Origin of the sequence: Buttiauxella gaviniae ATCC 51604 (genome assembly GCF_001654835.1) — a bacterium.
In the GTDB taxonomy this organism is placed as follows: domain Bacteria; phylum Pseudomonadota; class Gammaproteobacteria; order Enterobacterales; family Enterobacteriaceae; genus Buttiauxella; species Buttiauxella gaviniae.
Genome location: NZ_LXEP01000006.1, coordinates 1 through 113,036 on the forward strand (window position 1 = coordinate 1; position 113,036 = coordinate 113,036).

General features: G+C 50.3%; 102 protein-coding genes and 1 riboswitch. Of the genes, 35 read left to right on the forward strand and 67 right to left on the reverse strand.

The annotated features are described in order from the left end of the window. From M977_RS25685 to M977_RS03770, 18 genes are all read right to left on the reverse strand, one after another. Positions 1-1,589: phage tail-collar fiber domain-containing protein (locus M977_RS25685; protein WP_209438597.1), on the reverse strand; the 1,589-nt coding region annotated here is incomplete at its 3' end. A gap of 18 nt (positions 1,590-1,607) precedes the next feature. Further along, positions 1,608-2,141, reverse strand: coding sequence for a phage tail protein (locus tag M977_RS03695; protein ID WP_064512289.1), 534 nt, complete (start codon positions 2,139-2,141; stop codon positions 1,608-1,610). After that, positions 2,134-3,318: a baseplate J/gp47 family protein gene (locus tag M977_RS03700; RefSeq protein ID WP_024194830.1), complete on the reverse strand. Its 1,185-nt coding sequence runs from the start codon at positions 3,316-3,318 to the stop codon at positions 2,134-2,136. The genes M977_RS03695 and M977_RS03700 overlap by 8 nt, the downstream gene beginning before the upstream one ends. Next, the gene (locus tag M977_RS03705) at positions 3,296-3,637 is read right to left on the reverse strand and encodes a DUF2590 family protein (RefSeq protein ID WP_064512291.1); all 342 of its coding nucleotides are present in this window, start codon (positions 3,635-3,637) and stop codon (positions 3,296-3,298) included. The genes M977_RS03700 and M977_RS03705 overlap by 23 nt, the downstream gene beginning before the upstream one ends. Next, positions 3,634-5,877 carry a phage tail tape measure protein gene (locus M977_RS03710; protein ID WP_064512292.1) on the reverse strand — a complete coding sequence of 748 codons (2,244 nt, stop codon included), beginning with the start codon at positions 5,875-5,877 and terminating at the stop codon, positions 3,634-3,636. The genes M977_RS03705 and M977_RS03710 overlap by 4 nt, the downstream gene beginning before the upstream one ends. After that, complete coding sequence (locus M977_RS26005) at positions 5,874-6,047, reverse strand: DUF6890 family protein (RefSeq protein WP_425339036.1); 174 nt, start codon at positions 6,045-6,047, stop codon at positions 5,874-5,876. Before M977_RS26005 ends, M977_RS03710 begins: the two co-directional genes overlap by 4 nt. A gap of 17 nt (positions 6,048-6,064) precedes the next feature. After that, on the reverse strand, positions 6,065-6,331 hold the full coding sequence (locus tag M977_RS03715) for a putative phage tail assembly chaperone (RefSeq protein ID WP_064512294.1): 267 nt from the start codon (positions 6,329-6,331) through the stop codon (positions 6,065-6,067). 101 nt (positions 6,332-6,432) lie between these two features. Further along, positions 6,433-6,813, reverse strand: a complete 381-nt coding sequence (locus tag M977_RS03720) for a hypothetical protein (RefSeq protein ID WP_064512298.1) — start codon at positions 6,811-6,813, stop codon at positions 6,433-6,435. Continuing rightward, the gene (locus tag M977_RS03725) at positions 6,813-7,202 is read right to left on the reverse strand and encodes a M15 family metallopeptidase (RefSeq protein WP_064512301.1); all 390 of its coding nucleotides are present in this window, start codon (positions 7,200-7,202) and stop codon (positions 6,813-6,815) included. The genes M977_RS03720 and M977_RS03725 overlap by 1 nt, the downstream gene beginning before the upstream one ends. Continuing rightward, positions 7,199-7,474 carry a phage holin family protein gene (locus M977_RS03730; protein ID WP_064512303.1) on the reverse strand — a complete coding sequence of 92 codons (276 nt, stop codon included), beginning with the start codon at positions 7,472-7,474 and terminating at the stop codon, positions 7,199-7,201. Before M977_RS03730 ends, M977_RS03725 begins: the two co-directional genes overlap by 4 nt. Positions 7,475-7,477: 3 nt before the next feature. Beyond that, positions 7,478-7,936: a phage protein gene (locus M977_RS03735; protein WP_064512304.1), complete on the reverse strand. Its 459-nt coding sequence runs from the start codon at positions 7,934-7,936 to the stop codon at positions 7,478-7,480. Then, on the reverse strand, positions 7,936-9,459 hold the full coding sequence (locus M977_RS03740; RefSeq protein WP_064512307.1) for a DUF2586 family protein: 1,524 nt from the start codon (positions 9,457-9,459) through the stop codon (positions 7,936-7,938). The genes M977_RS03735 and M977_RS03740 overlap by 1 nt, the downstream gene beginning before the upstream one ends. Before the next feature lie 9 nt (positions 9,460-9,468). Continuing rightward, complete coding sequence (locus M977_RS03745) at positions 9,469-10,170, reverse strand: phage virion morphogenesis family protein (protein WP_064512309.1); 702 nt, start codon at positions 10,168-10,170, stop codon at positions 9,469-9,471. Further along, the gene (locus M977_RS03750) at positions 10,143-10,649 is read right to left on the reverse strand and encodes a phage tail protein (protein ID WP_064512310.1); all 507 of its coding nucleotides are present in this window, start codon (positions 10,647-10,649) and stop codon (positions 10,143-10,145) included. The genes M977_RS03745 and M977_RS03750 overlap by 28 nt, the downstream gene beginning before the upstream one ends. Then, the gene (locus M977_RS03755; protein WP_064512311.1) at positions 10,646-11,098 is read right to left on the reverse strand and encodes a head completion/stabilization protein; all 453 of its coding nucleotides are present in this window, start codon (positions 11,096-11,098) and stop codon (positions 10,646-10,648) included. Before M977_RS03755 ends, M977_RS03750 begins: the two co-directional genes overlap by 4 nt. 96 nt (positions 11,099-11,194) lie before the next feature. After that, positions 11,195-11,905: a phage terminase small subunit gene (gene gpM, locus M977_RS03760; protein ID WP_083962900.1), complete on the reverse strand. Its 711-nt coding sequence runs from the start codon at positions 11,903-11,905 to the stop codon at positions 11,195-11,197. A 9-nt stretch (positions 11,906-11,914) separates the two neighbouring features. Further along, positions 11,915-12,961, reverse strand: a complete 1,047-nt coding sequence (locus M977_RS03765; protein WP_064512315.1) for a phage major capsid protein, P2 family — start codon at positions 12,959-12,961, stop codon at positions 11,915-11,917. Between the two features lie 9 nt (positions 12,962-12,970). Continuing rightward, entirely contained in the window at positions 12,971-13,831 is an 861-nt protein-coding gene (locus tag M977_RS03770) for a GPO family capsid scaffolding protein (RefSeq protein ID WP_064512317.1), read from the reverse strand. 182 nt (positions 13,832-14,013) lie between these two features. On the opposite strand from M977_RS03770, the gene M977_RS03775 reads away from it, so the two are divergent. From M977_RS03775 to M977_RS03785, 3 genes are read left to right on the forward strand one after another with little or no spacing between them, the layout of a single operon-like run. Then, positions 14,014-15,777: a terminase large subunit domain-containing protein gene (locus M977_RS03775; protein WP_064512469.1), complete on the forward strand. Its 1,764-nt coding sequence runs from the start codon at positions 14,014-14,016 to the stop codon at positions 15,775-15,777. Next, positions 15,777-16,823, forward strand: coding sequence for a phage portal protein (locus M977_RS03780; protein WP_064512319.1), 1,047 nt, complete (start codon positions 15,777-15,779; stop codon positions 16,821-16,823). The genes M977_RS03775 and M977_RS03780 overlap by 1 nt, the downstream gene beginning before the upstream one ends. After that, the gene (locus M977_RS03785) at positions 16,820-17,140 is read left to right on the forward strand and encodes an Ogr/Delta-like zinc finger protein (protein WP_064512322.1); all 321 of its coding nucleotides are present in this window, start codon (positions 16,820-16,822) and stop codon (positions 17,138-17,140) included. The genes M977_RS03780 and M977_RS03785 overlap by 4 nt, the downstream gene beginning before the upstream one ends. Before the next feature lie 36 nt (positions 17,141-17,176). Here the strand turns inward: M977_RS03785 and M977_RS03790 are convergent, their stop codons facing one another. The 6 genes from M977_RS03790 to M977_RS03815 form a co-directional block, all read right to left on the reverse strand. After that, the gene (locus M977_RS03790) at positions 17,177-19,783 is read right to left on the reverse strand and encodes a replication endonuclease (RefSeq protein WP_064512324.1); all 2,607 of its coding nucleotides are present in this window, start codon (positions 19,781-19,783) and stop codon (positions 17,177-17,179) included. After that, positions 19,776-20,036 (reverse strand): hypothetical protein, encoded by a 261-nt coding sequence (locus M977_RS03795; protein ID WP_064512326.1) that lies wholly within the window; start codon positions 20,034-20,036, stop codon positions 19,776-19,778. Before M977_RS03795 ends, M977_RS03790 begins: the two co-directional genes overlap by 8 nt. Beyond that, complete coding sequence (locus M977_RS03800) at positions 20,036-21,019, reverse strand: DNA adenine methylase (RefSeq protein WP_064512328.1); 984 nt, start codon at positions 21,017-21,019, stop codon at positions 20,036-20,038. The genes M977_RS03795 and M977_RS03800 overlap by 1 nt, the downstream gene beginning before the upstream one ends. A gap of 70 nt (positions 21,020-21,089) precedes the next feature. After that, complete coding sequence (locus M977_RS03805) at positions 21,090-21,482, reverse strand: hypothetical protein (protein ID WP_245163482.1); 393 nt, start codon at positions 21,480-21,482, stop codon at positions 21,090-21,092. Between the two features lie 11 nt (positions 21,483-21,493). After that, a complete protein-coding gene (locus M977_RS03810) occupies positions 21,494-21,715 on the reverse strand; it encodes a phage filamentation protein Fil family protein (RefSeq protein ID WP_064512330.1) in 222 nt (73 codons plus the stop codon). Positions 21,716-21,732: 17 nt separating this feature from the next. Beyond that, on the reverse strand, positions 21,733-22,008 hold the full coding sequence (locus M977_RS03815; RefSeq protein WP_064512331.1) for a regulatory phage cox family protein: 276 nt from the start codon (positions 22,006-22,008) through the stop codon (positions 21,733-21,735). Positions 22,009-22,129: 121 nt separating this feature from the next. On the opposite strand from M977_RS03815, the gene M977_RS03820 reads away from it, so the two are divergent. Both M977_RS03820 and M977_RS03825 read left to right on the forward strand, forming a co-directional pair. Then, positions 22,130-22,429 carry a helix-turn-helix domain-containing protein gene (locus M977_RS03820; RefSeq protein WP_064512333.1) on the forward strand — a complete coding sequence of 100 codons (300 nt, stop codon included), beginning with the start codon at positions 22,130-22,132 and terminating at the stop codon, positions 22,427-22,429. A 115-nt stretch (positions 22,430-22,544) separates the two neighbouring features. Continuing rightward, on the forward strand, positions 22,545-23,558 hold the full coding sequence (locus M977_RS03825) for a phage integrase (RefSeq protein WP_064512335.1): 1,014 nt from the start codon (positions 22,545-22,547) through the stop codon (positions 23,556-23,558). A gap of 162 nt (positions 23,559-23,720) precedes the next feature. On the opposite strand, the gene M977_RS03830 is transcribed toward M977_RS03825, so the two are convergent. Next, positions 23,721-24,827, reverse strand: a complete 1,107-nt coding sequence (locus M977_RS03830; protein WP_064512338.1) for a threonine aldolase family protein — start codon at positions 24,825-24,827, stop codon at positions 23,721-23,723. Positions 24,828-25,060: 233 nt separating this feature from the next. Between M977_RS03830 and yegS the strand changes: the two genes are divergently transcribed. Continuing rightward, the gene (gene yegS / locus M977_RS03835; RefSeq protein WP_064512341.1) at positions 25,061-25,960 is read left to right on the forward strand and encodes a lipid kinase YegS; all 900 of its coding nucleotides are present in this window, start codon (positions 25,061-25,063) and stop codon (positions 25,958-25,960) included. Positions 25,961-25,996: 36 nt separating this feature from the next. Here yegS and M977_RS03840 read toward each other — a convergent pair whose 3' ends face one another. From M977_RS03840 to thiM, 9 genes are all read right to left on the reverse strand, one after another. After that, the gene (locus M977_RS03840) at positions 25,997-26,770 is read right to left on the reverse strand and encodes an ABC transporter ATP-binding protein (protein ID WP_064512474.1); all 774 of its coding nucleotides are present in this window, start codon (positions 26,768-26,770) and stop codon (positions 25,997-25,999) included. A gap of 19 nt (positions 26,771-26,789) precedes the next feature. Further along, positions 26,790-27,656: an ABC transporter ATP-binding protein gene (locus M977_RS03845; RefSeq protein ID WP_064512476.1), complete on the reverse strand. Its 867-nt coding sequence runs from the start codon at positions 27,654-27,656 to the stop codon at positions 26,790-26,792. Further along, positions 27,628-28,533, reverse strand: coding sequence for an ABC transporter permease (locus M977_RS03850; protein ID WP_064512343.1), 906 nt, complete (start codon positions 28,531-28,533; stop codon positions 27,628-27,630). Before M977_RS03850 ends, M977_RS03845 begins: the two co-directional genes overlap by 29 nt. Beyond that, a complete protein-coding gene (locus tag M977_RS03855) occupies positions 28,530-29,567 on the reverse strand; it encodes an ABC transporter permease (protein ID WP_064512345.1) in 1,038 nt (345 codons plus the stop codon). Before M977_RS03855 ends, M977_RS03850 begins: the two co-directional genes overlap by 4 nt. Then, the gene (locus M977_RS03860; protein WP_064512347.1) at positions 29,564-31,198 is read right to left on the reverse strand and encodes an ABC transporter substrate-binding protein; all 1,635 of its coding nucleotides are present in this window, start codon (positions 31,196-31,198) and stop codon (positions 29,564-29,566) included. The genes M977_RS03855 and M977_RS03860 overlap by 4 nt, the downstream gene beginning before the upstream one ends. Before the next feature lie 70 nt (positions 31,199-31,268). Continuing rightward, complete coding sequence (locus M977_RS03865; protein WP_064512349.1) at positions 31,269-32,423, reverse strand: mandelate racemase family protein; 1,155 nt, start codon at positions 32,421-32,423, stop codon at positions 31,269-31,271. Positions 32,424-32,659: 236 nt separating this feature from the next. Continuing rightward, positions 32,660-33,712: a class I fructose-bisphosphate aldolase gene (fbaB, locus tag M977_RS03870; RefSeq protein ID WP_064512351.1), complete on the reverse strand. Its 1,053-nt coding sequence runs from the start codon at positions 33,710-33,712 to the stop codon at positions 32,660-32,662. Between the two features lie 178 nt (positions 33,713-33,890). Further along, a complete protein-coding gene (thiD, locus tag M977_RS03875) occupies positions 33,891-34,700 on the reverse strand; it encodes a bifunctional hydroxymethylpyrimidine kinase/phosphomethylpyrimidine kinase (protein ID WP_064512353.1) in 810 nt (269 codons plus the stop codon). Next, positions 34,697-35,485, reverse strand: a complete 789-nt coding sequence (thiM, locus tag M977_RS03880; protein ID WP_064512355.1) for a hydroxyethylthiazole kinase — start codon at positions 35,483-35,485, stop codon at positions 34,697-34,699. The genes thiD and thiM overlap by 4 nt, the downstream gene beginning before the upstream one ends. 36 nt (positions 35,486-35,521) lie before the next feature. Beyond that, a riboswitch (TPP riboswitch) is annotated at positions 35,522-35,618 on the reverse strand. Between the two features lie 470 nt (positions 35,619-36,088). Between thiM and M977_RS03885 the strand changes: the two genes are divergently transcribed. The 5 genes from M977_RS03885 (at position 36,089) to fimZ (ending at position 43,523) form a co-directional block, all read left to right on the forward strand. Beyond that, positions 36,089-37,039, forward strand: coding sequence for a transporter substrate-binding domain-containing protein (locus M977_RS03885; RefSeq protein WP_064512357.1), 951 nt, complete (start codon positions 36,089-36,091; stop codon positions 37,037-37,039). Between the two features lie 421 nt (positions 37,040-37,460). Continuing rightward, positions 37,461-39,722, forward strand: a complete 2,262-nt coding sequence (locus tag M977_RS03890; RefSeq protein ID WP_167351085.1) for a bifunctional diguanylate cyclase/phosphodiesterase — start codon at positions 37,461-37,463, stop codon at positions 39,720-39,722. A 66-nt stretch (positions 39,723-39,788) separates the two neighbouring features. Beyond that, positions 39,789-41,228 (forward strand): GGDEF domain-containing protein, encoded by a 1,440-nt coding sequence (locus M977_RS03895; RefSeq protein ID WP_083962902.1) that lies wholly within the window; start codon positions 39,789-39,791, stop codon positions 41,226-41,228. A gap of 322 nt (positions 41,229-41,550) precedes the next feature. Then, a complete protein-coding gene (locus tag M977_RS03900; RefSeq protein WP_167351086.1) occupies positions 41,551-42,297 on the forward strand; it encodes a helix-turn-helix transcriptional regulator in 747 nt (248 codons plus the stop codon). A 593-nt stretch (positions 42,298-42,890) separates the two neighbouring features. Beyond that, positions 42,891-43,523 (forward strand): fimbria biosynthesis transcriptional regulator FimZ, encoded by a 633-nt coding sequence (fimZ, locus tag M977_RS03905; RefSeq protein WP_064512480.1) that lies wholly within the window; start codon positions 42,891-42,893, stop codon positions 43,521-43,523. A gap of 83 nt (positions 43,524-43,606) precedes the next feature. On the opposite strand, the gene sfmF is transcribed toward fimZ, so the two are convergent. The 5 genes from sfmF to fimA all read right to left on the reverse strand — a co-directional run bounded on the left by sfmF (position 43,607) and on the right by fimA (position 49,106). Continuing rightward, complete coding sequence (gene sfmF / locus M977_RS03910; RefSeq protein ID WP_064512363.1) at positions 43,607-44,125, reverse strand: fimbria assembly protein; 519 nt, start codon at positions 44,123-44,125, stop codon at positions 43,607-43,609. Next, positions 44,118-45,122 (reverse strand): type 1 fimbria D-mannose specific adhesin FimH, encoded by a 1,005-nt coding sequence (gene fimH, locus M977_RS03915; protein ID WP_064512365.1) that lies wholly within the window; start codon positions 45,120-45,122, stop codon positions 44,118-44,120. The genes sfmF and fimH overlap by 8 nt, the downstream gene beginning before the upstream one ends. Positions 45,123-45,139: 17 nt before the next feature. After that, on the reverse strand, positions 45,140-47,707 hold the full coding sequence (locus M977_RS03920) for a fimbrial biogenesis usher protein (protein ID WP_064512367.1): 2,568 nt from the start codon (positions 47,705-47,707) through the stop codon (positions 45,140-45,142). Positions 47,708-47,741: 34 nt separating this feature from the next. Continuing rightward, positions 47,742-48,437, reverse strand: a complete 696-nt coding sequence (fimC, locus tag M977_RS03925) for a type 1 fimbria chaperone FimC (protein ID WP_064512369.1) — start codon at positions 48,435-48,437, stop codon at positions 47,742-47,744. Positions 48,438-48,554: 117 nt separating this feature from the next. Beyond that, positions 48,555-49,106, reverse strand: a complete 552-nt coding sequence (gene fimA / locus M977_RS03930; RefSeq protein ID WP_064512371.1) for a type 1 fimbrial major subunit FimA — start codon at positions 49,104-49,106, stop codon at positions 48,555-48,557. A gap of 438 nt (positions 49,107-49,544) precedes the next feature. Here fimA and M977_RS03935 point away from each other — a divergent pair, with 438 nt between their 5' ends. Then, entirely contained in the window at positions 49,545-51,956 is a 2,412-nt protein-coding gene (locus M977_RS03935; protein ID WP_425339035.1) for a DUF3772 domain-containing protein, read from the forward strand. 236 nt (positions 51,957-52,192) lie between these two features. Then, entirely contained in the window at positions 52,193-52,684 is a 492-nt protein-coding gene (locus M977_RS03940) for a hypothetical protein (RefSeq protein ID WP_157092033.1), read from the forward strand. Positions 52,685-52,726: 42 nt separating this feature from the next. Here the strand turns inward: M977_RS03940 and M977_RS03945 are convergent, their stop codons facing one another. The 4 genes from M977_RS03945 to M977_RS03960 form a co-directional block, all read right to left on the reverse strand. After that, the gene (locus M977_RS03945; RefSeq protein ID WP_064512374.1) at positions 52,727-54,526 is read right to left on the reverse strand and encodes a carbon starvation CstA family protein; all 1,800 of its coding nucleotides are present in this window, start codon (positions 54,524-54,526) and stop codon (positions 52,727-52,729) included. Between the two features lie 399 nt (positions 54,527-54,925). Then, a complete protein-coding gene (locus M977_RS03950) occupies positions 54,926-56,167 on the reverse strand; it encodes a cytochrome c (protein ID WP_064512377.1) in 1,242 nt (413 codons plus the stop codon). After that, positions 56,164-56,718 carry a (2Fe-2S)-binding protein gene (locus M977_RS03955; RefSeq protein WP_064512379.1) on the reverse strand — a complete coding sequence of 185 codons (555 nt, stop codon included), beginning with the start codon at positions 56,716-56,718 and terminating at the stop codon, positions 56,164-56,166. The genes M977_RS03950 and M977_RS03955 overlap by 4 nt, the downstream gene beginning before the upstream one ends. Continuing rightward, on the reverse strand, positions 56,715-59,504 hold the full coding sequence (locus M977_RS03960) for a xanthine dehydrogenase family protein molybdopterin-binding subunit (protein WP_064512381.1): 2,790 nt from the start codon (positions 59,502-59,504) through the stop codon (positions 56,715-56,717). Before M977_RS03960 ends, M977_RS03955 begins: the two co-directional genes overlap by 4 nt. 203 nt (positions 59,505-59,707) lie before the next feature. Here M977_RS03960 and M977_RS03965 point away from each other — a divergent pair, with 203 nt between their 5' ends. After that, a complete protein-coding gene (locus tag M977_RS03965) occupies positions 59,708-60,280 on the forward strand; it encodes a nucleotidyltransferase family protein (protein WP_064512383.1) in 573 nt (190 codons plus the stop codon). Between the two features lie 2 nt (positions 60,281-60,282). Then, positions 60,283-61,251 (forward strand): XdhC family protein, encoded by a 969-nt coding sequence (locus M977_RS03970; protein ID WP_064512385.1) that lies wholly within the window; start codon positions 60,283-60,285, stop codon positions 61,249-61,251. Positions 61,252-61,295: 44 nt separating this feature from the next. Here the strand turns inward: M977_RS03970 and M977_RS03975 are convergent, their stop codons facing one another. The 4 genes from M977_RS03975 to apbC form a co-directional block, all read right to left on the reverse strand. Then, positions 61,296-61,766, reverse strand: coding sequence for a YehS family protein (locus M977_RS03975; protein WP_064512387.1), 471 nt, complete (start codon positions 61,764-61,766; stop codon positions 61,296-61,298). Between the two features lie 89 nt (positions 61,767-61,855). Then, positions 61,856-62,584 (reverse strand): two-component system response regulator BtsR, encoded by a 729-nt coding sequence (gene btsR / locus M977_RS03980; protein ID WP_064512389.1) that lies wholly within the window; start codon positions 62,582-62,584, stop codon positions 61,856-61,858. Continuing rightward, complete coding sequence (locus M977_RS03985) at positions 62,578-64,266, reverse strand: sensor histidine kinase (protein WP_064512390.1); 1,689 nt, start codon at positions 64,264-64,266, stop codon at positions 62,578-62,580. Before M977_RS03985 ends, btsR begins: the two co-directional genes overlap by 7 nt. A gap of 569 nt (positions 64,267-64,835) precedes the next feature. Next, positions 64,836-65,948, reverse strand: coding sequence for an iron-sulfur cluster carrier protein ApbC (gene apbC, locus M977_RS03990; protein ID WP_064512392.1), 1,113 nt, complete (start codon positions 65,946-65,948; stop codon positions 64,836-64,838). A gap of 155 nt (positions 65,949-66,103) precedes the next feature. On the opposite strand from apbC, the gene metG reads away from it, so the two are divergent. The 6 genes from metG to M977_RS04020 all read left to right on the forward strand — a co-directional run bounded on the left by metG (position 66,104) and on the right by M977_RS04020 (position 73,443). Then, a complete protein-coding gene (gene metG / locus M977_RS03995) occupies positions 66,104-68,146 on the forward strand; it encodes a methionine--tRNA ligase (protein WP_074391980.1) in 2,043 nt (680 codons plus the stop codon). 191 nt (positions 68,147-68,337) lie between these two features. After that, positions 68,338-69,273, forward strand: coding sequence for a TauD/TfdA dioxygenase family protein (locus M977_RS04000; protein WP_064512397.1), 936 nt, complete (start codon positions 68,338-68,340; stop codon positions 69,271-69,273). Between the two features lie 23 nt (positions 69,274-69,296). Further along, entirely contained in the window at positions 69,297-70,628 is a 1,332-nt protein-coding gene (locus M977_RS04005) for an ABC transporter substrate-binding protein (RefSeq protein ID WP_064512399.1), read from the forward strand. A 9-nt stretch (positions 70,629-70,637) separates the two neighbouring features. Then, positions 70,638-71,543 carry a carbohydrate ABC transporter permease gene (locus M977_RS04010; RefSeq protein WP_064512401.1) on the forward strand — a complete coding sequence of 302 codons (906 nt, stop codon included), beginning with the start codon at positions 70,638-70,640 and terminating at the stop codon, positions 71,541-71,543. Then, positions 71,521-72,381, forward strand: coding sequence for a carbohydrate ABC transporter permease (locus M977_RS04015; RefSeq protein WP_064512403.1), 861 nt, complete (start codon positions 71,521-71,523; stop codon positions 72,379-72,381). The genes M977_RS04010 and M977_RS04015 overlap by 23 nt, the downstream gene beginning before the upstream one ends. A 3-nt stretch (positions 72,382-72,384) precedes the next feature. Beyond that, a complete protein-coding gene (locus M977_RS04020) occupies positions 72,385-73,443 on the forward strand; it encodes an ABC transporter ATP-binding protein (protein WP_064512404.1) in 1,059 nt (352 codons plus the stop codon). Between the two features lie 83 nt (positions 73,444-73,526). Here the strand turns inward: M977_RS04020 and M977_RS04025 are convergent, their stop codons facing one another. After that, positions 73,527-74,747: an MFS transporter gene (locus tag M977_RS04025; RefSeq protein WP_064512406.1), complete on the reverse strand. Its 1,221-nt coding sequence runs from the start codon at positions 74,745-74,747 to the stop codon at positions 73,527-73,529. 199 nt (positions 74,748-74,946) lie between these two features. Between M977_RS04025 and ybjG the strand changes: the two genes are divergently transcribed. Together ybjG and deoR are read left to right on the forward strand one after the other, a co-directional pair. Beyond that, the gene (ybjG, locus tag M977_RS04030; protein ID WP_064512408.1) at positions 74,947-75,555 is read left to right on the forward strand and encodes an undecaprenyl-diphosphate phosphatase; all 609 of its coding nucleotides are present in this window, start codon (positions 74,947-74,949) and stop codon (positions 75,553-75,555) included. A gap of 71 nt (positions 75,556-75,626) precedes the next feature. After that, entirely contained in the window at positions 75,627-76,391 is a 765-nt protein-coding gene (gene deoR / locus M977_RS04035; RefSeq protein ID WP_064512410.1) for a DNA-binding transcriptional repressor DeoR, read from the forward strand. A 135-nt stretch (positions 76,392-76,526) separates the two neighbouring features. Here deoR and dacC read toward each other — a convergent pair whose 3' ends face one another. Next, positions 76,527-77,732, reverse strand: a complete 1,206-nt coding sequence (dacC, locus tag M977_RS04040) for a serine-type D-Ala-D-Ala carboxypeptidase (RefSeq protein WP_064512412.1) — start codon at positions 77,730-77,732, stop codon at positions 76,527-76,529. A gap of 249 nt (positions 77,733-77,981) precedes the next feature. On the opposite strand from dacC, the gene M977_RS04045 reads away from it, so the two are divergent. Next, positions 77,982-78,608 carry a glutathione S-transferase family protein gene (locus M977_RS04045; RefSeq protein WP_064512414.1) on the forward strand — a complete coding sequence of 209 codons (627 nt, stop codon included), beginning with the start codon at positions 77,982-77,984 and terminating at the stop codon, positions 78,606-78,608. Positions 78,609-78,612: 4 nt separating this feature from the next. Here the strand turns inward: M977_RS04045 and M977_RS04050 are convergent, their stop codons facing one another. From M977_RS04050 to M977_RS04065, 4 genes are all read right to left on the reverse strand, one after another. Next, the gene (locus M977_RS04050; protein WP_064512416.1) at positions 78,613-79,731 is read right to left on the reverse strand and encodes a PQQ-dependent sugar dehydrogenase; all 1,119 of its coding nucleotides are present in this window, start codon (positions 79,729-79,731) and stop codon (positions 78,613-78,615) included. Positions 79,732-79,833: 102 nt separating this feature from the next. Next, a complete protein-coding gene (locus M977_RS04055; protein ID WP_064512418.1) occupies positions 79,834-80,217 on the reverse strand; it encodes a biofilm formation regulator BssR in 384 nt (127 codons plus the stop codon). A 142-nt stretch (positions 80,218-80,359) separates the two neighbouring features. Next, on the reverse strand, positions 80,360-81,568 hold the full coding sequence (locus tag M977_RS04060; RefSeq protein ID WP_064512420.1) for a serine hydrolase domain-containing protein: 1,209 nt from the start codon (positions 81,566-81,568) through the stop codon (positions 80,360-80,362). Between the two features lie 3 nt (positions 81,569-81,571). Next, entirely contained in the window at positions 81,572-81,877 is a 306-nt protein-coding gene (locus M977_RS04065) for a hypothetical protein (RefSeq protein WP_064512422.1), read from the reverse strand. A 209-nt stretch (positions 81,878-82,086) separates the two neighbouring features. On the opposite strand from M977_RS04065, the gene rimO reads away from it, so the two are divergent. Further along, positions 82,087-83,400: a 30S ribosomal protein S12 methylthiotransferase RimO gene (rimO, locus tag M977_RS04070; RefSeq protein ID WP_064512424.1), complete on the forward strand. Its 1,314-nt coding sequence runs from the start codon at positions 82,087-82,089 to the stop codon at positions 83,398-83,400. Between the two features lie 96 nt (positions 83,401-83,496). Here rimO and gsiD read toward each other — a convergent pair whose 3' ends face one another. From gsiD to M977_RS04095, 5 genes are all read right to left on the reverse strand, one after another. Then, complete coding sequence (gene gsiD / locus M977_RS04075; protein ID WP_064512427.1) at positions 83,497-84,408, reverse strand: glutathione ABC transporter permease GsiD; 912 nt, start codon at positions 84,406-84,408, stop codon at positions 83,497-83,499. A gap of 2 nt (positions 84,409-84,410) precedes the next feature. Continuing rightward, complete coding sequence (gsiC, locus tag M977_RS04080) at positions 84,411-85,331, reverse strand: glutathione ABC transporter permease GsiC (protein WP_064512430.1); 921 nt, start codon at positions 85,329-85,331, stop codon at positions 84,411-84,413. Between the two features lie 74 nt (positions 85,332-85,405). Beyond that, the gene (gene gsiB / locus M977_RS04085) at positions 85,406-86,944 is read right to left on the reverse strand and encodes a glutathione ABC transporter substrate-binding protein GsiB (protein ID WP_064512432.1); all 1,539 of its coding nucleotides are present in this window, start codon (positions 86,942-86,944) and stop codon (positions 85,406-85,408) included. 37 nt (positions 86,945-86,981) lie between these two features. After that, complete coding sequence (gene gsiA, locus M977_RS04090) at positions 86,982-88,832, reverse strand: glutathione ABC transporter ATP-binding protein GsiA (RefSeq protein ID WP_064512434.1); 1,851 nt, start codon at positions 88,830-88,832, stop codon at positions 86,982-86,984. Next, a complete protein-coding gene (locus M977_RS04095; protein ID WP_064512435.1) occupies positions 88,832-89,785 on the reverse strand; it encodes an isoaspartyl peptidase/L-asparaginase in 954 nt (317 codons plus the stop codon). The genes gsiA and M977_RS04095 overlap by 1 nt, the downstream gene beginning before the upstream one ends. Before the next feature lie 265 nt (positions 89,786-90,050). Here M977_RS04095 and moeA point away from each other — a divergent pair, with 265 nt between their 5' ends. Beyond that, positions 90,051-91,283 (forward strand): molybdopterin molybdotransferase MoeA, encoded by a 1,233-nt coding sequence (moeA, locus tag M977_RS04100; RefSeq protein WP_064512437.1) that lies wholly within the window; start codon positions 90,051-90,053, stop codon positions 91,281-91,283. 2 nt (positions 91,284-91,285) lie between these two features. Continuing rightward, positions 91,286-92,047: a molybdopterin-synthase adenylyltransferase MoeB gene (moeB, locus tag M977_RS04105; protein WP_064512439.1), complete on the forward strand. Its 762-nt coding sequence runs from the start codon at positions 91,286-91,288 to the stop codon at positions 92,045-92,047. On the opposite strand, the gene M977_RS04110 is transcribed toward moeB, so the two are convergent. After that, positions 92,035-93,108 (reverse strand): LacI family DNA-binding transcriptional regulator, encoded by a 1,074-nt coding sequence (locus M977_RS04110; protein ID WP_064512486.1) that lies wholly within the window; start codon positions 93,106-93,108, stop codon positions 92,035-92,037. The two genes, moeB and M977_RS04110, sit on opposite strands and share 13 nt — an antisense overlap. Positions 93,109-93,403: 295 nt before the next feature. On the opposite strand from M977_RS04110, the gene M977_RS04115 reads away from it, so the two are divergent. Together M977_RS04115 and M977_RS04120 are read left to right on the forward strand one after the other, a co-directional pair. Further along, a complete protein-coding gene (locus M977_RS04115) occupies positions 93,404-94,705 on the forward strand; it encodes an MFS transporter (RefSeq protein ID WP_064512442.1) in 1,302 nt (433 codons plus the stop codon). A 15-nt stretch (positions 94,706-94,720) separates the two neighbouring features. Further along, the gene (locus M977_RS04120; RefSeq protein ID WP_064512443.1) at positions 94,721-97,084 is read left to right on the forward strand and encodes a glycoside hydrolase family 31 protein; all 2,364 of its coding nucleotides are present in this window, start codon (positions 94,721-94,723) and stop codon (positions 97,082-97,084) included. A 49-nt stretch (positions 97,085-97,133) separates the two neighbouring features. Here M977_RS04120 and M977_RS04125 read toward each other — a convergent pair whose 3' ends face one another. Further along, positions 97,134-98,729, reverse strand: a complete 1,596-nt coding sequence (locus tag M977_RS04125; protein ID WP_064512445.1) for an ABC-F family ATPase — start codon at positions 98,727-98,729, stop codon at positions 97,134-97,136. Positions 98,730-98,963: 234 nt separating this feature from the next. On the opposite strand from M977_RS04125, the gene ldtB reads away from it, so the two are divergent. From ldtB to sanA, 5 genes are all read left to right on the forward strand, one after another. Beyond that, the gene (gene ldtB / locus M977_RS04130; RefSeq protein WP_064512447.1) at positions 98,964-99,884 is read left to right on the forward strand and encodes a L,D-transpeptidase; all 921 of its coding nucleotides are present in this window, start codon (positions 98,964-98,966) and stop codon (positions 99,882-99,884) included. Between the two features lie 195 nt (positions 99,885-100,079). After that, positions 100,080-100,481 (forward strand): CidA/LrgA family protein, encoded by a 402-nt coding sequence (locus M977_RS04135; RefSeq protein WP_064512448.1) that lies wholly within the window; start codon positions 100,080-100,082, stop codon positions 100,479-100,481. Beyond that, positions 100,478-101,173: a CidB/LrgB family autolysis modulator gene (locus tag M977_RS04140; protein ID WP_064512453.1), complete on the forward strand. Its 696-nt coding sequence runs from the start codon at positions 100,478-100,480 to the stop codon at positions 101,171-101,173. The genes M977_RS04135 and M977_RS04140 overlap by 4 nt, the downstream gene beginning before the upstream one ends. Before the next feature lie 130 nt (positions 101,174-101,303). Next, positions 101,304-102,188 (forward strand): cytidine deaminase, encoded by an 885-nt coding sequence (gene cdd / locus M977_RS04145; RefSeq protein WP_034458639.1) that lies wholly within the window; start codon positions 101,304-101,306, stop codon positions 102,186-102,188. 131 nt (positions 102,189-102,319) lie between these two features. After that, the gene (gene sanA, locus M977_RS04150) at positions 102,320-103,039 is read left to right on the forward strand and encodes an outer membrane permeability protein SanA (protein WP_064512454.1); all 720 of its coding nucleotides are present in this window, start codon (positions 102,320-102,322) and stop codon (positions 103,037-103,039) included. A gap of 68 nt (positions 103,040-103,107) precedes the next feature. Here sanA and mglC read toward each other — a convergent pair whose 3' ends face one another. The 7 genes from mglC to M977_RS04185 all read right to left on the reverse strand — a co-directional run bounded on the left by mglC (position 103,108) and on the right by M977_RS04185 (position 111,429). Continuing rightward, the gene (mglC, locus tag M977_RS04155) at positions 103,108-104,118 is read right to left on the reverse strand and encodes a galactose/methyl galactoside ABC transporter permease MglC (RefSeq protein ID WP_064512455.1); all 1,011 of its coding nucleotides are present in this window, start codon (positions 104,116-104,118) and stop codon (positions 103,108-103,110) included. Between the two features lie 20 nt (positions 104,119-104,138). After that, positions 104,139-105,659 (reverse strand): galactose/methyl galactoside ABC transporter ATP-binding protein MglA, encoded by a 1,521-nt coding sequence (gene mglA / locus M977_RS04160; RefSeq protein ID WP_064512457.1) that lies wholly within the window; start codon positions 105,657-105,659, stop codon positions 104,139-104,141. Between the two features lie 208 nt (positions 105,660-105,867). Next, positions 105,868-106,866, reverse strand: coding sequence for a galactose/glucose ABC transporter substrate-binding protein MglB (gene mglB, locus M977_RS04165; RefSeq protein ID WP_064512459.1), 999 nt, complete (start codon positions 106,864-106,866; stop codon positions 105,868-105,870). Positions 106,867-107,158: 292 nt separating this feature from the next. Next, complete coding sequence (galS, locus tag M977_RS04170) at positions 107,159-108,181, reverse strand: HTH-type transcriptional regulator GalS (RefSeq protein ID WP_064512461.1); 1,023 nt, start codon at positions 108,179-108,181, stop codon at positions 107,159-107,161. Between the two features lie 155 nt (positions 108,182-108,336). Then, positions 108,337-109,494, reverse strand: a complete 1,158-nt coding sequence (yeiB, locus tag M977_RS04175) for a DUF418 domain-containing protein YeiB (RefSeq protein WP_064512463.1) — start codon at positions 109,492-109,494, stop codon at positions 108,337-108,339. A gap of 19 nt (positions 109,495-109,513) precedes the next feature. Beyond that, positions 109,514-110,179, reverse strand: a complete 666-nt coding sequence (gene folE / locus M977_RS04180) for a GTP cyclohydrolase I FolE (protein ID WP_064512467.1) — start codon at positions 110,177-110,179, stop codon at positions 109,514-109,516. Positions 110,180-110,304: 125 nt separating this feature from the next. After that, a complete protein-coding gene (locus M977_RS04185; protein ID WP_064512488.1) occupies positions 110,305-111,429 on the reverse strand; it encodes a YbfB/YjiJ family MFS transporter in 1,125 nt (374 codons plus the stop codon). Between the two features lie 231 nt (positions 111,430-111,660). Between M977_RS04185 and fghA the strand changes: the two genes are divergently transcribed. Beyond that, positions 111,661-112,491 carry an S-formylglutathione hydrolase gene (gene fghA / locus M977_RS04190; RefSeq protein WP_064512468.1) on the forward strand — a complete coding sequence of 277 codons (831 nt, stop codon included), beginning with the start codon at positions 111,661-111,663 and terminating at the stop codon, positions 112,489-112,491. Positions 112,492-113,036 lie beyond the last annotated feature (545 nt).

Consider the following 113,036-nt stretch of genomic DNA (forward strand, 5'->3'; position numbering starts at 1 on the left):
CGCAGGTCAATTTCGTCCTGATTTGCATTAGGTACTGCAGGGGTTCCTGTAAATGATGGACTGTCTAGTGACGCCTTTGCTGCCAGTGCCGTAGTAATAGTGGTGGAAAAGTTAGCATCATTTCCCAGCGCATCAGCCAGTTCTTTTAGCGTGTCCAGAGCTGCTGGTGAAGAGTTGACAAGCGCCGCCACTGCAGCGTGAACAAATTCGGTTGTCGCCAGTTGTTGCGTGTTAGTCCCGGCCAAAGGAGTGGGTGCCATCGGCGCTCCGGAAAATGTCGGGCTTGCCAGTGATGCCTTAAATGAAAGCGCATCTGCCAGTTTCTTCAGAGTATTTAAGGTGGAAGGTGCTCCACCGTTTAATTCCGCGATTGCTTGCGCAACAAAAGATGTATTGGCAATTCGCAGGTCAATTTCGTCCTGATTTGCATTAGGTACTGTAGGTGTACCCGACAGTGATGGGCTATCCAGTGGAGCTTTGCCAGCAAGCATCGCCATCACAGTGACGGCAAAATTAGCATCGTTTCCCAGCGCGGCGGCCAGTTCGTTTAATGTGTCCAGTTTCTCTGGGGAGGAAGCGACTAAAGCCGAAATAGCCGCGTTAACAAATGCTGTCGTAGCTATTTGGGTATCATTCGTTGTGGCAGAGGCAGTCGGGGCTTCTGGCTTACCTGTTAATTGTGGTGAGTCCTTAAAAGCATACTGCGGATGTGCATTACGTTCAGCAATATGTTTCGCCAGTAAATCATCGGTATTACTGCCAATCTTTCTTAAGTCAATCACAGAACCGTCAGCGTTAATCTGAGCAACCGCAAACACATAATGATTTACATCATTTTTCACGTAATCAGCCAGCGTATCAGCCAAGGTAACCACTGTACTCACCTGCCAGACACTGGTCAGCGTTCCGGTAAAACTGGTATCAACCCAGACTTTTACTGGCTTAGTGGTCACTGTCAGCGCCTCGTCTGCCGTCAGTTCCGCACGCACCCCCCCGACATACCCTGCACCGGCAGTGACGCTGTAATTGTTCCCGGAACGCTTAACCAGAAAACCCTCCCCGATAAAGGCACCAGAGCCATAAACATCGATATTTTCAACCCGGTGACGCTCGTCCATCCCCGCCAGACGCGCAGTAAAATCAATCTGCCAGGTACCTGCAGGCGTGGTGATTTGTGTTTCTTTTTTTGCCCCGCCGTACTCCATCAGAAATGAACGTGTCAGCACGTTACCCTGAGTGCCGGCGTTGTTTTTTACCTTCTGCTGTAATGGGGCATGAATAATCATGGCCAGCGTGTTGCTGGTCTTATCTCTCAGCCCCACCCAGTTAAAATCAAAATCGCCGACATCCGCGCCCAGCGTGATGGAATACACCACGGCGTTAGCATTCACCACACCGGTTTTTCCCACGCCTGCACGATGGACAATCTGCCCTGCAGTTGGCATCGCCTCAGCGGGATCGATAGCGTCTGTGATGTTCAGATTTGGAACATTGGCAAACACAAATTCATCCAGTACAACGGGGATATTGGCTGCAGCCTGTTGCGCTTTTAGCGCCTCAAAAGCTGTAGTGATAACGGTCTGTGACATGTTTTCTTCCCTGAAATCTTATTTTGATGCGGTATAAACCACGTAATCACCTGTGAACCACCCGGCACGAACATCCAGTTCGTTAATGGTGATCACTTCATATTCATAGCGGCGGCAGGTACGTCCATACTGGCGAATAATTTCCCGTAACAGCGCACCATTTGCCGCTATCTGGCCATCACTCACCCGGATGGTGATAACGTCCCAGTCCTTGCCCTGCTGGCGTTCCTGAAGCTCCACATAACCAATGCCCAGCCGGTGAAATATCTCAATGAATCCTTCGACGCTGCCCGCATCACGCGCATTTATCCAGGCATAGGCCACACGCTTTCTGAACAGGTCGAGCGGCTCGCTACTGAACCGGGTAATATCCCGTTCCCACGCCAGCAGATTCAGGATGGCTTCCGGGCACGTCAGGGGATCGAATTGTTTTGATGGCCACAACAACCAGTCATACAGCCACTGCCAGAACTTTTTGCAGCCAGACAACAACTTTGCCAGCTCGCCTTTATCCATCCAGAACGGAAGTTTTAGCTTAGTGAAATCAGGCATTCTTCAGCTCCACAGTGAGCGATGTCAGGCGCGGCACTTCCAACTGACTGGTGATGTCTTTGATGGAAAACTCCACCGAATCGACACCGCTCAGTAATTCGTGCAACTCCCTGCCAAGCTGTGAAAATGAGAAACGCGAATAAGGCCATGTCTTCACCACATCCCAGGCGGTATTTTCACGAAATGCGCAACGGATCAGACTTTCGACATCACTTTTTAGCGCGGCCTGCGCTTCGTCGCTCAGGTTGGAAAGATTGACCACGTACACCGTTGCCGTCAGGTCACGGTGCGTTTCGGGCATGGCCATGCATTGCATATCATCGCCATGGCCGTGATGCCCCTGGGTATTAATAAAATCATTGACCGCATCAATAAACGGCTGCGATGCCTGGCCACTGTCGAGCAGCAGATATGCGTTTGCCGTACCGGGCCCGCGCGGTGCGTCATGCTTAAAGAAGATGCGATCCACTGACAGCGCCACCACTTCCGCAATCATGCTGCGGTAAATCGCGTCGGTGTGGTAATTACCTACCAGGTTGAACTGGTTGCGGCAACGTTCGCGCAGTTCATCATCTGATTCGTCATCGCCACCCGGTTGCGTCAACCAGTCATCCTCTGTCACCGCGCTGGCAATGCCAGGCACGGCCACCGGCAAAATACGGTAATAACCGGGGGCCAGATTCCATGCAGCCCCCGCGCCATTGGCCTGTACTGGCACCAGAGCTGAAGCGACGTTTGCAGGGATGATTGTGTCAGCGGTGACGGCAAGCTGATAAATAACGCCATTAATCCGCTCAGTCTGCACAACCGTACCGGCTGGCACTGTTGCCACCTGGCCGGCGGTAATTTTGGTAAAACGCACTACCCCCTGCGCCGCGCTGGCGGGTTTCGGTGTGACATTCAGCCCCCACGCCAGCAGACGCAAAAGCGAGCCGGTCGCAGTGGCCACAAACATGTTGGCCATCACAATGTTAATCAGTGCGCTGATGATCCACATTACCGGCGTAGTGATTAATGCCGTCACCAGACGCCAGAACGGAGACATGCGGGAGGTATTCGTCACAAACCCCTCGGCTTTCACCAGGCGGTTAAATTCCGCTTTTACGGCTTCTTCAGTGACCGGCATTCCTGCATCCTGCAGGACTTTTTCAAAATCAGCCTTCGGCTTTTCCATAATCCACTCCCTCGGATAGCGGCCCAAAATCATAGGTGTCACCGGTGATAAACAGCCTGGTCAGGCTTTCTTCTTCCACCTCTACCGTTCCCGGAACAATCCGTTCATCATTTTCAACCAGCAGAATTATCTGAGTGAAAATATCGCTGCGCAGTGTCGGGCTGCGCTCTGCAATTAACGCTGTGGCCAGACCGCTTTCCATCACTGCATGCACCAGGTCCTGCCCGATGCTGTAGCGGTTATTGCAGGTCATTGGCTCATTGCCGGCATTCAGCACGATATCGCCGCCGGTAATGAGCAAATCTATAAATAAATCACTCATCCCTGCGTTTCCTGCCATTCACGCAACTGTGTTGGGGTTGGCATCTGCTGCACCTGGATGGTGGTATCACCAAAGGTTTTTCGCTGGTCAATGGTGGTCTGCCCGCTACTCACCGCACCGCCAGCCAGCACACCTTTGCTGCCTACTCCCTGAACCGTTCCACCGGTCAACAAATCCGGTGTGAATGATGCCGGCGCAGCAGCTGCGCCACCGGTTGTCAGCGCGGCGGCTGTTGGCATGGCTGCAGTAGTTGATGTACTGGCAATATTCATGGCTTCAATACTGACACCCGGCAGCATGTTCAGCTTTTCAACAATCCAGTTGTACGTGTCAGAGAAAGACGCCTTAATGACATCCCATAACCCTGCAAAAACATTGCTGATGACTTCGCCCATTTTCTGAAACGACTCAACCGGTGATGCCAGATTGAACACGGCGATCACATCCAGCCAGCCCTGTTTAATAATGCCCATCGCATCAAACAAATGGCCAAACTGCGTGATAACAAGCTGAATCGGTGAAAGGATCAGACCGATGGCCTGCGCAACAAATTGCCCACATGCCTGGCCGGCACTGGTGACATTATTCAGCTCACCGGCTGACATCTGGATTGGCGAAAGCAGACTGGAAAACCAGCCAAACAGTGTTTTGATACCATTCCATACCGGGGAAATAGCCGTTGCAATCACATCAAACATGCCAGCGAACGGCGTTAATGCGCTGAATGCCTCGCTGAACCCACTGATAAAACCACTGACAAACGCCTTGATGGGTTGCCAGAATACATACACAGCAGCAACCAGTGCAGCGATTGCGCCCACAACCAGTGCAACAGGCCATGCCATCATCAGAAACGATGCTGCCCCCATTCTGGCCGCCATGCTCGTGGCAAGAATTGCCCCCCGAACCATTTTTAAACCGGCACTGAAAATGATGGTTGCCTGATTCCCGGCGAGCATCGCCAGGCGGTTTAATCCCAGCAGACGGGCAACCGGCCCCAGTACGCTTTTTAGCCCCAGCATGGCAAAACGGTGTACGCCGATTGCAATATTAGCGACGGAACCAGCTGCGCCCAGACTCAGCATCGCCATCACCATCAGCCCGATCGCTTTGGTGATATGCGGGAAGATGGCCTGCCAGCGCATAAACTGTTTTCCGGTATCAGCCACGCCATTCAGCAGCGGGTAAATAGTTGGTAACAGGGTTGCGCCAATCACTATCCGGATAGCATCCATGTATGCCGTCAGCCGTTCCCACGGATCAACCATGTTTTTGGCCATGTTGACGGCGTAGTCCAGGCCTTTAGTGTTGCCGATGGCGTTGATGTTTCCCTTCAGGGTATCGGTGTTATTGATAAGCAGCTTAATCATGGCCACCGCTTCATCAGAGCCGAATGCCTTTTTGATGAGATCGGAATCCGCCACTTTGCTCAGGTCGCCATATTTCCCCCGGATCAAGTCCAGAATTTGCGGCGTACTTTTCATTTTGCCGCTGGCATCGGTGAACGCCAGTCCCAGCGCTTTTTGCGCACCGCCAACACCGGCGAGGAAAGATTTGTATTTAGTGCCGGCTTCAGAGCCTGACATGGTGGACTGCAGCTGGCCCAGAATGGCGAACTGTTCAGATACACCCGCGCCTGAAGATGTCGCAGAGGCTCCCAGTGCTGTGAATGCGCCGGCCATTTCATTACCGGATGTTTTGAACATTTTCACCGCAATGGCGGTTTTGCCTGCGATATCTTCCACCCATTTGGCATTGCCCATCGCTGCCGCATCTTTGGCAAAGATGCCGTACATGGTGCCCATATAGGAAGTAATGGTGCCTGCATCGGCTTTGGTCGCTTTGGCCAGTACGTTGGATGCGTTAGTGAATGACGCAAGGTCATCACCGGCAAGGCCGGAAATAGCAGACTGAATATCGTAGGAGGATTTCACAAAATCGGTGGCGCTGCCGCCGTAAGCAATCGAAAAATTCATGGCAGCATCGCGCAGGGAATTAAGCGCGTTCTCAGCTGTGCCCAGGCTGCGCACTTCGCCCAGCGCCATATTCATTTCATGCGCCGGCTGTAGCACCGCTTTAATGCCCATGCCGACACCAAACAGACCCGCACCTCCCACGGCAATGTTGCTGAATGCCTGAGTAGATTTACTGGCAAAGCCTTTAACCCCGGCCTCTGCCTGTTTGAGAGGCCGGGTGATTTTATCAATCAGTGCAAGGGTAAAGTCGAGTTGTGCGCTCATTTGTCACCGTTTAATGCCAGCGCAATTCCACCTGCAGTGGCTTTACGCAAATTCTCCCAGTGACGATTATCCAGCCAGATAGCCGCAGCAATGCTGTCCGGATTGTCGCCTTCCTCTGGCAACCAGTGGCGGCGCAGTATCAGATACTGCTCCAGCCCGTTGTGCTCAATAGCGCGAACCCGCGCCGTTAGTTTTTTACTTCGATTTCCAGCTCAGGCACAAACTGGTCATTAACCTTTGCCGCCAGCTGCAGCGCAGCGCCTGGCTTCTCAAGAAGTGCGGTCAGCGCATCTTTTGATTCTTTATCAACGATGCGGCGCAGGTAGTTATGAGCCGGTGCAATCTTGTTGTCTGGCATCATTTCGTTTACGAATTTGTTGTAATCCTGCATGGTCGGTTTAAACGTCAGGTCAGTACCGGAAACACCCAGGACGATAATTTGTTCTTTACTCATTGTTCGCTTTCCTTCGCAAAAAAATCTCATTAATAAGAGTGTTATGCCGAGCAGCACACACCGGGTAAATATCCTGATAAAGCAATAAAGCAGCAGATAAATCAGTGCCTGCTTTCCCATGCAGGCGCGGCAGTTTTTCCGGGCACTTCGTCAGCAGGTTTTCCTGATAAGGCACGTTCTGCCGCACTGGCTGCATCGTTGTACATCCGGACAAAATCATCAGAGACGCAAACGTTAGTGAAAACCGGCTTATAAATTTCGCTACGTATTTCATTTGGCTGTGCATTCTTCAGCCCTTCGATTTTTGTTTCCAGCTGGCGTGCTGAATCCGCTGCAATCACAACCAGTTCATCACGCAACTTCTCACCGGTTTTTTGTGCGGCTGTATTGATGGTCAGCTGCACAGAATCCTGCTCCCAGCCCCGACAAAACCAGCCTGCGGCCAGACCAATGATGAGCGCCCAAAGTGTTGCGCGGCTCATTAGCGCAGCTCGAAATGCGGGCAATCCCAGTTGTCATTGCCCACTTCGTGGCCGTCACCGTTAAAATCACCGCCCCAACGAATGCGAATACCCAGCTCGTCTGCTGCCTGCTGCATGGCGTGGTGCACCGGGATAAATTCAGCCACTTTCCAGGTACCGCCAACCGGGAATAAATCCACAGCAAGCCCGTCCTGATGTTTGCTGTGGGTGACTTTGGTTTTGTGCTCTGCATACAGCTGGCGCTGGCGTTCTGCCGTGCGCAGACCTTCGATAACGGTAAAATCAACCGTCGTCAGCTGCAGGGCACGACGCACCACCATAGCCAGCTTCAGATTGACACCGCGCAGGTTGTCTTCACTGCGCTTGCCAAATACAAATCCATTGCTCATTCGCTATCCTTATTTTTCCGACGTAACCAGATTTCCAGAGCCTGATGCCCACCGATCCCCAGCGCTGCCCCCAAACCGATAATGGTCAGTGGACTGGCACCGGGAACCTGAAGTAGCACCGCACCGGCGGCTGTCGATGTCAGGCTGCCGATAATCACGCGCGAGAAAAAGAGGCGCGGAGTAATCGGATCATTGCCATCGAGCATCTTACCCAGTGCGCCAAGACAACCGATGGCCAACAGGGTATAGAGCGTTTTTTCGTGTTCCTGCATGTCTCACCCAATCAGATTGCGTACATCGTCGGCAGATAACACTGGAACGCCGTTGATTTTCACAAACTCCGGGTTAGTCACGATGAATTTTGCTTTATGTGACATGGTGGAGCCGCCCTTTGGATCGACATCCAGAATGGAAGTGATCAGCAATTTGCAGCCGAACGCCTCCACTTTCAGTTCTTCGTCACCGGCTTTTGCATACCACATCACGTCAAACGTCGGGATGCCACGCCATGAACCTGCACGAGCAGCAATAGGTGTCAGCTGGTCTTTCAGTACGCGAGAAGAAAACTCCACCTCGCCATCTGCGGCCACATCACCCGATACATAGCCATCAGGAACACCGCGCGTCTGCGCAGCGGCTGTGTTATCAGTAATATCGAGCGAAATTTTATCGAAATGGATCAGTTCACCGTCAAAACTGCAGTCAACGGACTGACCAGAAATGCGCTGACTCATCAGGCATTACCTCCCTGTAAACTTAAATCCAGCATGACAGACGCCTTGATTCCTTTCGGGCATTCGTAGGTGCGCACGATGATGTAAATTTCCACCTGCGTTTTGCTGCGCCATAGGATTTGTACATCACCGTCCTGTGGTGGCATAACTTCACCGGGGAATGTGACACCCTGAATGCGCATCGTGCGGGACATTTCACGCATCGGGCCGGCGAAATACTGCTGATGTGATGCCATGCTGGTCGGCGTGGAGTTCAGCGAACGGTCAGCAATTTTTGCGATGGCTAGTAAACGGACACGGCGACACACCTTGTCAACAACACGTTTGTTTTCAATCGCCTGATAATCACCGCCCTCGGCATCCAGTGTGATGCCATCAGACCAGTAATAACCGTCATAATCCGGGTACCACATCGGCACACTGAATCGCGCCTTACTGAGCGCCTGCAGGGTATCCAGCCCCAGCTCGTTACCGTCTTTATCAACGGGTTTATTGCCGGTACTGTTCAGCCCGACAACTGGCCCGGTTTTTACCCGCGCCGGACTGTCTGCGATGGTCACTGCCCGGTTGCACAGACGACCGACATAAACGCCTGGCTCTGCACCAAACAGACGCGGGATAAGCGTAACGCCAGCATCCGCGATACCATCCTGATACGCAGTGACGCGAGCAAGATAATCTGCCCAGGCTTCCGTTTTCTGAACACCCTGCACAGACAGATACACATGGATCCAACGCTGGTATTTAGCCAGCACATCCGCAATCAGCGTTCCCGCCAGTGTAATGTCGTCTTTAGCGGCAATTTCGTCGCAAAGCACCACACCTTCCACCGAGCAAACCGCCTGCGCAGCCTTCACCGCATCAGCAAATGTCCCGGAAGGGCTGGAACCATCCATCACCCAGACATAAGCAAACCAGTTCTGGCCAGCATTACGCATCGCGGCCTGCAGGTCAGTTTTAAGAACGCTATTTCCAGCGCCCAGCAACACATCAAAATCGGTCTGCGTGTTAACCGGCAGCACTTTCCCTGCATTGGGCACAGACGCCCCCGCATGGCCAGGCACCACAACAGCACCTGCAGCTGCGGTCAGTTTCAGTAAAACGCTCAGGTCAGTGCCTGATGAACCTGCCGTGGCTACAGTCAACGTTGCAGCTGCGCCCGTATTCAGCGTAGTCACCACAAATCGACTGTCTGAGTCATTCCATGTCACTGTTGCCAGTGTGCTCAGTTTTGCCGATACCGCCGTGGCCACTTCAGCAAGTGTTGTCACTGCTGACAAATCAAGACCACTGACGTTTTTTAACGTGCCGTTAATGGTCAGTTTGAATGCGCCATCAGTAACAGCAGTGAATTTGGTAATGGTTTTATCGCCGGTTGCCAGCACACCACCACTGAGCACGGCAGCAGTTGCAGTGCCGCCGGTTGCCTTGAGCGAACCGACAAACAACATGACGCGCTCAATTTCGTTCGTTTCGCCCTGCAGCTGATTCAGCTGATTGACGTCTACAGTTGGCCAGGTCATCCCTTCCCCTTACGTATCCTGTGCATTGACGTCCCAGCCAAAGCCTATTGCCTGCAGCTGTCGCGCCAGTGCTTTCATAAAATCATCCTCGCCAATACCCAGAAACTCACGGGCAGGCAGGGTGACAGTCCATGTCTTTTTCGCTGGCGTCCCCTCCAGCTTTCGTATCAGCAACCCCGCCTGAGCGGCGCTGACCTTTTCCTGAATCTCTTTAAATCCTGGTGTTTTCCACCGTTTACCGCTGCGCACCTTAAACCCGGCTTTACGCAGACGCTTTGCCTGCCGCAATGTTGCCGGGCCGGTCTGCCCTGATGAAGATGCAGACTGGCGGGCACTGATGGTGGCGGTCATGCCGTTTTGTTGTGCGTAACCCACCGTGCCGGCTGGCACTTCGCGCTGGCCGTTTCGGTAACTGCCACCGCTCAGATACAGTCTGACTGCATCAATTTCCGGCATTTCGCGCACCCGGATAAGCTTTGGCATATTGCGCAGCATCTTGCCTTTGCGCTTTGTTTTGCGCTTTTGCCACGCTACGCCATCCGGTGTTTGCTGGTTTCGCACATTGCGTTTTGCTGCCGCAACCAGCCCATACTTCGCCAGGCGCCATAAAAGCCGTCGGCGCTTTGCCGGTGTCAGCTCCAGCGATTTCAGCGCATCTTTCAGCACCTTTAGCTGAGAGGGATTTAACTCACCTCTGATTGCACCGGCCATGTACCGTCACCGCTTCCCACAAACATTGTTGCCTGTTCTGCCACCCAGACTGACGATTGAGCCAGACGCCAGCGACAACCATCAAAAGGTATTGGCCCGTCCGGGTCTTCCAGCAAATCCACGGGCTCTGACAATTTGCCTGTGATTAACACAATGGCCGTTTCATCCTCATCCACCTCCACATCAATCTCGGGCAGTTCCCAGTCCATATTGATGCTATCCATAGCCTTTGCACCTTCGGTCATATACCAGACCTGAACCAGTGCCATTGCTATCTGTGGGTCATAGACCCGGAAGGGGAAACGCGCCCATTCCAGCGTAACCGTGTACTGCATAATGGACAGCCGGTACTGGCCCGCCCCGAGGTCACGCGCTGCCGGCTCAAAACGCACCTCATCCATGAGGCTTTCAAACCCTTCCATGGCGCGTTTCGGCATGTTGCTCTTTACAAACTCAGTCAGCGAATCAAGCAGAGTCATATGATGGACACCCCCACACGGGAAAGCCCCTTAAGGCTACGCACTGCAAAATTGGCTTCAGCCAGTAATGCATCCTGCGTTTCAGTACCTGCCGCCTGTGCATCATCTTTCACGCGCACAACGCTTTTCCATTCGCCCATCAGGTCAGCTTTTGCCCTGGCAAATACCGCTTTGCGGTACTGAGCGACAATGTGATTAGTGCCCTGATACGCAGGCCCGATCACATCTGCAGCGCGGTTAAATCCATTGTCGATATAACGCTGGCGCTGGATAACCAGACTGTTATTCACCTGCGCCATGGCACTGACCAGTGCATCAGAAACCGTTGCAGGTGAAATATCTGCCGGGATGCTGCGGCTGTCCTGAAAATCCTTTACGTTCAAATCAGGCCAGAAACCATCGTTTGTGACCGGCACATCCTGATAATCAATCGGGTTACCGCTGAACATAATTCATCCCTGAAATGACGGCTCAGACCAGGCTCCACGACAATTAAGGCTGTTGCCTGTTGCCTCCCCTGCGAGCCGTCGGCGCTTCGGTGCTCGTTACTCCGTTTGCGCCAGCTTGCGTAATCGCTGGGCAATTTTATTGCGGAGTGTTGTAACCTGAATGCGCGGGTTAACTTCCGTCGCCTTACCCAGCAGTGCATCAGCATCTTTCAGTTTTTCAACATCAGAAATTGCGGTGACGGATGGCATACCATCTTCATCACGCAGCAGATGCAGTGCGGCAAAGCGCAGATATTTAGCCCGTACAAATTCGTTAACTTTCCAGTGCTCAAGAACACATTCAGAAACTGCGCTGAAATATGGCTCAACAGAACGACCGTTATCGGCTTCGGTTTCTGCCCACTCCAGCATGTAATCAGCTGCAAAGTGGGCAAAGTCGGTGCGGATGTTCTCCGGCGTTTCCTGGCCCTGCTCAATGGCAATTTCTGCCCATTCCAACGCCTGTTCCAACTCACCTGTATCAAACAGCCAAATCACGCAGTAACTGAATACCGGGTTGTTAAACACTTCACCCGATTCCAGATATTGCTCGGCCCATGGCTTCCACTTTGGCAACAGCTCATCACGCTTCATGGCGATGCGGTCAGCACGTTGTTGCGAATGGCTGCGCAGGCGTTCTACATCGAGACGCAGCGCAGCAATCTGCACATGCAGGCTGTTTGGGGAGGCCACAACGGCCTCCACATTTCCCGCCTTCAGCTCCTGCGCCGCTTCAACACGGCGCTGATGGTCACGAAATAAACTCATATTTATCCCTTATGGATTGGTAGTGGTGCCTTTGTCGCCTTCCAGCACGACGTTACCAGGCTCAAGGCCCACAAACAGGGTCTCGTCTTCCACCACATACGCTTCGTTGCGGTAATAAGAATCAACCAGGCCTTTGTGATCGTCGTCATCTTTAAACGCACGACGCATAGAGCCTTCCTGGGTATAGAGCGAAAGGTTTTCATAAGTCGTGATGACACAACCACGCGCCGGGAAGTTTGGCAGGATGGTTGCAGGCAGACCGCCGAATGACCCCATCAGATCCATTTGCTTCATGGCGGAACGCTCAGTCGGGGTACGACCATGCATTTTGCCGGCGGCATCCGCTTCTTTGGCGATGAGGTCTGCACCGACCATCAACACTAAATCAGTACGCTGGCGGTGAACCGGATCAAGCCCCTGACGCAGGTCATAAGCCAGATGATCGAGACTGGTGTAATCCGCATCTTTATCAGTGCCGATGTGGATTTTGTCGGCAGTTTTGCCACCGGTAAGGATGTTTTTCGGCAGATTGTCACGCATCCACTGCATCCAGCCTTTGTTCACATCTTCCAACAGCTTTTGTGTAGCTGGGTCGGTATCATCAGCAACAGACACACCATTCCAGCCGATCATCAACTGGTCGAGTGCAATTTGCTTCTGAACGTATGCCCCATACAACGCCAAAAACTGACCGCCCATACGAGCCCAGGTATCCGCTGTTTTCCATGGAATAATGACGCCACTGTCTGTATCTACGCAGGTGTACTTGCCACCGCCTGGATTAGCAAGTGCGCGGAAACGGCCCGTTTTTTTACGGCCAGTGATGCTCCGCTGCATTCCGGAAAAGACTTTCTCACCCGCAATGTCGGTCACCATCGGCATGTTAATCAGCTGCAAAAACTCGGTACTCTGCTGCACAGCGCCTAAGAGTTTTTCTTCCTGCGGCCCGGTAATGGCAAATGATTTACCCAGTAAAACCTGCTGTGGGTCAGCCTGGTATTGCTTCGCCAGTACATTACGAATCTGCTGTACTAAAATTTCGGTAGTTGGTTTCATCCCTGTTCCTTACAGCCAGCCGTTAAATTCTTCACCTGGATTTTCACCCGGCTGTTTAGTAGTACTGGTACCAGCCATCGCATCAAACTTCTGGGTAATTGAGTCCAGCTTGCCTTCCAACTGCGTGAACTGCTCAACCGTAATACCCGTTACTACTGGTTTTTCTTCCGGCTTTTCTGGCTCTGTAACTGGCTTGTCACCAGCACTGAACGCTTTCACCTGTTCCTGAATGCCGGCGATAGCCGTATCCTGTTTTTCCATGCGCCCCATCAGCGCATCAAACTGTTCCTTGGTCATTTCGTCTTCTTCCGTGTTATGGGTTTGGGTTTCTTTGTTGCGACTGAAAAGACGCGACAGAAACGATTTATCACGTGTGCTGGTTGGCTCATCCGCTTCTTTCAGCGCTCCGAGTGAGAAGGTTTCAACGCTACCGCGCACCACTGGTGACTCGTGCCCATCAATGCTAAACATCAGGCGCTCAGTCCCGAGACTTGCGGGAATGTCGGTCACAGCCAGTCCCATCAGATAGTACTTACCGCTATTAGCGAAATTGGGTATCAGTTCAACAGATGTGAATAATTTCTGGCCCATTTCATTGGTCGCAATAAGCCAGTCATTCGGCATCAGCTTTGCGTACATCTTTAGTACGCCGTCGACCTTCTCAACTTTTACAGCGTCGATTTCGCCATAGTTATAGCTCCATGAACGTTGCTCCATCGTTTCATCATGGCGCGGCCACATCAGACCGGTGTAAACCTGGCGGTTATAAAACTCGGCCGCTTCCTGCAGCCATTCTTCCTTGATTTCTCGCCCATCAACCGTATTCCCTGATGTGGCGATACAAACCCAGTCTGTGCGTAAACGTGACATAACGTCCCTGTTCCTTTTCTTCCCTGACCAGTAGTTAACCCCGTTTTCTGATGGCTTTCACGCACACAAATTCGGACAAATTCGGTTGGAGCGGTGCAACCGAACCAAACCGAAAAGCAGGCAATGCGGCAGGTATGCCAGATGGTCAGAATGGGGAAAAACGGAAACTGGCCAGAGGGAACATGGCAGAAAAATACTCAGATGAAATCAGGGCCGTTGCCCGCCAGCTGTATCTGAAACGATGGACACCACAGGAAATCAAAGAGGAATTAAAACTCCCTTCAGTGCGCATCGTTTATTACTGGGCTGAAAAATTCAGCTGGCGTGACATGCTCAGTGAAGAAGGTGTGGAAGCAGCTCTGGCGCGGCGCATTCAGTTGCTGACCGACCGGGATAAGAAATCCGATTTAGAACTGCGCGAACTGGATCAACTTGTTGGCCATCACATCAAACTCATGGCGCAACGGGCAAAGCGTGAAGAAAAGCTAACCCAGTATGCTGCGTCTGGCACAACAGCCATTCTCCAGACTGAGGATGGCGAAAAGCCTGCGCGTAAGGCCCGCAAAAAGAAAAATGACATCAGCCATCTGACCGCGGATTCCTTTGCAGAATGGGTGTCTGTGTTATTTGGCTATCAGCTGACGCTACGTGAAAACCTGCATCAGAAAATCCGTAATCTGCTCAAGTCCCGCCAGCTGGGTGCGACATGGTATTTCGCCGGTGAAGCACTGGAAGATGCAATATTAAACGGTAAACCGCAGGTGTTTTTGTCAGCGTCAAAGCGCCAGGCTGAGGTGTTCCGTTCCTACATCGTCCAGATTGCCCAGAAGTTTCTCGGCGTGGAATTGACTGGCAACCCCATCCGACTGAGCAATGGCGCAGAACTGAGTTTTCTCGGCACCAACAGCAACACAGCACAATCCAACAGCGCCAATGTCTACATTGATGAATATTTCTGGATACCCAAATTTCGCAAACTCAATGATGTGGCCAGCGCGATGGCTACACATGATCAGTGGCGCATTACCTATTTTTCCACGCCCAGCTCAAAAGCTCACGAAGCCTACCCATTCTGGACAGGTGATGAATGGCGGCGCGGTCGGGCTGAACGTAAAGATATTGCATTCCCGACTGAAGCAGAGTTGCGTGATGGTGGTCGCCTGTGCCCGGATAAGCACTGGCGCTTTATCGTCACCATTGAGGATGCTGTAAAAGCTGGTTTTAACCTGGCTAACGTGAACGACCTGCGCGACCGCTACAGCGGGCCCGCATTCGACATGCTGTTCATGTGCGTGTTTGTCGATGATAAAGACGCTGTTTTTGCCTTCGACCAGTTGATGAAATGCGGCACTGACCCGGCATTGTGGCAGGACTTCAAATCTGATGAATCCCGTCCGTTTGGTAATCGTGAGGTGTGGGGTGGCTATGACCCCAGCCGCACAACAGACAACGCCACATTTGTGATTATTGCCGTACCGCTTTATGCCGTTGAAAAATTCCGCGTCCTGAAAAAATGGACCTGGACAGGCCTGTCCTTCAAATTCCAGGCCGAACAAATTAAGAAAATCAAAGAGCAGTACAACCTGACTTATATAGGTATTGATGTGACCGGCATTGGCGCGGGGGTATTCGATATTGTCAGCGCCTTTGCGCCCCGTGAAGCCGTTCCCATTCATTACAGCGTCGAAAGCAAAAACCGCCTGGTACTGAAGATGATTGATGCGGTCGGAGGTAACCGCATTGAATGGGATCGGGAAGATAAAGATATTGCCGCCAGTTTTATGGCCATCAAGCGCACCACAACCAGCAGCGGCAATGCCATGACGTTTGTCGCCACACGTTCCGTTGAAACAGGACATGCAGACTCATTCTGGGCTATCGCTCACGCGATGGTGAATGAGCCGCTCAATACCGAACATAAACGCAAATCAAGATGGATTTTGTGATGAGCAGAAAGAATAAAAAACCGATGGTTACGGCAGAAAACACCGCGCCGGCGCAGCAAAAAATGTCGATGATCTCTTTTGGAAACCCTGAACGGGCCATCTTAAACCCACTTGAATATGAGCCGGTGTATTTCGACAGCTCCAACCTGTATTACACGCCTCCAGTCAACCGGCTTGCACTGGCAGAGTTGCCTGATATTAACGGCCAGCATGGTGGTATTTTGCGAGCGCGTACCAACATGATCACCGCTGATTTAATCAGTAATGCCGGTATGCTTCAGAATGATATTCAGGCCACAGTGCTAAACCTGCTCACTTTTGGTGACGTGGCCTTGCTCAAACTACGCAATGCATTTGGCAAAGTCATTGGCCTTGTGCCTCTCCCCTCGCTGTATACCCGCCGGGGTAAAGACGGAAAATTTTATGTACTGCAGAAAGGTGGCCATCTGGAGTACGCGCAAAAGGACATCGTCTTTGTGAAACTGTATGACACGCGCCAGCAGGTCTATGGTAAGCCTGATTATCTCGGTGGTATCAGTTCTGCCATGCTGAACAACGAAGCCACAACCTTCCGTCGCCGCTATTACCGAAACGGCGCACATCTGGGGTACATCCTTTACACCACTGACCCAAACATGACAGATGAAATGGAAGATGAGATGAGAAAGCAGATTGCTGAAGGTAAGGGGGCCGGCAACTTCAAATCCATGCTAATCAACATCCCGAACGGGAAGGAAAAAGGGGTGCAACTTATTCCGGTCAGCGATATGGGCGCAAAGGATGAATTTGTCAGTATTAAAAATATCAGTATGCAAGACATTCTGAACGCTCACCGCTTCCCGCCAGGCCTCGCCGGTATGATGCCGAACAATAACAGCTCATTTCCTGACATCACGAAAACCCGCGACGCTTACCAGCGTGACGAGGTGATCCCGGTGCAAAAGCTTATCAGTGACAGCGTGAATACAGATAATGAAATCCCTGCAAACTTACATATTAATTTCGCACAATCGCTGCAAAGTTCTGTTATTCAGGGTGATAAATGAGCTGGAAAAACGTAAAATATACCCAGTCAAAGAAACACGGAGCTGGAAACATGTCAGGTATCAGGGTCTTTTGTCCGGAGTGTAACGCCCGTGCAATCATCAAAAAGACAAACAGAAAACACCAACAAATATCAGATATTTATTGCGCCTGCTCAGTCGTGGAATGTGGGCACACATTTGTGATGAATATGACGTTTTCGCATACCCTCAGTCCTAGCGGGTTAACGGGTAATAAACTGGTTAAATTTTTAATCGACCGACTCAAGCCAGATGAGCAGCAACTGGCCCGTGACTTGCTTAATGGTCAGTTAGCCTGAAAAAAGCCCCGACTACTTCATAAGTGCCGGGGCTTTTTATATCTTCTCTGCCTGCTTATCCCGTTCTGCAAGTTTTGAATATTCCCCAAACGGATCGAATCGTAGTTTAGAAACATTTACACCATGTGCCGCCTGCAGGTAATTCCAGAGATTATTGATTCTTTGTGCCGTTGATGTTTTCTGGTTGCTGAGTAAATCCCCGCACCTGGTTGCGCGGTATATCCTTTTTCCAATGACCAAACTTCCGCCCTGTAACAGGGAAATTGCCTGTGTCCTGGTTATCGCCAGGCGCTGCAATTCACCTTCAGCTAAAATCCGCTCAATTGCAGGCGCCATTTCTTGCCGCCTGACGTGTTCGGCATTGGCTCTGGCCTGCGTTTTGGCCACAGCTTCACGCCATGCAATATCTAATTCACTACCCGGTTTATAAGGTGATCGGTTTTTTGACCGTTCTGGCGGGGTTTCCCGGAGCCGCCGCAACAACCTGCGCCGCGTTGCATCATCCATTGCCTCAAAATCTGTAATTTCTTCTTCAAATGCTTCTGTCATTACATCTTCTACCGGCTCAAAATCGGTGTTTATTTCGCCGTCCGTAGAGTTATTGACAGAACTCCAAGCGCCGCCCAAGGTCGGCGGGGAAACGTCAACCCCCAAACCAGCGGCACGTTTGGCCACTGCATCACTGTTAGTTTTAGCGCGAATAGTCCACTTAACAAGACGGGTACAAATACGGGATATCTCGCCCAGGCGAGGCGACCAGACACCGAAAACCTTTTCGGGGATTTCACAGTAATCATTCATTTCTTCAGCTGGCTGATATGCCAGGCGCACCACGTATTTATCACGGGGGATCAGCACCCCTCCCTGATAATTGATGTAACTGGCAAAGCAGCCCACATCAGCCGCCGCACAAACCGCATCCATTGCGGGATCAGACAGTAAGGCAGCGCCACGCTTGAACGTACTGGCGATTTTTTGCTGATTAACAAGCTGATTACTGAGTTTGCGCAGCTCCCTGTAAACGGTAACTGGCGGCTGGCCTAATGGCTGGAACTGTCTGATGCGGTGAAGGGATGCCCACGCCATTGCGTATTTGGCCGTTTCGTTTAATGGCCTGCCGCTTTCCGTGTCCAGCTCGCCAGCCAGCGCATGGCCATCAATATTCTTTGAAATATATTTAGCAATGTACGCAGTAGCCGATCCCTTGCTCGGGTCCATTTTTTTTGACTTGAATCTGGCACCGGTATTACGTCCCAGCTCCTCACGGTCTACTGCAATAAAATAGCGGCGTAGAATTTCTACTGTGGCTTTTACCTCGGATTGCGGCATGAATAACAGCGCGTGCCAGTGCGGCGTGCCGTCGTGATGTGGTTCGGCAACCCGGAAGCCGTAGGGCCGCAATTTGTCACGCTTCAACGCAGACGTTGCACGGCTCCACACAGTGCATAAATAGTGCTGGGCTTCTGCAACAGTCGAATGATTCCACTTTGCGTTATGGTGCCCGGACTGGATATTGCTGTGATATTTCGACGGACAGGTGATAGTCAGGAAAACACCAACATCACCGCGCTGCTGTGCGACCATTTCAACACCGGCCATTCTGGCCATCAGCTCATGACGACGTATCGCGGGGTTAGAGGTGGACTTATTAATCATGTCTTCTAACGATGAAACGTTACCGTCTGCATCAACCAGTTCATGACTTTTAAAGAACTCACGGTTTTTACGTCGCTGCTCCTGCCATTCGGACAGACTGGATGCGCTAACATAGGCATGCGCTTTTTTATGTACCGCGCCGGTGGCGCGTAACTGGTTTTCGCGCCAGTCGCAGCGCAGACGCCAGATTTTTCTGCCCCACCAGTCAGGCGAACTCATGCGCAATATGGCGGTAAAAATGCGCTCCCGGTCGAACTCCTTCGACCAGGCAGGAGGTGTGACACGTAGCGCAAGCATTTCACGGCCCAGATGCGCATAAAGCCAGTGCAGCTCTTTATCACTCATGGTGTGAATGTCGAGGTCTAGCGCCGCGCATTCCGTCGCAAACATTTCTTCAAGCCGTCCGGCAATCTCATGCGCCGCACTCAAGGCTTCACGTTTGGTGAACCCAGCCAGATGCGCCCAACGGCCACGCCAGTATGCAGCCAGCTCGCTGGAAGCATCATTTGTTATGCCTTGTTTTGAACGCACAACATCAAGACGCAGTAATGATTTTTTCACGGTGCCCATAAAAAAATCATTAACGTGTCGGCTCTCCCGATTGGCTCGCAACCAGGTTATTTTCTTGCGCCACACTTCACGGATGTAAAACGGCTCATCACTCAGACGATGCTCCACGCCCTCTGGAGTCTCGGCCCATTTTTCAGCAATAGCTCGAGCAGCTGCAGTGTCCTGTTCGACCAGTTCTTTATAAATGGCCAGCGGCAAACCTCGCGGCTCAAGTTTATCCAGGGCATGTATTAAGGCATTACGATCCCGGACTTCTGCCGGCTTATAACCCGCCCGTTCAAACAGACCATCAATGTGTTTTTCGACGGCTGGATGAAACAACTGCGCCCCGGAAGTCGGGGCGATTTGTTTTGGCTCAGGCACATAAGGCAGTATGGCTGCGCGGGGGGCATTCCATGGCCAGGCTAATTCACTCATGCCGGATTTGCCCGAAATTATTAAGCGTCTGTCCGGGCCTTATGTCGTCTGCTTCTGACTTAGTTGTAAACTCCAGTTGCCTGCGAACGTGCAAACCCTCTGCAGCGTCGAAAACTTCAACGTCTACAACGTGGATATAATTGATTTGCTGACGTTCAAAAATGCGCTCAACTACTGCAATAACCGTGAAATCCTCACCGGCTGCTGCAGGGTCATAACCGGCCCATAACTCACCATGCATTGCGCCAAGCATCAGAAAGGCTCCACGCCATAAGCCGCAGCCGTTGCCATCATTTCTCTATAGGTTGCATCGCCACAGCAGGGGCCGCAGTCAGGGCAGCGCCCGCCACCGTGGCGACCACATCCGGCGCAAACCTTCAGGGTGCCGATCACTTCTTTGGCTGCTGCACGTGTAGAGACTTTTGAGCTAACCGAACGGTTAACGCTGATTTCCTGAAAATTGAACGCTTTGTAAATATCGCGGGTTGCAGCTGTGTCACTGTTGGAAAGCACAACCGGAATGCCGTGTTTTATGTTTGCGGCAAGCAGTGCCGCGACTAATTCACGATGCTGTGGCGCTCCGAATGGTGTGCTGTGGTACTGGGTAAAGTTGGCCGTTTCACTTACTGGCAGGTATGGGGGATCACAATAAAGAACCGCATCTTTATTAGCTGTTGCCTGAATCGTCACCTCAAACGGACAGCACATAAAAATAGCTGTTGTGTCCTTTGCTTTCTCAGCAAATAAACGGATCTCCGCTTCAGGCAGATAAGGCGCACTCTTATGGTTACCAAATGGAACGTTATAGCCACCGCTCTGGTTATAACGCACCACCCCGTTGTAACCGTGGCGATTCAAATAAAGAAACTGCGCTGCCCGGGTAATTTTCGCAGACATAGCCAGAAGGCCAGACATGCCAAATGGTGAATGGCAATAAAAGCCCTTGATATTAAAAGCTCTGCGTATTTCTGCGTAACCGTCAGGGCTGTTGAAGTTTTCAAATAAATACCTTGCAGAATGAATTACTAATTCAGGATGGCGGGTTACCTCTCGGTAAAGATTAATTAAATCTGGGTTTATATCGGCCAATACATAACGGCGATAATCCGTATTAAGAAATACAGAAGCGCCGCCTACAAACGGATCAATCAAGCAGTCAGCTTTCGGCAAATGAGGCAACAGATCAGGAATAACGCGCCCTTTACCACCGGGCCATTTAACAATCGAACGAATCATTTTCACTTTCTCCAGGGTGCAGGAAGCCCGACGCGTTAGCGCCTGTTTTCTTTTTGGGTCGAATCAGGAATTAATTAATTGTGGTTTCCGACGCTGGCGGTTTGTCTCGCTGCGCCTGCACTTCATGATGTGGGGCTGCAATATCCAAAAATTCCCAGGGTATTGCGGCCGCTAATTCAGCCAGGTGTTTAATGCCAAGCATCAGGCTGCGTCGCTCCTGTTCGCTGAAGCTCTCAAAACTATTCCCCAGTTGATTGCGGGTAAGTTGTGGCAGCTCCTTAAACCGTTGCGATGCTGCATTGGCCAGCATGAAAACAACCTTTCTTTGTGTCTCATCCAGTCGGTTGAAACGGCTGGCTGTATCGTTGGCACGGGCATTGGCCAGACTGGCGCTGAGTCGCGCCCGTTGTGCCAGAAAGGCTTCACGCCCAGATTTTGGTTTGCTCTGTCCAGTAGCCATCATCAGCACTCTCTTTAAGCAAAGATGCCCATCAGTCTGGCGAACCAGCGACGGGGGTTACGTGGGCGAGACATAAACGGCAGGCGGCAACTTTTAATAAATTGCACTTCAGTAGCTTTAGGCTGGAAAAAGCGACCGTCTGGGGTTTCAATCCATCCGCGCTGGTGCGCATGGTGCGTAACTTTCTGGCCATGAACCAGCAGACTGGCAAGCGAAGGGCATTCCGTCATATCCATAATATTCACCTTTTAAATTATGCTGGCTCACCAAGACCTAACCACATCAACCACCCTTCCCTTATTTCTTTCGGGCGACTTTCATAAGCCATTTTCATGCCGTTATTCCAGGCTGGAAGATAAACCCAGTATTCACCTGCACGACCAGAGCTAGACTGAGGATCAGTCATCTCAACAACCGGTAGCTTGCCCTTCTCAATCATTTTCTTTACTGCTGCTTCAGATTTGCCAATAAGTCTGGCGAACTCCTGATAAGGCACAGCATCGGTAGTGCTTACAACCTGCTTTCTCATCTGATAGATTCTCCTATAGGGCTAATAATCGCCTTTAGTCTCTAATAGTCGCTTTTAGAGGTCTTAAATCTAATAAGGGAAATATTCCCTGATGAGAGAATAATCTTCCATAGGAGAACGCATGTCAATCCCAGTTCATGAAAAAATCAAGCTTATAAGAGAGTCTGAAAGGATTAATCGAAAACAATTCAGTGAGTTAACTGGCGTTGCTTATAGCTCACTTTCTGCCTACGAAGCCGGAGACAAGAACCCTGGCGTAGAGGCGATGATGAAGGTTTTGCAGCACCCTAGATTCATGAAATATACGATGTGGTTTATGACTGACCAGATATCCCCAGAATCCGGTCAAATTGCACCGGCCCTCGCACACTATGGGCAAGACGCAACAACCTTGCAGCACTCAGGCCAAAAGACTGGTTAACAATTCAACGCTGTTACATTCGTTACAAATGTTTACTGCTAGTCGCAAAATACGCACAACACAACCAAAAAGAGTTAGCAGTTAAAAATAGTCGCACTTATCGGAGAGCTTTCTTATGACAATCAAGAAACTCGATGATGGTCGCTATGAAGTGGACATAAGGCCTACCGGACGCGACGGAAAACGCATCCGTAGGAAGTTTGAAAAGAAAAGTGAGGCTGTCGCATTTGAAAAGCACACCCAGTACAACCACCACAACAAAGAGTGGCTCTCAAAACCGACTGATAAGCGCCGCCTGTCAGAGTTGACTCAAGTCTGGTGGAAGCTAAAAGGGCAGCATGAGGATTACGGTAAGAATTATCTTAGTAAAATTGAGCTCTTTATTAAAATAACTGACGATCCGTGCGCATTTCAGATAACGAAATCACTCATCAGTCAGTACAGCACTGCACGGCGGAGTTTGGGTATCAAACCAGCAAGCATAAACCGTGATTTGACCTGCCTGAGTGGAATGTTTACAGCGTTAATTGAAGCTGAATTATTCTGCGGTGAACACCCGATCCGCGGTATGAGAAGGCTTAAAGAGCAGCAACCGGAAACCGGATACCTGACGCAGGATGAAATCGCATTACTGCTTTCAAGGCTGGACGGGGACAACAAGAAGATTGCAGTGCTTTGCCTGAGTACCGGGGCAAGATGGGGTGAGGCAGTGAAGTTAAAAGCTGAACATATCATTCAGAATCGTGTGACGTTTGTGAAGACCAAAACAAACAAGCCACGCACCGTTCCTGTATCACAGGAAGTGACTGAAATGATTGCAGGCAATAAACGCGGATTCCTGTTTACTGATGCCCATTACAAAGAGTTTCGGCAAATAATGAAGGATGTTAAACCAGATTTACCATCCGGCCAGGCTACACATGCGCTTCGCCACAGTTTTGCCACTCACTTCATGATTAACGGAGGAAGCATTATCACGCTACAACGAATACTGGGACATTCACGAATTGAGCAAACCATGACCTATGCTCACTTCGCACCTGAATACTTACAGGACGCAGTGTCACTCAATCCGCTACGTGGCGGAACTGACGCACAAAACGTCCACACAGTGTCCACAGTCGGGTAGCTTTTGAGGGCTTTCAGTAGTCTTGCGTACCGTGCAAGGCCGCATTGCACGGCTGAAAGCCCCTATTAACACCAAAGAGAAAGGCACTTCCGCAGGCCACCTTTTTATCGTTACCGATTCAACATTTGCAAACACCGTTGCGCCAGTTTCAATCCAGAAACATTAATTGCCTTTATTAACCTGCCCCATTAATTCGCTGAATAAATCCAGGATTTGAACGTCACTCATCTGCAACAAGCTGTCACCTATATAGAACTCAGTTTTACACCAACCAGGCACTTCCGCCTCGTCCATATTGCTGAACAACCAATACCCATGCCGACGGGCAATGTCATCCCGTGCATTTAGTAATGCTGTTTTTTCTGCGTCAAAATACGCATGAAACATATTTACCTGAGGAGTGCGCGGCAAAATACGAATGCCCGGTATTGTTTGAAGGCAGGCGGCCAGGCTCAATGTCCGCTGATAACAAGACTCAAGTATGGCTAATTGCTTATCAAAACGCATCGCGGTAGATATCACCATTGGACTTTGCGTCACCAGGTTGCCGCCTAATCGTCTTTGCCAGAGACGTGCCTGTTGTATGAAGTCGGTATCGCCTGCCAGCAGTGCGCCAGCAAGACCGCCGAGACCTTTATAGGCTGAGACATAGACTGACGAGAAACCATCAGCAATTTCGGCATATGACCGTTGGTAATAGGCTTTGGTTTCCCACAGGCGCGCCCCATCCATATGCAGAGTTGTACCTGACTGCGCGGCACTCTTTTTCAGCGCCTCCAGTTCTTCCCACTCCGGTAGTTGCCCGCCAATCTCGCGTGCTGGTAACTCTACGACCAGACAACCCAGAGGCTCAGCAACAGCTGACAAGTCTTCCTCCACAATAGGCCGAAGTCGATGTCCTACCGTCACGCCATGCAACTGCATTAAAGCCTGATAGGATTGCTTTTCGTGAAGCAGGAGATGTGAAGATGCATGTACCCCAAAGCGCTGCAGTCGCTTTCGCTCGCACCAGATATTTACTGCTATCAACTGCGCCATAACACCGCTGGGCATGAATACGGCCGATTGCTTGCCCAGCAGTTTTGCCACTTTCGCTTCAAAGTGTTGAATGAATGCACCTTCACCATAAACGTCATGGGTTACATCATTAGACTGCGCCCATTCAGCCATTTCCTGAAACATCTGCGCTGGCGTCGATTGAGAGAATCCCTTTAATTCGACAGTGCAGGACGCTCTGAGGCGCCCACGTTCTTCTTCAATGTTGTTCATCATCATATTTCTTTTTTTATTGAGTGAATGTTGTTGTGTATTTTTAGTTATTCAATGCGTTGAAAGCCGTCAGATATAATACTTACGCATAAAACTCTATGTATGTCATTTATCAATAATATGCTTTGTCCCGAACTATTCATCGCTGAACCCCGCAGACTCAGTCTGTTCTTACCCGCAAATCCTTCACATAAGATACACTTTGAATTCAACTACATTTCCAGAGGTCCGCCATGGAGCAGTTTCCCGTATCACTCGTCATTCTGAACGGCAAAGGTGCCAACAACGACATCTTGCGTAGCGCCGTAAAAGTCATGCGTGACGAGGGTTACACGTTACACATCCGCGTTACCTGGGAACAAGGTGACGCGATTCGTTACGTTGAAGAAGCATCTCGTATGGGTGTCGATACCGTCATTGCTGGCGGCGGCGATGGCACGATAAACGAAGTGGCAACCGCGCTGGCGCAACTCGCTCCGGAACATCGCCCGGTATTAGGTATTTTACCACTCGGTACTGCCAACGATTTTGCCACCAGCATAGGCATTCCGCAGGAGCTGGATAAAGCATTGCAGCTGGCAATAGTCGGCAAAGGCGTGCCTATCGACCTGGTACAAGTGAACGAATCGGCCTGGTTTATTAATATGGCAACCGGCGGTTTTGGTACACGCATCACCACTGAAACACCTGAAAAGTTGAAAGCTGCGCTCGGTGGTATCGCTTATTTTGTTCACGGATTGATTCGCCTGGACACGCTCAAACCAGACCGCTGCGAAATTCGTGGACAAGATTTTGAGTGGCAAGGCGATGCGCTGGTGATCGGTATTGGCAATGGCCGCCAGGCGGGCGGTGGGCAGGAACTTTGCCCGCAGGCGTTGATTAATGATGGTTTATTAGAGTTGCGTATTTTTACTGGCGAAGAGTTGCTGCCAGCAATTTTTAAAACGCTGACGCAACCTGACGACAATCCAAATATTATTGATGGGCGTTCATCCTGGTTCGAGATAACCGCCCCGCACGACATTACTTTTAACCTTGATGGCGAGCCGCTGACCAGCCAGAAGTTCCGCATTGATATACATCCCAATGCGATAAGCTGCCGTCTGCCACCAAACTGCCCGCTGCTGGGTTAACAACCGCAGGCGAGTTTGTTTTGCGCGGAAAGCAGGTCAGAACTGCGCCACCTGCTGAGCCATTTCACGGCTGTACTGGCGGCTGGCGTTTACCAACATTTGCGTATACGGGTTTTGCGCTGATCCACTGATAAGGTCATCGGTGCTGAGGGATTCCAATATACGCCCGTGTTGCATTACACCCACGCGATGACATAAATGTGCAATGAAGCCTAAATCGTGTGTCACCATTAAATAGGTGAGTTTCGATTCTTGCTGTAAATCCGAAAGTAAATTGAGAATTTCCGCCTGCACCGAAACATCCAATGCTGAAGTAGGCTCATCAAGCAGCAGCACTTCCGGTTCAAGTATCAGCGCACGCGCAATCGCCACACGCTGGCGCTGGCCGCCGGAAAGCTGATGCGGATATCGGCTGCGAAAAGCGCGGTTTAACCCGACTTTATCCAGCATCATATTGATACGCCGGTCGCGGTCAGTGAACCCCTGAATTTGCAACGGTTCTTCCAGAATGTCGCCGATAGTGTGGCGCGGATGGAGCGAACCGTAGGGATCCTGAAATACCATTTGCACCATGCGGCACCGCTCGCGGCTGATTTTGTGCTCGAGTTCGGTTCCGTCAATCACTAACTTGCCCTGCCAGTGGGTAAATAAACCCGCCAGGCATTTCAGCACCGTCGTTTTCCCGGAGCCCGACTCCCCCACCAGGCCAAAAATCTCACCATGTCCGACGTTAAAATTCACATCGAACAGCACCTGGTTGGTTTTCGCCCCTTCGCCAAAGGTTAAATTAAGCTGGCTGACTTCAATCATGGATGACATAAGTTGCTCCTTATTCCGTTAGCCAACTAGCCTGGCGCTGTAGAACCGGTAGATGCGCCCGGCGCATATCCATATCCGGCAAGGCACTGATAAGCCCTTGAGTATAGGGATGCTGCGCATTATCGAGATCTTTTGCGGCGATAGATTCCACAACGCGCCCTGCATACATAACCAGCACTCGATCGCAGAAACTGCGCACCAGGTTGATGTCGTGGCTGATGAAAATCAGCCCCAGCCCGCGCGACTGTACCAAATCATCGAGCAGCGCCAACACTTGCAGGCGCACTGAAACATCGAGTGCTGAAGTCGGTTCATCAGCAATGACCATTTCAGGGTCAGTGATAAGCATCATGGCAATCATGATGCGCTGCCCCTGGCCGCCGGAAACTTCATGAGGATAGAGGTTATAGACGCGCTCCGGCTGGCGAATGCGCACCACTTCCAGCATCTCCAGCACTTTCTGCTTCGCTTCTTTATGGCCGACGCGGTGGTGTGTCAGCCAGGCTTCAGCGATTTGATCCCCCACGCACATCACCGGGTTCAGTGAGTATTTCGGGTCCTGCATAATCATGGAAATTCGTTTGCCACGCACATTGCGCATTTGTGCGTCAGTAGCATTGAGCAGATCAACATCGCCAAATTGCATACGATCGGCGGTGATCTGCGCTTTTTTAGGGTGAAGTTGCAAAAGCGCGCGGCCCACTGTGGATTTCCCGGAGCCGGACTCGCCAACGATGGCTAGTTTCTCGCGCCCGAGCTGGAATGAAACACCACGCACCGCGTGGGTTTGCTGGCGACCATTAACGAATGTCACATTCAAGTCGCGTACATCAAGCAGTTGCGGCGAGTTATTCGCTGCGAGGATCGAGGATGTCACGTAAGCCATCTCCCAAGAAGTTGAATGCCAGACTGTTGATTAAAATCGCCAGCCCCGGAATCGTTACTACCCACCAGCACTCCATCATGTAAGTGCGCCCGCTGGAGATCATCGCGCCCCACTCCGGCTCTGGAGGCTGCGCGCCAAGGCCCAGGAAGCCCAGACCTGCGGCAGTCAGGATGATGCCCGCCATATTCATCGTAATGCGGATAATCACCGACGGCATGCACAGCGGCACGATGTGACGCCACAGCACACGAACCGGCGAAGCCCCTTGCAGGCGGACGGCAGAGATAAAGTCAGCTTGTCGTAATGAAAGGGTTTCCGCACGCGCAAGGCGAGCAATCGGCGGCCAGGCTGTGAGCGTAATTGCAATCACAACATGCTCAAGACCGGGGCCGAGTGCTGCAACAAATGCCAGTGCCAGTACAAGACTTGGGAACGAAATGAAGATGTCGGTTACACGCATCAATACCATATCGACTTTTCCGCCGAAGTAACCGGCGGTCACTCCGAGCAGCAAGCCAAGCGGACCTACGGTTATCGACACCAGTAATACGATGTAAAGCGTGATGCGTGAGCCGTAAACCAGGCGGCTAAAAATATCGCGACCAAACTCATCGGTGCCAAACCAGTGCGTGGCGTTGGGTGCGGTTAGCGCGTTATTCAAATCCTGCACCAGCGGGTTAAAAGGCGCTATCCATGGGGCGAAAATTGCCACCAGCAACAACAGGAAAACAATCCCTCCCCCAATCGCCGTCAGTGGATTGCGCGCCATTTTGCCAATAAACCCAACAGCCCGCAGACCGGCTCGTTTGAAGCGTAATGAACGCTCGTCGGCGGCGGTGAGTTGTGGTGTTCCAAAGGAGACAGTCATGATTTTGTCCTCGGATCAAAGAGTTGGTAGAGCATGTCGGACAGCAGGTTCAGCAACACAAAGATCACTCCCACCACCAGCACGCAACCCATCACCGCGTTCATATCGCCAAGCAGCAGACTACCGGTGAGATAAGAACCAAAACCCGGCCACGAGAACACAGTTTCAATTAACACCGCCCCTTCCAATAAAGAGCCGTAGGCCAGCGCCACCACCGTCAGCAACTGCACCAGAATATTGCGGAACGCGTGGTTCCAGATAACCTGGCGCTCGGTCAGCCCTTTGACGCGTGCGGTGATAATGAATTCCTGCGACAGTTGAGCCAGCATAAAGCTGCGCGTCATACGGCTGATATAGGCCAGCGAATGGAAGCCCAGCAGAGAAGCCGGAAGAATCAGATGGTTTAGCGCGTTAAAGAACACCGCGCTGTTTCCCGCCAGCAACGCATCCACTAACAGCAAACCTGTACGGCGCGGCACAATGCCATCCAGCCCTAAATCAATACGCCCTGCGCCGCCCACCCAACCCAGCCAGGCGTAGAACAGCAGCAGTCCCATCATCCCAACCCAGAAAATCGGCGTGGAATAACCCGCAAGACTGATGATACGCACGGCATAATCGACCACGCTGTTACGGCGAGCCGCCGCCCAGACGCCAAGCGGAATACCAAGCCCCGCACCGACGATAATCGCCACCGTCGCCAGTTCAAGCGTTGCCGGGAAGACACGCAGAATGTCGTCAACCACCGGTTTCCCAGTCAGCAGCGCATTGCCCAAATCACCATGCAGCAAACCACCAAGGTAAATCCAAAACTGAGTAGCCAGCGATTGATCAAACCCTAACTGGTGATAAACCTGCTGATAAGTGCTTTGGTCTGCATCCGGGCCGACAATCGCCAGCACCGGGTCGATTGGCATGACGCGGCCAATAAAGAAGGTAAGCAGCAGTAACCCAAACAAGGTGACCAGCACCTGGCTTAAGCGCTTTGAAAAACGCCGGACACGGCCGCCCGGAGCCAGCAAGATCATGCTCATCCTTTGTTCTCCCCATTTTCAGCAGCAGGCGTTTTATAAACATCACGCAGGAAAGTGGTGGCTGATGGGTGCGGCTGGTAGTTCTGCACTTCGTTGCGTACCACCACCGAATCCACCATTTGTGAAAGCGGCAATAATGCAGGGATCAACTCGTCATAACGGGTCTGAATCGCCTGATACTCTTCACGCTGCTTAGTTGGGTCACGCTCCACGAGAGCTTTATCGATTTGCTGGTTCAGCGTTTTGTCATAGAAGCTGGTACGCCAACCCTGGAAGTTAGTCAGACGAGCCGCGTCACTGTTATCCGGGTTGTAGACCAGAGAGCGCAGGCTGGAATGTGGATGCGGTTCTACGCCACTGCCGCCGCGCCCAACCAACATGTCGAACTTACGCTCGCGCATTGCGCCGTAAATCTGGTTGCCCGTGCCGGTCACGATTTTCGCGTTGATTCCCGCCTGCATCAGCGTGGATTGCACCGCAATCGCGATATTCAGGAAGGGTTGGTCCGCCAACACGCGCAGCGTGGTATCAAACCCGTCAGGATAACCGGCTTCAGCCAACAGTTTTTTGGCCCGTGGAATATCCAGCGCATAGCCTGGGTTCGGAAGCGTTGCAGGCATACCTGATTGAATTGGACGCTGATGCAGCACGCCGTATCCCGGCATCAATGCTTTATTGATACCCTGATAATCAATCAGATAACGCACAGCTTCACGCACTTTCGGGTTGGCGAAATGCGCTTCCTTCATGCTCATGGCAACGTAATAAATGGTGCCTTTTTTTACGGCATCGACGGTCAAATCGGGATCTTTTCGCAAGGCGTTTACGTCAGATACCGCCATGTTGCTGGCAATATCCAGATCTCCTTTGGAGATCATCAGCCGTAAAGTTTGCGACTCCTGGAAGTGGCGGAATACCACGCGGGAGAGTTTAGGCGCGCCGCGCCAGTAATCCGGGTTACGCTTCATACGCAATACATCTTTTGCTTGCCACACATCAAGGCTAAATGGCCCAGAACCCGCTTCGTTGGTCGTCAGCCAACGATTGCCCCAGTCATCGTTTTGTACATGCTGTTCTACCGTTTTACTGTCCAGCACCACGATACTTCCGAGTGCGGCCAGCGAATAGATAACCAGCTGTGGGTCGTTGGCTTTAGGCAGCGTGATTTCAACCGTTGAAGCGTCCAGTGCTTTGACATGATCATCAACGTTCTTTTTGCTAAAACCGTAGGATTTCCATACTGATGCCTGCGCCAAATTGAGGTGTAAAACGCGGCGCATTGACCACACCACGTCGTCTGCGGTGAGTTCGTTACCAGAGTGGAATTTCACACCATCACGCAGGTGGAACGTCAGGCGGTTGCCATCTTCCGAGATATCCCAGGAGGTTGCCAGTGCCGGGCGCACGTTGGTGAGTTTCGCCGGGTCTAACTCCACCAGCGAGTCATAGAGGTTTACCACCAGTCCCACCACTTCGTTACCGGTCATGGCGGCCGGGTCGAGGGTGAGCAGGTTATTCATATTCATGCCGATGATCAGCTGGTCAGGTGGCGTTTTCGCCATCACCGAGCTACTACCGAACATGAACAGGAGCGTGAGCAGCCACGCCCCCAGTCGGGAGCTTCGATTCATGATAGATACCGTTTTGTAGGGTCAGTATTCCCCGGCGTCTTTCGCGCCGGGCTTATTATTTTTACGGCTGTTAGTCTTTGCTTACGGTATGCGTTTCGATATACGAGAAATTAATGTCTTCACCCAGGCCCGGACGCTGTGGCAAATGCACAAAACCATCGGCATCCATCGGGTCAACGATGCTGTTCAGGTACGCTGCTGGCTCATCGTATTCAAGGAACGGGTGCAGTAAACCACGCTCGTACCAGCGGCAATTACGAATTGCGCCTACTACTGCGAGGCTTGCCGCACCATTGCCATGAACTTCGCAGTCCATGCCGAAGGACTCAGCAAGAGCAGCAACTTTCATGGTTGGTGAAATACCACCAACGCCGTTCGCCCCCGCACGCAGAATGTCGCACGCGCCGGCTTTTACCCAGTCTGCACGGCTATGGTGTTTGCCGCCGAGGCTTTCTGGCCCGACAACGTCGATAGATAAGTTCTCAGAAAGCCAGACGTAAGACGCCATGCTCTCTTCTTCCATCGGCTCTTCGAACCAGGCAAAGTTGAGTTTTTCCAGCGCCTTGCCAATGTAGAGCGCCTGACTACGGCTGTACCAGTGGTAGCCATCAAGCATTAAATCGATATCCGGGCCAACGGCTTCACGCACGGCGGCACAGGCTTTAACATCCATTTTGGGGTCTGGAGCGAAGGCAACCGGTGGCATCCAGGTGTGAAGTTTGATGGCTTTATAGCCGCGAGCGACCAGCTTTTCAGCGAACTGGCCGAATTCGTCTGGCGTAGATAAACCGCCTTCCAGTTCGTCGCCGCACATGGTGCTGCCGTAAGCCGGTACTTTGTCGCGGAATCCACCAAGCAATTTGTAGACCGGCACTTTCAGTTTGCGGCCAATTAAATCCCACAGTGCTTGCTCAACAAATGAGAGCGCACGTTCGGTAAGTTGGTGTGCGCTGCCACGCTGCCAGTGCACCAGGTCTTGCCAGATGCGCTCGCGGTTAAACGGGTCTTGCCCGACTAGCACTTTACGGAAGAAGGCATTGACGACATAAGGGCGCACCACTTCCGGTGGCGCGAAAGAGTAACCACAGTCACCTTCATCGGTGGTGATCGTCAGCATCGCCATTTTCGCAAGGCTTTCCGGACCCGGGTGAGAATGGCCTGCACTGTCAGAAACTCGGCGGGTTGGGTAAGTAAAAACGGTTACGTTTACGGATTCTATTTTCACGGCTGTTATTGTCCCTTTGTTAATTTAAAACAGCGTTTCATCACTTACTCTATGCGTAAAAATTCACCTCCGCCTCGTTCAAAGGTGCTTAAATGCGCGTGATTTTTTGGACATATGTCCAGGGGGGCGTGATGCTTTTCACAAAATGTTACGGAACTGTGATGAAGGTAACTGATGGATGTGGGGAAGTTTTCGGCGGGCGTCGCTGCGCTAACCCGCCAGCAATACGCAGAAAATCAGGCGATAGTCACTTTGCTGTTCAGATACACATCCTGCACAGCATTAATCAACTTAACACCCTCAGACATAGATTTCTTAAAGGCTTTGCGCCCCAGAATCAGCCCCATGCCACCCGCACGCTTGTTAATGACAGCGGTACGCACTGCATCTGTCAGGTCGGTTTCACCTCCAGCGGCACCACCCGAGTTAATCAACCCTGCGCGACCCATATAGCAGTTGGCCAGTTGGTAACGCACCAGGTCTATCGGGTTATCGCTGGTCAGTTTGGTGTACACACGGTCATCGGTATAACCAAAGTTCACCGCCTTGTAGCCACCATTATTTTCCGCCATCTTCTGCTTCACAATATCCGCGCCAATAGTGGCGGCCAGATGGTTTGCCTGGCCAGTGAGATCGGCACTTACGTGGTAATCCACACCGTCTTTTTTAAAGTCCGGGTTACGCAGATATGCCCAAAGAACAGTGACCAGCCCCAGCTCATGTGCGCGTTCAAACGCCGCTGAAATCTCTTCAATTTGGCGACGTGACTCTGGCGAACCAAAGTAAATGGTCGCCCCCACTGCCACCGCGCCCATATTGAACGCCTGCTCAACACTTGCATATAACGTCTGGTCGAAAGTATTTGGGTAACTGAGCGTTTCGTTGTGGTTAAGTTTGACGAGGAAAGGAATGCGATGCGCGTAACGTCGCGATACCGATGCCAGCACGCCATAGGTTGAAGCGACACAGTTGCAACCCGCTTCAATCGCCAGTTCAACTATGTTTTTCGGGTCAAAGTAGAGAGGGTTTGCCGCAAACGATGCCCCAGCGGAGTGTTCAACACCCTGATCGACCGGTAAAATGGAAAGGTAGCCAGTGCCAGCAAGCCGCCCGGTGTTATACAGCGTTTGCATGTTTCGTAGCACTGCAGGCGGGCGGTTGTTATCCACCATCACGCGGTCTACATAATCCGAACCAGGCAGATACAACTGGTCTGCCGGAATAGTCATACAACGATGCTGTAACAAGCTGTCGGCATCTTTGCCAAGCAGCTGCGCAATATCAGTCATAATACGCTCCCGTAAATTCAGCGAGCACCCTGCCCGCTGAGGATGGATTCTCCTGGCCTGCATTCATTAAAACAGGCAGACATAATCCTGGCCGTGACTCACGGTATTCGCCACCTACGGGAGCACTTTCGGTTTGTTTTACGGTGTAACGTTTTATGCCCGGAGGAGATTTACGCCATTACCACCACTCGTGAAAATGATGAACTGGTCCAATTCCGTTGCCCACTTCCAGCGAATCCGCATGTTCTAATGCCTGAGACAGCCATTTTTTCGCTGCAGTGATAGTTTGAGGCCAGTCGTTATAGCGTGGATAAAGTGCCGCAAGTGCGGCGGACAGTGTGCAGCCCGTACCATGCGTATGACGCGTTTGCACACGTGGTGCAGTAAAACGCTGCGCTCCACTTCGAGTAAACAACCAATCTGGGCTTTCAGCGTCATCAAGATGACCGCCTTTCATCAGCACGGCCTTACATCCCATCCCCAGCAACGCATCCCCCTGCTCTTTCATTTCACGTTCGTTGCGAGCGTGTACCGTATTCAGCAGAGCTGCTGCCTCGGGTAAGTTCGGGGTAATCAATGCCACCTGCGGTAATAACCTGCGACGTAAACTTTCTACAGCAGAAGGAGCAAGCAACGGGTCGCCACTTTTCGCCAGCATGACCGTATCAAGCACCACGTTTTTGACTTGGTAAAATGCCAACCTCTCGGCCACGGCTTCAACAATATCTGTTTCTGACAGCATGCCGATTTTGACAGTGTCGATTCGAACATCACTCAGCACAGAGTCAAGTTGGGCTGCGACAAACACAGGTTCGATACGATAAACCGACTGCACTCCACGTGTGTTTTGTGCAACCAGCGCGGTAATAACGCTGGTGCCATACGCGCCCAATGCCGAGAACGTTTTAAGGTCAGCCTGGATACCCGCGCCACCACTTGGGTCGGTTCCTGCAATAGTTAGCGCGTTAATGCGTTTAACTCCTTTCATACCAGAGCCTCCGCATTTAGTGCGTAAAGCGCATCCAGAAAGGCTGGAGTGAAACTACCAGGCCCGCGGCTTGCAGCAATTGCCTGTTCGCCAGCACATTTCATAAACTGGCAGGCGGAAGCGACATTGTCTAACCGGGAGCCAGGCAATGAACAACAGGCAGCAACAACTGCGGAAAGTGCACATCCTGTGCCGACAACACGCGTCATCAACACGCCACCACCGGCAATACTCCATGCATTTTCCCCATCGGTGACGTAATCCTCCTCACCTGTTACCGCAACAATCGCACCAGTAATCTGGGCAAGCTTAAGTGCCGCGGGTAGAGCTGAAAGCGCCTCTTCAGTACTGTCCACACCTCGCCCACCACTGTGCTCGCCCGCAAGCGCCATGATTTCCGACGCATTACCACGAATTGCGGCCGGTTTTAATTCAAGGATCGCGCGTGCAAATTGTGTACGAAACTCCAGGCCACCGACGGCCACGGGGTCGAGCACCCAGGGGATAGAAGATTGGTTCGCAGCATGAATGGCAGCAAGCATTGCGGTACTGCGCTCAGAGGTGAGTGTGCCGATATTGATGAGTAGAGCGCAGGCTATAGGGCTAAATTGTGCGGCTTCTTCTGGCTCAATGACCATTGCCGGAGCCGCGCCAATAGCGAGCAAAACGTTGGCGGTAAAACTCTGCACCACATCGTTAGTCATGCAGTGAACCAAAGGAGAAGCGTGATGTAAATTGTGTAAAACCGACACGGAAAGGTGGCCGGGTAGCAGGTCAGGCTGCATATTAAAAGCTCCTGCCCGGCGTGAAGAAGGGATGACCTGACAGGCATCTGACTTCCCTACGCTGGCATTATCCAGATCAGGTGGTACGGGTATTTCTCAGCCTTCACAAAGAAGGGCACCCCGAGTCATTTAATTCAAAATCAACTACTTGCGATTAACGCCCCGTTAATCCCTGCTCAGGATAATGCCAGCAGGAAGTCAGACAAACAAGTTCTTAATCTAAGTGCGCACAGTGAAATAGTGACCAACTCTCTCAAGCATCATCTTTATCAGGATTTGACTATTAATGAAAACACCGCCCCACACCTATTAACATAAATCTAAAAAATTAATTGAGCATAGTTAACGAGTTCATCATTTATTATTTTTACCAACCAGTAAAATTATTTCCATGGATTATTTAATCTCACAAAACACTGTTAACACATTGAAATAACTTGACCATTAAATGATCGCGATGTATTTAAAACATACTAAATCACTCCTCGGAACTATCTGATTCGTTATAATGAAATTGGCAACAGCATGCTTTATGTGTATAACTAGAAACATATAATTACCTATGATCTTTTCTTATAAAAAAACATAAAATTAACATCCTATATGAATATCGATAACAAAGTTTTACTTGATAAAAATAGCAGTACTAAAATATTCAATTGGTTAAATATGTGTGTTTTTCTTGTTTCTGGGCTGTTTGTCTCTGTTGCTCAAGCTCAGCTTTCAAAGACAATAGAGAGCATCACAAAAACTCATCAAATAAACATCGCCTATCGTGATGCCCCACCTTTTTCTTATGTAGCATCGGATGGCAAAGTTGTTGGTTATGTTATCGATTTATGTAATGTTATCGTTAGTGATATCAGCAAACATCTGAACATACCGGATTTAAAAGTTAATTATATTGAGAACAAATATCTGCCAGAAAGAGATGAATTATTGCGTGAGAAAAAGGTAGATATGATCTGTTCAGTTAATGCTAACGTTATTGAATGGAAAACGATTGCAGACTATTCAAGCCCCTATACTTATTCATATACACGATTCGCAACTTTAAAGAACAAAAAGATATCATCCATTGATCAATTAGCGGGTCATACTGTTAGTGTAACTTCGGGATCAGTTGATGCTCTTGCGCTTAACCAGACCAATCGTGAGTTGAATCTCAATTTATTCGTTATTACGACTCCAACCATGGAGAAAGCTTTTGAACTGATGCGCAGTGGCAAAACATCGGCTGCTTTTATCAACGATATTTCATTAAAAGAAATCATTGAGGCTCAGAGCGATAAAAATTTATTTTCAATTAGCGATAAAGGTGTTGGGAAACCACAGTTCTTTGTCATACTACTGCCGCACGATGACAAAGAATTTAAGTCACTGGTAAATCAGAGTCTTTGTAAAATTAGAAAATCACCAGATTTTGGTAAGATCCATGATGTCTGGTTTAATAAACCGATTCCTTATTTAAAGCTAAACTTACAAACTCCTTACTCAAAAGAAATGGATAAAGTATTAACGCAATTTGACGATTGTTTAAGAACAGGGCGATAAATAATTAGTTGCTCAAGACATCATGTGACTTGAGGAATGTATTAGAATCATAACCTTGCTAAAGAAATGTCTATTTCTGGATATATTTTCAATTCACTTACTTATGCTTCACACTATTACTCAATGGAAATATATCAACTAATTTTTAAACCTTAATAAAACATATTAGCATCATAAAACAACATTCGCAGCATGTTAATAACATTTGTTTTTGGTTAATCATATATTCCGTTTGACTAGTTACTAAAATCTATATGAAAATTAATAGCAACTTATTGGTTTAGTGTTTGTTGAATGAATCACGGATAAGATTAAAACCTCATGGCTATCATTAGACTGTTTATAATCGAAAAGTAAATCATTGAGAGTAAGTACCATGGGGATTAGAAGTTTTCTTGTAAAAATGTACACACCTGTGGTCATGGAAACTGAGTTAACTAAAAGAAACTCAAAGATCAGCAAAAGTACAGTATTCAATCAATGGAAAAATTTTCCATTGATGCATTTGGCACGCCCTGAAAACTTAAAAAAATACTTCGTGCTCTGCCTTTCATTTGCTCTTCTGTATTCATTTGCGGATAAACTGAGTAATAGCATTGAGATTTCTGGTACAACTATCAGGCTCTACGATCTCACGTTGCCAGTAATTTCCGCGCTGCTCATTTTGTATAACAAAAAAGCAATCCCTGTTCTCATTTTGTTTGCCCTGTATAGTGTTCATACACAGCCTTTACCCCACCTCCTTGGCACAATATCTCAACTCATAGCGGCTTTAATCAGTACTAAAGTCTATTTTTATGCTGCTGGTAAGCGTGGGGCCGTCAGTTTCGGACGCAGTAGCCTTAGTGCCCAGCGCATACTTTGGTTGATATGTTTTAACACCCTTATTTTTACAGTCATTCAACAATGGTTATTACTAAAATTTCATTTCATATCAGAAGTCAACATTCTTAGTATCCCCACACTGATTAATGTGCAATGGATGTTGACATCCTGTATTACAGGCACCCCATTTTGTTATCTCATTCTTAGGGCTTGCTACCAGCCGCTATGGTTTTTCAATTACTTAAAACAATTAAAAAAATTAATCACTTCTGGGCCGCGGGCAATTTATCAATTACTCTGGGCATTGTTGGTAGTCGGAATCATGTATTGTCTGATTTATTTACAAGGCGATACTTTAATATATACAGATTACACTATTGTATGGCTTTTACCGGTAATGCTCTGGGGGGCAATTTGTCTCGGCCATGCACTAATGTCCCCTCTTTGGGTCGTCATGCTCATTTTATTGAGTGACTACATTGATAATTACATATCAATAAACAATGAGTTTACTTTTAGTCATTATGTTAGCCATTTGGCTTTAACCTGCTCTATGATTTTTACATTTTCACTAACAATTGTTATTGTTGGTGTATTGGTTACACGCATTTTAAAATATATAAGAAGCCTCAAGAGAATTTCTTTATCAGAGCCCCACACTGGTTTACCTAATCTTCTTGCTTTAAAAAATGATATAGTTCGTTACCCACATGCTGGGTTATGTATTATTCAATGTCCAGAATTAAACACGCTAACACAAACTCATGGAATAATGTTTCGCTTCGAATTCGTTAAGGCTGTTTCTTCTTATTTAAGCCCATTGCTTCTGGATAATGAAAAAATGTATTACAGCCCTGGATATGGGCTTCTTCTGCGCCTTAACAAAGTTGATGACAATATTATTCATCCTTACTATAAAGCGATGTCATCTTTCCGTTTTTCATGGGAAGAAATGGAGCTGGGCCTCAATTTTGGCATCGCGTACATGGCATACGGAAAATGCATCAATAACCTTTCTTATGTCGTGGGCCAGCTTAATGCCCGTACTTATGAATCGCTAAAGCAAGGTAAAGCTGAAGCACTTAATGTCATATCCCCCGGTGATCAAACCATCAGTTCGGGAGCTATACGCCATCTTCTGCAAAAGTCGATAGACCGTAAATCATTTATGCTCGTTGCTCAGCCAATAGTTTCAACTAAAAACAGCAGCCAGTATTATGAAATTCTTATTCGAATGAAGACAATCAATAACAAGATATTCTTCCCGGATACTTTTCTACCAGTGGCTGAAGAAGCAGGATTGCTTGCGGAAGTAGATCTGACCGTTATTGAACAAACATTTCAATTTATGCAATCCATAAATAAAACTGAATCTGAGACTCGTTTCTCCATCAATTTGACACCTCAGTCGCTATGTAGAAAAGATTTTCTGGATAGACTGAATGTTCTTTTAAAGAACTATTTAATACGTCCTGATCGCATAATATTTGAAATCATAGAGTCAGATATTATCGATAGTATTAATGCATCCCGTGTTCTGCAGGAGCTACGCAAACTGGGATGCCAAATTGCGATTGATGATTTTGGTACAGGAGCATCCAGTTACTCTCGTCTAAAAACATTAGATGTCGACATACTGAAAATAGATGGCTCCTTTATTCGCAATGTTGTTGAAGATAAGTTTGACCGACTAATCGTCATGTCATTCTGTGAAGCGGCTAAATATAAAAGTCTGGAAGTTGTCGCGGAATTTGTTGAAAATGAAGAAATAAAACAAATGCTAATAACGATGGGAATAGAGTGGTTGCAGGGATATCATACCGGGAAACCTGTCCCAATTGAGTCTCTATGGTCGTAATTAATAGACACTTGAATTCATATATTTCTCTAATGTGTTGATAGTTAGATTGGGAAGTAACCTGAAATGATACTTACGCTGAAGAAATTTTTCTATAAATGTTATCCAATAATAACATTATTTATAGTCACTACGCTGACAACCTTCATAGGTATTATTGAAAGAGTTAATGGCCCATTTTCTTTAGTTTGGTTGACCAATGCTATAACCATTGGTGTGTTATTACGCTTCTACAAACATGTTAACTGGCAACATTATTTAATTTGTTGCGCCGGCATGGTGTTGCCAGATTTATTAATCGGCACAAGCCTTAACCAGGTTTTATTGATGACCATTGCAAATGTTATCACAATTTCAATAGGTTATATTACCCTGCAACGCTTTGCTACGCGTACTGAAGAAGGCGAATGGCTGGGTAGCTTGCATAGCGTTCCGCAATGGTTATTGCTCTGCCAACCCTCTCTTATCATAGGTTCGTTAGTAGGATTAGGGGCATTATTTGCTCTGTATGATAATGCTTTTTTACAGACAGCATTTTATTGGTATTTAAACGAGTCGCTTGATTTCATAGTGTTTTTACCAGTCATTTTGGCAGCCCCAAGAATACTTAAATCTTTCGCAAATGATTTTTTTAATGCATTCTTACATATTATCCCGTCTATTTTATTATTGTTTGCTTTTGTTTTTATAAAAGACAAAATATATTTCCTGATGGCGTCAATACTAATTATTCCAACCATAATATGGTTGGCACTTTCAGGTAATCTATTTTTAACAACCTTTGGTATCAGTATGAATGGTGCATTCTTCTTTATGTGGATCATTCACTCTACACATGGTTATCTACATTTTTCCGAGAATATCTACATCTCTGCAGTCAGGACGATTGTCGCAGTATTGGCGCTTTGTGCGCTTACAATTGCGGTTGCCATTTCTGAACGAGATAAACTTTTTTCTAAGCTATCCCAACTTGCTAATCACGATGATTTGACCGGTATTCTCAATCGCCGGGCATTTACTAAAGCAGCTGAGGCTATTACGTCGTCATTGAACAAGGGCGATATCTGTTCAATGGTTTTAATTGATATTGATTTTTTCAAGAAAATAAATGACGTATGGGGGCATCAAAAGGGAGATAAGGTTCTCGTTGCCTTTTGCCAGCGATTAAAACAGTGTATCCCCGACAGTCAATTATTTGGACGCGTAGGCGGCGAAGAGTTTGCCCTGTTGCTCACTAATACTCCTGAGATAAATCACCAGGAATTAACTAATACCATTGTTAATGAACTGTCCAGAAACCCTCTTTCTATTGATAATGAGCCGTTCCCACTAACAATTAGCGCTGGTATGGCCGCCTGGTCTGAAGGTCAAAAATATGAGACGTTGTTTAAATATGCTGACCTGGCTTTGTATCAAGCAAAAAATAATGGGCGCAATCAATGGCAGGAGTACCTACCTTGCGAAAAAATGCTCCCTAACCAAAATTTCATACCGTCATTATTATAGACATTTATATCCAGGCGGTAACCGTCTGGATATAAATACCCACCTCCCTTCCCTTGGTTATTGTTTTAAGAAACCCCTTATATTTACTTAAGTCAATTCTAATATCTAACATCATTATTTCATGTCAGGATTTATCGCAACGATATAATCGTAAGCTATATAAAATTAACTTACGATTATCAGCGGTATTGACAAAGAGTATATTTCAGCACTGACAGGTGCTGTTGATGAAAAAAGATGGAAATGATGATTGATGCACCACTGACTCACGCCCGAATCACTATCCACAAACCTTTTCTTTGTGCTGCGGGTTACTGAAGATTTGTACATAGCCGCGCGCAAACGTAGATTTCGACGCATCAAAAATGGCGATCTGACACATTTTCATAGCCGGTTGACCCCAATTGTCTTTGACCGCATTGAGTCTCTACAACAGCAAATGTATGCAAAGCAGTTGCCGGAACCACTCGATATCATACTTGTGACCAGTGACTACTACTTGTCGCTGGCACTGACTGAGCACTTTTTTAAGTTCCAGCGAACTCACGTCTGTGTAAACCTGGAGGAGGCTGAAGTGATGCTTCAACAAACCCCACAACCGCGAGTGTTCATCGATCTGGATGGCGTAAGCGAGCCAGCAATTGATGTGCTAAATATGATCAGACAATGGCATCAAACCTGGCCACGCCTAAATATGATGCAACTGACAGCCTGCCGTTGTATGGAAGTCGCCCGACTGATCGATGCGGCATCAATCTTCCCTGTGGTGGAACGGCGACTGAGAATTACCGATCTGCTTATTCTGCTGACTCAAAAGCGAGCCCGGCAAGATTGGTCCATTGCTCAGGATGGGTCACACTTAGTCCCACTTTCAAAGCGTGAATGGAATATTCTGCTGGCCGTGGCAAAAGGAGAGTCGCTGAAAACCATTGCCGCCTCATTTCACAAACCCTACCACTCTGTGGTTTACACTCTTGGGCGGGTTGCCGCTCGTATTGGAGCAGGGAACAACAAATCATTAATACATTTGCTGAATAAATTGTCCTGCGCGTCATCCTCAAAAGTGTAGCCGCGCTAACTAACCGCCTTCCGAGTGAAAGCTAGGAAACGACTTATTTTCAATGTTCCAATTTTGTTAAATTGGAACCGTTTATTAACAATTACAACTATTCCTGGAAAATCAGTTCCCCGCAAACTATGCCGCTTCCCGACGATTAACCACGTAATCACTCTGTGCTACGGATAACAAATAGGAAACATTCGAGACTTCGCACTATTCTTCATGTTCAAAACAATCTTTTTTCCCAAATATTTCACTTAACACAGATGCATTCCCCAAATAACAATTAATTAACCAATTTAATTAGAATTTAATCACAGCATTATTCCCCGAGCATAACAGTGGCCTTTTTCTTAAATAATATGGCTGTATAATCAATCTATTCATTTATCTAATATGAATAGATTGTTTTTCTTACTGAAATAACTCTCTTTGTTTCACTCGTAGCAATTAGAAAATAGTACTTATGAAGGAAGTGTTTAAGTTCAAGGGAGCATCTTGCATACATTATAAAACACGAAATAGTGAAACACCTTTTCACTTTCGCCGCCAGTGACTTTGCGTCAATGCGATATGTTCCTCAAAAAATTAGAGGCAAGAATATGAAACCTGCATCCGTAATTATTATGGACGAACACCCTATTGTCAGAATGTCGATAGAGGTACTGCTACAGAAAAATAAAAATATTGATGTGGTGATGAAAACCGACGATAGCCGGGAGGTAGTTAACTATATACGGTCTAACCCTGTCGATTTGGTGATTCTCGACATTGAACTGCCGTCTATTGACGGCTTCACTTTATTAAAAAGAATCAAGAGCATACAGGCTGACACTCGGATATTATTCTTATCTTCCAAGTCTGAAAGGTTTTATGCGGGCCGTGCTATTCAGGCCGGTGCAAATGGGTTTGTCAGTAAAAGGAAGGAGCAGGAGGATATCTATCATGCGGTTGAAATGTTGCTTGCAGGGTATTCATTTTTCCCCTCCGAAACGCTGGAGTTAATCAGTAATCCGGGTTCACGCAGCGGAGTTACTGACGATACGCCATTATCTAATAGAGAGATAACCGTATTACGTTACCTGGCCAATGGTCTATCCAATAAAGAAATTGCCGAACAACTTCTGCTGAGTAACAAAACCATCAGCGCACATAAATCTAATATATTTTCCAAGCTGCATGTATCATCGATTGTCGAACTTATCGATTACGCCCGAGTAAAAGAGCTATTATAACTGCACGCCCAATCACTGTTTTAAATCAAAAAACCGGGTTGACGTCCGGTTTTTATTTAATTTAATGATGCCTAAGAGGTTTTCTAATAATAACTAATCATAAACGTAGCATCTGCGTCGGCTTGCCCGGCTTGTGGGTTATCGGCAAGCGCGATGTAATTCGCAAAAAAGGTTAATTCCGCATTTCCGTTAGCATCAACTGGCACATCCTGGCTTGCCTCCTCAAGAGGCAGGCGGGTTTTATCTTTATCGCGCAACTCGACGGCCACATTTGTCGCCCCACTCGTGTTATTAAGCCCCAGCAAGCCGGCGTTGCCCGTGGCTTGCTTTCCAGAAAAGGTGATGGACGCAGCACCCGGTGGGCAGCCGTTAAGCTTCAACGTGAACGGCATGCTTTGCGTAGTGCTGCCTGCGGTGCGCAGTTGTTTGGTCGGCCAACGCCCAAGCTGCACTGTTTTATTGTCATCCCCAATTTCGACGTAACAGCTGAAATCCACCACGTTGCCACGCAGTTCTATATTGATGGCACCGAGCGAAGTGTCGGCCTGAGCATGACTCACAAGGCTTGCTGCCAACCACAGCAGCATTGCAATTTTAGTCATAATCCACCCGCAAATAGCCCCGCGCACTAAACGGCCCTTCCGCCGGTTTGTTCCCTGTCACGCTTACCGGCCAGGCCCGAATCCCCACTTGCGCCGCAGCTGCATCGTCAAGACGGAAATTGATTTTGCTACCCAAATTGTTAGGAATAAATGGCGTTCCGCTGCTATCGGCGACGATAAACCCGAGATCGTTATTATTTGAAACCATCATATTACCGGACGCCTTCTCTGCCTCCACCCGCAGAGAAAGATAGGCCTGCGCCGCCACATTGGTGCATTTAATAGCGATGGTTTTAGTTTGCGGCGTCACACCTTGCGGTCGATTCCCGGCTCCGGCCTGGCTAAATAGCGCGGCACCAATGTCGCCAAAATCAAATTCAACGATTTGCCCGGCGTTGATTTCACAGCTTTGCGGCACTTCAATTTTGCCGCTGTAGCTAATGGTATAAACCGGAGTGGTGAGTGGGTCGGTGTTCCGCGTCGTGACATATACCGTAAACATGGTCTGCCGTGGAATCGGCACCATATTGATAAAGCGCCGTGTCACTTTGAGTTTAAAAACCAGCTTCGAATCCTGAACCGGAAACGGCTGCTGTTTGGACACATTGTTGTGGGTTCCCATCTGAATATAGTTGCGTGGCGGATAAAATTGACCGGCGTAGCTGTCTGTGATGCTCATCGCCCCTTCGAGATAATCATTGAGCTTGATGTACTGGTAACCGCCAATCACTTCTTGCACCGGCAAGGTACTCACGTAACTGCGCATCGTGGTGTTGCCGGTGGTTCCTTGCGGGCAAGTGGCATTGACACCGATCCAACCCGACTTTTCTGCAAGGGTGATGATTTGCCCGACGTTATTGTTTGCGCTGGTGAATACGTCAGACAGATCGTAAAAAATATCCGCTGGCACACCATTGGTGTTTTGGCAGACTGTGGCAAACGCCGGGAGCGCACATATCCACAGCGCCCCCCCTGCTAAAGATGTCATCAATTTCATAAACAGATCCCTGAATCCTATGAACAGGTCGCACTCGCCACGACGATCGCCTGAGTCAGGCTTTCTGGCGGTAATGTAAATGGTGCGAAACACTGTGATCCTTTACCCTCGCCCCACTGAATCAGCAGTTTTCCCTGGAGTGGCAAGCCGCTGAGGTAAATTTGCCCGTCATCACCAACCATACTGGTGATGCCCGTGGTTTCTTCGCGCACCACAGAGCCGAACGGTACCGCTCGCCCACCACGGGTTACGGTGATGATTGTCCGCACGCCCACACGCGCCTTAAATTCCGCACGCACCAATGCGCCTTCCGTTGGCACCACGCTGCTGACGTTGTTTTCAATGTCGGTGTGGTTGTCCATGGTGTTGGTATCGAGAGCGATACGGTTGTGGCGATATACCGTGGCGTAAGGCATCACCGCGTAACCGCGCCAGTCAGTTTTCACCCCGGTCTGGTTTTCGACGCCAACCCCGCTGGCTCCCGGCGCTTTTATTAACACGTTGGTGTCACCAAGCGGCTGGCTAAACGTGATGCCATCTGCGTGACCCACCACGCCGCCAGAAGCCTGCCAGTTGTAGTCATGTTGGTCGCGGTCGTAGTTGTAGCCAAGCCCCAATGTGCCGTAGGTAGCCTGCCAGTTAGCCGTGGCACTTCCGCTGTATCCGTTAGTGTCGCTGTGGCCTTGAGTGACGCTGTAATTGAGGTTTCGGTCTTCAAGTAATGTTCCGCCGATACCTGTTTGCACGGTAGCATCGCCATCTGAGTTGTTACTGGCAGCAAAAGTGGCGTAAGCGTGATCGATGGTGCTGGTGCGCGAATAGCCATGCCCCAGCAAGGTGCTAAATGGCACCGAAAGGTTAAAGGCCATAATGCGATCGCTATCGGCGATCCCGACGGATTTGCTCCACGACATCGAAAGTGAGTAGCTGATCCCGCGCCAGCCGCTGGCATATCCGGCCTGATACCATGTGTTGTTCTGGCTGGTTTCCCAGTAAGTTTGCTGGCTGCCTGAAACATAGAGTGACCCGTAATCACCCAGTGATTGAGAAACGTTGATTTGAAATCGCCCGCGCTTGCTGTAACGCAAGTTGTGGTAGCTCTGCACAACCGGCTCATCTTTGCGTCCACCATCCGCTTCGTCGGCGTATTCGTAGCCTTCGATATTTTTGTATGCCACCTCATCGAGCGTATAAAAACCACGCGTGGAATAGCGATAGCCCAACAACTGGAAGTTAGTGCCGTAACCGCTGAGGGATTTGGCGTACAGGAATCGTAGCGACTGACCTTGATGCTCGCTGTCATCTGCAAGTCGGCTGCGAGCGTGGGTAACATCCATTGAAAGCGCGCCCCACTCCCCGAGGTTTTTCCCGGCTCCCAGCGCCACAGCGGTGTAGTCTTCGGCAAGCTGAGTGCCGCCATAGGCGGTAAAACCGTAGGGTAAACCCGCAATCAGCGTGACCTGGGTGAAGAATGGCGTATCCTGCTGGTCGCTTCCGCTACGGAAATCCCCGGTCACCAGATCGAATTTCAGCCGCCCTTCCCGTTGCAATAACGGGACGGTGGAATAAGGCACGGTGTATTTTTGCTGAGTACCATCTTTTTCTTCGAGAGTGACCTCCAGGTCGCCGCTGGAAGAGGTGGGATTGAGGTCACTGATGGTAAATGCACCCGGTGAAACGTAGCTTTGGTAAATCACAAAACTGTTCTGGCGAATGGTGATTTTGGCGTGGGTACGCGCGATACCGCGTACCGTTGGCGCGTAACCTTGCAGGCTGTCGGGGTACATACTGTCAGCCGAATAGAGCCGCGCCCCGCGAAATCCGAGACTGTCGAACACATCGCTACCTGTGTTGCTGTCACCTAATACCAGCTCGCTTTTGAGTGGAATAATCGTCCGTTGCGCATAGGTGCTGATGTTGTTCCAGCTGTTAGTGTGGTAGCCATCTGCGCGAGTGTAGTTCCAGGCACCGCTGTTACGCAGCCGCCATGCTCCGTAGTTCAGGCCACTTTGCAGGCTTAAATAATAGTTATCGTCGTCGCTGCCATGGTTGCCGGTAAAGCTGTAGTTGAGGAGCGCTGCCGGAACCCCTTCGTCCCACTCCTGCGGCGGTATATAGCCCCGGGCGCTGTTAAGCAGCGATGCCTGCGGCAAGCTGATATCCAGGCGTAGTTTGGCAAAATCAAAATTTGTCTCGGAATCAGGGATCAGCACCGCGAGCGGTACACATTCCCCGGACTTAAACTTCGCAAGCGCCGGATAAGCCAGCATGTTCAGTCCCAGCCGCTTCAACCAGTCAGTGTCAAGGCACGGTACCAGGCCGCTCGATTTTGCTTTTCCGCCACTGACGTCGCTGGCAATAAAACGGAGATCCTGGGTCGAGATAAATTCATCGTTACGCCAGATGTCCACGCGATAGACACCAGGTGCCTGATGGCTGCCTTTTTCAAAACGCGATAAATCCGCCATTGCGGCATCTTCTGCCGACAAAAACCCTGGGTTAAAGTAGCTTTCCCCGGAGCTGATTACCGGCCATAGCGCGGCCATTATCATCGCCGCAAGCGGGGTGACTGACTTGTTGATCATCTGCCAGATATCCTTGTTGCACAGATTACCTGCATTACAGCATTACGCCCGCTTGCACAGGCGTCACCGCACCATAGTCATTGACGGTCTGGAAGGAGATAGCACCTTTTAGCGCGGTCGAAACCACCACGTGCGACACGCTTTTTGGCGCGACCATGGTATTAGCCAGTTTCTCGTTGCCAATTTTAAGATTGACCGTGCTGACGTAATACGGTGAAGGATTGTGAATACTCAGTTGCTCGCCGTTGCGGCTAAAGCGCAGTTGTTTCAGCGCCTCTTCTGGCTGCATTTGCAGGTTTTTAGGGCGCACAAACAGCTTGATGCGCGACAAAATCGCCAGTTGCAGTACGTTGCTGCCTTCGAGATTATTTTTATCGACCGAAGGAATCGCTTTCACGTTCATCCAGAAAATAGTTTCGCGGTCTGTTGGCAACGCTGGCCCGGCGTAAATAATACGCAGTGTGTTTTCGCTCGAGGGCTCACTAACAAAAAGTGGAGGCGTGACAATAAAACTTTTATCTCTGGCACCTGCACTATTTTCAATCCACGAGTTCACCAGAAAGCGTTCTTTGCTATCGCTATTATTAATTGAGAGCGAAGTTTGTTTTGCCTCGGCAGGATAAATAACCCGTGTCGCACCCAATGCAACGCCTCCGGCAGCTTGCGTATTAAAGCACAGCATTAACAGGCACAGCATTATGGCCGAGCATTGTTTAAATAAAGTCGTCATTACACGGCACCATCATTATTACTATTATTAAAATCTTTAATTCAGAAATAATGAATTTCTGTTCGTCAATAAAAGAAGCCTCATTTCTGAGGCTTGCGTTATCCCTACAAAATTTGATTATTCGTATTTCATTACAAATGTCGCATCAGCGTTGGCCTGGCCTGCTGTTGCGATGGCTGCGGTAGATTTATAGCGCGCGGTGAACGGCAGGGTGTTCGTCCCGTCAATCAGTGTCTGCGCGGTGGAGAAGACAGTACCATCCGGGGTCAACACTTTCGATTTGCTATCGAGGATTTCGATACCGACGCCACCTGCCGTGGTGCTGTTGTCACCCGAGTTAATCGCCAGAAGCGTAGGGTCGGTGCCATCAGTCTGGCCTGAGAATGAGACAGAAGCCAGGGTGGAGACTGTGGTATCGCAATCGTTAAGCACGATGGTGAATGGGATCTGCGCGGAGGTGTCACCCACTTTAGTAAACTCCGCCGTACGGTATTGGCCCAATTTCACCGTTTGATCGGAAGACTGCGTGCTCACCGCACAGGCCGCATTCACCAGTTCACCTTTAAAGTGAACCGTACCGCCATTTACAGTCACTACATCGGCCTGTGCTGCACCGCTCACTAATGCAATACCTGCAACCAATGAGGACGCAATTTTGCTGAATTTCATCGAGATTCCTTTAATTATTTAATTACCCTTATTGAATAATGCATCCTTCATTATTCCAGTGAATAACCGGGGCCATAGATAGTCCATCCCCTCCCCTCAATCCTTAAGGAGATATTTATTTATCGTCATCAATGAAGTCTAAATTAATATTTAAAACACCATCTCTTCGACGATGAGTAATTTAAGTCAAATAAACATTTAATAACATGTAACAAACCTTTATCTTGCCTCAGTAATGTCCTATTAACTTCTAAGATATCGACCAACGACTTCAGGATGGATGAGTGATGCTGACGAAGAAGCACCATGAAGGGTGACGCTGGGTGAATGAAACAGATAAAACCTGGTATACTCAGCGCCAATTCAAGATATTCTTAGTAAATTCTTTTTAAGCCGCTAATTTATTGATTCACTGGATCTGTCCTGATGATACCCAAAATGTTAAAAATGCCGCTGCTGCTGGCATTGTTGTCTTGTTTAATGGTGATGTCTTTCCCGTCTCATGCGGATGACCCTACTGGGCAAACAGCCAGTGAAGAGCCGGTTAAGATCAATGCCAGCACGGTAATTCCCGCGTTGCAAAAGCGCCTGGATTCACTTAAGCAGCGAGTGTCCACGGCAAAAACCGATAAACAATTCACCAGCCTAAATGACGATTCGCAAAAATTGGTGAGTGAAGCCGATAAGCTCGCCGTTGCACTGGCACCGCAATTAACTCAGGTTCAGGCACAGTTGGATGTTCTTGGACCGGCACCGGCACCAGGTGCACTGGCCGAAACACCGCAAGTTGTAAGCCAACGCAAACAACTGAACAACAGTAAAACTTTGCTCACCACACAAATCGAGCAAACCAAAGCCATTGCAGTTGCCGCGCAAAACCTCTCTTCGCAAATCTCTGGATTGCGCCGCGATGCGCTGAAAACACAAATTGCCCTGAATACCGGCAGTATTCTTGGCGAAAAATTCTGGTCACCCGTATTCGAACCCAACGACAAAGACGCTGTACGCTTCGGTGAATTTGGCGCTCAGATTAGTGATGCCTGGGCCGAGGCCTGGAGCGATGAATGGCGAATAGGTTCGGGTATCTATCTGTTACTGGCGCTGGGGATTGGGGTATTTGGTCGTTTCGGGCTGGATAAACCAATGAACTGGATTCTGCCTCGCTGGCTGCCGCAAGGCCGTTTTCGCCGCAGTTTCCTTGCCTGTTTCACAACCTTGAGTACTACGCTAACGCTGGGTATCAGCATACAATTGCTGTGTTATACCTTCACGCGCCTGCCTGATACCTCACCATGGGTTAATGAGTTTGCCGGACAACTGGTCGAGCTGACCTATTTTTCCGCGGTGATTGCCGGTCTTGGCATCGCATTGCTATCTAATAGTCACCCTTCCTGGCGTCTGCCGGGTATTGCCGACCCGCTGGCAAAAACGTTGGCGTCATTCCCGATTTTACTGGCAGCCTTCATATTTATCTTCGGTATCATCGAGCAGTTGAACTCGCTGGTTGGAGCGAGTATTGATGCCACGTTATTTGGTAATGGTCTGGCCGCTTTGCTAGTTGCGCTCAATTGCCTGATCGCACCTGTTCGTGTCAACCGGATACGCAGGCAAATGCGTGCTGAAGGCGAGCAAACAGAAGCGCGTTCAACCGTTGCGGGTCTTATTCACCTCATCATCAGCCTCACCGCTTTGGTTATCTTGCTGGCGCTGTTGATTGGCTACATTCCACTGGCCCGTTTCGTCACCTTTGAATTGTTGTGGATTGGCCTGGTGGTTTGCAGCCTGTATCTGCTGATTCACTTCGTGGTGGACTTGTGTGAAGCAGTATTCTCCCCGTCAACCCACAGCGGGAAAATTCTTAAAAGCACGCTAAGTCTCAACGACCGCCATCTGTCGCTTGCCGCGACTCTGTTCTCAGCGGTTGGGAAGACATCACTGCTGGTAATGGCAGCAGTCGCTTTGCTTAACGGTACCTTCGGCACTACGACGCCAATGGAGTTACTGACTAAAATCGCTGATATGTGGGGTGGTAAAGGCCTCGAAGGGATGAACATCATCCCGGCACATGCACTTAATGCGGTGTTGTGTCTGGTGGTGGGTTGGTATGTTCTGCGCTCTACTCGTCGCTGGCTGGATAACGATTTCCTGCCAAAAACCAATATGGACCGCGGCCTGCGTGCTTCGCTGGTAACGCTGTTCACCAACGTCGGTTACGTGCTGATTATCATGCTCACGTTGTCGATGCTCGGTATTGAATGGAACAAACTGGCCTGGATAGTCAGCGCCCTGTCGGTTGGTATCGGTTTTGGCTTGCAGGAAATTGTGAAGAACTTTATTTCCGGCTTGATTCTGTTGACCGAGCGTCCGGTAAAGGTGGGCGATCTGGTTAGTATCAGCGGGGTTGAGGGTGATATTCGGCGTATCAACGTACGTGCCACAGAGATTCAATTAGGTGACAAATCAACGGTAATTGTGCCGAACTCGCAGCTAATTTCGCAAAACGTGCGTAATGCTACGATGGGGAATGCACAAGGTGTGGCAACTATATCTCTGACTTTCCCATTGGATATCGACCCTGAGCAAGTCCGTAATTTACTGCTCGAAGCGTATAACCTGCATGAATCGATTCTGGAAAACCCTCAGCCCTCAGTCAGCTTTAAAGAACTGGGGCCAACCGGGATTGTGCTGAGTGTTACCGGTTATGTGAATAGCCCGCGAATGGTCAGCTCAACGCGCAGTGACCTGCTTTATGAGATCCTCAAAATGCTGCGCGCGGCAGGCATTAGCCTTAGCCAGACACAAACGATGATCCTTGAACAGCCGACAACTAAGGCTGTAATAGAGGAATAATCAACAAAGCCACTGGCCGTCCATGCGCCAGTGGCTTTCGAATGTAAGAGTCAAAACACCTCTCATTGGCCAATCATTATTTTTAAGAATACTTACCGAAAACACATTCATGAAATTGATTTATATCAACAACTGCTAACGTACTGGGCAGCATTATCTCGCCACGAAAATACATTCCACTTCTTAAACTTTCCCAATGGGTAATAATTAAGAAGATCTAATTTATAAGAGAGTTAATGATGAGCAAATTCAACGTAGCAGTAGCAGCCCTGGTGGGCGGAATGTTGTTGTCTCCTGCAGCGATGGCACTCGATTTGGCCAACGGTAGCTGGAAAGGCGCAGGTGATTCAGTAAAAGTCGTGGTTAACAATAAAGCCGTGACAATTAACGGTAAAAAAGCGACCCGAACCATTAACAATCCTGATTTCGCAGAGTGGAAAGGCGCTGGCTACACCCTGAGCTTCACCCGTAGCGGTGATGAAATGAGTGGCGAATGGTCTGCACCGCATAAACATGGCGCACTGCAACAAGTCAACAGCACCAGTACCTCAAGTGCGAAGAAACTCGAGAAAAAAGATCTGATGGACTTAACTACCAGCCAGGTAGAAGCAAAACTTAAAGCTGCAGGCTGGAAAGAAGTGTACCCGTATACCGAATACACCCTGAACGGCCAGCGCGTGAAGATTCAATACCGCGCCGATCACGCTAACTCAGTCATTTTTCAGTAAGTAAAAAGGCCGGTCAGGGATGACCAGCCTCAACTTTAACTATCAGGAAAGCAACTCAATAGGTTCTGAATTCCCGCGAGCGCGCCACAGCACGACCCAGCGTTGAATCGATGCCACCATAATCACCAACCCCAACAGCACCATCACAATTGAAATCGTCCCATTGAAAATGTTGAAGCCTTTGGCTGCACTATTGAAGTAGACGTTTTTCACCATCCAGTAAGCCGCGTAGTTTACCGTCACATACAGATAAGACAGTGGCACCAGGCAGGTCAGCACGTACCAGCGTTTTTCTGACATACGCAGAATAATGGTTGCGCCAATCATCAGACCAATTGAAGCCATTAGCTGGTTAGAAACACCAAACAATGCCCACACTGAGTTGATATCGCCCGAGTTCAGCAAATAGCCCCACAAGACGCAAGCGACGATGCTGCAACCAATTGCACCCGGCATCCAGTTAGTGCGTTTGAGTGGTGGCCAAATATCACCGAGGAAATCTTGCAGCAAGTAGCGTGCAACGCGAGTACCGGAGTCTACGGCTGTCAGAATAAATACTGCTTCAAACATCACTACAAACTGGAAGAAGTAGGATGCCAGATGGCTGAACCACGGAATACGCGTAAAGATATCGGCCATACCGACGGCAAGTGTTACAGCCCCACCAGTACGCCCATAAAGGTCAAGACCGATAGATTCGCTAAGCTGCGGCAAATTCACCACGTCCATACCAAGGCCAGCAAATACTTCGCGCGAGGAGTTAATGGCAAAGTAGTCAGCAGGATGCAAAGAGGTGGCAGCGATAAGCGCCATCACGCCGACTACACATTCCGCAAGCATCGCACCGAAAGCAACGGGCAGAATATCGTTCCATTTGTCGATTTGCTTAGGTGTGGTACCGGAACCGATGAATGCATGGAAACCGGAAATCGCGCCGCAGGCGATGGTGATAGAAATAAACGGCCATACCGGACCTGCCAGTACTGGGCCATTACCATGGATGAACTGCGTCACCGCCGGGAACTGAATTTCCGGGTTAATGAACACCACACCAACGACCAGCGCACCGAACACGCCGATTTTCATAAAGCTTGAGAGATAACCACGTGGTGTCAGCAGCATCCAGACAGGCAGCGCGGTAGCAAAGAATGCATAGAATGGCAGGACCAGACTCACTGTTGAGGCACGTAAACTCAACCACTCGCCAAATGAAGATTCCTGAATGTATGGGCCAATCACCACGCAGGCGAAGATAACAATAATCCCAACCCAGGTCGCACCGCGCATACTGCCGGTATAACGCTCCCAGAGCCCGACGCAAATCGCTACAGGGATAGTCATAAACACAGCGAACGTGCCCCATGGGTTACGTTCGAGTGCATGCACCACCACCATCGACAAACCAGCCATGGTAATGGTAATGATAAATAGCATAGCAAGACCGGTACACCAGCCAGCCACCGGACCAAGTTCCGCTTTTGCCACTTCTGAGAGTGACTTCCCGCGGTGTTTCATCGAGGCGAAAAGCACTACGGTGTCGTGCACTGCGCCCCCCACCACACATCCGATAAGCAGCCATAAGAAGCTTGGCAGATAACCGTATTGTGCCGCCAGGACAGGGCCTACTAACGGCCCTGCTGCCGCGATTGCGGCAAAGTGACTGCCGAAGTTAACCCATTTTTTTGTCGGGACGTAGTCTTTGCCGTCCTCAAGAATATGTGACGGTGTGATTTCTGAGTCATCTGCATTCAACACTTTACGGACGAAAAACACCCCGTAAAGGCGATAGCAGATGGTAAGAATGCACAGGGTCGCGATAACAAATGTTAGTGCGTGTTGCATAACCCACTCCAGAGCCAAAGATAAAAAGTTCAGGGCTATGCTGGCATGGGTTGGGATTGCAATAAGCGGGAGTTTTGGTGAGCGGTTGTATTAGTGTGTGAGCGGTTAGAAATGGGGGGGTGAGTGGTATTTCGTTCACCCTGGTGTGCGTTTCCTATGGCGGAGCGGTGATTTTACGTTCACCCGAACGTCATTCGATCCCACATATTTCGGTGAACGGTGAACGTGCCAAGGAGAGAACGCCCTCTCCTTGGCAATCCTGGCGCCGGCAAGTCAATCGCCGGGCGCGCCAGGGGGCTGGCGTGAGCCACCTGGCACGTTCACCGTTCACTAACCTATGTAGGATCAGTGAACATTCGGGTGAACGGAATATTCACCCTTCAGGCATAAACGTCCAGTTTACTTCTCCACCCTCAGCGCCTTCACTTGCTCGGCAGTCACATCCCCCGGCAAACCACCCCATGTCACTCGCAGGTAATTCACCAGTTCCGCAACTTGCTCATCGTTCAGGCGCTCACCAAAGCCCGGCATGCTTTGCATACTTTCCCCGTTCGGGAAGTTCTGCGCAGGCAGGCCATCGAGCACCGAAACAATCAGGTTTTTGGCATCCGGCTGGCGCAGCGTCGCGTTGTTCAGCATCGACACCGCAACGTGCGGTTTGCCCTCGCCTTCACGGGCATGGCATCCAGCGCACTGGTCGAGATATGTCATCCGCCCGGCTTCGTTACCGTTCCCGAGTGCTGCAGGCACTGCCGCTGGTGGCGCTTCGCCCATCAAATACGTTGCCATCGCTTTTTGATCGGCAGCCGTCAAATGCTGAGTACTGAGGTCAACCACCATATGCATTTCGCTAAACGCGCTGCCTTGCGGGGCAATCCCAGTGGTGAGGAATTGCTGTACATCCTGCGGCGTCCAGCCTCGCTGCGCTAATGCTTTTGGTGTGATATCAGGTGCCATAAAGCGGCCGAGTTCTCCGCCCTGCATCGCTTTGTCGAGTTTCATCTGACCGAGTAAACCGCGCTCGGTATGGCATTCGCCACAGTGCCCAAGCACATCAGCCAGATAACGCCCACGATGCCAGTCCGGTGAATCACCCGTTGAAATTGCAGGAAGCGGATCTTTGTCATGGAACATAATATTCCAGCCAATCAACGCAATACGCTGGTTGAACGGGAAGGCCATTTCGTTATCCGGCGTCTTAACATCCACCGCCGGGCGCGTCATCAGATAAGCATAAATATCGTCTGAATCCTTACGCGAAATATTTTTGTACGAGGTGTAAGGCATAGCCGGGAACAGATGACGCCCGGTTGGGGTAACGCCTTCGGTCAGCGCTTTGTAGAAATCATCTTTCGTCCAGCGGCCAATACCGTAATCGGCAGAAGGCGTCAGATTGCTGCCGTAAATTGTGCCATATGGGGATTCCAGCGGGTAGCCGCCAGCTAATGGAGCACCACCAGAAGCGGTGTGGCAAGCCGCACAGTCAGCAGCTTTGGCCAGATAACTACCGCGTTCGATTTGATCTTTACTGGCGGTGACTTTTTGTACCGGGCCGTCATAAGTGCGATATTCCCGCCAATACAAAATGGCGACAAGAATGACTACAATTGCCAGCACAATCAGTGCGAGACGTTTTTTCATTTCACCGTCTCCTTCAGAAGCCCCGGCGTTTTCAGCACCACGTCACGCACCGCTTCGTAATAACGAACGTAGCCTGTACAGCGGCAGATGTGGTTTTCCAGCGCATGTGAAATCGCACCTTCCAGCTCTTCACGTGCAATCGGTTGGCGTTTGAGTTTCTCGACAAAAATCGTTGCTGCGTTAACAAAGCCCGGCGTGCAGTAGCCGCACTGGAAGCTGTAGTGGTCGAGGAATGACTGCTGAATTGGCGACAGTTCTACGACGTCGCCCTGCTCATCAACTTTTGCATGCCCTTCAACGGTGCGGACTTTTTTGCCGTTAAAGAAATGGGCACCGGTAATACAGGTGCGCACTTCTTCACTGGTGCCGCTTGGGTTATCAACAATCGCCACACACGCGTGGCAAATGCCCTGTCCGCAGCCCAGGCGAGAGCCGGTCAGATAGACATATTCGTGCAGGAAATCGATCATCATCAACCCTTCTGGCACATCAATTGGGCCATACGGTTTGTTGTTGATGGTCAGGGTCATTGGTTTAGTTTTGATGCTCATGGTAATACCTCACGAATATTTTCTGCACGAACGGGCAAATCACGGAAACGGTGGCCGGTGGCATCGGCAATCGCATTCACAATCGCGGCAACAACCGGGATCATCACGACTTCAGCCATGCCTTTTGGTGGGTCAGTTTCCGAAAGTGCGGGGAGGATATCGCCAGTCTGTTTCCAGACTGCAACATCGCTGGCTCGCGGCAGGTGATAACGGTTGAAGTTCCATGTCCCGTTGCCCGGTCCGTCTTCATAGAGAGGTAAATATTCGTGTAGCGCATGGCCGATACCCATCGCCAGGCCGCCCTGCAACTGCCCGGATACCAATTCCGGCACAATTAAATTGCCGCACTCCATAATCGAGTGATGGTTCAGCAGTTCGACATCGCCGGTTGCGAGACTTACCGCAACTTCGGCGAGTGTGCCGACCGCGCTATAGTAGGTCACCGATGCGTTGTTACGCTGAGTTGGCGGATAGTAGACATGTTCACGAGCAAGCGTTACGAATTCGCCATTGCCGTTACGCACCGACAAGCCGTCAATCGGCAGGCGTTTGCTTTGTTCGCCAATTTTGAAATCGGCTTCTGCCCATTGCCAGCGGTTAAAGACATGCACTGTGGCGCCGGTCATTAACCCCATTTCATGGGCTTTTTTCGCCACCAGCTCAAGGCTTAAAATTTCCATACCGGCAGCGGTTAGACCGCCTTCTACCCAGCGGGCGTCTTCGATACGCACCACTAAAGGTGCTGCCTGGCCGCCGCCAATTCCGGTGGTCCAGATTGCCATTGCCGCCGGCCACAAGCCGTGTTCGAACACTAAACGCGCCGCTTCACGCGTGCTGTGCGAGAAGTAATAAGCTGAGTTACTGGCACTCGATGGCGAACAGTACGACGGTGACCAGGATGGATCAGCAGCCAGTTTGTCCTGATCTTCCTGGGACATAATGTATGGGTCACCACTGGTGACAATCGGCAGCGAACTCCAGTCGGTGACCGAGAAATGCGCTTCGTCTGCCGGTTTGCCCAGCCATTGTGCGCACAATACGGACTGTGATGTTGACATACCGGTGCCCATTTCCGCACCGCTGTGATGCAGCACAATACGCCCATCGGCACCGACTTCTACGCGCGCAAAGGAGGTTTCAGCCCCGGTACCAAAGTCTTTTTGTACGCAACCAAAGCCCACGCCGTAGCGTTTACCAGGGTTTTTCATCTCAAATTCGGCTTTCCGTTCGGCACGTTTGATCCAGATTTCATTTTTCGCCGCTTTAGCCAGCACTTCATCAACACGAATCGCACCAGCAGGAATCGCACCCTGGGTGTTTTTCATGCCAGATTTCAGCGCGTTACGCATACGGAATTCAATCGGATCGATTCCCAACTCGTCAGCAATTTCATCCACCATCATTTCGGTAGCGGCCATACTTTGCAGCGTGCCGTAACCGCGCGCGGAACCGGCGTCGATAGCGCGTGAAGCCACGCCCACCGCCGACAAATCACTTTTCGGGAAGTAGTAAATAGACTGCGCCGCCGTCGCGCCCACCATTGAGACTGACGGGGTAAAGTTGCTGCGTCCGCCGCCGTTGGCGGTCATATCGCCCAAAAACGATTGCAGAATACCGGTCTTTTTATTCACCGCGATGGTGTAATTCATATCGAACGCGTGGCGTTTGAGTGCGCTCTGGAACTGCTCGTAACGGTCGTTCGCCAGACGTACCGGGTGACCGTCGCCATACATTGCGGCAACCGCACCGTAATACGGGAAGTTGTAATGATCTTTGGAGCCATAACCCACGGTGTAACACGGATGGAGAATAAGCTGTTTTACCGGCTGCGTGCGTTTTGCCAGCATGCGCGGCATCTCGTCAGCTACTTCCTGCGGGGATTGCGTTGGCACCACCATATGCAGCGTTTGCGTCGCTTCATCAAACCAGCCGTTGGCGTTATCCGGTTCAAGGGCGGCGGTGTCGATGGATTGCGTGGTGTAGCGGCGTTGTAGCACCAGCCAGTCTTCAGGCGGGTTCTTAAGTTCATCTGCAATCATGCCCGCGTAATACATGCCTTCCTGATCCAGCTTGCCGCCTTCTCGCCCTTCAGGCCAGACCGGCAAATGCTTTTTCATCGATACCGGGAAAATCGGCATGTCTTTCAGGCTGGAGAAATGATCGTCGTCTTGCGAGGTGGCGCCACCGACGCGCACAAAGCGGAATGTGCCCCACGGGTCACGTTCCAGCGGGCCGGTTTCGGCACCGTACTGAATCACTTCGTCTTTAAATTTCAGTTTGTCTTTGGCAAAGCGGAAACGGGCAAAATCGTGGTAAATCAGGATGGCAACAGCTTGCCCAAGATACGCCGGCGTTTTGCCGGTCGGCAGCAACATGTCTTCACCGTAGAACGCCGGGAATGCCAGGCCATCACGCGCCAGATCTTCGGCAGTCACCAGGCGATCGGGTTTCAGATCATCGTCCAATAAGGAGAGATCGATACCGCTAAACAACCTATCGGCTTTCGTGGTGCGCAAAATAAAGGCGTGAGCCTGTTTCTGCGGCCAATGAGGCATGTCTACCGCGCGAATATCGCGGGCAAAGACTTTCTGCCCCATCACTTTTGATTTCCCGTCGATTCGGAAACGGATGCGCTTATTTTTGGCATCCCAGTTCGGCGAGTGAAGGATTTTTTGTTCAAATAGCGCGGCATAAGCACGGCTATAGAGAGGGGCAAGATACACCGCGACTCCGGCAACCACCGCACGTTTAATAAAACTGCGCCGTGATGGATTAAAATTGCTCATAAAACGTCCCGTTTAAAATTATTATTGTCTTTTTTTCAAACAATTATGCGTAGATCTTATACATTTCCGTAGTGAATATAAGTATATATATTTAAGCTAAATCATGTGAGAATTAACATCTCATTTTCATAAAAAAAACATTGTTGCGCAAATTACTCATGGCATTGCGTAATCAGGAAGGCAGTGAGGAATCACCCTTGAATATGAAAGCGGGCATTATTATTGCCGCCGCAGGATGTGCCGAACGCTTCAAAAAAGCGGGCGGCGAAGGCAATAAACTTAACGCGTTGCTCAACAGCAGCAGCGTGTTTGCGCAAACGCTACGTAATGCACTGGCTTCTGGCCTACAAGTGCATGTAGTGACGCGGCCGGAAAACAGCCAGGTTCAAGCGTTGTGCCTCGCACAGCAAGTTCGCGTTACACTGATTGAAAGTTCTGGGTTGGGTGAGTCGATCGCTGCCGGTGTTCGCGCAAATGCGAACTGGCAAGGCTGGCTGATTCATCTTGCGGATATGCCTTTTGTTCCACCGGCTGTGTTTGTGGAGGTGGCAGATGCACTGAAATCTCACACGCTGGTGCGGCCATGCGTTAGCACGCAACCGGGTCATCCCGTGGCCTTCGACCGTAACTGGTACAGCAAACTCAGTCAGTTAACCGGTGACAACGGCGCGCGTGAGTTGTTATGTGGCGAGTCCATGCACCTCATCGAAATTAAAGATGCCGATTCCCAGCGCGATATTGATCTCCCATCACAACTGGTTCAAAGGAGTGAGTAATCATGCAACACCTTGATATTAGTGTGATTTACCAGGCTCGTGAATGGCTGGAACAACAACCCGTCTGGTTATGTACGGTTTTAAATACCTACGGTTCCTCACCCCGCTCACCAGGGGCGTTAATGGTGGCAACAGCCGACAATCATTTTTGTGGTTCACTTTCCGGTGGCTGTGTAGAAGAGGATTTTTTGCAGCGTATTGCTCAGGGTGAATACCAGCAAGCCAGCCAGATTGTGCGTTACGGCGAAGGCGGATTAGAGCCAGGAATTGCCCTGCCCTGCGGTGGCGTGCTGGATATTTTGGTCGAATATCTCCCTTCTACCCCTGGCAATATTACGTATCTGGAAAAGATGGCCGCGGCGCTAGGTGGCCATTTTTCCTTGCAGAAACGTCTGACGCTTCCTGAGCCTTGTCGCCACCTTGAAGTTACCGAATTTGCCGATATCACCCAGGTTGAGCGCAACGGGCAGCAGATTACCGTGCATGTTGCCGCAGCACCGCGCTTACTGATTGCAGGGCTCTCGAGCGTTGCGTTGTACTGTGCCGATTTTGCCAGCTCGCTGGGTTTTGAAGTGTTGGTTTGTGAGAATCGACCAGACGCCTTAGAGAATTTCGCCGCCCAGCTTAAACCGGGTATTACTCTGCTCAGGCAGTTCCCTGCGAATTATCTCGAGCAACAAAGTTGCCACGCCAACACGGCGATTGTCGCGCTAACGCATGATCCACGTATGGATGACCTGACGATGATGGAAGCGGTGAACACGCCTGCGTTTTACATTGGGGCGATGGGGTCGCAGAAGAACAGTGCGCGACGGTTGGAACGATTACAGAAAATAGCGGAATTAAACCCGACTCAGTTACAACGCATTCACGCCCCTATAGGCTTGCCATTGGGGAGCAAAACTCCGGCGGAAATTGCACTGGCGGTGATGGCAGATATTGTGAAGCGCAAGAATGAAGCGCGGGGATAATTTTTTGGGTGGATGTGCGCAAGCGACATCCACCGCAATAAATCTTACTTCTTCGCTACGTGTACGCGAGCAGTTAAACCACGCAGGAAATAGCGCAGGAACTGGTCGCCACATTCGCGGAAGTTTTTGTTCTCTGGTGCACGCATCATCGCGGTGATTTCTGGCATAGAGATACGGAATTCTTGTGAGGTCAGAATTTCCAGCACGTCATCGGTTTTCAAATCAAACGCAATACGCAGTTTTTTCAAGATGATGTTATTAGTCATCTTGCGTTCAATTTTTGGCGCAGGCTTGCTTTCGTCTTTGCCGCGCTTGAAGTAAATCAGGCCGTTCAAGAAGTTTGCCATCAGGATATCCGGGCAAAGTTTAAAGTTCTCTTCGTCTTCTTTTTTGGTCCAGGTAACAATCTGCTCGGCAGTAACGGCAGTGTCGGTCAGGGCGAAGATTTTCACCATGTCGTCGTTGCCCAAATTCAGCATGTAGCGCACGCTGCGTAATACGTCGTTATTCATCATAGTGGTGATTCTCTCGTTCAAAATCTTGCAAAGCGGGCAGTATATCGGCATGACCGCATATACCCTACATAAAACTATATCGTTTTAAACTAGACCGCTTTCAACCCCAGCGCTTCTTTCAGGCTCTTTAAATAACGCCGACTCACCGGGACTGACTGCCCGTCACGCAGCATCAATTCGGCTTGCCCGCCATCTTCAAAGCGGATCTCTTTGAGATGCACCATATTGACCAGGTATTGACGATGGCAGCGCACCAGCGGCGTGCGGCTCTCAAGGGTGCGCAACGTCAGTTCGGTAAAGCCTTCAGCGCCAAGGGCATTGGTGACATATACCCCGCTCATGCGGCTACTGGCATACATCACTTCTTCCATCTGGAGCAGGTAAATCCGGCTCTGCCCGGTACAAGGGATGAATTTGAGATCTTCCTGGTTTGGCTCAAGCAGCGTCATATCCTGATTGACGCGCTCATGGCGCAAACGGTGTAGGGTTTTCTCCAGCCGTTTGCTGTCTATTGGTTTAAGTAAATAGTCGAACGCATGTTCTTCAAAAGCCTGCACCGCGTACTCGTCAAAGGCAGTGAGAAATACGATGTAGGGGCGCTGTTCAGGATCAAGCATGCCCACCATTTCCAGCCCACTGATGCGCGGCATCTGGATATCAAGAAACACCACGTCCGGATGCAAGCGATGCACCGCGCCAATGGCTTCCACCGCATTACCACACTCCCCCACGACTTCAATGTCTGGTTCGTTTTGCAGCATGATGCGTAAATTCTCACGCGCCAGCGGTTCATCATCGACAATCAGCACTTTTAACATGGGGTTTCCTCCAGAGGTAAACGTAGGGTAATACGGGTAAATCGGTCTGACTCAGAATCCACTTTAATACCGCAGTCATCGCCGTATCGGGCGCGCAGACGTTTATCTACAAGACTCATCCCAAGTCCACTGGAGGTGTTTTTTTCCTGATATAAACCGGCGTTGTCTTCAATAGAAAGCTGCAAATACTCGCCATTCTGGCAGGCATTAACCGTCACCTCCCCGACGCCAAGCAACTGCGAAGTGCCGTGCTTAATGGCATTTTCAACAATGGGTTGCAGAGTGAAAGCCGGTAACTGTACCTGCGACAGTGCCTGAGGAACATTCAGTTGCACGCGTAATCGTGACTGAAAACGCGCCTGTTCGATTTGCAGATAAGCATTCACATGTTCAATTTCATCGGCAAGCGTCACTATCTCGCTTGGGCGCTTTAAATTTTTACGGAAGAAGGTCGAGAGATATTGCACCAGTTGGCACGCTTGTTCATTATCCCGGCGAATAACGGCCACCAGCGTATTTAATGCGTTAAACAGGAAGTGCGGGTTCACCTGCGCGTGCAGAAGCTTGATCTCTGACTGCGTTAGCATCTGCTTCTGGCGTTCATACTGCCCCGCCAGAATCTGGGCTGAGAGCAGCTGCGCGATGCCTTCGCCCAGCGTGCGGTTAATCGAACTGAACAAACGGTTTTTCGCTTCATAAAGTTTAATGGTGCCAATCACGCGGCTATTTTCACCGTACAGAGGGATAACAAGCGTCGAACCGAGTTTGCAATGCGGGTGCAGTGAACAACGGTACGGCACTTCATTGCCGTCGGCATAGACCACTTCACCGCGTTCAATTGCTTGCCAGGTATATTCAGACGAGATCGGGCTGCCTGGTAAATGATGGTCGGCACCGATGCCAGTAAACGCAAGCAGCTTCTCGTGATCGGTAATAGCAACGGCTCCGATATCCAACTCCAGATGGAGCACCTGCGCCACTTTCATACTGTTTTCCTGGTTAAAACCTCCGCGCAGAATCCCTTCTGTCGAGGCCGCAACTTTTAACGCGGTTGCCGAGAATGCCGAGGTGTATTTCTCAAACATCGCGCGCTTGTCGAGCAAAATACGCATAAATAACGCAGCACCCACGGTGTTGGTTATCATCATCGGAGCGGCGATACTTTTCACCAGATTCAATGCATCGGCAAACGGGCGAGCAATCAACAAAATAATGCCCATCTGGAAGAATTCAGCCAGCAGTGTAATACCGCCTGCGGTCAGCGGATTAAACAACAAATCGCTGCGCCCACGACGAATCAGCAAACGGTGCAGCAGCCCACCAAGTAGCCCTTCTACAATGGTGGAAACCATGCAACTTAGCGCGGTCATGCCTCCCATCGAATAACGATGCAGCCCGCCGGTTAAACCCACTAGCCCGCCAACCAGCGGCCCACCGAGCAACCCGCCCATTACCGCACCAATCGCCCGTGTATTTGCGATAGAGTCGTCGATATGCAGGCCAAAATAGGTGCCCATAATGCAGAAGATGGAGAACGTGACGTAGCAGAGTAATTTGTGTGGTAAACGTACTGTGACCTGCATCAGCGGGATAAACAGCCGCGTTTTACTCATCAACCAGGCGATAACCAGGTAGACGCACATCTGCTGAAGCAGCAGTAACACCAGGTTAAACTCGTACATTGCGCCCGCCATTGAGTGTTAAACGGCGCGTAACATACAACGATGTGGCTTAACTTTCTTTGAAGGGATTCAATAATTTTTGATTTTGGGAATAAATATCCCTCACCCCGGCAATTTTGTCAGGTTGAGCTCTGTAAGCCTCGCAGGTTTTCCGTTCACCCGTGCGTTCAGTTATCTCTTTCATTCCCGAAAACGGTGAACGTGCCAGTGGGATAACGACATCCCCCCTGGCGACCCCGTCGCCCGGTGATTAAATTGCCGCTGCGCGGTAAACCCCAGCTTATCCCCAACGTTCAGAGTCGTTCGCGAATGTTGGGCAAAAAACGGTGTTTACCGCTTGCGGCTATTGATTTGCCGGGAGTCTGGGTTCTAGGGTGACGACGGTGGTCACCCTAAGACGTTCACCGGTTCGGTAGCGACATAAACACACTGTCGTTTGGTGAACGGAACCTTCTCCGGATTGGCAGGCCCCTCTTCAAAGTTGTAACTAAGAGACAGCTCCCAAGAGAGGGCTACAAAGTTTGCTCCTTCTCCCTGAGGGAGAAGGTCGGGATGAGGGTGGTTTTAAATTACACCGCTCTGAACGCAATATCCGCTGGGATCACTTCACCGTCCCAATAAAGCTGCGCTGCAACGCTACCCGCCAGTTGACGGTAGATAGCTGTGAACTCGCTTTCAGGACGATTGATAACCGTTGGCTTACCGGCATCAAGATCTTCACGCAGAGTAATGTGCAGCGGCAACTGGCCCAGTAATCTGGTGTGGTATTGATCCGCCAGTTTCTGCGCCCCGCCGGTACCGAAAATCGGCTCATTGTGACCGCAGTTGCTGCAAATATGCATGCTCATGTTTTCGACGATACCCAGCACTGGCACATCGACTTTCTCAAACATCACAATGCCTTTACGGGCGTCAATCAACGCAATATCTTGCGGCGTGGTCACAACAACAGCACCCGTTACTGGAATATTTTGCGCAAGCGTCAGTTGAATATCACCAGTGCCTGGCGGCATATCCAGCACCAGATAATCTAAATCTGGCCACATGGTTTCTTGCAGCATCTGCAACAGTGCCTTGCTGGCCATCGGCCCACGCCACACCATGGCGTTTTCGTCGGTCACCAGATAACCAATGGAGTTGGTTGCCAGTCCGTGCGCAAGAATTGGCGTCATATGCGTGCCGTCGGGAGACGTTGGGCGTTCGTGTTCCGCACCCAGCATCGTTGGGATAGACGGGCCATAAATATCCGCATCCAGAATCCCGACTTTCGCCCCTTCGGCGATGAGCGCCAGTGCCAGGTTCACCGCAGTACTCGACTTGCCAACCCCGCCTTTACCTGAAGTCACTGCAATAATGTTCTTCACACCATTAATGCCGGGGTGATTTTTCACACGCTTTAAGGTGGCAATGTTGTGGCTGAGTTTCCAGTCCACCGCTTTCGCCCCAGTAATGCGTAACAAATCCGAACTGCACTGCTCTTGCAAGGCTTCAAAACCGCTGCGCCAAACGAATGGCATCAACAGCTCAACATGCAGCGTGTCGTCTAACATCGCGACATGATGCAGTGCTTTAAGCGCGGTCAGATTATGTTTGAGGGTTGGGTGCTGAAAATTGGCCAGTGTCCCGGCGACCATAGCGCGTAGCTGCTCGGGGGAACGACTTGACGGGGATTGCGAATTCATCCCGGCTCCTTATGTTTTTATTGTCGGACATTGCAGTTTGTTAAGCATACCAGAACCCGCCAGGCGCGATAAAATTTCCTTGTTCAGCTTGTGTGGTTTACCACAAGGCGGCTCTCAGTTAACATCTAAGGCCCTTTTCTATTTATGAAGATGCAATTTCTACTATGGCTCATACCGCGAAAAAATTATTGGTAACGTGCGCACTTCCGTACGCTAACGGCTCAATCCACCTTGGTCACATGCTGGAGCACATCCAGGCTGACGTCTGGGTCCGTTACCAACGAATGCGCGGAAACACGGTCAACTTCATCTGCGCGGACGATGCACACGGTACACCTATCATGCTGAAAGCACAGCAGTTAGGTATCACACCAGAGCAGATGATTGCCGAAATGAGTCAGGAGCATCAGACTGATTTTGCTGGCTTTAACATCAGCTATGATAACTATCACTCCACGCATAGCGACGAAAACCGCGAGCTGGCAACGCTGATTTATGGCCGCCTGAAAGAGAACGGTTTCATTAAAAACCGTACTATTTCTCAGCTTTTCGACCCGGAAAAAGGCATGTTCCTGCCTGACCGTTTCGTAAAAGGCACCTGCCCGAAATGTAAAGCACCGGACCAGTACGGCGATAACTGCGAAGTTTGTGGCGCAACTTACAGCCCAACCGAGCTGATTAACCCGCAATCTGTTGTTTCTGGCGCAACGCCTGTCATGCGTGATTCCGAGCACTTCTTCTTTGATTTGCCATCGTTTAGCGAAATGCTGCAAGCCTGGACCCGTTCTGGTGCGCTGCAAGAGCAAGTGGCGAACAAAATGCAGGAGTGGTTCGAGTCTGGTCTGCAACAGTGGGATATCTCCCGTGATGCGCCTTACTTCGGCTTCGAAATTCCTGATGCACCGGGCAAATATTTCTACGTCTGGCTGGACGCGCCAATTGGTTACATGGGTTCATTCAAGAACCTGTGCGACAAACGCGGCGACACCACAAGCTTTGACGAATACTGGAAGCAAGATTCCACTACCGAGCTGTATCACTTCATCGGTAAAGACATCGTTTATTTCCATAGCCTGTTCTGGCCAGCCATGCTGGAAGGTAGCGGTTTCCGCAAGCCAACCAACCTGTTTGTTCACGGCTACGTGACGGTAAACGGCGCGAAGATGTCCAAATCTCGCGGCACGTTCATTAAGGCGAGCACCTGGTTGAACCACTTTGATGCCGATAGCCTGCGTTACTACTACACCGCGAAGCTCTCTTCACGTATCGACGATATCGACCTTAACCTGGAAGATTTCGTGCAGCGCGTGAACAGCGACATCGTCAACAAAGTGGTTAACCTGGCATCGCGTAACGCCGGCTTTATCGCCAAGCGCTTTGACGGCCAACTGTCTGCTGAAATCGCTGACCCGGCGCTGTACAAAACCTTTACCGATGCGGCGCAGTCAATTGGTGAAGCGTGGGAAAGCCGTGAATTCGGTAAAGCCGTGCGTGAAATTATGGCGCTGGCAGACGTGGCAAACCGTTATGTCGACGAACAAGCGCCGTGGGTTGTGGCAAAACAGGAAGGCCGCGATGCTGACCTGCAAGCTATCTGCACCATGGGTATTAACCTGTTCCGCGTACTGATGACCTGGCTGAAACCAGTTATTCCAACGCTTGCTGAACGTGCTGAAGCATTCCTGAACTGCGAACTGAGCTGGGATAGCATCAATACACCGTTGCTGAACCACAAAGTGAATACTTTCAAAGCGCTGTATAACCGCATTGAGATGAAGCAGGTTGAATCACTGGTCGAAGCGTCAAAAGAAGAAGTGAAAGCGGCTGCCGCTCCGGTGACTGGCCCACTGGCTGATGACCCGATTGCAGAAACCATCGCGTTTGATGATTTCGCTAAAGTGGACCTGCGTGTTGCGCTGATTGAAAAAGCAGAATTTGTTGAAGGTTCTGACAAGCTGCTGCGACTGACGCTGGACCTTGGCGGCGAGAAACGTGATGTGTTCTCCGGCATTCGTTCTGCTTATCCAGATCCAGCCGCACTGGAAGGCCGTTTGACCATTATGGTGGCAAACCTGGCACCGCGTAAAATGCGCTTCGGCATCTCGGAAGGGATGGTGATGGCGGCAGGTCCTGGCGGGAAAGATATCTTCCTGTTAAGCCCGGATAGCGGTGCGCAAGCGGGTATGGCAGTTAAGTAATCGCATATCAGTAAAATCTTTAATGGCTCCCATCACCGGGGGCCATTTTTATTTCCCACCAAGGGTATATATCTAAAAATCAACTAAGCTTTCCCACCACCAAATTTTTAAGTTATGCAGAATGGTTCTTTTAGTTATTGATTTGTAATTTTTATACTGCGGACTCACTTCATCATTAATGGTCCGCCACTATGACATTTCATTCTTCACATCCTGACGTTGAATTTAAAAATCTGACTATTCGCCGCGTTGCCGGAAATATTGGCGCTGAGATTGTTGACTTCAAAATAACACCTGACATCAATGAAAATATATTTTCACAAATAGAAGCTGCTCTGGTGAAATATAAAGTTCTCTTTTTCCGTAAGCAGACACAATTAAATGACGAATCTCACCAGGCATTTGGTGCACGATTTGGCAAAGTGGTTGCACACCCTACCGTTCCGGCGCCTACCGGCACCAAACTCTTCGAACTGGATGCCTCAAAAGGCGGAGGTAGAGCGGATTCCTGGCATACCGATGTCACCTTCGTTGAGGCCTTCCCAAAAATTTCTATTTTACGTGGCGTGAAAATTCCTGAATACGGCGGCGATACCGTATGGGCAAATACCGCGACGGCTTATGAAAACCTGCCTGAAGAGTTAAAGCGCTTTGCTGAAAGCCTGAGAGCGGTGCACAGCAATGATTATGACTATGGCGCAGACCGTATTGTGGCCGAACAGCAGCGCCTGGATCATCACCGTAAAGTCTTTGTTTCTGCGGTTTATGAGGCAGAGCATCCGGTTGTCCATGTGCACCCTGTCAGTGGCGAAAAAGCACTGCTGCTCGGGCATTTCTTCAAACGTTTATCTGGCTTTAGCAGCCGTGAATCAGCACGCCTGTTTGAGCTGCTGCAAAACCGTGTCATCCAACTGGAAAACACCGTGCGCTGGCAGTGGCAGCAAGATGACGTAGTGATTTGGGATAACCGGGCCACCCAGCATTACGCGGTCAATGATTACGGTACGCAACCGCGCCTCGTACGCCGCGTCACCATTGAGGGCGATGCCGCTGTTGCCGTTGATGGCAGCCGTAGCCGCACCTTGAGCCGCCCGGACGCGCAATCTCCCGTCAGCGAAGTGGCCTAAGCCGCGAAATAAAAAGGAAGAGAATGATGCAACGTCGGGATTTATTGAAAGCGATGGCGGCCTTCGGGGTTTATGCGATGGTACCGTCTTTTGCACGCGGCGCTAATGGTGCCAAAAAGTATGATGGCGTGACGCTGAATGTCTCGACGTTTAGCACCGCCTACCCCACTTTACTGCGCCAGTGGCTACCGGAATTTGAAGCGTTGACCGGGGCGAAAGTGAACTTCGATACGCCTGCATTTCCGGTTTATAACCAGCGAGCAGATCTCGAGTTGTCCACCAAAGGTTCCGCCTACGACGTGGTCAACGTGACCTTTATCTACACCAGCCGCTGGATAAACTCCGGCTGGTTAACGCCGCTGGATGAATTTATCGCCAACCCAAACCTGACCAGTGCCGAGTGGGATGTGCACGACTTCCTGGCCGGCGGCCTGGGGCCGGAAACCGGGCGGGATGGCAAACTTTACGGCATTCCGTGGGTACTCGAAGGGATGCTATCAGGCGCCTCGCGCTTTGATTTGGTGACACAAGCCGGGCTCAAATACCCTGATACCACCGACGATCTGGTTAAGGTTTTCCAGGCCGTCAATAAAAAGGAACGTGTGTCGGCTTATGTGACCGATAGCCATTACGGCTGGACGTTCATTCCTTATCTGCAAGCGTTTGGCGGCAACGTATTCCGCAATCCGCCTGACGACCTATTCCCGACACTTGATACCCCAGAGGCTATCGCCGCAGCGGACTATTTTGCACGACTTATCCGCGAGTTTGGCCCGAACGGTGGCCTGACTTACACCGCTGATCAATCGACTCAGGCATTAAAATTAGGACGCGTTAATTTCTCCGACTCAAGCCAGGCCTACCTTGCACAGCTTGGCGACCCGGCGTCTTCACGGACATTAAAAACCGTGAATTTCGGCCAATTGGTACAAGGGCCTGCGGGGCGCTTCCCGGGAATGGCGGTACACGCTCTGGGCATCCCTGCCGGTTCGAAAAATAAAGAAGCCGCGTGGGCATTTATTCAGTGGGCGCTTTCTAAGCAAACCACGCAACGTGCGGTTCAGGCGGGGTATGGTTCGCCAACACGCCGGAGCGATATTGATTCCCAGGCCTATCGCAGCAAGCAAATTATCAACGGTGTCGATTTGGCTCAGCTTTCGCTCAGCGCCATTGAACGTGCAGCCCAGGGTGGCTACATGAAATACCGCACAGTGGATGTTTATCCTCAGGTTGACCAGCAGCTTAATAAGGCTATCGCGTTGATTATTTCGGGTCAGCTTTCAGCGAAACAAGCAATGCAGCAAGCTCAAACTGCGTCGATTGCCGATCTCAAACGCTCGGGTGCGAAAATCTAAGGAGCCTTGATGAAGGGTAAAACCAACTGGCGTAGCCAACAGCGTAACGCCTGGCTGGCCGGGTTAATGCCGTCAATTATTTTGCTGGTGGTGATTACGTTATTACCGGCGATGGCATTAGTTATTACCAGCCTGACACCGTTAAGCCTGACTAATCCCCAGGAAACATTTAATTTTAGCGACCCGTTAATTAATTACCGGCAACTTCTCGAGGACCCACGTTTTCTTAATTCTATTATTACGCAAATAAAATTATCGGTAGTCAGCGTGTTATTCCAGGTGATTATTGGGCTGGGTTTAGCGTTGCTATTAAATGGTGCATCAACGTGGTTGCATACCGCCAGGACATTATTTTTGATTCCCATGGTGCTCCCACCTATTATCGTGGCGCTTATCTGGAAAATCATTTACACGCCGGATATTAGCCCGCTACATCAAGTCTTAGAGCTATGGGGAATCACCCTCAATTCGCTGATTGCCAATCCTGCAACGGCATTATGGGCGATTGCGGTGGCGGATATCTGGCAGTGGTTCCCGTTTACCATGTTAATGGTGCTCGCGGCTTTGCAGATGATCCCCCGCGACCCGCTAGAAGCCGCAAGTCTGGACGGCGCGCGTGCACATAATATCTTCCGCTATATCGTGCTGCCATACATCAAACCGGTGTTGGTGGTCTGCGCCCTCTTCCGGCTTATCGACAGCTTTAAAGCCTTCCCGCTGATTTACATTTTGACCGATGGCGGGCCAGGCACAGTCACTGAAGTCACCAACTATTACGGCTTCATTCAGGCATTTAATTTCTCGTACTGGGGCTATGGCAGCGCGATCGCCGTGGTGATTCTTGTCGGGGTATTTGTCCTGAGCTATATCATTGGCAAAGCGGGGTGGAGCGATGAGCGAAAAACTAGCGCTTGAACAAGTTTCTGGCAGCACCCGGCGCAGAAAGTCATTTCGTCTGCGCGGCAGTCGGGAAGTCGCGACCTGGCTATTACTGTTGGCGGTGCTTTCCCCCTTCCTGTGGATGGTGGTGATGGCCTTTCGACCGGCTATTGAGGTGTTTGATCTCACGCTGTGGTTTACCCCGACGCTTGATGCCTTTCGCGCACTCTGGCAGGGGAATTTTCTCCATTCTTTTGGTAACAGTCTGCTGGTAAGTACGCTATCAACAGGACTTTCGCTAGTCATCGGCGTTCCCGCAGCATGGGTATTAACACGCTGGCAATTCCCCGGGCGCAGATACGTTGCACTCTGGATTCTGGTGACCCGTATGGCACCGCCCATCGCGTTCACCATCCCCTTTTATCTCGCCTGGCGCTGGTTAGGTTTGCAGGACACGGTCATCGGGCTGGCGATTGTCTATCTCACCTTCAACCTGGCGATTGTTATCTGGCTGATGCAGACCTTTTTTGCAGCCGTCCCTCCAGCTTTAGAAGAGGCGGCCTGGCTTGATGGCTGTTCTATATGGCGAACATTCTGGACCATAACGCTACCACTTGTGGCTCCAGGCTTAGCGGCGACCGCCATTCTGTGTTTTATTTTTTCGTGGAACGATTTCTTCTATGCCTTGATCCTGACTCGCACGCAGGCCGTCACGGCACCGGTGGCTATCGTCAATTTTCTCCAGTACGAAGGATGGGAGTGGAGCAAAATAGCGGCCAGTGGCACGCTGGTGATGCTGCCAGTTGTGGCATTTACGCTGCTGGTGCGCCGCTATCTTGTTCACGGCCTGACTGCTGGCGGTCTCAAGGATTAAATCATGGCAACGATTACGTTAAGCAATATTCATAAACGTTATGAAGATAACGTGATAATCAACGGGCTGGAATTAACTATTCGCGAAGGCGAGTTTGTCGCACTGGTTGGCCCTTCTGGATGCGGGAAATCCACTCTGCTGCGCATGATTGCTGGGCTTGAAAGCATTACCGACGGTGAGATAGCGCTCGATGGTGAAATCGTTAACGATATTTCTCCGCAAGAGCGAAATATCGCGATGGTGTTCCAGAACTATGCGTTATATCCGCATATGACCGTGGCAGAGAACATGGGGTTTTCGCTCAAGATGCAGGGCGTAGCAAAACTGCTGATTGATGAACGCGTCGCTCAGTTGGCACAAACTCTGGGTTTATCCTCGTTGCTCAAGCGAAAACCTGGCCAGCTTTCTGGCGGTCAGCGTCAGCGTGTGGCCATGGGGCGAGCTATTTTGCGCAACCCACGCGTGTTCCTTTTTGACGAACCGTTGTCAAACCTTGACGCCAAGCTGCGGGTCGAGATGCGAACGGAAATTAAAGCGCTGCACCAGCGCCTGAACGCCACCATGGTTTATGTGACTCATGATCAAGTCGAAGCGATGACGATGGCCGACAGGATTGTGGTACTCAAAGACGGGGTCATCGAGCAAGTCGGGACGCCACTTGAGCTGTACGATCGCCCACGCAATGCATTTGTCGCCGGGTTTATTGGCTCCCCTTCCATGAATTTACTAAGCGGCATAGTCGACCGTGAATCGGTGGTCACCGATGATGGTTTGCGTCTGCCGTTAGCCAACGTGCCTGCTGGCGTACAGGGGCAACGAGTCTTGTATGGCGTGCGGCCAGAGCATTTCTCTCAGGTTTCACAAGGAGGCGTGGTGGCAGAAGTGAATGTCGTAGAACCCACAGGTGCGGAAACACAGATTGCCCTTAATATCGGCAATCAAAAGGCGATTGCCGTCTTCAGAGACAGGATACAAACAAAACCGGGGAGTGAAATGCGCTTACTGCCAAACGTTCAGCTAACGCATCTGTTTGATGAGCACAGCGGCACACGGATTAATTAGTGCTGACGTTCAGGGGAACAGTACAGAACCATTCCCCTGAACGTGACGAATCCTCAATGGCCCTTAACCTCAAGCCCGGAAAATTACACATCCGTTCTGTTGCCGACCGTCTTATCTTTTAAGAACACAAACATCAAACCTAACCAAATCACGCCGCCCAGCAAATTCAACAGGCTGAACAAACCGTTACCGCCGAACAGATAGGCATGTTTGCTTACTTCGATACCCACGGTGAAGATAAACATCTGTAACATCCCCATCGCCGCCGAAACGGTGCCTTTGCTCATATCACTGGCAAACAATGTCAGACGCACCAGTCCTGCGTTGGCAAGGCCAATACCAAATGCGTAGATACTCAATCCAGCCGTCATCCACAAATAAGCATGTGTTGACGCCACGGTCGCCACTGCGGCGACGACCAGCCCTGGTACAATCCACCAGCCGCCCATGATAATCAGCGAACGCACGCTACGACGAGAAGTTAACCGCGCCAGCACCAGGTTGCCGATAATCAATGCGCCAAAAATTGGCACCTGCAACAAGCCGTACTCATAGGTCGAAAGCTTTTCACCGCTAATAATGATGATCGGCGATTGCGCAATCCACGCCAGAAGCGGCAGGCTAACAAAACCGATGGCCAGCGCTCCCGCCACAAAGCGCCCATTCTTGAGCACCAGCTTGTAGTCGTGGCCCAAATCTCGCAGTGAGAGCTTTTCGCCCAAACGCGTCGCGGTTTCCGGCATTGCGCGATGCAGACCGAAGAATGAGAATGCCGCCAGTGCCGCGAACAACACAAACATCGTTTCCCATGGCGCGTAGTGAATCCATGCAGCCCCAACCAACGGGCCGAGCAGCGGCGCAATCAACGCAACGTTCGCCATCAACGCGGTGATTTTGATACACACCGCCTCTTCGAAAGATTCCTGAATTGCCGCGTAACCCACCGCGCCAATAAAGCACAGGCTAACGCCCTGCAAGAAACGCAGGATGGTGAACTGCTCAATGTTTTGTGCCAGAAGTGTTGCGAGGCAAGTGACGATAAACCACACCACGCCAGTCAACATCACCGGACGGCGACCAATTCGGTCCGACAGCGGCCCAAGCAGCCACTGTAAAAACATGCCTCCAGCCAGATACGCGGTCATGGAGGTCGGTACCCATTCGATTCCCGCGTTGTATTGTTCGACAACCGCCAGCATGCCTGGCTGGATCATGTCGTTGCCGATATACGTAGAAAATTCATAGAGCACCAGACACAGCGGGAATAGCAGTGCCTGGCGACCCAGTCGCTTATTATTTTGCATGAGAAACTCAAGAGAGAAGAAAACGCGCGAATTGTAATAAATTGGCATCGCGGTAGATAGTGAATTGTTATTTAAGCAGAGCAATCGTTCAGTTGTTTAAGGTTTTCTTAAGAAGCTCAAAGTAGGCTGTCGTCCTATGGTCACGATGCATGGTGTACGGCATCATCTTCAACCGGCTGATAAAGGAACCAAAATAGATATGATCGAACAACTCAATCAGACACTTTTTTTGCTGATTAATGCCACACCTGACTCACCTGAGTGGCTGATTAAGCTCGCCATTTTTATCGCGAAAGATTTAATTAATATTGTGCCGTTGTTGATTGCCATTCTCTGGCTATGGGGGCAACGCCGCCATATGAGCGCCCAACGTGCAGTGGTGATTAAAACTGCACTGGCGATTCTCATCAGCGTTTCGCTGTCGTGGATTATTGGCCATAGCTTCCCGCATGACCGCCCGTTCGTGACAGGATTTGGCTATAACTTCCTGCACCATGCGCCGGATGACTCATACCCAAGCGACCATGGCACGGTAATTTTCACCTTCGCGCTGGCGTTTTTGTTCTGGCACCGTGTGTGGTCGGGCGTGGTGTTATTTGTGATTGGTTGTGCGATTGCCTGGTCGCGTGTTTATCTCGGCGTGCACTGGCCGTTGGATATGCTCGGTGGTTTGCTGGTGGGCCTGTGTTCTTGTTTACTGGCTCAAATGGCATGGAACTGGTTCGGGATGCAACTTCACGCACGCCTGCATCAGGCTTATCGATTCTGTTTTGCCCTGCCTATCCGCAAAGGCTGGGTGCGTGACTAACTGTTTTTGCAAAGGTAAGATGCGTTAATCGAAACCCGGCGATGCCGGGTTTTTCATATTCAGAGGGCATCATGGAAACCCGGCGCGACGAACGCATCAACCGCCTCATTCAGGCGCTTAAACGCAGCGACAAAATTCATCTTAAAGAGGCTTCGGCGCTACTCGGTGTCTCTGAAATGACCATTCGCCGCGACCTCAACAGTGAATCCGGTCCCGTGGTGTTATTGGGCGGCTATGTGGTGCTCGAGCCACGTAGTGTCACCGCCAACCATTATTTGTTAAGCGATCAGAAAACCCGCCGTATTGACGAAAAGCGCCATGCTGCGCGCCTTGCAGCAGCAATGGTTCGCCCAGATCAAACTGTATTTTTTGACTGCGGTACCACCACGCCATACATCATTGAAGCGCTGGACGATGAGCTGCAATTTACCGGGGTGTGTTACTCGTTAAACACCTTCCTGGCGCTACAAGATAAGCCAGGCTGCCGGGTGATTTTGAGCGGGGGTGAGTTTCATTCCAGCAATGCGATTTTCAAGCCTATTAACTTCCAGGAGTGCCTGAACAATTTTTGCCCGGATATCGCCTTCTTCTCGGCGGCAGGCATTCACACCCGTCACGGGGCAACCTGTTTTAATCTCGATGAGCTGCCAGTAAAAAATTGGGCATTAGCGATGGCGCAACAGCGTGTGCTGGTCGTGGACAGCAGTAAATTTGGCAAAGTGCGCTCAGCCTGTATGGGACCACTTGCTGCTTTTGATTTGATTATCAGTAACGAAGAGCCTGACGCGGCGTTTGTTGAATTTGCCGCGTCGGAGAATATTCATCTCGAGTGGTAATAAATAAGCTATACCCAAAATAGTTTGAGATTGCAGGTAGGCGGCAAGGACGTGAATCCCCAGGAGCTTACATAAGTAAGTGACTGGGGTGAATGGCCGTAGCCAACACCCCTGCAACTCAAAATATGAAGGGTATTAGAACCAAGAACCAAACCAAGAATGAAACTTCATCAACACAAAATCCCACATCCGACTAAAGAAACCACCCTCTTCGACTGCTTCCATCACCATCAGAGGGCGCTGCTCAATTGATTTACCATTAAGCTGGAAATCGATGGTGCCAACCACCTGGCCTTTCTTGAGCGGCGCGGTAAGCTGCGGTTCGGTCAGCGAGAAACTCGCTTTCAGGTTCTTCAACTGGCCACGTGGAATAGTGACAGAGCCACCTTCCCCGGCCCCCAAATTCACTTCGCTTTTATCCCCAAACCACACGCGTTGAGTCACAAAAGTGGCATCCGGTTTAATCGGTGTAACGGTTTCAAAGAAGCGGAAACCCCACGTCAGCAACTTTTCACTTTCATTGAAACGAACTCGATCGGTTTTGGTGCCTAACACCACGGAAATCAAACGCATATCGCCAGACGTTGCCGATGCGACCAGGTTATAGCCTGCGCCTTCGGTGGTGCCGGTTTTCATCCCGTCAACGTTAAGATTGGAGCTCCACAGCAAGCGGTTACGGTTCGGCTGCTTGATGTTGTTGAAGGTGAACTCTTTCTCTTTATGGATGGCGTACTCTTCTGGCACGTCATGAATCAAAGCCCTGCCCAGCAGCGCCATATCACGTGCGGTACTGAATTGCCCAGGTGCATCGAGGCCGTGAACGGTCTTAAAGGTAGTGTTAGTCAGATTCAGTTTTTGCGCATAGTTGTTCATCAAACTGACGAAAGAATCCTGACTACCTGCCACATAATCGGCAATCGCAATGCTGGCGTCGTTACCTGACTGAATAATCACGCCTTTGTTCAGGTCTTCAACCGAGACTTTATCGCCCGGTTTTAAGAACATCAGCGACGAACCGCGCAGCGCCGGGTTGCCGGTGGCCCAGGCATCTTTGCCAATTGTGACCATATCGGTAAGCTTGATCTTATCAGCCTTGATAGCCTGCCCAACCACATAACTGGTCATCAATTTGGTCAGACTCGCCGGATCAAGTTGTGAATCCGCATTCCCTTCGGCCAACACTTTACCGCTGGCATAATCCATTAAGATCCAGGCCTTAGCATCAACTTGCGGTGCATCAGCAGTCTGTTGTTCCGCACTAACCGCAGGCGCGGCCACCAACAGCAGGGTCGTACCCGCCAGTAATGCTCGAAGCGAAGCAGGGATTTGCAAAGTTTTCATAACACCACCCAGTATCCATTCTATAAAAGTGACGACGCGCGCCGTGACTTAATGTTTCAAGTTGCCAGTAAGCTATCGCGGGAAACATCTTAATGAAACATAACGTTGGTAAAGTTTTTTAAGTTTATTCGATAACTGCGCGACTTGCCGCCACGTTGATGAGTTTTTTACCTGACGTTTAACTCACGTGCTGTTTTCTTCACCAGCGCACGGCATACTGAGGAGGAAACCAACGAATGAGGAAACAAAATGATCACTGTTTGGGGCCGAGACAATTCGACTAATGTGAAGAAAGTGCTGTGGTGCCTGGAAGAGTTAGGCGTGGAGTATCACTCAATTCCTGCTGGCGGGAAATTTGGTAAAACGCATGATGCTGAATATCTGGCGATGAATCCTAATGCGTTGGTGCCCTGCATTCATGATGATGCAACCAATCTGACGTTGTGGGAATCCAATACCATCGTGCGTTATTTGGCTGCGCAATATGGTAAAGAGTCATTGTGGGTTGCTGAACCCGCAGCCCGAGCACACGGTGAAAAGTGGATGGACTGGGCAGGAACCGCCCTCGCAGGCCCACATCGCGGCGTGTTTTTCAGCCTGGTACGAACAGCGCCTGAATTACGCGATGAAAAATTGGTAGTCAATAGCATCGCGCAGTGCAACACGCTGTTTGCCATGGTTGATGCCGAACTGGCGAAGCAGCCGTGGTTAGGTGGTGATGAGTTCGGTACCGGCGATATTGCGCTTGGCCCGAGCATTTACAACCTTCTTAATCTCGACATCCAATGGAATGACTTTCCCAATCTGCAACGTTGGTATCAGCAATTGACCCAGCGCCCGGCATTCAAGAAAGTCGTGATGATTCCGCTAAGTTAATACCTTAGGCTGATGGGCTAATTTTTAGTAATTGCCCGTCAGATTCGTCGGTCAGGACATAAAGATAGCCGTCCGGGCCGACGCGCACATCACGAATACGCGCCCCGTGGTCGTCCAGCAACCGCTTCTGATCCGTGACCTTATCGCCCGCAAGCGTCAGCTCAATCAAGTTTTTCTCTTTTAGCGCCCCAACAAATAGCTTCCCTTTCCACTGCGGGAATTTGTCGCCGTTGTAAAACGCCATGCCGCTCACCGCCGGGGAAACTTTCCAGTAATAAACAGGCTGTTCAGTGCCTGCTACGATTTCACCTTTCGCTTCAGGAATCGGCAAACCACTGTAATTAATGCCCCAGGTTGCCAGTGGCCAACCGTAGTTTTTACCGGGCTGAGATACGTTGATTTCGTCGCCCCCACGTGGACCATGCTCATTAAGCCACAGCTCGCCATTGGCGGGGTTAAACGCCAGCCCTTGTGGGTTACGGTGCCCGTAAGACCAAATTTCGCTACGAGCGCCCTGCTTACCTGCAAATGGATTGTCCTGCGGCACCTCTCCGTCTTGTGTCAGGCGCACCACTTTGCCTTGCAGCTTATCCAGATCCTGTGCGGTAGAGCGCTGGTTATTTTCACCGAGCGCGATAAACAGATAGCCTTTGCCATCAAATGCCATGCGCCCGCCAAAATGGTTGCCGGTTGAGAGTTTTGGCGCCTGGCGGAAGACCACTTTGAAATTCTCCAACCGCTGCATATTGCTACTCAACGTGCCATAACCCACGGCAGTACCCGCCTTGTCTTCACTGTTGCCTTCGGCAAAACTCAGCCAGATGCGGCGACTTTTTTCAAAGTCCGGGGCCAGAACCACATCCAGTAACCCGCCCTGTCCATGCGCCCAGACTTTCGGCACACCAACAATCGGGTCACTCATCCCTTCACCCGGCTGCCAACGGCGCAATTGCCCATCACGCAGCGTGATAAGCATCCCTTTGTTTTCAGGCAAAAAAGCTAAAGACCATGGGTGGTCGAGCTTGCTTTGTAACACCTCAACTTTGATATCTGCAGCCCAGCTGAAGCTTGCTGAAAATAATAATGTTGCGGCGATGAATGAGCGTAATGGCGACCGTGGCATAACCTTCTCCTTATCGGTATACCCGATAAGGTTAGTCTTCCAGGATTGGTAGGATGGCAATTTTACAAAAACTTAAATTGGGGGAGTCTCCTCCCCCATATATCACGACTCTACGGCCAGTTGGTGACCCATAATATCTTTCAGGCTGTTGGAAAGTTCGGACAGGCTGCTTTCCAGTCTTTCGGCATCGATGGCGATATATTGTGGGCAATCGTGACGCCCGGTCATCAGGCAAACTCCGGCAGAACACACCGCACTCATTCCCTGGTTAATACTTTCCATTTCTTGCGCTGCAAGGTGGAATTTGAGGCGTAAAGCCTTCTCACGATACTCAGTAGACAAATCAAACAGGTTATCGCGCAGATGCTCAGTTTCCATCACAGACATATAGCCTTTAGCTTTTCTCAAAGAGAGATAAGCAGCGATGTCTATTTTGGCGATAATCATCTTTTTCAAGAGATCTCGTTTGAGTGGCTCCCCATTCATGCATTTACCCTCCATGTGGTTTGAATTGATAACACACACTTATAGTATGGATAAATTTTAAGCTGACCTGTCTTTTTTGCCGTGTTTTTTGATCCCTGGCAACAACCTTTACAATGGCTAACAATTGCAGTTAAACAAGGGATTACGCAGCGGCATTGACGCTACAAGTCGCAGCCTGACGCTGCTCCTCAAGCATTTGTCGTAACACACTGTGCCCAAGGTTATTTTGCCAGGTGAAGCTGTTTTGCAGCACCACAACGGCAAAATGATTCACGCGATCAATACCTATATAGCTTGAGTAACCGCCAATATATCCCACCTGATAAGTGATGGATTGCTCGCCATAGGTATCCGTCACCCATGCAATATTGGCGGCTTCTTTATCCCGTGGATAATAGACCTGCATCGTATCGTGAATCGCTTTATCCACCGTTGCATCGCCAGTGCTGGCAAGGTGTGCTGCGGCAAAAGTCAGTAAATCGGCAGTGTCGGTATACAAACCACCCGCGCCAAGCATATTGCCGGTGAATTGCCAGTCAGGCACCACTTGCCCGCGAGGGATAAATTTCGGCTGGCTTCCCGCATGGCCAATAGCTCGTAGCGGATAGCTTTTCAGTTTTTGCGGGGTAAAACTGCTGTTATGCATCCCGAGAGGATCAAAGATCAGCGATTGCACCAGTTGATCAGCCCGCAGGCCGGTCTGGTAGCGCAGAACGTAATCGAGCACCGCATAACCCAGGTTTGAGTAACGCGGTTCGGCATTGCCCGGTTTGCTGAAGTCAGCCAGGTCTGCGACAACATCGTCACTATCAAGATGAGAATAGAAATTCTCACCGTTGCCAAGATAACGAATAAAGGCTGTCAACATTGGCAAATCCATGTTTTGCCGTGGCAAACCAGAGGTATGCGTCACCAGTTGCAGCAGCGTGATTTTTTTCGCATCACGGCTTAATGACAGCGATGGCGGCAGCAAATTTTCGAGCGTATCTGACCAGTGCAAGCGCCCCTGCGCCACTAAAACCCCGGTCGCCTCAGCAGTCATGCCTTTACTCAACGACCCCACGGCAAACAAGGTATGTTCATTGACCGGCTTATTGTGCTCGGCATCGGTGACACCAAAATGCCAATAATGGCGCTGATTGCGGGCGTCAATCACCCCCACCACCATGCCGGGTGATTGCTCCTCAACCATGGCAGGCAACCACTGGTTGATATCACGAGTTGCGGGCTCCCCGCACGCTCGCTGGGCTTTTTGCGGCACTTCAGCCTCAGGAGCAACATTCGACAGCGTTCCACATCCCGCCAGCATAAAACCGAGCAGCAGCGTACTCAGGCGACGGGGCGAATTCATCAATTAGTTTGCCGCCACACAAGGTTTAGCATCAAGGCCGACAAGCATGGTACGGTTTTCACCGACTTTTTTCAGGCCGAAGTTACTGCTGTGGTAGCGATAAAATGCCTGTCCGCCGCTCATACTTTGATAGGAGTAACGATCGCCGTTATACCAGGCGTAGTCGCCATCGATAGCGAGTTTTTCACCGCCACAAACAAATTTTTGCGCCGTCGCAGACGGTGTGTTGAGAGGGGTTGGGATCACATTACAGGCCGAAAGCAATGCAACCGCAGTCAGCATACCGGTAAGGGCTAAAATCTTGCGCATTAAGTATTATCTCTATTAGTGGGGATGATGTTTAAGGCGAGCGGGAAGATAATAGAACCAGCGCCCCAGGTAAGCAAAAACTAAGGCACTTCAATGATTCTGAAATTTCATCTTGTGCGCTGGAAAAAACAACCAGTAGAGCCACACCCAAAACCCGTGTAGAATCGCCCGGTTTTTCTTTTATTGATTACTTTGTGAGCGTGACCTGTATGCAACAACCCCGTATTGGCTTTGTCTCCCTCGGCTGCCCAAAAAACCTCGTCGATTCTGAACGAATTCTGACTGAGCTGCGCACCGAAGGTTACGATGTAGTGCCTAGCTATGATGATGCCGATATGGTTATCGTTAACACCTGTGGCTTTATCGACAGTGCCGTACAAGAGTCGCTCGAAGCGATCGGTGAAGCGCTGAACGAAAATGGCAAAGTGATTGTGACCGGCTGTTTAGGGGCCAAAGAAGATCAAATCCGCCAAGTGCACCCTAAAGTTCTGGAAATCACCGGCCCACATAGCTATGAGCAAGTTTTGCAGCACGTTCACCACTATGTGCCAAAACCAAAACATAACCCGTTCTTGAGCCTGGTGCCGGAACAAGGCGTGAAGCTGACCCCGCGTCACTACGCTTACCTGAAAATTTCCGAAGGCTGTAACCACCGTTGCACCTTCTGCATCATCCCTTCAATGCGTGGCGATCTGGACAGCCGTCCGATTGGCGATGTGTTGTCTGAAGCGAAACGTCTGGTTGATGCGGGCGTGAAAGAGCTGCTGGTGATTTCGCAAGATACCTCGGCCTACGGCGTGGATGTTAAACACCGCACCGGTTTCTACAACGGTGAGCCGGTGAAAACCAGCATGGTTAGCCTGTGTGAACAACTGGCAAAACTCGGCGTCTGGACGCGTCTGCACTACGTTTACCCATATCCACACGTTGACGATGTGATTCCATTAATGGCGGAAGGTAAAATCCTGCCGTATCTGGATATCCCTCTGCAGCACGCCAGCCCACGTATTCTGAAGTTGATGAAGCGCCCAGGCAGCGTTGATCGCCAGTTGCAGCGCATTAAGCAATGGCGCGAGATCTGCCCGGATCTGACTCTGCGTTCTACCTTCATCGTTGGCTTCCCAGGCGAAACCGAAGAAGATTTCCAGATGCTGCTCGACTTCCTGAAAGAAGCTCGTCTGGATCGCGTCGGTTGCTTCAAGTTCAGCCCGGTTGAAGGTGCTACCGCCAACGAACTGGCCGATCCTGTGCCAGAAGAAGTTAAAGAAGAGCGCTGGAACCGTTTCATGCAGCTCCAACAGCAGATCTCTGCTGAACGTCTGCAAGAAAAAGTGGGTCGCGAAATTCTGGTTATCGTTGATGAAGTTGACGAAGAAGGCGCGATTGGCCGCAGTATGGCTGATGCTCCAGAAATCGACGGCGCGGTTTACCTCAATGGCGAAACCAAATTGAAACCTGGTGATGTGGTGCGCGTGAAGGTTGAAAACGCGGATGAATATGACCTGTGGGGTTCAGTGGTTTAATTTCTGAATGTCGGATGGCGCTACGCTTATCCGGCATACGAAAAGACGTTGTAAGGTGGATTAGCGCAAGCGACATCCACCTTTTTTATCCTCAGACTACCCTTTGATCTTCGGATCCAATGCATCGCGCAGCCCATCCCCCAGCAAATTAAACGCCAGCACCGTCAGGAAAATCGCCAGACTCGGGAAAAGAGCCACATGTGGTGCAATCACCATATCGGCTCGTGCTTCGTTCAACATTGCCCCCCATTCCGGGGTTGGCGGCTGTGCACCTAAACCCAAAAACGACAAGCTCGCGGCCGAGATAATTGACGTGCCGATATGCATGGTGAAATAGACCACAATCGACGAAACCGTCCCCGGCAGAATATGGCGAAAGATGATGGTTGCGTCCGAGGCACCGATACTGCGCGCCGATTCGATAAAGGTTTGATGTTTTAGTACCAGCGTATTGCCACGTACCAGGCGAGCGAACGCCGGAATACTAAAAATGGCGACCGCGATAATCACATTCGACATGCCGCTACCCAATACCGCTACCACGGCAATCGCCAGCAAAATCCCCGGAAAAGCAAACAGCACATCGCAGATGCGCATAATCACCCTGTCCCACCAGCCTTCGTAATAACCAGCCAGCAACCCGAAGAACGTGCCAATCAACGCGCCGATTAATACCGAGAACACACCTGCGGCCAGCGATATTTGCGCGCCTACCAGCACGCGGCTGAAAATATCGCGCCCGAGTGAATCGACACCAAACCAGTGCAGCATCGACGGGCCGTCGTTAAGTCGGTCGTAATCAAAATAGTTTTCCGCATCGAATGGGGAAATCCATGGCGCAATCAGAGCAATAACAATCAAAAACAGTACGAACATCCCAGCAAACATCGCCACAGGTTGCTTACGCAAGCGGCGCAGAAATTCGTGCCAGGGCGTGCGCACTTGGTTTGGCCGAACTATCGGCATCGCGTTCAGTACCGCCTGGCGGCGCCAGTTAAAGAGTCGCATCCTTACTTGTACCTGATAGCTGGGTTAATGGCGGCGTACAGCAAATCCACCACTAAGTTGATAACAATAAATTCCAGCGAGAACAGCAACACTTCCGCCTGAATCACCGGGTAATCACGCATCTCAACCGAATCCACCAGCAGGCGCCCAAGACCCGGCCAGTTAAACACCTTTTCGACCACAATTGAGCCACCAAGCAGGAAACCGAACTGCAGGCCCATCATGGTGACAACCTGGATCATTGCGTTGCGCAGCCCGTGTTTGATAACCACCAGCGTTTCGCTCACACCTTTCGCGCGTGCGGTACGCATGTAATCTTCTTGCAGTACATCCACGAACGAGGCTCGCGTAAAGCGCGCCATCACCGCCGCTACCGCCGCTCCAAGCGTCACCGAGGGCAAAATGTAGTGCTGCCAGCTGTCGGCTCCTACGGTCGGCAACCAGCCCAGTTCGACGGAGAAAACCTGCATCAGCAACATGCCAAGGGCGAATGCCGGGAAAGAGATCCCGGAAACGGCGATAGTCATGCTTAAACGGTCTGGCCAGCGGTTGCGCCAGACGGCAGCAATAATGCCGGTGAACAGGCCGAAAATCACTGCCCAAACCATGCTGGTGATGGTCAGCCAGAATGTCGGCATAAAGCGGCTGGCGATCTCTTCAGAAACCGGGCGGCGCGAGACCATTGATGTGCCGAAATCGCCCTGCAGAATATTGCCGATGTAATGCAAAAACTGCTGCCATAGCGGCAAATCCAGTCCTAACTGTTTACGCACCATCTCAATAACGGTGGCGTCTGCTTCCGGCCCGGCAATCAAGCGAGCCGGGTCACCAGGCAACATATGGACGAACAGAAACACCAGCACCGCGACAATCAACAGTGTAGGGATAAGGCCCAGCAGACGTTTGAGGAAGTAGTTAAACAATGGCGCTCCATCGAGTTAGGTATTGCGGTGGATGTCGCTTACGCTAATCCACCTTACAACAGCACAGTCCGTTGTTATTTCAAATCCGCATCATCAAAACTAAATCCGGTATCTGGCATCACATAAAAACCGCTAAGGTTTTTGCTGTGTGCAGAAACCAGTTTTTCCACCACCAGAGGCACCCACGGAGACTCTTTCCAGATGGTGTCCTGCGCATCTTTGTACAGTTTCGCTTTGTCATCACGATTGGTGGTTTTCAGCGCTTCAGTCAAATCTTTATCAACCTGCGGGTTGCTGTAGAAAGCCGTATTAAACAGCGTTGGCGGCCAGTTTGATGAGGCAAACAATGGCGATAGAGCCCAGTCTGCTTCACCGGTCGAGGCCGACCAGCCGGTGTAGAACATTCTCACACCGCTCTCTTTCTGCCCTTTGCCTTCTACTTCAGCGGCACGCTGCCCGGCATCCATTGCCGTGACTTTCACTTTAATGCCGACCTGCGCCAGTTGCTGCTGAGTGAACTGCAATACTTTCTGGGCGGTGCTGTGGTTGTGCGATGACCACAAGGTGGTTTCGAAACCGTTTGGATAACCCGCTTCTTTCAGCAGTTCGCGCGCTTTTGCCGGATCATACGGCCACGGTTTGTATTTTTGCGCGAAATCGATTGATGGCGGCACAACGCCTTCGGCTGGGGTCGCATATCCGGCAAACGCCACTTTCACCAGTGCCTGACGGTTAATGGCATAGTTGATGGCTTCACGTACTTTCGGGTTATCAAACGGCTTTTGCGTCACGTTCATGCTGAGATAACGCTGCATGATGGAAGGCGATGCTACCAGTTCCAGCTTGTCGTTTTTCTCAAGCACCCCTGCCTGCTCGTAAGGGATTGGGAAGGCAAACTGCGCTTCACCGGTTTGCAGCATGGCCGCGCGGGTGTTGTTATCAACCACCGGGCGCCAGGTGATGGTGTCGAGTTTAGGCAGGCCCGGTTTCCAGTAACCGTCGAATTTCTTCACCTTCACAAAATCGGTCTGGTTCCAGGTATCCAGCTGATACGGGCCGGTACCCACCGGGTGGAAGCCAATCTCTTTGCCGTATTTTTTCAATGCAGCCGGTGAAATCATCGCCGTTGCCGGGTGGGCCAGAATATTAATAAACGCCGAGAACGGCTGTTTGAGGGTGATTTTTACCGTGTTTGCATCAACCGCTTCGGTGCTTGCAATCGCTTTATACAGGTTATAGCGCTTGAGATGGTTTTCCGGATTGCTGGCGCGATCAAGGTTCACTTTCACCGCGTCGGCATTGAAGTCGGTGCCATCCTGGAATTTAACACCCGGATGCAGTTTGATGGTGTAAACCAGCCCATCGTCAGAAACGGTGTAGCTTTCCGCCAGCACATTTTGCAGTTTCATCTCTTTATCAAGACCGAACAGCCCCTGATAAAACGACTTCGCCACTGCCTGCGAAAGCGTGTCATTGGCATCATAAGGGTCAAGCGTAGTGAAGTTGGATGCAACAGCGACGACGACATCTTTTGCAGCAAATGCCGGTGAGGCGATGACGCTGGTCGCAAGACCCGCTGCCAGCAGCCATTTTTTATTCTCAAATATGGTCATTGTGTTCCCCTGTTTATCCTTGGCCGGAATATTATTTTTACTGGGGCCGGGCGACAAAATGCCCCGGCCCCACATTTACAAGCGTTGCAACCTTCGGTTCACTCCCCAGTTTGTGCGTGCTACTGGGGATGTCATCAGAAAGCAAAACCGGTTTTGGACGACGATGCGCGGGATCTGCGACCGGAACCGCCGCCATTAATTTTCGGGTATACGGGTGTTGCGGGTTTTCAAACACCGCGCGTCGTGGGCCTATTTCAACAATTTGCCCGAGATACATCACCGCAACGCGATGGCAAATACGCTCCACCACCGCCATATCATGAGAAATAAACAAAAAGGCAATGCCAAATTCGCGCTGTAGGTCGAGTAACAAGTTGATGATTTGCGCGCGAATCGAAACATCCAGCGCCGAGACAGACTCATCGGCAATCACCACTTTGGGATTAAGCGCCAGCGCTCGTGCAATGCAAATACGCTGGCGTTGCCCGCCAGAAAATTCGTGCGGATAACGCCAGGCGTGCTCAGGCAGCAAACCAACGCGCTCCAACAACCAGGCTACACGTTGCTGAGCATGCTCTTTGGACATCACGTTATGTACCAGCAACGGTTCCATAATCGAATAACCCACCGTCAGGCGTGGGTCGAGTGAGGCGTAAGGATCCTGGAAGATAAACTGGATGTCTTTGCGTACATGCTGCATGTCTGCATTTGACAGCGTGTCGATGCGCTGCCCGTTAAAGTGAATGCTGCCGCCCTGGGTTTCTACCAGCCGCAATAACGCCCGCCCGGTGGTGGATTTGCCACTACCCGACTCCCCCACCAGCCCTAACGTTTCGCCAGGCCATAAATCAAAACTCACTTTTTCCACCGCATGAACACGGCTGGTGACGCGGTTAAAAATGCCACTGCGAATATCGAAACGTGTCACTAAATCGCTGACTTGCAGAATGGGAACGGAACCGGGGGCAACGGTGTCTTGCTCAGTTTCCGGTTCTTGTTGTTCTGGATTATCTGGATCAATCAGCGGGAATTTGCAGGGCAAATCGCGCCCATTCATTGCGCCAAGACGTGGCACCGCAGCCAGTAATGTTTTGGTGTAAGGATGCTGCGCTGCATTAAAAATCTGCTCCACAGTCCCCGTTTCAACCGCCTTACCGCGATACATCACCAACACGCGCTCAGCAATATCCGCCACCACGCCCATATCGTGAGTGATAAAAATCACCCCCATTTGCATTTCATCTTGCAGGACGCGAATAAGTTGGAGAATTTGCGCCTGGATGGTGACGTCCAGTGCCGTCGTCGGTTCATCGGCAATCAGCACCGCCGGGCGACATGAGAGCGCCATGGCAATCATCACACGCTGGCGCATGCCTCCTGAAAGCTGATGCGGGTAGCGCCCTAAAATAGCTTTCGCCTCTGGGATACGTACTCGTTCGAGCATACGGCGTGCTTCTTCCATCGCCGCGTGTTTATCAAGCCCTTGATGCAAACGAATAGACTCGGCGATTTGCTCGCCAACCGGAAACACCGGGTTTAGCGATGTCATTGGCTCCTGAAAAATCATCGCGATATCAGCGCCGCGCACATGGCGCATTTGCGATGAGCTTAACTCTGCTGGTTCAATCACCTGGCCATTGCGGCGACGCAGCAGGATTTTTTCGCTTTCGACAATGCTCGCTGACTTGTCCAGCAGGCGCATTAACGCCAACGCAGTGACTGATTTCCCTGAGCCAGACTCCCCGACAATCGCCAGTGTTTCACCGCGCTTTAGTGTAAATGACAGGTCTGACACCGCTTGGGTATCGACTTTTTCCTGGCGAAAGCTAACGTTGAGTGCACTGACAGATAGCACTTCATCTTCGGGCAGTTCGTGACTATGGGGCATCAATGCTCCTGGCTACTATAGATTCCAACGCTTGGAGCATCGCCCACATAACCGTAGCCGCGATACATTCCTTCGCTGTTAAAAGGCAGTGCTACATTGCCCTCGTTGTCGATGGCAATCACTCCGCCGCTGCCCTGGAGTGCCGGGAGTTTTTCCATCACCACACGTTCTGTCGCCTGATGCAGGCTGAGACCGGCATATTCCATCAGAGCCGCTATATCGTAGGCTGCCAGCGTCTTCATAAACACTTCGCCGGTTCCGGTACATGAGACCGCAACGTTTGCGTTATTGGCGTAACAGCCAGCGCCAATAATGGGTGAATCCCCGACGCGGCCCGGCATTTTGTTGGTCATGCCGCCTGTTGAGGTAGCCGCCGCCAAATTGCCATATTGATCGAGCGCGACGGCACCGACGGTGCCAAATTTGGTGTCCGGATTAATTGGCTCGCCGCCATCGTGGTCGAGAACGGTTTGGTGATTAGCTCTGGCACGTTGTAGCTGCTCCCAACGTTCCTGAGTGAAAAAGATGTCTGGCGATACCGGCTCAAGTCCCTGCTGTTCGGCAAAACTTTCTGCCCCGCGCCCAATTAACAGCACATGCGGGCTGTGCTCCAAAACCTGGCGTGCCGCCAGAATCGGGTTGCGGATATGGCTCACACCCGCCACAGCACCCGCTTCAAGGGTGTTGCCATCCATAATACAGGCGTCGAGCTCATGGGTGCCGTCGTGGGTAAAAACTGCGCCGGTCCCGGCGTTAAATAGCGGGCATTCTTCGAGTAACCGCACGGCTTCGGTGACGGCATCCAGCGCACTGCCTCCGGCGGCCAGCAATGCCTGGCCCGCCTCAACAATGTCCGATAATGCTTTGATATAAAGCAGCTCTTTTTCGGGGCTAAGTTGCGCACGAGTGATGGCTCCCGCGCCACCGTGAATCGCGATTACTGCTTTGCTCATTTCGACATTGCCTTGTCAGAGTTCGTTGTATTGTCGGAGTCCGTTGTGCTGTCGGATGGCGCTGCGCTTATCCGGGCTACGGAAACTACGAAAGCTATAAATATCAGAATAGTGACTGTTAACTAATACGATTTTTGAATATAGAAAGATGTAAATGTGATGTAAAGGAAAATGCCTAAGTCGATTACTCCGAATGGGACATGCAGCACCAGGCGTTTCTCTGCCATAATGTCCGACATATTTTTCCCGCGCCGCAGGAGCTTTCATGGAATTTACCGCCGGGCTTATCCCCCTTGAAACCGCAATGGAACAGATGTTGTCGCGTATTGTTCCTGTCACTGAATCTGAGTCCATCCCTTTGCTGACGGCTTGTGGACGCATTACCTCCCACCCTGTCACGTCGCCAATAGATGTACCTGGGTTTAATAACTCAGCAATGGACGGTTACGCGGTGCGCCTGAAAGATATCGCGCTGGGCACGGCGTTGCCTGTCGCGGGGAAAGCCTTTGCCGGGCAGCCCTTTGCAGGCGTCTGGCCGGAAGGAACCTGCATCCGCATTATGACTGGCGCACCAGTGCCGCCAGAAACGGATGCGGTGGTGATGCAAGAGGAAACAACTGTCACCGAAACTGGCGTGCGTTTTAATGAAGAAGTGAAAAACGGACAAAACGTGCGTCTGCGCGGTGAAGATATTCGCCAGGGTGCCAGCGTGTTACCGGCGGGCAAGAAACTGACTGCTGCTGAGTTACCGCTTATTGCCTCTCTGGGTATTGCTGATGTTGCAGTACTGCGCAAAGTTCGCGCAGCCGTGTTCTCCACTGGCGACGAACTACAACTGCCAGGCGCTCCGCTTGGTGAAGGCCAAATCTACGACACCAACCGTCTTGCGGTGCATATCATGCTCGAACAGTTGGGCTGTGAGGTTACCGATTTAGGGATTATTCGTGATGACCCCGAAGCCCTACGCGCCGCATTTATCGAAGCAGACAGCCAGGCCGATGTGGTTATCAGCAGCGGCGGTGTTTCAGTTGGTGAAGCGGATTACACTAAGCAACTGCTTGAAGAGTTAGGTGAAGTGGGCTTCTGGAAACTGGCGATTAAACCGGGCAAGCCGTTTGCCTTTGGTCGCCTGAAAAACAGCTGGTTCTGCGGCCTGCCGGGTAACCCGGTTTCTGCGGCACTCACTTTCTATCAACTGGTTCAACCGTTACTCGCCAAACTTAGCGGCCAACAAGGTAATGCCCTACCGCCACGTCAGCGCGCTCGTACCGTTGGGCGTTTGAAAAAATCACCGGGCCGCCTCGATTTCCAGCGCGGCATCATGCGCACAGGTGAAGATGGTCAATTAGAAGTGCTGAGCACCGGCCACCAGGGTTCACATATTTTTAGCTCATTTAGCCAGGCCAACTGTTTTATCGTGCTGGAACGCGAGCGCGGCAATGTTGACGCAGGCGATTGGGTTGAGGTTGAGCCATTCAACCAGCTGTTCGGGGGCTAAAGATGAGCGCTGAATTAAGCGACCAGGAAATGCTGCGCTATAACCGCCAGATTATTCTGCGCGGTTTTGATTTCGACGGGCAAGAAGCGTTGAAAGCCGCGCGTGTATTGGTTGTTGGGCTTGGCGGACTGGGTTGTGCTGCCGCCCCGTATCTTGCCGCTGCGGGTGTCGGGCACCTGACATTGCTGGATTTTGACACCGTGGCGCTGTCCAATTTGCAGCGCCAAACTCTGCATCGTGATGCCACGATTGGGCAGCCGAAAGTAGATTCCGCACGGGATATGCTGGCGGCAATCAATCCCCATATTCAGATTGAAACGGTGAACGCGCTGTTAGACGAGGCGCAACTGTTGGAACGGGTGGCGCAACACGATTTGGTGCTCGACTGCACCGATAATGTGGCGATTCGCAACCAACTTAATCAGTGCTGTTTCACCAGCCAAAAACCGCTGGTTTCCGGTGCGGCGATTCGTATGGAAGGGCAAATCAGCGTGTTCACTTATCAGGATGGCGAACCTTGTTATCGCTGCCTGAGCCGCCTGTTTGGCGAGAATGCGCTGACCTGTGTAGAAGCCGGAGTGATGGCCCCGTTAGTAGGGGTTATTGGTTCGTTGCAAGCGATGGAAGCCATCAAGCTACTGGCTAATTACGGCACACCAGCAAGCGGAAAAATCGTGATGTACGATGCGATGAGCTGCCAGTTCCGCGAAATGAAACTGCCGCGAAATTCGCAATGTGAAGTGTGCGGAACTCATTCGTCATAAAGCCCCACGCTATTGACCGCCACATGGCGCTTATTCGAGCGAATGCGGCGCACCGAATCACGCACTACCAGCGTACCGTTTAGCAATAAATTCCCCACTGGGGCATCGGGGCGGATTAAACGTTGCTGGAGTATATGCACAGCCTCTTCGCCAAGCTGGTCACGCGGTACATGAACCGAGGTCAGCGGCACATCATGAATAGCCGCCAGATTAAAACCGTCGATACTCATCACTGAAATATCGTGTGGTACGCGTAGTCCCGCATTTTGAAGTGCGCTTACAGCCCCTGCTGCCATAAAATCCCCACCAACCAGAAAGGCGGTTGGGAGCTGATGGCGAGGGGTCTTTTCCAGAAACTCACTGATTAATCTTTCGCTCTCTTTAGCACTGAAATTCTCCGCGGTAATCAAATGCTGCGCATCATCAAATCGCAGATTGTTAGCATCCCAAGCATCACGAATCCCCGCCAGACGTAACTCCATCGTATAGCGGCGCAGGCAGAGCAAATTGACTACGGCTTTGTGCCCCTGCTCAAATAAGTAACTTGCCGCATAGTCGCCGATCAGTTGGTGATCGGGCGCAACGCCGGGAAGGCGCATTTTGCGATCGCGGCAGTTGATCAACACGCAGGGCTTACCAAGATCGAACACCAGATCGTGGATATGTGGATCATCAATGCCCAGTAAGATCGCCGATTCCGTCTCCACTTCATTCATTTTGCTCAGGAACATATTGGCATCACTGTCGTTTTCTTCGAGAGCACAGTAGCGCAGCCGGACTTCATGCGGTGCCAGAGCCTTACTCACGCCCTGTGTAACACGATAATAAAAGACATCAGATCGCTCATCGAACGCACGCTGCGGGGCAAAAACGACCAAACTATTAAGTAGCATGCGCCCCGCCGCCATTCCGGCAAGCACACCTTTTTGACCAGCGCAGTTCAGCACTTGTAGGCGAGCTTGTTCGCTGGTGTTCGATTTCCCAGCCAACACGCGAGAGACCGTGCTAATTGAAAGCCCAGTTTCGGCAGCGATTTCGGCAATTTTTAGCTTTTTACTCATTTTGTGATCTGCGCCCATTTCACCCATGAAAAAATTTTCACGATGAAGTGTAGGGCTTAATCGCTGGTATTTTCGTTATCGAACGCACGAATTTTTCTTTCATGTGAAAATTTTTGCATGAAAGTCGCTATTGACCATTTTATAACTGTTTTACGCTCTCTCCATTGCCGCAGTTGAGCCTGCCTTTTCGTGGCAAGAAGCAAATAAAATAATTATTAATCAATTAGATACAACTTTCACAATCTCAAGGTTGTGGTAAATATTTCGATAGATAGCTCTTCTAGTGGAGAACGACATGAGTCATGGCATAAATCCGGGAGTCACCGCCGTTAAGGCCAAGCGTACCGTCCGCAACCTGCGCTGGTGGGTGCTGGTCCTGTTTTTGTTAGGCGTTACCGTTAACTACATCACCCGTAACTCACTGGGTATTTTGGCCCCTGAGCTGAAAACCAGCCTCGGCATTACCACCGAGCAATATTCATGGATAGTCGCCTCATTCCAGCTTGCCTATACCCTATTCCAACCAATTTGCGGCTGGTTGATTGATGTCATCGGCCTGAAACTCGGCTTCCTGATTTGTGCCGGGATCTGGGCTGTGGTGTGCGTAATGCACGCTGGTGCCGGAAGCTGGATGCATCTGGCAATTTTGCGCTTCTTTATGGGGGGTGCGGAAGCCGCAGCAACACCGGCAAATGCCAAAACCATAGGTGAATGGTTCCCGAAAAAAGAGCGCCCTATCGCCGCGGGTTGGGCTGGAGTTGGGTTCTCTATTGGTGCCATGCTTGCACCGCCAATTGTCTATTTTGCTCATGCCTCTTTCGGCTGGCAGGGCGCTTTTATGTTTACCGGCGTGCTGGCAATGTTATGGGTGATTTTGTGGTGGTTGTTCTACCACAACCCTGAACAACACCCGAATCTGAGCAAAGATGAACTGGAATTCATCAAGCAAGATAACGAACCCGCTGCGGTGAAATTACCTTTCCTGACTGCACTGAAAACGGTTGGCAAAAATAAACGTTTCTACGGTATCGCGATTCCCGCATTTATGGCTGAACCAGCCTGGGCGGTACTGAGTTTCTGGGTGCCACTGTATCTGGCAAATGAACGCGGTATGGACCTCAAACAAATCGCCATGTTTGCCTGGCTGCCATTCCTCGCCGCTGACCTCGGTAGTGTGGCAAGTGGTTACCTGACCAAGCTTTATACCCGCTGGTTTGGTTGCTCCCGCACCAACTCCATCGTGGCAAGTTCGGTGACCGGTGCGTTTCTGATGATTTCTTTGGCGCTGGTTGCCATCACCAAAGACCCGTACGTCACCATCGCCTTGATTTCCGTCGGCGGCTTCGGGCACCAGATAATTTCCTGCATGTTGAGTGCACTGGTGGTGGACTCCTTTGATAAAGGCCAAATGGCCACGGTCAATGGCATGCGTGGCTCTGCCGCCTGGATTGCCAGCTTCTTATTCTCACTGCTGATTGGTGTCACCGCTGACAAGATTGGCTACAACCCTCTCTTTATCGCCATGGGCTTCTTTGACCTGATTGGCGCTGTATTCCTGATTTCTTTTATTGCTGAACGCCGCTCCAAGCGTGCCTGAAACGGATTGTGAATAATGAAAATTTTGAAGACCTGGACACTGTTGAAGTCTGATGCCAACCACGTGGAATTGAGCGTGGATGGTAAGCACCGCCTGAACCTTTTTGTGCTGGAACAAGGCATGTTCCGCGTGCTGATTAAACGCGAAAACAAACTGGCGCTGAACCGTACATGGAGTATCGCACCAGAAAATGATGTGCCTTGGGAAGGGCGTAACCGTGAAAGCCTGGAAGGTTTTGCATTGCCGGGTTTCACCATGGAAGAACTCGGCGATACGCTTCGCATTAGCACCGATAATCTACGTGTGACTGTTCACCAGCCGCTGTGGCTGGAGTGGGAATATCTGGACCAGGCCGGCGAATGGCAATTTCTGGCAAGCGACCGACCAACCAGCGCTTATTTGCTCAACGCACATGGCGATGGCGTGGCGCACTATCAGCGTCGCTATAAAGAAGAGCAGTATTACGGTTTAGGCGAAAAAGCGGGTCCACTTCAACGTACCGGTAAGCGTTATGAAATGCGCAACCTGGATGCGATGGGCTATAACGCAGAGTCCACTGACCCGCTCTACAAACATATTCCGTTTACCATCACACGCCGCCCGGATGTCAGCTTCGGGATGTTTTACGACAACCTGAGCAGTTGCTGGTTGGATCTGGGGAATGAGATCGACAACTATCATCTGCCCTATCGCCGCTGGCAGGCTGAATCTGGTGATGTGGATTACTACATCTTCCTCGGCCCGCAAGTGCTGGATGTCACCAAAGCGTTTGTTCGCCTGACGGGTAAAACCCTGTTTAGCCCGAAATGGAGCCTCGGTTACAGCGGCTCCACGATGCACTATACCGATGCACCCGATGCGCAAAACCAGCTAATGAGCTTTATCAAACTGTGCAACGAACATGCGATTCCATGCGATTCGTTCCAGTTGTCATCGGGTTATACCTCGATCAATAACAAGCGCTACGTGTTCAACTGGAACTACGACAAGGTTCCGCAGCCGAAAGTGATGAGCCAGTCGTTCCACGATGCCGGTATCAAACTGGCAGCGAATATTAAGCCTTGCCTGTTGCAGGATCACCCTCGTTACCAGGAAGTGGTTGAGCAAGGTCTGTTTATTAAGGATTCGGAGCTGGATAGCCCGGAACGTTCGATCTTCTGGGATGACGAAGGTTCGCATCTTGATTTCACCAATCCGGCAACGGTGAAATGGTGGCAGAACGGTGTCACCACACAGTTGCTGGAAATGGGTATCGATTCTACCTGGAATGATAATAACGAATACGAAGTGTGGGATGGCGAAGCTCGCTGCCACGGTTTTGGTGAAGAGATTGCGATCAAAAATATCCGCCCCGTGATGCCACTGCTGATGATGCGCGCCTCTTTGGAAGCACAGCAGAAGTTTGCTCCAGAAAAACGCCCATACTTGATCTCCCGTTCCGGTTGCGCTGGGATGCAACGTTACGTGCAGACCTGGAGCGGCGATAACCGCACCAACTGGAATACTCTGCGCTATAACACCCGCATGGGCGTGGGTATGAGCCTTTCTGGGTTGTACAACGTGGGGCACGATGTCGGCGGTTTCTCCGGTGACAAACCAGAGGCCGAACTGTTTGTACGCTGGGTTCAAAACGGCGTGATGCATCCGCGTTTCACTATTCACTCGTGGAATGACGATAGCACCGTCAACGAACCGTGGATGTATGCATCGGTAACCCCGGCAATTCGTAGTGCTATCGAAACACGCTATCGCCTGTTGCCGTACTTCTACACGTTGCTGTGGCAGGCCCATGCCGACGACGAGCCGATGCTGCGCCCGACGTTTCTCGACCACGAACACGACGCGAAAACCTTCGAAGAGTGTGACGACTTTATGCTGGGTCGCGATTTGCTGGTGGCAAGTGTGGTGGAAGAAGGCCTGCGTGAGCGCGAAGTCTGGCTGCCTGAAAATGGCGCGGGTTGGTACGACTATTACACCGGCCAATGGTATAGCGGTGGCCAGGCGATTGTTGTCGACGCGCCGCTGGAACGCCTGCCACTGCTGGTTCGCGCCGGAGCCGCACTGCCACATTCCGCGCGTATTACTCACGTGAAAGCGAGTGCTGACAATGTACGCGAGCTAAAAGTGTATCCGTTACAAGGCACTGGCGTTTCTCACGGTCGCCTGTTTGAAGATGACGGCGAGTCATGGGGTTATCAGCAAGGTAATGCGCTGTGGCTGAACTGGGAAATTCGCTGTACGGCAGACGAGATCCGTGTGGAGTTCACCTGCAAAGGTGATTACATCCCAGCATGGAAAGAGATGGCGTTAACGCTACCGGCGGGTGAGAAGCGCCGCTTGATCGTTGATGGGAAAGAGCAGGATTTCTGGAAGATTTAAGATATAAAAAAACCGCCGGAAGGCGGTTTTTCATTGACGATCAATAACCTTAGTTATCGATACCTTTACTACGCAGGTAATCTTCGTAGCCACCGGTAAAGTCAATCAAGCGCTCTGGCGTAATCTCAATCACGCGGGTTGCCAGCGAGCTAACAAATTCACGGTCATGAGAAACGAAGATCAGCGTGCCTGGGTACATTTCCAGCGCCATGTTCAGCGATTCAATGGATTCCATATCCAGGTGGTTTGTTGGTTCATCCATGACCAGAACGTTAGGACGTTCCATCATTAACTTACCAAACAACATGCGACCTTTTTCACCACCGGACAGCACCTTCGCAGGCTTTTTAATATCGTCCTGGCTGAACAATAGACGACCAAGAATGCTGCGCACCGCTTGCTCATCGTCACCTACTTGCATCCACTGGCTCATCCAGTCGAACACCGTCAGATCATTTTCGAATTCGTATTCGTGATCCTGTGCGTAATAGCCGATTTGCACGTTCTCAGACCACTTCACAGTACCTGCATCTGGAGTCAGTTCAGAGACCAGAGTTTTAAGCAGAGTGGTTTTACCCACGCCGTTGGTACCCAGAATGGCGAGTTTCTCACCCACTTCCAGAAGCATGTTAACGTCTTTGAACAGCGGGCCGTTATCAAAGCCTTTAGCCAAACCTTCAACTTCAAGCGCATTACGGAACAGTTTCTTGTCCTGCTCGAAGCGAATGAACGGGTTCTGACGGCTGGATGCTTTAACTTCGTCCAGTTTGATTTTATCAATCTGGCGAGCACGAGAAGTTGCCTGGCGAGATTTAGAGGCGTTGGCGCTAAAGCGGCTAACGAAGGATTGCAGGTCAGCAATCTGCGCTTTTTTCTTCGCGTTATCAGACAACAGACGTTCACGCACTTGTGTTGCCGCTGTCATGTATTCGTCGTAGTTGCCTGGATAAACACGCAGTTCGCCGTAGTCCAGATCCGCCATGTGAGTACAAACCATGTTCAGGAAGTGACGGTCGTGCGAAATGATGATCATGGTGCTGTTACGTTCGTTGAGCACGGTTTCCAGCCAACGAATGGTGTCGATGTCCAGGTTGTTCGTCGGTTCATCAAGCAGCAGGATTTCTGGGTTTGAGAACAGTGCCTGCGCCAGCAACACACGCAGTTTCCAGCCTGGAGCAACTTCGCTCATCGGGCCGTAATGTTGTTCTACAGGAATGCCTACACCTAACAGCAGTTCACCCGCGCGCGCTTCAGCGGTGTAACCGTCCATTTCGCCGTACAGGACTTCCAGATCGGCGACTTTGTAGCCGTCTTCTTCGCTCATCTCTGGTAACGCGTAAATACGGTCGCGCTCTTCTTTTACTTCCCAGAGTTCAGCGTGGCCCATGATTACCGTGTCGAGAACGGTGAATTTTTCAAAGGCAAATTGATCCTGACGCAACTTACCGAGGCGTTCGTTCGGATCAAGTGAAACGTTACCCAGCGTTGGCTCTAAATCGCCACCGAGGATTTTCATAAAGGTAGACTTGCCGCTACCGTTAGCGCCGATCAAGCCGTAACGGTTGCCGCCGCCAAATTTGACAGAAATATTTTCAAACAACGGCTTACTGCCGAACTGCATTGTGACGTTACTGGAAACTAGCACAGAGATGTCCTGGTAAAAGAAGGTTTGTATTATGTGAGATCGGGCACATTATGCCATAACTCAACGTGCAGATCGCTCTGCTTGTGCGCTGGTGATAAAATAATCAATGTGCAAAAAAGTGTGATTTAATCCACATCTGATTTCCCAGGCTGAGGGAATGCACATATAATGCGCGCTCAAATCGCTCCGTTTCTTCACTAACTAGCCTGCATGGCCATAAATACATTGCATAACATGAATATGAAACTACGCACAATTTTACTGGCATTTGTGGCTGTTGTGGCTTTTAGCAAAACAGCTTCTGCCGTGACCTATCCTCTGCCAACCGATGGCAGCCGTCTGATTGGTCAAAACCAGGTTGTCACAATTCCTGAAGGTAGCACCGCACCGCTGGAAGAATATGCAGCGCGTTACCAAATGGGTCTTTCCAACATGTTGGAAGCAAACCCAGGCGTTGACCCGTATTTGCCAAAACCAGGCACCATCCTGAACATTCCTCAGCAGCTCATCCTGCCGGATACCGTTCATGAAGGCATTGTTATCAACAGTGCTGAAATGCGCCTCTACTATTACCCGGCGGGTACTAACACTGTAATCGTGTTGCCAATCGGTATCGGCCAGTTGGGTAAAGACACCCCACTGAACTGGACGACCAAAGTAGAACGTAAGAAAGCAGGCCCAACATGGACGCCGACTGCAAAAATGCATGCGGAATACATCGCGGCCGGTACTCCATTACCAGCCGTTGTTCCAGCTGGCCCAGACAACCCTATGGGTCTGTATGCATTGTACATTGGCCGCCTGTATGCAATTCACGGTACTAACGCGAACTTTGGTATCGGCCTGCGTGTAAGCCACGGTTGTGTGCGTCTGCGTAATGAAGACATCAAGTTCCTGTTCGAAAAAGTGCCAGTCGGGACCCGTGTTCAGTTCATCAATGAACCAGTGAAAGCAACTGTTGAGCCTGATGGTTCGCGCTACATTGAAGTACACAACCCACTGTCTACAACTGAAGAACAGTTCAACTCAACTGAGATCGTGCCAATCACGCTGAAAAGCAATGTGACTGCGATTACCGCTCAGCCTGATGTTGACAGCGCTGTTGTCGATCAAGCAGTTCTGGGCCGTTCCGGTATGCCGGTTCGCCTGAACTAATCAAGCGTTTGAGTTAAAAAGCGACCTGCGGGTCGCTTTTTTTATGCCTGCAAAACATGGTGCTGTGAGATTGCCCAAAACATTCTGGAAAGTTCCTTCGAGGAATATTTGGTATGCTCATAATTCATGATGTGATCGGTAGCACATTTTAAGCTTTAATTGTATGATGAATGCGTTTATTAAAGGGTAATCACCATGCGTAACTTGCTCACCGTAATTTGGCAGTACCTGCGGTCTTTTATATTAATTTACATATGTTTATATGCAGGCATTGCTATCTCTTCGCTGCTACCAATCACCATTCCCGGCAGTATTATTGGCATGTTAATTCTGTTTGTTTTGCTGTCTCTGCAAATCCTGCCAGCCAAGTGGGTTAAGCCAAGCTGCCATCTGCTGATTCGTTATATGGCGCTTCTCTTTGTACCGATTGGCGTAGGCGTTATGCAGTATGTCGATGTGATTAAACAGCAATTCGGCCCGGTGGTGGTTTCCTGTTTTATCAGTACCTTAGTGGTATTAGTCATCGTGAGCTGGAGTTCTCATTTAGTGCACGGCGAACGTAAAGTTGTGGGTGAAAGTGAGGGCGAAACAAAATGATGCATCATATCTGGTGGTCTTTACCTTTAACGGTGGTGACTTTCTTTCTCGCCCGCCAAATCGGAATGCGTTATAAGTCGCCGCTGCTGAACCCGTTACTGGTTTCGATGATTGTTATCATCCCTATTCTGGTATTTACCGGCACGCCTTATGATCACTATTTTGCCGGCAGTAAAGTGCTCAACGATTTGCTGCAACCGGCTGTAGTTGCCCTCGCGTTCCCACTGTATGAACAGCTTCACCAGATTCGTGCGCGCTGGAAATCCATTATCACCATCTGTTTTATTGGCAGCATGGTGGCGATGATTACCGGTACATCCGTTGCATTATTAATGGGTGCCACACCGCAAATCGCAGCGTCAATCTTACCTAAGTCTGTCACAACACCTATTGCCATGGCTGTTGGCGGCAGTATCGGCGGCATCCCAGCAATTAGCGCCGTATGCGTGATTTTCGTGGGGATTTTGGGCGCGGTATTCGGTCATAGTATTTTGAATCTAATGGGTATTAAAACCAAAGCGTCTCGCGGTTTATCGATGGGTGCGGCCTCCCACGCGCTGGGTACCGCACGTTGCGCTGAGATGGATTTCCAGGAAGGTGCATTTAGCTCACTGGCGTTGGTAATTTGCGGCATCATCACTTCCCTGGTTGCTCCGTTCTTATTCCCGGTGATTTTGGCTGTGTTTGGTTAAAACTTGCGAGAGATCGCGCAATTTTGTTCTTTATTTCATATGTTGCATTTGTAATTAGATAAAGATCACATATAAAGCCCATACAGACCCGTAAACTGCGGTTCAATTACTTGTTATGAGGCTACTACTTATGCGCTCACGTTTTCAGGCTGCTCTCGCACAGCTCCCGGCTTCTTTGCAAGCCGCTTTGCAACCCTTGATTGCTGACTCTCACTTCCCGGCAATGTTTAGTGCAACGGAAGTAGATTCACTGAAAGCCCAGACCGGCCTTGATGACGATGCACTGGCATTCGCTTTGCTGCCGCTTGCAGCCGCCTGTGCTCGTGCTGATTTATCTCAATTCTATGTTGGTGCAGTGGCTCGTGGCGTAAGCGGTAATCTCTATTTTGGCGGCAATATGGAGTTTCTTGGTTCCACCATGCAGCAGACCGTTCATGCCGAGCAAAGCGCGATTACCCATGCGTGGATGCGCGGGGAGAAAGCCCTTGCTGCAATTACCGTCAACTACACGCCTTGTGGGCACTGCCGCCAGTTTATGAATGAACTGAACAGCGGCGTGGCACTGCGCATTAACCTTCCAGGTCGTAAGCCTGCAACCCTCGGCGACTATTTGCCTGATGCCTTTGGCCCTCGCGATTTAGAAATCAAAACATTACTGCTTGATGCAATGGACCACGGCTTTGCACTGCACGGTGATGAACTAAGTCAGGCGGCTATTGCAGCGGCAAACCGCAGCCATGCGCCATACAGTAACGCGCCTTCTGGTGTGGCACTGGAAATGCGCGATGGAACGATTTTCAAAGGAAGTTATGCTGAGAACGCAGCATTCAACCCTTCCCTGCCTCCGCTACAAGCTGCATTGAATCTGCTTAGCCTCTCAGGCTATGACTACAATGAAATTCAACGAGCGATCCTTGCAGAGAAAGCTGATGCGCCATTGACGCAATGGGATGCCACGGCCGCGACCCTGAAAGCTTTGGGTTGCCTGAATATCGACCGCGCACTTCTGAGCTAAAACTCACAGAACGGGCGTAAATGCGCCCGTTCTGGCGAATTTTAATTCAACCAACTCCACGAATCTTGCTCTTAACCACCAGGTAAAGTAGCCTTGAATAAAATTTCATCCCTTTATTGAGCTGCAAGTCCATGTTGAAGCGCTTGTTTTATAGCCTGTTGGTCATCATCGGCTTGGCTGTGGTAGCTGCGCTGTGTCTTGACCGCTGGATAAGCTGGAAAACAGCGCCTTACGTCTACGACGAACTTCAGGATTTACCGTACCGTCAGGTCGGTGTGGTGCTGGGAACCGCCAAGTATTACCGCACTGGCGTGATTAATCAGTACTATCAATTCCGTATTCAGGGCGCTTTAAATGCTTATAACAGCGGCAAAGTGAACTATCTGCTTTTAAGCGGAGATAACGCCCTCCAGAGTTACAACGAACCGATGACCATGCGCAAAGATCTTATTGCCGGTGGCGTTGACCCTGCCGATATCGTGCTGGACTACGCAGGTTTTCGTACTCTGGACTCGATAGTACGTACTCGCAAAGTGTTTGATACCAATGATTTTATTATTATCACTCAGCGTTTCCATTGCGAACGCGCACTGTTTATCGCCCTGCATATGGGGATTCAGGCGCAGTGTTACGCCGTTCCTTCACCGAAAAATATGATGACTGTACGTATCAGAGAGTTTGGTGCGCGTCTGGGTGCGCTGGCAGATTTGTATATCTTCAAGCGTGAGCCGCGTTTCCTTGGGCCGCTAGTCCCTATACCCGCCATGTATGAAGTCCCCGAAGATGCTCAAGCTTATCCGGCTGTGACGCCAGAGCAGTTGCTGGAATTGCAGAAGAAAGATAAGAAATAGAGGCAGGCAAAGTCCATAAAAAAACCCGCACATAGCTTGCTGTGCGGGTCTTGGTAAAACAATGAATATTACTTCTTACGAGCGTACTTCAGGGAGTCCAGGGCTACTGCGAAGATAATAATCGCGCCTTTGATAATGTACTGCCAGTAAGGGTTCACGCCGATATAAGTCAGACCGTAGTTGATGACCGTAAAGATGATTACACCGGTCACTACGCCTACAACCGTACCTACGCCACCGCTGAATGACACGCCGCCTACCACGCACGCCGCAATCGCATCGAGTTCGTACATAAAGCCGAGGTTGTTGGTTGCAGAACCGATACGACCTGCTTCTAACATCCCACCGAAGGCGTAGAACACACCTGACAGCGCATAAATCATGATCAGGTTCAGTGCAACGTTAACGCCTGAAACTTTAGCCGCTTCCGGGTTACCACCGATGGCGAAGATGTTCTTACCAAAGCGAGTTTTGTTCCACAGCACCCATACGAACATCACAGCAAATAGCGCATAGAACGTAATGTAGGATAGCCGGAAACTACCTAACGCAATAAAGCCCTGCGTAAATGTCGAGAAATGCGACTCAAAACCAGAAACCGGCGATGCTCCGACAAAGTCGTAATACAGGGAGTTAATACCGTAAACGATAATCATGGTACCCAAAGTGGTGATAAACGGCGTCACGTTCAGGTAGGCGATGATAATTCCGTTCACCAGACCAATGACTGCACCGATAGAGCACACGATAAGCAGTACCACCGGGATAGGCAGGCTGTGCATCTCAGGAAAAACTTTATTGACGTTATCCATTGATTGCAGAAGTGTAGCCGCGATTACCGCCGCAAGACCCACCTGACGACCAGCAGAAAGGTCAGTACCCTGGGTCACAATCAGCCCCGCCACACCCAATGCAATAATAATACGCACCGAGGATTGGGTCAGGATGTTACTTAAGTTGAGTAAACTTAAAAACGTCGGATCCTGGAAAATAATAATTGCCAGTAGCACCAGCAAAACGACATAAATGCCGCCTTCTTTCAGATAAGTTAGAAAACTTTTCTTATTTAACGCACTCATTTTCAATAGCCCCTAAATTATCAAAGATGCACTGACGCAAGACGTAAGATTTCGTTCTGCGTGGTTGTTTTAGTGTCTACAATTCCGGCAACAAGACCATTGCTCATCACCAGAATACGGTCTGTAATCCCTAACAACTCCGGCATTTCGGACGAAATAATAATGATTCCTTTCCCTTTCTTAGCAAGTTCAGCAATCAGCTGATAAATTTCGAACTTAGCACCAACATCGATCCCGCGAGTTGGCTCATCCAGCATTAAGATCTCAGGTTGTGTTAACAACCAACGCCCGATAATAACTTTCTGTTGGTTACCACCAGATAGCGAACCAATAGAAGTACGATGACCAGGTGTTTTTACACGCATTGAGTCAATTACCCATTGGGTATCACTTTTCATGCGTGAATTATCTAATAAACCAACTTTATTTTTATAATTGCGAATATTAGAAATCAGCGAGTTAAAACCAATATCCAGATAGGCGTAAATCCCTGTTGAGCGACGCTCTTCAGTTACTAACGCAAAGCCATGGTTAATCGCTTCATTGGCCGAATGATTATTAATTTTTTTACCGTGCAGGTTAATGGTTCCGGCAGATTTTTCGCGGATACCAAATAACGTTTCAACGATATCAGTACGCTTCGCACCGACCAGTCCGGCAATACCGAGAATTTCCCCTTTATGCAAATCAAAGGAGACGTCACGAATTGAAGGCTGACGCAACGAAGTCAAATTACGCACTTCCAAAATCACGTCACCCGGCACGTTCTCTTTTGTCGGGAAGCGTTGGTTCAGAGAGCGCCCTACCATCATGGAGATGATTTTGTCCATATCCAGCCCTTCTAATGGCTGGGTGGCAATCCATTGTCCATCACGCAAGATGGTTATCTCATCACACAGTTGGAAGATCTCTTCCATTTTGTGAGAAATATAAACAATGCCGCAGCCACGTTCTTTTAATTTACGAATGATTTTGAAAAGGTGGTTAACTTCCTTTTCTGTCAGTGAGGATGTTGGCTCATCCATAATGACAATTTTGGCATTGTAAGAGAACGCTTTAGCGATTTCGATCATCTGCATTTGTGATACTGACAACGTACCAACGCGGGCGCGCGGGTCAATATCAATATCCAGCTCATCGAAGATATGTTTGGTATCACGGTACATTTTGTCTTGGTCGACAAACATACCTTTGGTTGGGTAACGACCCAGCCACATGTTATCCATTACGGTACGTTGTAATACCAGGTTAAGTTCCTGGTGCACCATGGAAATACCATTTTCCAGCGCTTCTTTAGTGCTGGAAAAATTAACTTCATTTCCCTGAAAAAGGATGCTGCCGGAATCTTTGGCATAGATTCCAAAAAGACATTTTAATAACGTTGATTTACCAGCCCCGTTTTCACCCATTAATGCGTGAATAGAATGAGGACGGACTTTTAAATTAACATTATCCAGTGCCTTAACGCCGGGGAATGATTTATTAATGTTGGTCATTTCCAACAAATATTCCGACGACTGATTTGTATTATTGTCGACCATAATTATACCTGGTTCCATACTCTTCATCTTTCAAGCCGCAGGGGTGTTGGCTGCACTCACTTACCCCAGTCACTTACTTTATGTAAGCTCCTGGGGATAAGCTCCCTGGCCGCCTACCTGCAACTCGAAATCTGAAGAGTATCCTAATTCGACTGAGTATCAGGTTTGATACCGAGCGCAAATCTGCGCCCGGCAATCACGGTATGACTTATTTACCCGTAAATTCAGCCAGGTTGCTTTGATCAACGCCGACATATGGGATACGAACGATTTTGTCTTCGATTTTCCACTTAGTGCCATCAGCGGCAGGCTTACCAGCAGCCAGGTTTTTAGCCAGGTCGAAGGTTGCTTTTGCCTGGTTGTTAGCATCGTTCAGAACGGTACCGGCCATTGCGCCAGATTTAACCAGTGCCAGCGCTTCTGGCAGGGCATCCACACCAAATACTGGAATAGAAGATTTGTTGTGCGCTTTCAGCGCTTCAACTGCACCCATTGCCATCGCATCGTTGTTGGCGATAACCACTTCGATTTTGTTAGCGTTCGGGCCAGACAACCATGCGTCCATCTTATCTTTCGCCTGAGCGGTATCCCACATCGCAGTATCTAACTGCAGCTGTTGGGTTTTCAGGCCTTTAGTATTCAACTCTTTGATAACGTAGGTCGTACGCGCTTCAGCATCCGGGTGACCAGGTTCGCCTTTCAGCAGTACGAACTGAACCTGACCATCTTTGTTAAGATCCCACGCAGGGTTAGCCGCCCAGTGTTTTGCAATCAGGTCGCCCTGAATGATGCCTGATTCTTTAGAGTCAGTACCGACGTAGTAAGCTTTGTCGTAGCTATCCAGCGCTTTGCGAGAAGGTTCTTTGTTGTAGAACACGATTGGAATGTTCTGGCCGCGCGCTTTTTCGATAACGGTGCCAGCAGCAGCCGGGTCAACCAGGTTGATTGCCAGTGCTTTCACGCCTTTTGCCAACAGTACGTCAATCTGATCGTTCTGCTTGGACTGGTCATTCTGTGAGTCGTTCATCAGCAGTTCTACGTCTGGCGAAGCTTTTGCATCTTTCTCAATCGCTTTGCGAACCACTGACATAAAGTTATCGTCGTATTTGTAAATGGTCACGCCAATACGGGTATCAGCTGCATGAGCGGCTGCGCCAAACAACATGCAAGACATAACGGCGGACAGGGTCAAAACCTTCTTATTCATGGTATCTCCGGTTTTTTTGCAGGGTAGTTCTTAGGGGTATTCAGGCAGGCAGCGTTGTTACAAAAACGTTACTGAATGCCGAAAATTTTTCTGTTCTAAAAAACTCTTCCGTGTTCAATAACGTTCCATAACAGCTTTTATTGGTAGTTTTTTGCCGAATACCTATAAGTAAACTGATTAGTCACCGTTACATATAGTTTCAGCTGATAAGACGCTGACATCATAGTCATCACATTGTTAATTAACTGTGAATTTACTCACAAATTGAAACCGGTTACATAAAAGACTTTTTTCAGAGAGTGATCGGTGCCGCAATTTGCCGTGGAGCAACAGAATGGCGACGAACTAAAGTCGGCATAAAACAGTGTGTTGCACCATTATCGAGCGTTCCTGCCGCCCCTTGTAACGCCAGTTCGGTCGCCAGGCGTGCCATTGAAACAATGGGGTAACGCACCGTGGTAAGTTGTGGATCGGTGTAACGTGCTATCGGAATGTCATCAAAACCAATCACTGAGACATGATGCGGCACGACAATGCCATTATCTTTCAAAGCAGTTAACGCACCTGCTGCCATGCTGTCGTTATAGGCAAATACCGCACTGAGTTGCAGATTGCGGCCTAACAACTCAACCATTGCCGCTTCACCACCCTGCATATCGGGTGAACCCACGCCCACCCAGCTTTCGGGCGGTACAATCCCCTGTTCACTCATGCCACGCAGCCATCCTTCCCGACGCTGCGCGTTGTCTTCAATTGCATGGCTCGATGCCAAATATCCGATGCGCTGATGACCTTGATTAAACAGCATTCTAGTCGCCATCAAAGCGCCACTGACATTATCAAGCCCGACACATCGATGCTCGTATCCGGGCACAATACGGTTAACCAGCACCATGCCAGGAATGTGATCGAGGAACTCGGCGAGCTCTTTATCACAGAGTGCTTTAGCATGAACAATCAATGCGTTACAGCGCTGGCGAATCAATACCTCAATGGCATGACGCTCTTTTTCTTCCTGATGGTAGCTGTTGCCAATGAGCACATATTTGTTGTGCTCTTGCGCCACAACATCCACCGCTTTGACCAATGCGCCAAAAAATGGATCGGACACATCCATCACCACTACACCAATTGTATCGCTGACCTGCGTTGCCAGAGCCTGGGCGTTAGCATTCGGGCGATAGCCCAATTGCGCCACCGCCTGCATCACACTTTCACGGGTATCAGCGCTGACTAGCGCGCTGTTATTGAGTACACGGGATACGGTCGCCACGGAGACGCCGGCGATTCGGGCAACGTCACGAATGGTGATCATATTTATCACCAGGCGAAGGAGGAATTAGTCTCATGAATACACCCTGTATATGGCAAGGTGGCTATTCTGGCAGCGACTTGGGAATGACTACGTGAGGATGATCACACCAATGAAAACGGTTACATACATATCGTTAACGTTTGTGATGTATATCATTATCTTGCTGGATGCTTCAGTGATACCCCTGCAGCACGTGCGGTTAGTTGTCTCCAGAGCCACTCAACAGGCCCTTGACGGAAGTAACGCAGCCAGAGCATAGAGAATAAGATATTGATTACCCAGACAAAAGGCACAATTCCCAACAGGCTCAGGCGGTCAAACTTCATGAACCAGCCCATGCGGAAGAAGAAGGTAGTGCAAATCACTGTTTGCAGTAGATAGTTCGACAATGCCATTCGCCCGACATGCGCTATTGCATTCACCAGGCGCAAGCGCGACAACTGCGGCCAGTAGCCAAATGCGAGTGCTGCATAGCCAATAGTTTGAAACGGTGCACTTAGTTCACGCGGCGCTTGCAGCAAGAAAGCACACCAGCGATACATCCAGCCAAGATGCCACTGGGCATAAATCGCAGGAATGTTAATTAGCAACCCAACCACAATCAGCCACACGCCAATGCGGCGATAATGATGCAAACTAAACTCGCCTCGCAGCCAGCCACTGCGCATTAATGACGCGCCAATCAGCATCATCCCCGCCAGTTGCCAACCGTATTGCGCGCCCAGAGCTACAAGGTTAGATGAGAGCAAATCGATGCGATTGTTAATGGCCTCCGTCCCGCCGTTAAGCTTCCACCACTGCTCGTACTGCAAATTTGCAGCATCGGGGATCCACGAGCGGTTCGGTGTATCGCCGGAAATAAAACCTAGCAATAGCAGCACGCCAATACCGGTGAGATACAAGATAACGCCAGTATTAAACAATGAACGATTACCCGGTGCATCACGAATGAGACGCCAGCACACCAACCCCACTAAACCGTAGGCCAGCAAAATATCGCCATCCCAAAGGAAAATAGCGTGCATAAAACCGAGCAGAACTAATAACGTCAGACGTGACTGAATCCAGCGTTTGCCGCGATGTAACAACATCTGCAAGCCCGCGCCAAATAACAGAGCAAATAAGGTGAGGAATTTTACCTGAGCAAAGAGATCTAAAATCGCCCACGTCCAGGCATCGTGACCAGTAGCGGAACCGGACCAGGCTGGATTGAGATACGCAGCCTTCGGTAAACCGAAGGCCACGATATTAAGCAGCAGGATGCCGAGAATAGCGACGCCACGGACAAAATCCAGCGTAACGTTTCTACTCATACACCCTACCTAATTAATGTTAGTTATGACGCACTGCGCGCAGGAATTCCTGGCGTGTATTTTGGCTGGATTTAAACAATCCACCCAAAGATGTGGTTGTCGTCGCACTAGTCGCATCCTGCACGCCACGTGCTTTCACACAATAATGGACTGCATCAATAGATACCGCCACATTGTTGGTACCAAGCAAGGTTTGCAGTGCAATCAGGATTTGCTGGGTTAAGCGTTCCTGAACCTGCGGGCGCTGCGCAAAGAACTGCACAATGCGGTTAATTTTCGACAAGCCAATCACGGTATCTTTCGGCAGATAAGACACTGTCGCTTTACCGTCGATAGTCACGAAATGGTGTTCACAAGTGCTGGTGAGCGTAATGTTGCGCACGGTGACCATCTCATCAACCTTCATCTTATTCTCAATGACGGTGATTTTCGGGAAGTTGGCATAATCAAGGCCGGAGAAAATCTCATCGACATACATTTTAGCTATGCGATGTGGGGTTTCCATCAAGCTATCGTCGCTGAGATCAAGATTCAGCAACTGCATGATTTCCGTCATATGCCCGGCAATCTCGCGTTTGCGGGTTTCGTTATCAAGCTCACGCAATTGTGGGCGCAGTGGCGTTTCCAGGCCGCGTGCAACCAATGCTTCATGAACCAATGCGGCTTCTGGACTTAGTGATGACATGTTGTTTTCTCCTGCAGGTGTGACTGACCTCGGCCCTACATGGGGCAAAGTGTGCGCTCATTGTGCGTGAGCACGGTCGCATAATCCAGTAGTGCGAACGATAATTATTGAAATCGTCAATACCTTTACTCTTTACGCCAGACGAGGCCGCCGCCAATCAATAATGCTACGCCGGCTACGTATAACGCAGGCTCAAGTTGCCCGGTAAGCGAAGTCGATAATGCTGACAGCATCGGCCCCACCAGTTGCCCCATGGCATAACCGGTAGTGAGTAATCCTGCCATGTAACGGGTATGCTTTGGCGCCAGTTCGCGTCCATATTGCAACGATAATTGCACCGCACATAAGAAGCCACCTCCCACCAGCAACGAACCTAAAACCAGCCCGACCATACCGGGAATCATATCTGAGGCGAATACCCCAAGTGCTTGCAACCACAAAACCAGCGCCAGGCGCTGATGGCTTTGCAGCTTTTGACGCGCGGCAATGCCGAGCAAAATACCGCAAACCGCCGCACCGCCAAATATCGGCCAGACAAACTGCGCAAACGCGCTTCCAGGAAAGCGTGCGCTCGCCATCTGCGATAAAAATGTGGCGGGCAGAATGTAACCAAATCCGGCCAGGCTATAGCTCCACACCAGGCGTTTGAGTTGTGGTGTTAACACCAGCGGCTCGGGTGCCGTTTCCGGGCGGTGCAACTCCCCTTTGCGTGGCAAATTTCGGGCGATTAACAGGATAAACAGCAGCGCCAGAGCGCCATAAACCAGCCAGGCACTGCTTGCTGACAACCCGTAACTGTGGATTGCCACCGCCAACAACCCGCTGACAAATATTCCCGCCCCCGGTCCTGCGAACACCGCCGCACTTAACCCCGGCTTGCCTAAATGTGCCAGCTGCTCATTGCTCCATGCGGCGATTAACACCATCGCCCAGCCGCTGGCACAACCAATCAGAAAACGAATCAACGCATGCCACAAGGCTGAATCCACGGTAGCAGAAAGTAGCGTCAGTATGACTGCTCCCCAGACACCAGCATGCAAACGCAACTCTACCCGCCGATGTGCACGCATGGCATCCCATGCGCCAGCCAGATAACCGAGGTAGTTAATCGCTGCTACCAAACCCGCACTGGTTAAGGTAAGTTGCCCTTCAGTTATCATTAATGGGACTTGTGGTGTGAATGCAAATCGGCCAATGCCCATTGCAACCACCAACACCAGAAACCCAGTCAACGCGATACGTGCCGCCACTATCACCCCAAATGTTGCGATTTCGTTGCCAGTATGATGCCGCATGGCTAGACTGGGGAGAAGTGAATATTCCTCAATCACATTGAATATATACCTAAAATAATTCGAGTTGCATTGAGGCGGCGACGCAGTGAATCCCCTGGAGCTGACATAAGTCAGTGACTGGGGTGAGCGAGGAAAGCCAACAAAAATGCGGCTTGAAGTATGAAGGGTAAAATTAAGGACCTCTGGATGGAACTCCTCGAAGAACACCGATGTTTTGAAGGCTGGCAACAGCGCTGGCGCCATGATTCTGCAGTACTGAAATGTCCGATGACGTTCAGTATTTTTCTGCCAACTCCACGCACCACACCTCCACCGGTTCTGTACTGGCTGTCCGGTTTGACCTGCAATGATGAGAATTTCACCACCAAAGCCGGAGCACAACGTGTCGCTTCTGAATTAGGGATTGTGTTGGTAATGCCTGATACCAGCCCACGTGGTGAAAATGTACCGAATAATGAAAGCTACGATCTTGGTCAGGGAGCAAGTTTTTACCTGAATGCCACCGAACAGCCGTGGGCCGACCATTTCCGTATGTACGACTACATTAATGATGAGTTGCCAGCGTTGATTGCTGATAACTTCAGCATCAGTGAGAAAGCCTCTATCTTTGGGCATTCGATGGGTGGCCACGGTGCGCTAAGCATCGCATTGAAAAATCCTGGTCGTTATTGCTCTGTTTCGGCCTTTGCACCGATCGTGAACCCAACTCGCGTGCCGTGGGGCCAAAAAGCCTTTGATGCTTATTTAGGTACAGACCAAGAGAAATGGCGCGAATGGGATAGCTGCTGCTTGTTGATGCAGGCTGATAGTTCCAACGCCATTCCTGTGCTTATCGATCAAGGTGATGCGGATCAGTTCCTTGCAGATCAACTGCAACCGGCGCAATTTGCTGAAGTAGCACGTCAGAAAAACTGGCCGCTAACCCTGCGCGTGCAGCCGGGTTACGACCATAGCTATTACTTTATTGCCTCGTTTATAGAAGACCACCTGCGTTTTCATGCGGAGCATTTGGCGTAGCATTGTTCCCCTCACCCCGGGGTTGTTTCTTATACACAACGTTGAGGGAAGGTTCCTGCCATTACGGGAAGATTCCGTTCACTAAAGGTTCCGTGATATCTGTACTCCCCGAACCGGTGAACGTACGAAGGGTGCTACCGCAGCACCCTTCGCAATCCCGGCTCCCGGCGATTAAATCGCCGCTTTGCGGTAAACCTCCGTTTTTCCTTTCAGTCCTTGGGTCGGTTGTGACTCGCTCCCGGCGATCACAACCTCTCACCGTTCCCGACGGTTCGACCCGGCCTTACAGTCAAAACGGAGGCGATTTATGCCGGACTCAAAGGTCAACGTCAAAAGCTAAGGTCAAAAGCTGAACCGGTTTTGACCTTATCCCCGGTATAAATTGCCCCAGTGTTCCCCATAAGTCAGGGTTGAGCTGCCGGGAGCAGCGAAAGAGAGCGATCGTTGGGAACGAATCGCGAACGACCCTGAACGTTGGGGATAAGCTGGGGTTTACCGCGCAGCGGCAATTTAATGACCGGGCGCCAGGATTATCAAGGAGAGGG

What these genes read in the sequence shown, in the direction of transcription:
- M977_RS03695 (WP_064512289.1), bottom strand. Translation starts at nt 2,141, where the DNA reads ATGCCTGATTTCACTAAGCTAAAACTTCCGTTCTGGATGGATAAAGGC.
- M977_RS03705 (WP_064512291.1), bottom strand. Translation starts at nt 3,637, where the DNA reads ATGAGTGATTTATTTATAGATTTGCTCATTACCGGCGGCGATATCGTG.
- M977_RS03710 (WP_064512292.1), bottom strand. Translation starts at nt 5,877, where the DNA reads ATGAGCGCACAACTCGACTTTACCCTTGCACTGATTGATAAAATCACC.
- M977_RS03715 (WP_064512294.1), bottom strand. Translation starts at nt 6,331, where the DNA reads ATGAGTAAAGAACAAATTATCGTCCTGGGTGTTTCCGGTACTGACCTG.
- M977_RS03720 (WP_064512298.1), bottom strand. Translation starts at nt 6,813, where the DNA reads ATGAGCCGCGCAACACTTTGGGCGCTCATCATTGGTCTGGCCGCAGGC.
- M977_RS03725 (WP_064512301.1), bottom strand. Translation starts at nt 7,202, where the DNA reads ATGAGCAATGGATTTGTATTTGGCAAGCGCAGTGAAGACAACCTGCGC.
- M977_RS03730 (WP_064512303.1), bottom strand. Translation starts at nt 7,474, where the DNA reads ATGCAGGAACACGAAAAAACGCTCTATACCCTGTTGGCCATCGGTTGT.
- M977_RS03735 (WP_064512304.1), bottom strand. Translation starts at nt 7,936, where the DNA reads ATGAGTCAGCGCATTTCTGGTCAGTCCGTTGACTGCAGTTTTGACGGT.
- M977_RS03740 (WP_064512307.1), bottom strand. Translation starts at nt 9,459, where the DNA reads ATGACCTGGCCAACTGTAGACGTCAATCAGCTGAATCAGCTGCAGGGC.
- M977_RS03745 (WP_064512309.1), bottom strand. Translation starts at nt 10,170, where the DNA reads ATGGCCGGTGCAATCAGAGGTGAGTTAAATCCCTCTCAGCTAAAGGTG.
- M977_RS03750 (WP_064512310.1), bottom strand. Translation starts at nt 10,649, where the DNA reads ATGACTCTGCTTGATTCGCTGACTGAGTTTGTAAAGAGCAACATGCCG.
- M977_RS03755 (WP_064512311.1), bottom strand. Translation starts at nt 11,098, where the DNA reads ATGTTCAGCGGTAACCCGATTGATTATCAGGATGTGCCGGTCACAAAC.
- gpM (WP_083962900.1), bottom strand. Translation starts at nt 11,905, where the DNA reads ATGAGTTTATTTCGTGACCATCAGCGCCGTGTTGAAGCGGCGCAGGAG.
- M977_RS03765 (WP_064512315.1), bottom strand. Translation starts at nt 12,961, where the DNA reads ATGAAACCAACTACCGAAATTTTAGTACAGCAGATTCGTAATGTACTG.
- M977_RS03770 (WP_064512317.1), bottom strand. Translation starts at nt 13,831, where the DNA reads ATGTCACGTTTACGCACAGACTGGGTTTGTATCGCCACATCAGGGAAT.
- M977_RS03775 (WP_064512469.1), top strand. Translation starts at nt 14,014, where the DNA reads ATGGCAGAAAAATACTCAGATGAAATCAGGGCCGTTGCCCGCCAGCTG.
- M977_RS03780 (WP_064512319.1), top strand. Translation starts at nt 15,777, where the DNA reads ATGAGCAGAAAGAATAAAAAACCGATGGTTACGGCAGAAAACACCGCG.
- M977_RS03785 (WP_064512322.1), top strand. Translation starts at nt 16,820, where the DNA reads ATGAGCTGGAAAAACGTAAAATATACCCAGTCAAAGAAACACGGAGCT.
- M977_RS03790 (WP_064512324.1), bottom strand. Translation starts at nt 19,783, where the DNA reads ATGAGTGAATTAGCCTGGCCATGGAATGCCCCCCGCGCAGCCATACTG.
- M977_RS03795 (WP_064512326.1), bottom strand. Translation starts at nt 20,036, where the DNA reads ATGCTTGGCGCAATGCATGGTGAGTTATGGGCCGGTTATGACCCTGCA.
- M977_RS03800 (WP_064512328.1), bottom strand. Translation starts at nt 21,019, where the DNA reads ATGATTCGTTCGATTGTTAAATGGCCCGGTGGTAAAGGGCGCGTTATT.
- M977_RS03805 (WP_245163482.1), bottom strand. Translation starts at nt 21,482, where the DNA reads ATGATGGCTACTGGACAGAGCAAACCAAAATCTGGGCGTGAAGCCTTT.
- M977_RS03810 (WP_064512330.1), bottom strand. Translation starts at nt 21,715, where the DNA reads ATGGATATGACGGAATGCCCTTCGCTTGCCAGTCTGCTGGTTCATGGC.
- M977_RS03815 (WP_064512331.1), bottom strand. Translation starts at nt 22,008, where the DNA reads ATGAGAAAGCAGGTTGTAAGCACTACCGATGCTGTGCCTTATCAGGAG.
- M977_RS03820 (WP_064512333.1), top strand. Translation starts at nt 22,130, where the DNA reads ATGTCAATCCCAGTTCATGAAAAAATCAAGCTTATAAGAGAGTCTGAA.
- M977_RS03825 (WP_064512335.1), top strand. Translation starts at nt 22,545, where the DNA reads ATGACAATCAAGAAACTCGATGATGGTCGCTATGAAGTGGACATAAGG.
- M977_RS03830 (WP_064512338.1), bottom strand. Translation starts at nt 24,827, where the DNA reads ATGAACAACATTGAAGAAGAACGTGGGCGCCTCAGAGCGTCCTGCACT.
- yegS (WP_064512341.1), top strand. Translation starts at nt 25,061, where the DNA reads ATGGAGCAGTTTCCCGTATCACTCGTCATTCTGAACGGCAAAGGTGCC.
- M977_RS03840 (WP_064512474.1), bottom strand. Translation starts at nt 26,770, where the DNA reads ATGATTGAAGTCAGCCAGCTTAATTTAACCTTTGGCGAAGGGGCGAAA.
- M977_RS03850 (WP_064512343.1), bottom strand. Translation starts at nt 28,533, where the DNA reads ATGACTGTCTCCTTTGGAACACCACAACTCACCGCCGCCGACGAGCGT.
- M977_RS03855 (WP_064512345.1), bottom strand. Translation starts at nt 29,567, where the DNA reads ATGAGCATGATCTTGCTGGCTCCGGGCGGCCGTGTCCGGCGTTTTTCA.
- M977_RS03860 (WP_064512347.1), bottom strand. Translation starts at nt 31,198, where the DNA reads ATGAATCGAAGCTCCCGACTGGGGGCGTGGCTGCTCACGCTCCTGTTC.
- fbaB (WP_064512351.1), bottom strand. Translation starts at nt 33,712, where the DNA reads ATGACTGATATTGCGCAGCTGCTTGGCAAAGATGCCGACAGCTTGTTA.
- thiD (WP_064512353.1), bottom strand. Translation starts at nt 34,700, where the DNA reads ATGAAAGGAGTTAAACGCATTAACGCGCTAACTATTGCAGGAACCGAC.
- thiM (WP_064512355.1), bottom strand. Translation starts at nt 35,485, where the DNA reads ATGCAGCCTGACCTGCTACCCGGCCACCTTTCCGTGTCGGTTTTACAC.
- M977_RS03885 (WP_064512357.1), top strand. Translation starts at nt 36,089, where the DNA reads ATGAATATCGATAACAAAGTTTTACTTGATAAAAATAGCAGTACTAAA.
- M977_RS03890 (WP_167351085.1), top strand. Translation starts at nt 37,461, where the DNA reads ATGGAAACTGAGTTAACTAAAAGAAACTCAAAGATCAGCAAAAGTACA.
- M977_RS03895 (WP_083962902.1), top strand. Translation starts at nt 39,789, where the DNA reads ATGATACTTACGCTGAAGAAATTTTTCTATAAATGTTATCCAATAATA.
- fimZ (WP_064512480.1), top strand. Translation starts at nt 42,891, where the DNA reads ATGAAACCTGCATCCGTAATTATTATGGACGAACACCCTATTGTCAGA.
- sfmF (WP_064512363.1), bottom strand. Translation starts at nt 44,125, where the DNA reads ATGACTAAAATTGCAATGCTGCTGTGGTTGGCAGCAAGCCTTGTGAGT.
- fimH (WP_064512365.1), bottom strand. Translation starts at nt 45,122, where the DNA reads ATGAAATTGATGACATCTTTAGCAGGGGGGGCGCTGTGGATATGTGCG.
- M977_RS03920 (WP_064512367.1), bottom strand. Translation starts at nt 47,707, where the DNA reads ATGATCAACAAGTCAGTCACCCCGCTTGCGGCGATGATAATGGCCGCG.
- fimC (WP_064512369.1), bottom strand. Translation starts at nt 48,437, where the DNA reads ATGACGACTTTATTTAAACAATGCTCGGCCATAATGCTGTGCCTGTTA.
- fimA (WP_064512371.1), bottom strand. Translation starts at nt 49,106, where the DNA reads ATGAAATTCAGCAAAATTGCGTCCTCATTGGTTGCAGGTATTGCATTA.
- M977_RS03935 (WP_425339035.1), top strand. Translation starts at nt 49,545, where the DNA reads ATGTTAAAAATGCCGCTGCTGCTGGCATTGTTGTCTTGTTTAATGGTG.
- M977_RS03940 (WP_157092033.1), top strand. Translation starts at nt 52,193, where the DNA reads ATGATGAGCAAATTCAACGTAGCAGTAGCAGCCCTGGTGGGCGGAATG.
- M977_RS03945 (WP_064512374.1), bottom strand. Translation starts at nt 54,526, where the DNA reads ATGCAACACGCACTAACATTTGTTATCGCGACCCTGTGCATTCTTACC.
- M977_RS03950 (WP_064512377.1), bottom strand. Translation starts at nt 56,167, where the DNA reads ATGAAAAAACGTCTCGCACTGATTGTGCTGGCAATTGTAGTCATTCTT.
- M977_RS03955 (WP_064512379.1), bottom strand. Translation starts at nt 56,718, where the DNA reads ATGAGCATCAAAACTAAACCAATGACCCTGACCATCAACAACAAACCG.
- M977_RS03960 (WP_064512381.1), bottom strand. Translation starts at nt 59,504, where the DNA reads ATGAGCAATTTTAATCCATCACGGCGCAGTTTTATTAAACGTGCGGTG.
- M977_RS03965 (WP_064512383.1), top strand. Translation starts at nt 59,708, where the DNA reads ATGAAAGCGGGCATTATTATTGCCGCCGCAGGATGTGCCGAACGCTTC.
- M977_RS03970 (WP_064512385.1), top strand. Translation starts at nt 60,283, where the DNA reads ATGCAACACCTTGATATTAGTGTGATTTACCAGGCTCGTGAATGGCTG.
- M977_RS03975 (WP_064512387.1), bottom strand. Translation starts at nt 61,766, where the DNA reads ATGATGAATAACGACGTATTACGCAGCGTGCGCTACATGCTGAATTTG.
- btsR (WP_064512389.1), bottom strand. Translation starts at nt 62,584, where the DNA reads ATGTTAAAAGTGCTGATTGTCGATGATGAACCGCTGGCGCGTGAGAAT.
- M977_RS03985 (WP_064512390.1), bottom strand. Translation starts at nt 64,266, where the DNA reads ATGTACGAGTTTAACCTGGTGTTACTGCTGCTTCAGCAGATGTGCGTC.
- apbC (WP_064512392.1), bottom strand. Translation starts at nt 65,948, where the DNA reads ATGAATTCGCAATCCCCGTCAAGTCGTTCCCCCGAGCAGCTACGCGCT.
- M977_RS04000 (WP_064512397.1), top strand. Translation starts at nt 68,338, where the DNA reads ATGACATTTCATTCTTCACATCCTGACGTTGAATTTAAAAATCTGACT.
- M977_RS04005 (WP_064512399.1), top strand. Translation starts at nt 69,297, where the DNA reads ATGATGCAACGTCGGGATTTATTGAAAGCGATGGCGGCCTTCGGGGTT.
- M977_RS04010 (WP_064512401.1), top strand. Translation starts at nt 70,638, where the DNA reads ATGAAGGGTAAAACCAACTGGCGTAGCCAACAGCGTAACGCCTGGCTG.
- M977_RS04015 (WP_064512403.1), top strand. Translation starts at nt 71,521, where the DNA reads ATGAGCGAAAAACTAGCGCTTGAACAAGTTTCTGGCAGCACCCGGCGC.
- M977_RS04020 (WP_064512404.1), top strand. Translation starts at nt 72,385, where the DNA reads ATGGCAACGATTACGTTAAGCAATATTCATAAACGTTATGAAGATAAC.
- M977_RS04025 (WP_064512406.1), bottom strand. Translation starts at nt 74,747, where the DNA reads ATGCAAAATAATAAGCGACTGGGTCGCCAGGCACTGCTATTCCCGCTG.
- ybjG (WP_064512408.1), top strand. Translation starts at nt 74,947, where the DNA reads ATGATCGAACAACTCAATCAGACACTTTTTTTGCTGATTAATGCCACA.
- deoR (WP_064512410.1), top strand. Translation starts at nt 75,627, where the DNA reads ATGGAAACCCGGCGCGACGAACGCATCAACCGCCTCATTCAGGCGCTT.
- dacC (WP_064512412.1), bottom strand. Translation starts at nt 77,732, where the DNA reads ATGAAAACTTTGCAAATCCCTGCTTCGCTTCGAGCATTACTGGCGGGT.
- M977_RS04045 (WP_064512414.1), top strand. Translation starts at nt 77,982, where the DNA reads ATGATCACTGTTTGGGGCCGAGACAATTCGACTAATGTGAAGAAAGTG.
- M977_RS04050 (WP_064512416.1), bottom strand. Translation starts at nt 79,731, where the DNA reads ATGCCACGGTCGCCATTACGCTCATTCATCGCCGCAACATTATTATTT.
- M977_RS04055 (WP_064512418.1), bottom strand. Translation starts at nt 80,217, where the DNA reads ATGAATGGGGAGCCACTCAAACGAGATCTCTTGAAAAAGATGATTATC.
- M977_RS04060 (WP_064512420.1), bottom strand. Translation starts at nt 81,568, where the DNA reads ATGAATTCGCCCCGTCGCCTGAGTACGCTGCTGCTCGGTTTTATGCTG.
- M977_RS04065 (WP_064512422.1), bottom strand. Translation starts at nt 81,877, where the DNA reads ATGCGCAAGATTTTAGCCCTTACCGGTATGCTGACTGCGGTTGCATTG.
- rimO (WP_064512424.1), top strand. Translation starts at nt 82,087, where the DNA reads ATGCAACAACCCCGTATTGGCTTTGTCTCCCTCGGCTGCCCAAAAAAC.
- gsiD (WP_064512427.1), bottom strand. Translation starts at nt 84,408, where the DNA reads ATGCGACTCTTTAACTGGCGCCGCCAGGCGGTACTGAACGCGATGCCG.
- gsiB (WP_064512432.1), bottom strand. Translation starts at nt 86,944, where the DNA reads ATGACCATATTTGAGAATAAAAAATGGCTGCTGGCAGCGGGTCTTGCG.
- gsiA (WP_064512434.1), bottom strand. Translation starts at nt 88,832, where the DNA reads ATGCCCCATAGTCACGAACTGCCCGAAGATGAAGTGCTATCTGTCAGT.
- M977_RS04095 (WP_064512435.1), bottom strand. Translation starts at nt 89,785, where the DNA reads ATGAGCAAAGCAGTAATCGCGATTCACGGTGGCGCGGGAGCCATCACT.
- moeA (WP_064512437.1), top strand. Translation starts at nt 90,051, where the DNA reads ATGGAATTTACCGCCGGGCTTATCCCCCTTGAAACCGCAATGGAACAG.
- moeB (WP_064512439.1), top strand. Translation starts at nt 91,286, where the DNA reads ATGAGCGCTGAATTAAGCGACCAGGAAATGCTGCGCTATAACCGCCAG.
- M977_RS04110 (WP_064512486.1), bottom strand. Translation starts at nt 93,108, where the DNA reads ATGAGTAAAAAGCTAAAAATTGCCGAAATCGCTGCCGAAACTGGGCTT.
- M977_RS04115 (WP_064512442.1), top strand. Translation starts at nt 93,404, where the DNA reads ATGAGTCATGGCATAAATCCGGGAGTCACCGCCGTTAAGGCCAAGCGT.
- M977_RS04120 (WP_064512443.1), top strand. Translation starts at nt 94,721, where the DNA reads ATGAAAATTTTGAAGACCTGGACACTGTTGAAGTCTGATGCCAACCAC.
- ldtB (WP_064512447.1), top strand. Translation starts at nt 98,964, where the DNA reads ATGAATATGAAACTACGCACAATTTTACTGGCATTTGTGGCTGTTGTG.
- M977_RS04135 (WP_064512448.1), top strand. Translation starts at nt 100,080, where the DNA reads ATGCGTAACTTGCTCACCGTAATTTGGCAGTACCTGCGGTCTTTTATA.
- M977_RS04140 (WP_064512453.1), top strand. Translation starts at nt 100,478, where the DNA reads ATGATGCATCATATCTGGTGGTCTTTACCTTTAACGGTGGTGACTTTC.
- cdd (WP_034458639.1), top strand. Translation starts at nt 101,304, where the DNA reads ATGCGCTCACGTTTTCAGGCTGCTCTCGCACAGCTCCCGGCTTCTTTG.
- sanA (WP_064512454.1), top strand. Translation starts at nt 102,320, where the DNA reads ATGTTGAAGCGCTTGTTTTATAGCCTGTTGGTCATCATCGGCTTGGCT.
- mglC (WP_064512455.1), bottom strand. Translation starts at nt 104,118, where the DNA reads ATGAGTGCGTTAAATAAGAAAAGTTTTCTAACTTATCTGAAAGAAGGC.
- mglA (WP_064512457.1), bottom strand. Translation starts at nt 105,659, where the DNA reads ATGGTCGACAATAATACAAATCAGTCGTCGGAATATTTGTTGGAAATG.
- mglB (WP_064512459.1), bottom strand. Translation starts at nt 106,866, where the DNA reads ATGAATAAGAAGGTTTTGACCCTGTCCGCCGTTATGTCTTGCATGTTG.
- galS (WP_064512461.1), bottom strand. Translation starts at nt 108,181, where the DNA reads ATGATCACCATTCGTGACGTTGCCCGAATCGCCGGCGTCTCCGTGGCG.
- yeiB (WP_064512463.1), bottom strand. Translation starts at nt 109,494, where the DNA reads ATGAGTAGAAACGTTACGCTGGATTTTGTCCGTGGCGTCGCTATTCTC.
- folE (WP_064512467.1), bottom strand. Translation starts at nt 110,179, where the DNA reads ATGTCATCACTAAGTCCAGAAGCCGCATTGGTTCATGAAGCATTGGTT.
- fghA (WP_064512468.1), top strand. Translation starts at nt 111,661, where the DNA reads ATGGAACTCCTCGAAGAACACCGATGTTTTGAAGGCTGGCAACAGCGC.